The 115,343-nt window shown below is 32.7% G+C and carries 107 protein-coding genes, 1 tRNA gene and 2 pseudogenes (2 of these 110 cut by a window edge); 49 read left to right on the forward strand and 61 right to left on the reverse strand.

Annotated elements, in window-relative coordinates; all coding sequences use genetic code 11:
- From Q0856_RS00260 to Q0856_RS00295, 8 genes are all read right to left on the reverse strand, one after another.
- On the reverse strand, positions 1 to 255 hold the 5' portion of the coding sequence (locus Q0856_RS00260; RefSeq protein ID WP_298501538.1) for a mechanosensitive ion channel domain-containing protein. Its footprint begins 594 nt before the window's first position; the window shows 255 of its 849 coding nt (coding positions 1–255); the start codon lies at positions 253 to 255; its stop codon lies beyond the left edge, outside the window.
- A 1-nt stretch (position 256) separates the two neighbouring features.
- Positions 257 to 1,585 carry an ABC transporter permease gene (locus Q0856_RS00265; protein WP_298501540.1) on the reverse strand — a complete coding sequence of 443 codons (1,329 nt, stop codon included), beginning with the start codon at positions 1,583 to 1,585 and terminating at the stop codon, positions 257 to 259.
- On the reverse strand, positions 1,578 to 2,513 hold the full coding sequence (locus Q0856_RS00270) for an ATP-binding cassette domain-containing protein (protein ID WP_298501542.1): 936 nt from the start codon (positions 2,511 to 2,513) through the stop codon (positions 1,578 to 1,580). Before Q0856_RS00270 ends, Q0856_RS00265 begins: the two co-directional genes overlap by 8 nt.
- Positions 2,514 to 2,742: 229 nt before the next feature.
- A complete protein-coding gene (dnaJ, locus tag Q0856_RS00275) occupies positions 2,743 to 3,855 on the reverse strand; it encodes a molecular chaperone DnaJ (RefSeq protein ID WP_298472781.1) in 1,113 nt (370 codons plus the stop codon).
- A 9-nt stretch (positions 3,856 to 3,864) separates the two neighbouring features.
- Positions 3,865 to 4,416 (reverse strand): nucleotide exchange factor GrpE, encoded by a 552-nt coding sequence (locus Q0856_RS00280; RefSeq protein WP_298501544.1) that lies wholly within the window; start codon positions 4,414 to 4,416, stop codon positions 3,865 to 3,867.
- A gap of 161 nt (positions 4,417 to 4,577) precedes the next feature.
- Complete coding sequence (locus Q0856_RS00285; RefSeq protein ID WP_298501545.1) at positions 4,578 to 5,519, reverse strand: TIGR01777 family oxidoreductase; 942 nt, start codon at positions 5,517 to 5,519, stop codon at positions 4,578 to 4,580.
- 118 nt (positions 5,520 to 5,637) lie between these two features.
- Complete coding sequence (mnmD, locus tag Q0856_RS00290; protein ID WP_298501547.1) at positions 5,638 to 6,306, reverse strand: tRNA (5-methylaminomethyl-2-thiouridine)(34)-methyltransferase MnmD; 669 nt, start codon at positions 6,304 to 6,306, stop codon at positions 5,638 to 5,640.
- A gap of 1 nt (position 6,307) precedes the next feature.
- Positions 6,308 to 6,799: a DUF4920 domain-containing protein gene (locus tag Q0856_RS00295; protein ID WP_298501549.1), complete on the reverse strand. Its 492-nt coding sequence runs from the start codon at positions 6,797 to 6,799 to the stop codon at positions 6,308 to 6,310.
- A 106-nt stretch (positions 6,800 to 6,905) separates the two neighbouring features.
- On the opposite strand from Q0856_RS00295, the gene Q0856_RS00300 reads away from it, so the two are divergent.
- Complete coding sequence (locus Q0856_RS00300) at positions 6,906 to 7,970, forward strand: branched-chain amino acid aminotransferase (RefSeq protein ID WP_298472790.1); 1,065 nt, start codon at positions 6,906 to 6,908, stop codon at positions 7,968 to 7,970.
- A 68-nt stretch (positions 7,971 to 8,038) separates the two neighbouring features.
- On the opposite strand, the gene Q0856_RS00305 is transcribed toward Q0856_RS00300, so the two are convergent.
- Complete coding sequence (locus Q0856_RS00305) at positions 8,039 to 8,425, reverse strand: nucleoside triphosphate pyrophosphohydrolase family protein (protein WP_298472792.1); 387 nt, start codon at positions 8,423 to 8,425, stop codon at positions 8,039 to 8,041.
- Between the two features lie 356 nt (positions 8,426 to 8,781).
- Here Q0856_RS00305 and Q0856_RS00315 point away from each other — a divergent pair, with 356 nt between their 5' ends.
- The 5 genes from Q0856_RS00315 to Q0856_RS00335 all read left to right on the forward strand — a co-directional run bounded on the left by Q0856_RS00315 (position 8,782) and on the right by Q0856_RS00335 (position 12,402).
- A complete protein-coding gene (locus tag Q0856_RS00315) occupies positions 8,782 to 8,961 on the forward strand; it encodes a hypothetical protein (RefSeq protein WP_298472795.1) in 180 nt (59 codons plus the stop codon).
- A 16-nt stretch (positions 8,962 to 8,977) separates the two neighbouring features.
- Positions 8,978 to 9,346: a fluoride efflux transporter CrcB gene (gene crcB, locus Q0856_RS00320; protein WP_298472796.1), complete on the forward strand. Its 369-nt coding sequence runs from the start codon at positions 8,978 to 8,980 to the stop codon at positions 9,344 to 9,346.
- Positions 9,347 to 9,636: 290 nt separating this feature from the next.
- Positions 9,637 to 9,975: a P-II family nitrogen regulator gene (locus tag Q0856_RS00325; protein WP_298472798.1), complete on the forward strand. Its 339-nt coding sequence runs from the start codon at positions 9,637 to 9,639 to the stop codon at positions 9,973 to 9,975.
- A 32-nt stretch (positions 9,976 to 10,007) separates the two neighbouring features.
- The gene (amt, locus tag Q0856_RS00330) at positions 10,008 to 11,252 is read left to right on the forward strand and encodes an ammonium transporter (RefSeq protein WP_298472800.1); all 1,245 of its coding nucleotides are present in this window, start codon (positions 10,008 to 10,010) and stop codon (positions 11,250 to 11,252) included.
- 103 nt (positions 11,253 to 11,355) lie between these two features.
- A complete protein-coding gene (locus Q0856_RS00335) occupies positions 11,356 to 12,402 on the forward strand; it encodes an outer membrane beta-barrel protein (RefSeq protein WP_298501551.1) in 1,047 nt (348 codons plus the stop codon).
- A gap of 52 nt (positions 12,403 to 12,454) precedes the next feature.
- Here the strand turns inward: Q0856_RS00335 and Q0856_RS00340 are convergent, their stop codons facing one another.
- Positions 12,455 to 13,105: a DUF1684 domain-containing protein gene (locus Q0856_RS00340; protein WP_298501553.1), complete on the reverse strand. Its 651-nt coding sequence runs from the start codon at positions 13,103 to 13,105 to the stop codon at positions 12,455 to 12,457.
- A 199-nt stretch (positions 13,106 to 13,304) separates the two neighbouring features.
- Here Q0856_RS00340 and Q0856_RS00345 point away from each other — a divergent pair, with 199 nt between their 5' ends.
- Positions 13,305 to 13,958, forward strand: a complete 654-nt coding sequence (locus Q0856_RS00345) for a DJ-1/PfpI family protein (protein WP_298503017.1) — start codon at positions 13,305 to 13,307, stop codon at positions 13,956 to 13,958.
- On the opposite strand, the gene Q0856_RS00350 is transcribed toward Q0856_RS00345, so the two are convergent.
- The 3 genes from Q0856_RS00350 to Q0856_RS00360 all read right to left on the reverse strand — a co-directional run bounded on the left by Q0856_RS00350 (position 13,945) and on the right by Q0856_RS00360 (position 16,755).
- Entirely contained in the window at positions 13,945 to 15,357 is a 1,413-nt protein-coding gene (locus Q0856_RS00350) for an alpha/beta hydrolase (protein WP_298501555.1), read from the reverse strand. The two genes, Q0856_RS00345 and Q0856_RS00350, sit on opposite strands and share 14 nt — an antisense overlap.
- Positions 15,358 to 15,416: 59 nt before the next feature.
- A complete protein-coding gene (locus tag Q0856_RS00355; RefSeq protein ID WP_298472809.1) occupies positions 15,417 to 16,241 on the reverse strand; it encodes a mechanosensitive ion channel family protein in 825 nt (274 codons plus the stop codon).
- 61 nt (positions 16,242 to 16,302) lie between these two features.
- Positions 16,303 to 16,755 (reverse strand): Lrp/AsnC family transcriptional regulator, encoded by a 453-nt coding sequence (locus Q0856_RS00360; RefSeq protein ID WP_298472812.1) that lies wholly within the window; start codon positions 16,753 to 16,755, stop codon positions 16,303 to 16,305.
- A gap of 177 nt (positions 16,756 to 16,932) precedes the next feature.
- Here Q0856_RS00360 and Q0856_RS00365 point away from each other — a divergent pair, with 177 nt between their 5' ends.
- The 4 genes from Q0856_RS00365 to Q0856_RS00380 all read left to right on the forward strand — a co-directional run bounded on the left by Q0856_RS00365 (position 16,933) and on the right by Q0856_RS00380 (position 20,702).
- Positions 16,933 to 17,262, forward strand: coding sequence for a hypothetical protein (locus Q0856_RS00365; RefSeq protein ID WP_298472816.1), 330 nt, complete (start codon positions 16,933 to 16,935; stop codon positions 17,260 to 17,262).
- A gap of 81 nt (positions 17,263 to 17,343) precedes the next feature.
- A complete protein-coding gene (purU, locus tag Q0856_RS00370) occupies positions 17,344 to 18,195 on the forward strand; it encodes a formyltetrahydrofolate deformylase (RefSeq protein ID WP_298472818.1) in 852 nt (283 codons plus the stop codon).
- A 32-nt stretch (positions 18,196 to 18,227) separates the two neighbouring features.
- Positions 18,228 to 18,935 (forward strand): DUF4197 domain-containing protein, encoded by a 708-nt coding sequence (locus Q0856_RS00375; RefSeq protein WP_298501557.1) that lies wholly within the window; start codon positions 18,228 to 18,230, stop codon positions 18,933 to 18,935.
- Positions 18,936 to 19,241: 306 nt separating this feature from the next.
- Positions 19,242 to 20,702: a helix-turn-helix domain-containing protein gene (locus Q0856_RS00380; protein ID WP_298501559.1), complete on the forward strand. Its 1,461-nt coding sequence runs from the start codon at positions 19,242 to 19,244 to the stop codon at positions 20,700 to 20,702.
- A 229-nt stretch (positions 20,703 to 20,931) separates the two neighbouring features.
- Here the strand turns inward: Q0856_RS00380 and Q0856_RS00385 are convergent, their stop codons facing one another.
- On the reverse strand, positions 20,932 to 21,714 hold the full coding sequence (locus Q0856_RS00385; protein WP_298472826.1) for an alpha/beta hydrolase: 783 nt from the start codon (positions 21,712 to 21,714) through the stop codon (positions 20,932 to 20,934).
- Between the two features lie 145 nt (positions 21,715 to 21,859).
- Here Q0856_RS00385 and Q0856_RS00390 point away from each other — a divergent pair, with 145 nt between their 5' ends.
- Complete coding sequence (locus Q0856_RS00390) at positions 21,860 to 22,129, forward strand: hypothetical protein (RefSeq protein ID WP_366139579.1); 270 nt, start codon at positions 21,860 to 21,862, stop codon at positions 22,127 to 22,129.
- Here Q0856_RS00390 and pyrF read toward each other — a convergent pair whose 3' ends face one another.
- From pyrF to Q0856_RS00420, 6 genes are all read right to left on the reverse strand, one after another.
- Entirely contained in the window at positions 22,130 to 22,951 is an 822-nt protein-coding gene (gene pyrF / locus Q0856_RS00395) for an orotidine-5'-phosphate decarboxylase (protein ID WP_298501561.1), read from the reverse strand. It abuts the gene before it with no gap.
- Positions 22,952 to 22,957: 6 nt separating this feature from the next.
- On the reverse strand, positions 22,958 to 24,034 hold the full coding sequence (gene prfA, locus Q0856_RS00400; RefSeq protein WP_298472832.1) for a peptide chain release factor 1: 1,077 nt from the start codon (positions 24,032 to 24,034) through the stop codon (positions 22,958 to 22,960).
- A 98-nt stretch (positions 24,035 to 24,132) separates the two neighbouring features.
- Positions 24,133 to 25,134 carry an FAD:protein FMN transferase gene (locus Q0856_RS00405; protein ID WP_298501563.1) on the reverse strand — a complete coding sequence of 334 codons (1,002 nt, stop codon included), beginning with the start codon at positions 25,132 to 25,134 and terminating at the stop codon, positions 24,133 to 24,135.
- 45 nt (positions 25,135 to 25,179) lie between these two features.
- Entirely contained in the window at positions 25,180 to 25,617 is a 438-nt protein-coding gene (locus Q0856_RS00410; protein ID WP_298472837.1) for a Rieske 2Fe-2S domain-containing protein, read from the reverse strand.
- 141 nt (positions 25,618 to 25,758) lie between these two features.
- Positions 25,759 to 26,937, reverse strand: coding sequence for an AIR synthase related protein (locus tag Q0856_RS00415; RefSeq protein ID WP_298501565.1), 1,179 nt, complete (start codon positions 26,935 to 26,937; stop codon positions 25,759 to 25,761).
- A gap of 70 nt (positions 26,938 to 27,007) precedes the next feature.
- A complete protein-coding gene (locus tag Q0856_RS00420) occupies positions 27,008 to 29,194 on the reverse strand; it encodes a glutamine synthetase III (protein ID WP_298501567.1) in 2,187 nt (728 codons plus the stop codon).
- Positions 29,195 to 29,398: 204 nt separating this feature from the next.
- Here Q0856_RS00420 and Q0856_RS00425 point away from each other — a divergent pair, with 204 nt between their 5' ends.
- Entirely contained in the window at positions 29,399 to 30,412 is a 1,014-nt protein-coding gene (locus tag Q0856_RS00425) for a glutamine synthetase beta-grasp domain-containing protein (RefSeq protein WP_298472845.1), read from the forward strand.
- 77 nt (positions 30,413 to 30,489) lie between these two features.
- Here the strand turns inward: Q0856_RS00425 and Q0856_RS00430 are convergent, their stop codons facing one another.
- Both Q0856_RS00430 and Q0856_RS00435 read right to left on the reverse strand, forming a co-directional pair.
- Complete coding sequence (locus Q0856_RS00430) at positions 30,490 to 31,629, reverse strand: glycerophosphodiester phosphodiesterase (protein ID WP_298501569.1); 1,140 nt, start codon at positions 31,627 to 31,629, stop codon at positions 30,490 to 30,492.
- A gap of 163 nt (positions 31,630 to 31,792) precedes the next feature.
- Positions 31,793 to 32,734 (reverse strand): calcium/sodium antiporter, encoded by a 942-nt coding sequence (locus Q0856_RS00435; protein ID WP_298472849.1) that lies wholly within the window; start codon positions 32,732 to 32,734, stop codon positions 31,793 to 31,795.
- A 565-nt stretch (positions 32,735 to 33,299) separates the two neighbouring features.
- On the opposite strand from Q0856_RS00435, the gene Q0856_RS00440 reads away from it, so the two are divergent.
- Both Q0856_RS00440 and Q0856_RS00445 read left to right on the forward strand, forming a co-directional pair.
- Positions 33,300 to 35,072, forward strand: coding sequence for a DUF885 domain-containing protein (locus Q0856_RS00440; RefSeq protein WP_298501571.1), 1,773 nt, complete (start codon positions 33,300 to 33,302; stop codon positions 35,070 to 35,072).
- 81 nt (positions 35,073 to 35,153) lie between these two features.
- Positions 35,154 to 35,306: an SsrA-binding protein gene (locus tag Q0856_RS00445; protein WP_298501573.1), complete on the forward strand. Its 153-nt coding sequence runs from the start codon at positions 35,154 to 35,156 to the stop codon at positions 35,304 to 35,306.
- On the opposite strand, the gene Q0856_RS00450 is transcribed toward Q0856_RS00445, so the two are convergent.
- Positions 35,303 to 35,815 carry an adenine phosphoribosyltransferase gene (locus Q0856_RS00450; protein WP_298472856.1) on the reverse strand — a complete coding sequence of 171 codons (513 nt, stop codon included), beginning with the start codon at positions 35,813 to 35,815 and terminating at the stop codon, positions 35,303 to 35,305. The two genes, Q0856_RS00445 and Q0856_RS00450, sit on opposite strands and share 4 nt — an antisense overlap.
- 3 nt (positions 35,816 to 35,818) lie before the next feature.
- Complete coding sequence (locus Q0856_RS00455) at positions 35,819 to 36,817, reverse strand: LacI family DNA-binding transcriptional regulator (protein ID WP_298472859.1); 999 nt, start codon at positions 36,815 to 36,817, stop codon at positions 35,819 to 35,821.
- Positions 36,818 to 37,050: 233 nt separating this feature from the next.
- Here Q0856_RS00455 and Q0856_RS00460 point away from each other — a divergent pair.
- Both Q0856_RS00460 and Q0856_RS00465 read left to right on the forward strand, forming a co-directional pair.
- Positions 37,051 to 37,124 (forward strand) — tRNA-Arg (locus tag Q0856_RS00460).
- 234 nt (positions 37,125 to 37,358) lie between these two features.
- The gene (locus tag Q0856_RS00465; RefSeq protein ID WP_298501575.1) at positions 37,359 to 38,609 is read left to right on the forward strand and encodes a site-specific integrase; all 1,251 of its coding nucleotides are present in this window, start codon (positions 37,359 to 37,361) and stop codon (positions 38,607 to 38,609) included.
- A 65-nt stretch (positions 38,610 to 38,674) separates the two neighbouring features.
- Here Q0856_RS00465 and mobB read toward each other — a convergent pair.
- From mobB to ssb, 5 genes and pseudogenes are all read right to left on the reverse strand, one after another.
- Positions 38,675 to 39,313: pseudogene (mobB, locus tag Q0856_RS00470) on the reverse strand (MobB family relaxase); the annotation flags it as partial.
- Between the two features lies 1 nt (position 39,314).
- Positions 39,315 to 39,842: a BfmA/BtgA family mobilization protein gene (locus tag Q0856_RS00475; RefSeq protein WP_298501577.1), complete on the reverse strand. Its 528-nt coding sequence runs from the start codon at positions 39,840 to 39,842 to the stop codon at positions 39,315 to 39,317.
- 456 nt (positions 39,843 to 40,298) lie between these two features.
- On the reverse strand, positions 40,299 to 40,496 hold the full coding sequence (locus Q0856_RS00480) for a hypothetical protein (RefSeq protein WP_298501579.1): 198 nt from the start codon (positions 40,494 to 40,496) through the stop codon (positions 40,299 to 40,301).
- An 11-nt stretch (positions 40,497 to 40,507) separates the two neighbouring features.
- Positions 40,508 to 40,957 carry a JAB domain-containing protein gene (locus Q0856_RS00485; protein ID WP_298501582.1) on the reverse strand — a complete coding sequence of 150 codons (450 nt, stop codon included), beginning with the start codon at positions 40,955 to 40,957 and terminating at the stop codon, positions 40,508 to 40,510.
- A 75-nt stretch (positions 40,958 to 41,032) separates the two neighbouring features.
- Positions 41,033 to 41,368, reverse strand: a complete 336-nt coding sequence (gene ssb / locus Q0856_RS00490; protein ID WP_298501584.1) for a single-stranded DNA-binding protein — start codon at positions 41,366 to 41,368, stop codon at positions 41,033 to 41,035.
- Positions 41,369 to 41,960: 592 nt separating this feature from the next.
- Here ssb and Q0856_RS00495 point away from each other — a divergent pair.
- The 5 genes from Q0856_RS00495 (at position 41,961) to Q0856_RS00515 (ending at position 46,306) form a co-directional block, all read left to right on the forward strand.
- Entirely contained in the window at positions 41,961 to 42,608 is a 648-nt protein-coding gene (locus Q0856_RS00495; protein ID WP_298501586.1) for a hypothetical protein, read from the forward strand.
- A gap of 11 nt (positions 42,609 to 42,619) precedes the next feature.
- Complete coding sequence (locus Q0856_RS00500; RefSeq protein WP_298501588.1) at positions 42,620 to 43,855, forward strand: DUF2235 domain-containing protein; 1,236 nt, start codon at positions 42,620 to 42,622, stop codon at positions 43,853 to 43,855.
- Between the two features lie 61 nt (positions 43,856 to 43,916).
- Positions 43,917 to 44,576, forward strand: coding sequence for a hypothetical protein (locus Q0856_RS00505; RefSeq protein WP_298501590.1), 660 nt, complete (start codon positions 43,917 to 43,919; stop codon positions 44,574 to 44,576).
- A gap of 6 nt (positions 44,577 to 44,582) precedes the next feature.
- Complete coding sequence (locus tag Q0856_RS00510; protein WP_298501592.1) at positions 44,583 to 45,593, forward strand: trypsin-like peptidase domain-containing protein; 1,011 nt, start codon at positions 44,583 to 44,585, stop codon at positions 45,591 to 45,593.
- A gap of 296 nt (positions 45,594 to 45,889) precedes the next feature.
- Positions 45,890 to 46,306, forward strand: a complete 417-nt coding sequence (locus Q0856_RS00515; protein ID WP_298501593.1) for a hypothetical protein — start codon at positions 45,890 to 45,892, stop codon at positions 46,304 to 46,306.
- A gap of 477 nt (positions 46,307 to 46,783) precedes the next feature.
- Here Q0856_RS00515 and Q0856_RS00520 read toward each other — a convergent pair whose 3' ends face one another.
- The 9 genes from Q0856_RS00520 to Q0856_RS00560 all read right to left on the reverse strand — a co-directional run bounded on the left by Q0856_RS00520 (position 46,784) and on the right by Q0856_RS00560 (position 52,484).
- Complete coding sequence (locus tag Q0856_RS00520) at positions 46,784 to 47,473, reverse strand: lipid A-modifier LpxR family protein (RefSeq protein WP_298503020.1); 690 nt, start codon at positions 47,471 to 47,473, stop codon at positions 46,784 to 46,786.
- A 21-nt stretch (positions 47,474 to 47,494) separates the two neighbouring features.
- Positions 47,495 to 47,863 carry a hypothetical protein gene (locus Q0856_RS00525; protein WP_298501595.1) on the reverse strand — a complete coding sequence of 123 codons (369 nt, stop codon included), beginning with the start codon at positions 47,861 to 47,863 and terminating at the stop codon, positions 47,495 to 47,497.
- Positions 47,864 to 47,941: 78 nt separating this feature from the next.
- Complete coding sequence (locus tag Q0856_RS00530; RefSeq protein ID WP_298501597.1) at positions 47,942 to 48,160, reverse strand: hypothetical protein; 219 nt, start codon at positions 48,158 to 48,160, stop codon at positions 47,942 to 47,944.
- Positions 48,154 to 49,233: an acyloxyacyl hydrolase gene (locus Q0856_RS00535; protein WP_298501599.1), complete on the reverse strand. Its 1,080-nt coding sequence runs from the start codon at positions 49,231 to 49,233 to the stop codon at positions 48,154 to 48,156. The genes Q0856_RS00530 and Q0856_RS00535 overlap by 7 nt, the downstream gene beginning before the upstream one ends.
- Positions 49,234 to 49,422: 189 nt before the next feature.
- On the reverse strand, positions 49,423 to 49,869 hold the full coding sequence (locus Q0856_RS00540; protein WP_298501601.1) for an META domain-containing protein: 447 nt from the start codon (positions 49,867 to 49,869) through the stop codon (positions 49,423 to 49,425).
- A gap of 34 nt (positions 49,870 to 49,903) precedes the next feature.
- The gene (locus Q0856_RS00545; RefSeq protein WP_298501603.1) at positions 49,904 to 50,953 is read right to left on the reverse strand and encodes a hypothetical protein; all 1,050 of its coding nucleotides are present in this window, start codon (positions 50,951 to 50,953) and stop codon (positions 49,904 to 49,906) included.
- A 282-nt stretch (positions 50,954 to 51,235) separates the two neighbouring features.
- Positions 51,236 to 51,778: a DUF4251 domain-containing protein gene (locus tag Q0856_RS00550; RefSeq protein WP_298501605.1), complete on the reverse strand. Its 543-nt coding sequence runs from the start codon at positions 51,776 to 51,778 to the stop codon at positions 51,236 to 51,238.
- Positions 51,779 to 51,837: 59 nt separating this feature from the next.
- Positions 51,838 to 52,347, reverse strand: a complete 510-nt coding sequence (locus Q0856_RS00555; protein ID WP_298501609.1) for a DUF4251 domain-containing protein — start codon at positions 52,345 to 52,347, stop codon at positions 51,838 to 51,840.
- Positions 52,344 to 52,484: a hypothetical protein gene (locus Q0856_RS00560; protein ID WP_298501612.1), complete on the reverse strand. Its 141-nt coding sequence runs from the start codon at positions 52,482 to 52,484 to the stop codon at positions 52,344 to 52,346. The genes Q0856_RS00555 and Q0856_RS00560 overlap by 4 nt, the downstream gene beginning before the upstream one ends.
- A gap of 516 nt (positions 52,485 to 53,000) precedes the next feature.
- Here Q0856_RS00560 and Q0856_RS00565 point away from each other — a divergent pair.
- The 3 genes from Q0856_RS00565 (at position 53,001) to Q0856_RS00575 (ending at position 55,629) form a co-directional block, all read left to right on the forward strand.
- A complete protein-coding gene (locus tag Q0856_RS00565) occupies positions 53,001 to 53,627 on the forward strand; it encodes a hypothetical protein (RefSeq protein WP_298501615.1) in 627 nt (208 codons plus the stop codon).
- Positions 53,628 to 53,836: 209 nt separating this feature from the next.
- On the forward strand, positions 53,837 to 54,862 hold the full coding sequence (locus Q0856_RS00570; RefSeq protein ID WP_298501618.1) for a histidine kinase: 1,026 nt from the start codon (positions 53,837 to 53,839) through the stop codon (positions 54,860 to 54,862).
- 5 nt (positions 54,863 to 54,867) lie between these two features.
- The gene (locus tag Q0856_RS00575) at positions 54,868 to 55,629 is read left to right on the forward strand and encodes a LytTR family DNA-binding domain-containing protein (RefSeq protein ID WP_298501620.1); all 762 of its coding nucleotides are present in this window, start codon (positions 54,868 to 54,870) and stop codon (positions 55,627 to 55,629) included.
- A 4-nt stretch (positions 55,630 to 55,633) separates the two neighbouring features.
- Here the strand turns inward: Q0856_RS00575 and Q0856_RS00580 are convergent, their stop codons facing one another.
- Both Q0856_RS00580 and Q0856_RS00585 read right to left on the reverse strand, forming a co-directional pair.
- A complete protein-coding gene (locus tag Q0856_RS00580; RefSeq protein WP_298501623.1) occupies positions 55,634 to 56,287 on the reverse strand; it encodes a hypothetical protein in 654 nt (217 codons plus the stop codon).
- A gap of 39 nt (positions 56,288 to 56,326) precedes the next feature.
- Positions 56,327 to 57,163: an MBL fold metallo-hydrolase gene (locus Q0856_RS00585; RefSeq protein ID WP_298501625.1), complete on the reverse strand. Its 837-nt coding sequence runs from the start codon at positions 57,161 to 57,163 to the stop codon at positions 56,327 to 56,329.
- Positions 57,164 to 57,281: 118 nt separating this feature from the next.
- Here Q0856_RS00585 and Q0856_RS00590 point away from each other — a divergent pair, with 118 nt between their 5' ends.
- The 5 genes from Q0856_RS00590 to ccsA all read left to right on the forward strand — a co-directional run bounded on the left by Q0856_RS00590 (position 57,282) and on the right by ccsA (position 64,434).
- On the forward strand, positions 57,282 to 57,947 hold the full coding sequence (locus Q0856_RS00590) for an outer membrane beta-barrel protein (RefSeq protein ID WP_298501628.1): 666 nt from the start codon (positions 57,282 to 57,284) through the stop codon (positions 57,945 to 57,947).
- Positions 57,947 to 59,062, forward strand: a complete 1,116-nt coding sequence (locus tag Q0856_RS00595; RefSeq protein ID WP_298501630.1) for a BamA/TamA family outer membrane protein — start codon at positions 57,947 to 57,949, stop codon at positions 59,060 to 59,062. Before Q0856_RS00590 ends, Q0856_RS00595 begins: the two co-directional genes overlap by 1 nt.
- Before the next feature lie 76 nt (positions 59,063 to 59,138).
- Entirely contained in the window at positions 59,139 to 59,732 is a 594-nt protein-coding gene (gene nrfH, locus Q0856_RS00600; protein ID WP_298501632.1) for a cytochrome c nitrite reductase small subunit, read from the forward strand.
- 7 nt (positions 59,733 to 59,739) lie between these two features.
- The gene (gene nrfA / locus Q0856_RS00605; protein ID WP_298501635.1) at positions 59,740 to 61,239 is read left to right on the forward strand and encodes an ammonia-forming cytochrome c nitrite reductase; all 1,500 of its coding nucleotides are present in this window, start codon (positions 59,740 to 59,742) and stop codon (positions 61,237 to 61,239) included.
- Between the two features lie 207 nt (positions 61,240 to 61,446).
- Positions 61,447 to 64,434, forward strand: a complete 2,988-nt coding sequence (ccsA, locus tag Q0856_RS00610; RefSeq protein WP_298501638.1) for a cytochrome c biogenesis protein CcsA — start codon at positions 61,447 to 61,449, stop codon at positions 64,432 to 64,434.
- A 29-nt stretch (positions 64,435 to 64,463) separates the two neighbouring features.
- Here ccsA and Q0856_RS00615 read toward each other — a convergent pair whose 3' ends face one another.
- From Q0856_RS00615 to Q0856_RS00645, 7 genes are all read right to left on the reverse strand, one after another.
- Entirely contained in the window at positions 64,464 to 64,679 is a 216-nt protein-coding gene (locus Q0856_RS00615; protein WP_298501641.1) for a hypothetical protein, read from the reverse strand.
- 147 nt (positions 64,680 to 64,826) lie between these two features.
- Complete coding sequence (locus Q0856_RS00620) at positions 64,827 to 65,510, reverse strand: ion channel (RefSeq protein WP_298501644.1); 684 nt, start codon at positions 65,508 to 65,510, stop codon at positions 64,827 to 64,829.
- A 3-nt stretch (positions 65,511 to 65,513) separates the two neighbouring features.
- A complete protein-coding gene (locus Q0856_RS00625; RefSeq protein WP_298501647.1) occupies positions 65,514 to 68,624 on the reverse strand; it encodes an efflux RND transporter permease subunit in 3,111 nt (1,036 codons plus the stop codon).
- A gap of 20 nt (positions 68,625 to 68,644) precedes the next feature.
- Positions 68,645 to 69,730: an efflux RND transporter periplasmic adaptor subunit gene (locus Q0856_RS00630; RefSeq protein ID WP_298501650.1), complete on the reverse strand. Its 1,086-nt coding sequence runs from the start codon at positions 69,728 to 69,730 to the stop codon at positions 68,645 to 68,647.
- A gap of 16 nt (positions 69,731 to 69,746) precedes the next feature.
- The gene (locus Q0856_RS00635; protein ID WP_298501652.1) at positions 69,747 to 72,089 is read right to left on the reverse strand and encodes a TolC family protein; all 2,343 of its coding nucleotides are present in this window, start codon (positions 72,087 to 72,089) and stop codon (positions 69,747 to 69,749) included.
- 9 nt (positions 72,090 to 72,098) lie between these two features.
- Positions 72,099 to 72,521, reverse strand: coding sequence for a hypothetical protein (locus Q0856_RS00640; RefSeq protein ID WP_298501655.1), 423 nt, complete (start codon positions 72,519 to 72,521; stop codon positions 72,099 to 72,101).
- A gap of 893 nt (positions 72,522 to 73,414) precedes the next feature.
- On the reverse strand, positions 73,415 to 74,677 hold the full coding sequence (locus Q0856_RS00645) for a glycoside hydrolase (protein WP_298501658.1): 1,263 nt from the start codon (positions 74,675 to 74,677) through the stop codon (positions 73,415 to 73,417).
- A 673-nt stretch (positions 74,678 to 75,350) separates the two neighbouring features.
- Here Q0856_RS00645 and Q0856_RS00650 point away from each other — a divergent pair.
- From Q0856_RS00650 to nadB, 5 genes are all read left to right on the forward strand, one after another.
- Entirely contained in the window at positions 75,351 to 75,572 is a 222-nt protein-coding gene (locus Q0856_RS00650) for a hypothetical protein (RefSeq protein WP_121068391.1), read from the forward strand.
- Between the two features lie 120 nt (positions 75,573 to 75,692).
- On the forward strand, positions 75,693 to 76,250 hold the full coding sequence (locus Q0856_RS00655) for a YeeE/YedE thiosulfate transporter family protein (RefSeq protein ID WP_298472868.1): 558 nt from the start codon (positions 75,693 to 75,695) through the stop codon (positions 76,248 to 76,250).
- A gap of 2 nt (positions 76,251 to 76,252) precedes the next feature.
- Positions 76,253 to 76,666, forward strand: coding sequence for a DUF6691 family protein (locus Q0856_RS00660; RefSeq protein WP_298501661.1), 414 nt, complete (start codon positions 76,253 to 76,255; stop codon positions 76,664 to 76,666).
- A gap of 119 nt (positions 76,667 to 76,785) precedes the next feature.
- A complete protein-coding gene (gene nadA / locus Q0856_RS00665; RefSeq protein WP_298501663.1) occupies positions 76,786 to 77,712 on the forward strand; it encodes a quinolinate synthase NadA in 927 nt (308 codons plus the stop codon).
- 1 nt (position 77,713) lies between these two features.
- Positions 77,714 to 79,282, forward strand: coding sequence for an L-aspartate oxidase (gene nadB / locus Q0856_RS00670; RefSeq protein ID WP_298501665.1), 1,569 nt, complete (start codon positions 77,714 to 77,716; stop codon positions 79,280 to 79,282).
- Between the two features lie 36 nt (positions 79,283 to 79,318).
- Here nadB and bglX read toward each other — a convergent pair whose 3' ends face one another.
- The 7 genes from bglX to Q0856_RS00705 all read right to left on the reverse strand — a co-directional run bounded on the left by bglX (position 79,319) and on the right by Q0856_RS00705 (position 86,185).
- Complete coding sequence (gene bglX, locus Q0856_RS00675) at positions 79,319 to 81,601, reverse strand: beta-glucosidase BglX (RefSeq protein WP_298501668.1); 2,283 nt, start codon at positions 81,599 to 81,601, stop codon at positions 79,319 to 79,321.
- A gap of 443 nt (positions 81,602 to 82,044) precedes the next feature.
- Positions 82,045 to 82,320: an ATP-dependent Clp protease adaptor ClpS gene (locus Q0856_RS00680; RefSeq protein WP_298472879.1), complete on the reverse strand. Its 276-nt coding sequence runs from the start codon at positions 82,318 to 82,320 to the stop codon at positions 82,045 to 82,047.
- Positions 82,321 to 82,341: 21 nt separating this feature from the next.
- Positions 82,342 to 83,178 (reverse strand): 50S ribosomal protein L11 methyltransferase, encoded by an 837-nt coding sequence (gene prmA / locus Q0856_RS00685; protein ID WP_298501671.1) that lies wholly within the window; start codon positions 83,176 to 83,178, stop codon positions 82,342 to 82,344.
- A gap of 100 nt (positions 83,179 to 83,278) precedes the next feature.
- Positions 83,279 to 84,028 carry a triose-phosphate isomerase gene (gene tpiA / locus Q0856_RS00690; RefSeq protein ID WP_298501673.1) on the reverse strand — a complete coding sequence of 250 codons (750 nt, stop codon included), beginning with the start codon at positions 84,026 to 84,028 and terminating at the stop codon, positions 83,279 to 83,281.
- Between the two features lie 5 nt (positions 84,029 to 84,033).
- Positions 84,034 to 84,528 (reverse strand): TlpA disulfide reductase family protein, encoded by a 495-nt coding sequence (locus tag Q0856_RS00695; RefSeq protein ID WP_298501676.1) that lies wholly within the window; start codon positions 84,526 to 84,528, stop codon positions 84,034 to 84,036.
- A gap of 9 nt (positions 84,529 to 84,537) precedes the next feature.
- Entirely contained in the window at positions 84,538 to 85,635 is a 1,098-nt protein-coding gene (locus tag Q0856_RS00700) for a BT_3928 family protein (protein WP_298501679.1), read from the reverse strand.
- Between the two features lies 1 nt (position 85,636).
- Complete coding sequence (locus Q0856_RS00705; protein WP_298472891.1) at positions 85,637 to 86,185, reverse strand: DUF1599 domain-containing protein; 549 nt, start codon at positions 86,183 to 86,185, stop codon at positions 85,637 to 85,639.
- A 102-nt stretch (positions 86,186 to 86,287) separates the two neighbouring features.
- On the opposite strand from Q0856_RS00705, the gene folP reads away from it, so the two are divergent.
- Complete coding sequence (gene folP, locus Q0856_RS00710; RefSeq protein WP_298501681.1) at positions 86,288 to 87,115, forward strand: dihydropteroate synthase; 828 nt, start codon at positions 86,288 to 86,290, stop codon at positions 87,113 to 87,115.
- Between the two features lie 132 nt (positions 87,116 to 87,247).
- The gene (locus tag Q0856_RS00715; protein WP_298501683.1) at positions 87,248 to 88,033 is read left to right on the forward strand and encodes a diadenylate cyclase; all 786 of its coding nucleotides are present in this window, start codon (positions 87,248 to 87,250) and stop codon (positions 88,031 to 88,033) included.
- Here Q0856_RS00715 and Q0856_RS00720 read toward each other — a convergent pair whose 3' ends face one another.
- Together Q0856_RS00720 and truA are read right to left on the reverse strand one after the other, a co-directional pair.
- Positions 88,034 to 89,800 (reverse strand): ABC transporter ATP-binding protein, encoded by a 1,767-nt coding sequence (locus tag Q0856_RS00720; protein ID WP_298501686.1) that lies wholly within the window; start codon positions 89,798 to 89,800, stop codon positions 88,034 to 88,036.
- The gene (gene truA, locus Q0856_RS00725) at positions 89,793 to 90,545 is read right to left on the reverse strand and encodes a tRNA pseudouridine(38-40) synthase TruA (protein WP_298472904.1); all 753 of its coding nucleotides are present in this window, start codon (positions 90,543 to 90,545) and stop codon (positions 89,793 to 89,795) included. The genes Q0856_RS00720 and truA overlap by 8 nt, the downstream gene beginning before the upstream one ends.
- 88 nt (positions 90,546 to 90,633) lie before the next feature.
- On the opposite strand from truA, the gene Q0856_RS00730 reads away from it, so the two are divergent.
- From Q0856_RS00730 to Q0856_RS00750, 5 genes are all read left to right on the forward strand, one after another.
- Positions 90,634 to 91,128: a metallophosphoesterase family protein gene (locus Q0856_RS00730; RefSeq protein ID WP_298501688.1), complete on the forward strand. Its 495-nt coding sequence runs from the start codon at positions 90,634 to 90,636 to the stop codon at positions 91,126 to 91,128.
- A 570-nt stretch (positions 91,129 to 91,698) separates the two neighbouring features.
- On the forward strand, positions 91,699 to 92,202 hold the full coding sequence (locus tag Q0856_RS00735; protein ID WP_298501690.1) for a sigma-70 family RNA polymerase sigma factor: 504 nt from the start codon (positions 91,699 to 91,701) through the stop codon (positions 92,200 to 92,202).
- Positions 92,199 to 92,795, forward strand: a complete 597-nt coding sequence (locus tag Q0856_RS00740; RefSeq protein ID WP_298472912.1) for a hypothetical protein — start codon at positions 92,199 to 92,201, stop codon at positions 92,793 to 92,795. The genes Q0856_RS00735 and Q0856_RS00740 overlap by 4 nt, the downstream gene beginning before the upstream one ends.
- 295 nt (positions 92,796 to 93,090) lie before the next feature.
- Positions 93,091 to 93,993: a class A beta-lactamase, subclass A2 gene (bla, locus tag Q0856_RS00745; protein ID WP_298501692.1), complete on the forward strand. Its 903-nt coding sequence runs from the start codon at positions 93,091 to 93,093 to the stop codon at positions 93,991 to 93,993.
- 75 nt (positions 93,994 to 94,068) lie between these two features.
- Positions 94,069 to 95,286, forward strand: a complete 1,218-nt coding sequence (locus Q0856_RS00750) for an SMI1/KNR4 family protein (protein WP_298501695.1) — start codon at positions 94,069 to 94,071, stop codon at positions 95,284 to 95,286.
- A 70-nt stretch (positions 95,287 to 95,356) separates the two neighbouring features.
- On the opposite strand, the pseudogene Q0856_RS00755 reads toward Q0856_RS00750, so the two are convergent.
- A pseudogene (locus Q0856_RS00755) lies at positions 95,357 to 95,518 on the reverse strand (IS110 family transposase); the annotation flags it as partial.
- 261 nt (positions 95,519 to 95,779) lie between these two features.
- On the opposite strand from Q0856_RS00755, the gene Q0856_RS00760 reads away from it, so the two are divergent.
- The 7 genes from Q0856_RS00760 (at position 95,780) to Q0856_RS00790 (ending at position 105,134) form a co-directional block, all read left to right on the forward strand.
- Entirely contained in the window at positions 95,780 to 97,711 is a 1,932-nt protein-coding gene (locus Q0856_RS00760) for an FAD-dependent oxidoreductase (protein ID WP_298501697.1), read from the forward strand.
- A 151-nt stretch (positions 97,712 to 97,862) separates the two neighbouring features.
- Entirely contained in the window at positions 97,863 to 98,477 is a 615-nt protein-coding gene (locus Q0856_RS00765; RefSeq protein ID WP_298501699.1) for a hypothetical protein, read from the forward strand.
- 235 nt (positions 98,478 to 98,712) lie between these two features.
- Positions 98,713 to 99,138, forward strand: coding sequence for a DUF2262 domain-containing protein (locus tag Q0856_RS00770; RefSeq protein ID WP_298472927.1), 426 nt, complete (start codon positions 98,713 to 98,715; stop codon positions 99,136 to 99,138).
- A 103-nt stretch (positions 99,139 to 99,241) separates the two neighbouring features.
- Positions 99,242 to 100,114 (forward strand): SDR family oxidoreductase, encoded by an 873-nt coding sequence (locus Q0856_RS00775; protein ID WP_298501702.1) that lies wholly within the window; start codon positions 99,242 to 99,244, stop codon positions 100,112 to 100,114.
- Positions 100,115 to 100,166: 52 nt separating this feature from the next.
- A complete protein-coding gene (locus Q0856_RS00780) occupies positions 100,167 to 101,147 on the forward strand; it encodes a D-cysteine desulfhydrase family protein (RefSeq protein ID WP_298472932.1) in 981 nt (326 codons plus the stop codon).
- 257 nt (positions 101,148 to 101,404) lie between these two features.
- A complete protein-coding gene (locus Q0856_RS00785; protein WP_298501705.1) occupies positions 101,405 to 101,815 on the forward strand; it encodes a hypothetical protein in 411 nt (136 codons plus the stop codon).
- Entirely contained in the window at positions 101,805 to 105,134 is a 3,330-nt protein-coding gene (locus tag Q0856_RS00790) for a VCBS repeat-containing protein (RefSeq protein WP_298501708.1), read from the forward strand. Before Q0856_RS00785 ends, Q0856_RS00790 begins: the two co-directional genes overlap by 11 nt.
- 110 nt (positions 105,135 to 105,244) lie before the next feature.
- Here the strand turns inward: Q0856_RS00790 and Q0856_RS00795 are convergent, their stop codons facing one another.
- From Q0856_RS00795 to Q0856_RS00810, 4 genes are all read right to left on the reverse strand, one after another.
- Positions 105,245 to 106,975 carry a DUF5597 domain-containing protein gene (locus tag Q0856_RS00795; protein ID WP_298501711.1) on the reverse strand — a complete coding sequence of 577 codons (1,731 nt, stop codon included), beginning with the start codon at positions 106,973 to 106,975 and terminating at the stop codon, positions 105,245 to 105,247.
- A 16-nt stretch (positions 106,976 to 106,991) separates the two neighbouring features.
- On the reverse strand, positions 106,992 to 110,366 hold the full coding sequence (locus tag Q0856_RS00800; protein ID WP_298501714.1) for a VCBS repeat-containing protein: 3,375 nt from the start codon (positions 110,364 to 110,366) through the stop codon (positions 106,992 to 106,994).
- A gap of 142 nt (positions 110,367 to 110,508) precedes the next feature.
- Positions 110,509 to 112,344 carry a RagB/SusD family nutrient uptake outer membrane protein gene (locus Q0856_RS00805; RefSeq protein WP_298501717.1) on the reverse strand — a complete coding sequence of 612 codons (1,836 nt, stop codon included), beginning with the start codon at positions 112,342 to 112,344 and terminating at the stop codon, positions 110,509 to 110,511.
- A gap of 24 nt (positions 112,345 to 112,368) precedes the next feature.
- Positions 112,369 to 115,343, reverse strand: partial view of a TonB-dependent receptor gene (locus Q0856_RS00810; RefSeq protein ID WP_298501720.1) — the 3' portion only. 508 nt of this gene lie beyond the right edge of the window; the window shows 2,975 of its 3,483 coding nt (coding positions 509–3,483); its start codon lies off the right edge, out of view — the gene reads right to left on this strand; its stop codon occupies positions 112,369 to 112,371.

Below are 115,343 nucleotides of genomic sequence, written 5' to 3' on the forward strand. Positions count from 1 at the left end.
CAAAATGGATAATACTACTAGTATGTAGCACAAGTATTTTAAGAAACCGAAAATACTTGTGAATTTATTTTTATCTTCTTCTGGTAACTTTACTACTAGTATTTTGTTAATTATTTTAAGTAAATAAGTAACTATAATTATTGCTATAATTATTACTAGAAATGTGCTTAAAGTTACATGACCACTATCGCTAGAATAAATTTCTATAGACAATATATCTTTTATAGAACCAAAAAAACCTTGCAGTTTATCCATACTAATATTTTAGCCATTTATACAATTCCTTATATGTTGGTTTTTTTCCGTACATTAAAATACCTACTCGATATATTTTTGCTGCGACCCATACAATTCCTATAAAAGTTAACATCAATAAAAAAATAGAAGTCATTAATTGCCACCAAGGAACACCTCCGTCACCAACACCCCCGGGCAGCCTCATTAGCATAACTATTGGTGATGTTAATGGAAATAAAGAAAAGCCGACTGCAATTGGCCCATGGGGATTGCTAAATACAGAAAAGAATCCCACATAAATTGCCAACATAAGTGGCATTATTATAGGAAAAATAAATTGCTGCGTATCTGTTTCATTATCAACAGCTGCGCCAATAGCTGCATAAATGGAGCTATAAATTAAATATCCTAGTACAAAATAAACCAGAAAAAAACCAATTAACAACAACCACGGAATATCTAATATTTCTTGTGCATATAACTGTAAACTCTGATCCGGAGTAACTACATCTGGATGTATACTAGATACCAATTCTGCGCCATTACTCAAAGCAGACAGCTCTATATTTAACACCGAAAAAGCGACAAGCATTAATATTCCGCCTGAAATTACCCAGATAACAAACTGCGTTATGCCTGCCAAAGAAGTTCCTATTATTTTGCCTAACATTAGCTGAAAAGGTTTTACAGACGAAATAATTACCTCTATAATTCTACTAGTCTTTTCTTCAATAACGCTACGCATTACAAATCCGCCATAAATGATAATAAACATCATTATTAAATAACCAAAAGCACCGCCAATGAAAGCTTTAATTTCATTTACACCTTTTACATTTTCTTTACCATTAAAGGATGCAATATTCATCTCAAAAGCAGCTTCCATATTTGCATATTGCTTCGCTGATACGCCAAGATCTTGCAATCTACGCTGCCTTAATCTTTCTTGAAAAACCAATTCTAAACGATCCACTAAATTGGTGCTGGGAGAATCTTTACTATAAAAAAAAGAACGCGCAGTAACTTTTTCTAAATCAACTTCGTTGGGAATATAGAGCAGTCCAGAATAGCCCATATGCATGGTAGAATCTTTAGCTTCTTCTAGTGTAATATTATGGTAATGAATAAAAGAAGTCCCCTCTGTAGTTAAAAACTCGTTAGAAAAATAGTCGCTTTCATTTAAAAGGGCAATTATTTGTTTTTCGTTATCATTTACCTTTGCTAAATAGGTAATCAAAACCACCATGCCCACCATAAGTATAGGGCTCAAAAATGTCATCACAACAAATGATTTATTGCGGACTTTTGCTAAATATTCCCTTTTTATTATCAGCGAAAGTTTATTCATTTATACTTTTACTTTGTACCGTTCTTATAAAAATTTCGTTAGCTGAAGGAATAGTTTCCACAAAATTATTTAGGTTTCCTTTGGTAGCTAAATAGGCCAGTATTTCCCCCGAATCTGTTTCGGGTAATTGAATCTCAAATTTTAACTGTTGCTCGCTCTGATTATTTTCTGAAGATATAATATGAAACTTCTGCGATAACTCTTCTAATAATGCTTCCCCTTTTTCCGTATGCATACCAACATTATATATATTGTTTTTATACTCTTTTTTTATATCAGATAGTCTTCCATCTAATATTTTTTCTGATTGATGTATTAATGCTATATGCTCACACAACTCTTCAACGGATTCCATTCTATGAGTAGAAAAAATTATAGAAGTACCTTTTTCTTTAAGGTTTATTATTTCTTCTTTAATAATATTCGCATTTATTGGGTCGAAACCACTAAATGGTTCATCGAAAATTAACAACTTTGGCTTATGCAAAATAGTAACTATAAATTGTATTTTTTGAGCCATTCCTTTGGATAACTCTTGAATTTTTTTATTCCACCATTCTCCTATTTCAAAACGATCAAACCAATATTTTAATCGTTTTTTAGCTTCTGTTTTGCTTAATCCCTTTAACTGCGCTAAATACAAAGCCTGCTCGCCAACCTTCATACTTTTATATAACCCTCTTTCTTCTGGCAAGTAGCCAATTTGCGCTATATGCTCTGGCATTAATTCTTTCCCATCAAAATACACTTTTCCAGAATCTGGATATGTAATTTGATTAATTATACGTATCAATGTTGTTTTTCCCGCTCCATTAGGACCAAGTAATCCATAAATACTATTTCTAGGGATTTCTAAGGAAACATTATTTAGAGCAATATGTTTTCCAAAATGTTTGGTAACCTCTTTAGTAACCAAAATATTATTCATGTAAGCCTTTTTACCAAAGATATAGAAATGCTTTAAAAGCATTTCTTTTTTATGAAACTTTAAGACCATATTTTGAATATTTCCTCCTTTTAGGAATCTAAAAAAAAGAAACCCACCCTTAAAACAAATCAAGGATGGGAAAAAATTGCTATGAAAAAGAAAATTAATATTGATAAAATCAATATTATCTCAAATATACGTTTTTTATTTAATACCTAATAAAACGCAGTTATGAGAACATATCCTTCACTTTTTCGAAGAAAGATTTATCAGATTTTTCGGGCTTAGGCTCAAAATTATCATTGTCCCTCATACGCTCAAAAAACTCTCTTTGCTCTTTATTTAATTCTTTGGGAGTCCAAACATTTACATGTACTAATAAGTCTCCGCTTCCATATCCATTAATACTAGATATACCTTTACCTCGCAAACGTAATATCTTTCCAGATTGAATGCCAGATTCTAATTTTATACGTACCTGCCCTCCTACGGCATCAATCTCTTTTGATGTTCCTAAAACAGCCTCCGATATACTTATATACAAATCGTAATGTAAATTATCTCCTTCTCTTTTTAGAGTAGCATGATCTTCTGTTTCTATAGCCACTAATAAATCCCCAGAGACACCATTACCTGGAGCTTCGTTACCCTTACCAGGAACTTTTAGTTGCATTCCTTCTTCTACACCTGCAGGAATATTTATAGATACCGTTTCTTCTTCTACTTTTAATCCTTGCGCATCAGCATCACTAGGTCTTTTATCAATAATCTGCCCGCTCCCTCCACAACTACTACACGCTGCTGAAGTTTGCATTCTACCTAAGATTGTATTTTGTATTTTAGTTACTTGTCCTCGACCGCCACAAGTACCACATGTTTTATAGGTAACTCCTGATGCTTGTTTTTTTCTACGAACCTTTACTTTTTTCTCTACTCCATTGGCTATTTCTTCCAAAGTTAGTTTTACGCGAATTCTTAAGTTACTTCCTTTAACTCTACGCTGACCTCCGCCACCTCCGAAGCCTCCGAAACCACCTCCGCCAAATATGTCTCCAAACTGACTAAAGATATCATCCATATTCATACCTCCGCCGAAGCCTCCGCCTCCGCCAGCTCCGCCTTCAAAAGCAGCATGCCCGAACTGGTCATATCTTGCTTTTTTATCCGCATTACTTAAAACCTCATATGCTTCAGCAGATTTTTTGAATAACTCTTCCGCTTTTGCGTCTCCAGGATTTTTATCTGGGTGATGTTGAACCGCTTTTTTTCGATATGCTTTTTTTATCTCTGCAGCTGTGGCATTCTTGCTAATACCTAATATGTCATAATAATCTTCTTTCATACCTAGTTTTTAGTTACCCACAACCACTTTCGGATGGCGTATTATTTTTTCTCCAAGGATAAACCCTTTCTCTATTACATCAATAATTTTGCCTTTTAATTTTTTATTAGGAGCAGGAATCTGTGTGATAGCTTCATGCATTTCAGCATCAAAAGCATCTCCTTGCTTTACTTCCATAACGTTTAACCCTTTAGATTTAAGCGTTTCTTTTAATTTACCATTAATAAGCTCTACCCCTTTAAAAGACTCTTTATCTTCTGATTTAGACAATTCGTTTAATGCCCTATCAAAATCATCTAAAACCGGCAATAAAGAAACTAAAACTTCTTGACCTGCTGTTTTAAACAAATCCATTCTCTCCTTTGAAGTTCTTTTTTTATAATTCTCAAATTCAGCAAAAAGACGTAAAAATTTATCTTTTTCTTTTGCTAAATCCTCTTTTAATTGCTCCTCGACAGACACCTCTTCTTGCTCTACAGAAACCTCTTCTGTCTCCACTGTATTTTCTTGTGCTTCAGAAACAGAGTTTTCTAACTCTTCTTCTTTATTTTTATCACTCATTTTTTAAGTCACTTTTTATTTACCAAATTTGAAATGGCAAAAGTACTGCCAATTCTTTAAAAATGTCAAAATGTCACGCAACTTTATAAAACATAAAATTAAATAAAGATTTTACATCGGAGAAATTTGCTCAAAAACCCTCACACAAGGAGTTTTTAATTCTATTTTTTATTATGTGTAGATACAATAGAAACTCTATCGCACAAGTCTTTAAGAGCTAAACGTATATTCGGAAACAGAAACACAAAACCTTCTTCTTCTATTTTTTTACTACTAACCCTCTGACTTGCAAATAAGAGATAAGACATTTTACCTAAAATTAAACGCATAATAATTACTGGTATATTTGGTAAAAATAAAGGGCGATCTACTGCTTTTGCTATTTCTCTTACCATTTTTGTATTAGTTACTGGATTAGGTCCTACACCATTAAAAATACCTTCTAAATTGTTTTCCATTACAAACAAAAACATTCTTGCTACATCTTTAACATGAATCCAAGATTGCCATTGCGCTCCATTACCAAAGGCTGCCCCAAGATAATGCTGTATTGGTTTTAGTAATTTTGGTAATGCACCTTTTTTTTCGGACAAAACTAATCCTATTCTTATTTTAGATAATGCAAAATTAAACGTTTTAAAAGCATCTATTTCTTGTTCCCAGGCACGTACAACATCTCCCAAAAAACTGGAATCAACTTCCTTTTCATCTTCCGTATAGTAATTTGATAAAGAATTAGGGTAAATACCTATTGCAGATGCAGAAATGAAAGAAGAAATTTCTCCTCCACCAAATTGTTGCAGTCCATTACGCAGCGTTTTTAAGGAATTAATTCTACTGTCTAGAATTTGTCTTTTATTTTCAGGTGTCCACCTGGTAGCTATAGAACTTCCCGCTAAGTTTATAATAGATGTTACTCCTAGAAAACATTTTACATCTATTTCCCCTTTGGAGGGGTTCCAATAAAAACCTCGACATTCTTTTGTACTTTCAATTTTATCTCTAGAAGTAGTTAAATAATGTACCAAAAAGTTCTTAGAAAGACAGCATTCTACAATCTCTCTACCAACCAAACCCGTAGCTCCTGTTATTAGGACTTTCATTCCTCAAAGATATAGGTTTTAATCCCTAATGAATATAGTTTTACAACCCTTTTAACAATAGATGTTAACTCATTGTTAGAAAACAAATAACTTCCTTCGCTTTTTAACTTTTTAGAGCTTAAATTCGGCTTTTATAACCTCTCAACATTTCTCTTTTCCCGGGAGGGCCAGGCAATCTTTCAACAATAAAACCAACAGCTTGCATTGCTCTACGCACACTTCCTTTTGCAGAATAAGTAACTAAGTATGCCTCTTCTTTTAATGCCAAGAACATAATTTTAAAAATTTCCTCCGTCCACAATTCTGGTTGTACACGAGCTCCAAAAGCATCAAAATAAATTAAATCAAAAGCATTATTATCTTCTATTTCTCTAAAATCTTTTTGTTCTTTTTTTAGCCTAAATTTTTCTGTAATCTTATTTTCATTCTCCCAAGTAACTGCATGCATTTTATGAAAAATATTTGAAAAGGCTTCCGCTTTTAACTCAGTTAAATAATTTAAAGAGCTTAATTCTTCCGAAGATACAGGATAAGCTTCTATTCCTTTATAATCAATAGTTAAATTTTGTTTTTCAGCCTCCATACAGGTAATTAAAGCATTTAACCCCGTACCAAAACCAATCTCTAAAATAGATAGATGCGTATTAGAAAATAGAGACAGCCCATGTTTTATAAAAACGTGATACGCCTCCTGTATTGCTCCGTGTTTGGAATGATATTGTTCATTCCATTCTGGTATATGAATGGTTTTAGAACCATCCGCTGTAGTAATTATTTCTCTCTTCACATTATTTTTTTAATAATACTCCTTCTGCCATAAAACCGTATGTCTTTTTTGTTTTTGTAATTTTAGCAATTTCTTCTTCTGACTTTCCAGAATCTTTTGCATAATGTTGTTGATCTTGTACACTCATCTCTTCTACAAAAGCATAGCCACTTACTACTACTTCTTTTCCTTCAATATCTTTAGGCATAAAAAAGCCATAATCTTTAAAACGAACCATAACTTCCTGCTTACCTTCTACATCTAATTTCATCCAACAACCTTTAGCCTTACAAACATCTGAGACTGTTGCCGAAAATTTCACCTTTATAGTATCTGACACCTTTAATTTTTGATATTTTTCCAACGCCATATCAAAAGAAATCATTTTTTTAGTATTTATATTTTCCCCGAAGGAAGAATATTCTAAAGTATTATTTTCATCCGATACAACTTCTTGTGAGTATACATTAACACACGTTACGAATAACACAATCAATATGTTAATTCTTTTCATTTTTATTAAAATTTAATTTTCACTTTACAAAACTGATTAATTTTAAATAAAAAAGGAAGTGTAACTCGTAAATTTTTCTATTTTTATTCTTTAAACCATTTTTCTAATGAACATTACAGAACAAAACATTACGATTGAGAAAGTAAAACAATCCAAAATTAATCAGGTAGATTTTGATAATTTATCCTTTGGGAGTGTATTCACTGATCATATGCTGGTCTGTGATTATAAGGATGGAGCTTGGGAGGCACCAAAAGTTGTACCCTACCAACCTATTACATTAGACCCTTCTTCTAAGATTTTCCACTACGGCCAATCTATTTTTGAAGGAATGAAGGCTTACAAAGACAAAGAAGATACTATCTGGTTATTCAGACCTTTAGAAAATCAAAAGCGACTTAATATTTCTGCTAAGCGTATGGCTATTCCTGAAATTCCTGAAGAATATTTTATGGAAGGACTTAAAACTTTACTAAAAGTTGATAAAGAATGGATTCCACAAAATGAAGGTAGCTCTCTGTATATTAGACCCTTTATTTTTGCCTCTGGAGAAGGCTTCCATGCCTCCCCGGCGAATGAATACAAGTTTATTATTGCTTGTGCTCCTTCTGGGGCTTATTTTTCTGGAAAAGTAAAAGTACTTATCGAAGAAAAATACTCTAGATCTGCAAATGGTGGTGTTGGTTATGCGAAAGCTGGAGGTAATTATGCTGGCCAATTTTACCCAACGCAATTGGCTGTTGACAGAGGCTATAATCAGGTAATCTGGACGGACGATAATACGCACGAATATATCGAAGAAGCTGGAGCAATGAATATTTTTGTTCGTATAAACGATACCTTAATTACGGGCCCAACAAGCGATAGAATTTTAGATGGAATAACTAGAAAAAGCATTTTAGAAATTGCCAAAGATGAAGGTATTAAAGCTGAAGTAAGAAAAATAACTGTTTCGGAAGTAGTTGCTGCAGCTAAAGATGGCTCTCTTAAAGAAATGTTTGGTGCAGGTACTGCCGCCGTTATTTCTCCTATTGCCGGATTCGGTTTTAGAAATACCGATTACGATTTACCAGAAATAGAAGACAGTATTGCTGAAAGATTAAAAAAGAGAATCACAGATATTCAATACAATAGAGCTGAGGATACATTTGGCTGGCGCTACAAAGTTTAATATTTCTATTTATTCAGTATAAAAAAAAGGGGGCGAATTGCCCCTTTTTTTTATACTAAATAACAAGATTACTTATCCAAAATCTCCTGAATATTTGGCTTAAAATAATTAGGCCCTTTTAACACCTTACCATCCTCCCTATATATAGGTTTGCCATCTGCTCCCAACTTACTCATATTACTTCGTTGAATTTCTTCAAAAACCTCTTCTATCTTATATTGCATACCATGTTCTAAGATAGTTCCACATAATATGTACAACATATCTCCCAAGGCATCTGCCACTTCAACCATATCATTATTAGTTGCAGCTTCTAAATACTCTTTATTTTCTTCATCCATTAGGTTAAAACGTAACTTATTTTTCGCCTCTCCTAAATCCGCCTTTTTGTCTTGACGTACTCCAAGCCCAAATGACTTATGAAATAACTCTACTGCTGCTATTTTATCTTTCATATTATTTTTTTATTGTTTTCCCTTAGATTTGCGTAAAAATATAAAAATATGTTCAGTACAGGGCAAATGATTTTTGCAGGACTTTTCGCAATCTCTTTTATCGCTATAATTGCGTTTTCTTACTTAAAAGACAAAAAAATGCATGCCAAAAACTATAAAGGAGTAAAATGGGTAGCTATTACCTTTATCATATTCTTAATATTCCTTTTCTGTATTAAGTTTATGTTCAAATATTAACTTTTAAATTACCTACACCACAAAAATGTAAGATTTGACAACATTATTTCAAAATACTGCGTATAATATAACAAACGTAGTAATTTTGCGTTATTCATTTAAAGGGGCAAAATAAACTAATGATGACATTCTTTACCATACTTTTTGTATTAATAGCGCTAAACGCGATAATGATGTTGTTTAGTCTTAAGAATATAAACCAAAAATCTAAATCTGGACAAGGCGAACTTTCTAATAACACAGACGCCAAAATATATCCAATAGATTTAGCTAATCCAAAGTACAAGAAAGCAGTATAGTTTATATCTTTAAGGTATGAAACAATTGTTGCTTGTATTTTTAGGTGGGGGCCTAGGTAGCGTTCTTAGGTATTATATATCCAAAACTTTCAACTCGTTTTTTCATAATATTTTTTTAGGCACATTTATAGTTAATATAATAGGATGCTTAGTCATTGGATTTGTATTAGGCCTGTCTTTTAAAAACAACCTCCTAACTCAAAATCAAACCCTATTATTAACCACTGGTTTTTGTGGAGGCTTCACTACTTTCTCGACTTTTGCTTTTGAAGGCCATTCTGTTCTAAAAACAGGAGATTTTTTATATTTTACAATCTACACCATATTAAGTATAATAATAGGTATCGCCTCTATTGCATTAGGGTTATGGTTATCAAAACTATAATCTAATTCCCTTTCTGCCCCTTCTACATATTATTTACTCTTTTTTGTCCAAAGAATACATCTAACAAAAGAAGATTTAGATGCGTACACCCTTCCATAATTTATCTATACCATCACAAAATTGAGGAATTTCTCAAAACAAATTCACACATTTTAAACTTATAAATTATAAAACCCATAATTTAACAGGGTATATTTATTAAAATAATAAAAATATACAACATACCCCCTATTTTTTTAGGGGGTATGTTGTTTTAACATATATTTGACCCCATAAACAACAAATTAGTCATGAAAAAAATCGAAGCAATTATCAGAAAATCAAAGTTTGATGATGTCAAAGAGGCACTACATCAAATAGAGGTTAACTTTTTTAGTTACTGGGATGTAACAGGAGTTGGCAACGAGAAACAAGGACATGTATACAGAGGTATCGCTTACAGTACAGCAGATATACAAAGAAGATACCTATCCATAGTTGTATCCGACGATTTCTTACAAAAAACAGTGGATGCACTTTTAGAAGCTGCCTACACAGGTAATGTTGGTGATGGAAAAATATTTGTTTCTGACATCCAAGAAGGATACAGAATTAGAACCAAAGAAAGCGGTCACGCAGGAATCAACTAAAAAAACTAACCAACAACTAAAATTATTACAATATGGACGCAGGATTATTTACAGCCAATAATGTATGGATGATGCTAGCAACAGCTCTAGTATTCTTTATGCATACCGGTTTCGCCTTTTTAGAAATAGGCTTAACAAGACAAAAAAACACAATTAACATTTTATTTAAAAATATATTTATTATTACAGGAGGCCTTCTTCTTTATTACGCTTGGGGTTTTAACTTAATGTACCCAGGTTTTGAGGACGGAGACATGGGAATTCTTAAATTCTCTATGGACAGCTTTGGAATATCTGCTCCTGAAAATGGAATGACAGCTGATTACGCAGATGGTGGATACACATGGTGGACAGATTTCTTATTCCAAGGAATGTTTGCAGCTACAGCGGCTACTATTGTATCTGGAGCTGTTGCGGAAAGAATGAAAATTGGTTCTTTCATGATTTTCACAGTTATCTATGTAGGTCTTGTATACCCTATAGTAGGAGCATGGAAATGGGGTGGTGGATTCTTAGACAACTGGGGATTCTATGACTTCGCAGGTTCTACATTAGTACACTCTGTTGGAGGATGGGCTGCATTAGTTGCTGTTGCATTATTAGGTTCTAGAATTGGAAAATTCGGAACCGATGGCAAACCAAAAGCAATACCAGGACACAACATACCTTTAGCAACTGCAGGAGTTCTTATTCTTTGGTTAGGATGGTTTGGATTCAACGGTGGATCTGTTCTTTCTGCCGACCCAGAATTAACTTCTTTAGTACTAGTTACAACTAGTTTAGCTGCTGCTGCTGGTGGATTTGGGGCTTTTATCACCTCAACAATACTATACAAAAACTTAGATTTAACAATGTTCTTGAATGGTATTCTTGGAGGTTTAGTAGGTATTACTGCTGGTGCAGATTTAATGTCTCCTAACGAAGCTGTTGTTATAGGCTTTATAGCTGGTATCATTATAGTATTTGGTGTTTCTTTAATAGACAAATTAAAATTTGATGATCCAGTAGGTGCTATTGCAGTACACTTAATATGTGGAACATGGGGAACATTAGCCGTAGGTCTTTTCGGTAGCATGGCTGGCTTTGACCAATTCCTAACGCAACTATACGGAGTATTAATAGTAGGTGCATTTTGCTTAATAACCTCAGGTATTATTCTAGGCGTACTTAAAGCTACTTTAGGATTAAGAGTTTCTAAAGAAGAAGAATTGGAAGGATTAGATATTCATGAACACGGAATGGATGCTTATTCTGACTTTAGAATGAACCAACACTAAAAAAACAATACGGAGTGTTGTTCTAACACTCCGTTATTTACACTTTTTTCACACAAACTAAAATAGTCCTCTTAAATAGAATGGACAAGAAAATTATTGAATTATGAAAACGATTATGAGTACAAAATCTTTAAAAAACATCTTCGCATCTGCTTTAATGCTAGCTGCAACAGCTACTACTTTCGCTCAGGAAGAAGAAGCTGCAGAAAAGCCAAAGTTAGAAATTAGCGGTAGTGTTGATGCTTACTATAGAACAACATTTAATGATGCAGGTGCTGCTACAACTGCTACCTCTACGTCATTTGCAAACCAAACAGGATTTGCTTTAGGTATGGCAAACTTAGTTGGATCATACGAAACGGGTTCTACAGGTGTAGTTGTAGATTTAGTTTTTGGACCAAGAGGTACTGAAGCTACTTTTAACAATGATGTCTTAAATGGCATTATTAATCAGGCTTACGTGTACTGGAATGTTTCAGAGAAAACTACTTTAACAATTGGACGTTTTAATACTTTCTTAGGATATGAAGTTATAGCTCCACAAGGAAATTTCAATTATAGTGTTTCTCATTTATTTTCCAACGGGCCTTTCTCTCATATGGGGCTGAAAGCTGACTTTGCTTTATCTGATGATGTAAGTTTAATGGTTGGTGTAATGAACCCATGGGATACTAATGACATTTCAGGAACTGGAGAGTATTCTTTTGGAACTCAATTAGGAGTTCATGGACAATACTTAAACCTGTACTATGACAGTGGCAAAAATGATGGCCTTGGTTTTGAAATAGATTATACTGGTGGATTCGATATTACTGACAGCTTTTTCTTTGGAATTAATGCTGCTTATAATAACAATAGCGAAACAGACACTGGATTCTACGGAGCTGCAATATACCCTCAAATTGCTACTTCAGATGCTTTCTCCTTAGGCTTAAGAGGTGAATATTTCGTTAAAACTGCTGATGGTTTTGAAGACGCCCCTGTAACTGCTTTAACATTAACAGGAAGCTTTACTAAAGATAATTTAATTATTAAGCCTGAAATTCGTTTAGATACTTTTGGAAATGATAATGAACCATATTTAGATAGCGATGGAAACGCAACAAATAATCTTTCTTCTTTTGCTTTAGCAGCAATCTACTCTTTCTAAGAAAGAAAACAAGTTCATAATGTTAAAGGCTCAGCAGCAATGCTGGGCTTTTTTATTTGTTATCGCTCTGAAAAGATTTAACACCTGCTAAAACTTTAACATTTAAATTATTAACACTAGGAACTATAGGGCAAGAGTATTTTTTATTGTAAACACAATAAGGATTGTATGCCTTATTAAAATCAATCTGCATTTTATTTCCTTCGGGTATTCTTAAATCTATATATCGTCCACCCGCATAGGTTTCCTCTCCATTAGACTCATCGGTAAACGGTAAAAACAAATAGTCTCTATACCCTTCTTCTAACATTAATTTCCTGTTCTGATACACCTCTAATTGGTGTTTTTCACCCTGTAAAACAAAGGTTAAGATACCATACACCACCTCTTTTGATTTTCTACCAGTTGTTGTCGGCATCATAAAAGGGATTGCTTCGGGAGTTCTTTCTAAATCAGCAATAACGATATAATTTACATCTGGTTTAAAGAAATCCAAACTTTCAAAATCTTTTCTATATCTATCTGGTAATGGAGAAGTTTCTGGATTAGCGTACTCTTTATTAAGTTTTCCTTGCCAATGCAAAACACTATTTACCAGAGTATCTTGTTGAACTATCTCGTTCTGCTTTTCTACATCATGATATTTTTTTTTCTGTTTACAAGACAATCCCAACACAGCAATAAACAGTAATAAATGTTTCATCCTAATATATTTTAATTAGACAGCGTAAAAATACAACATATACCTATTTTATTTTTAAGTGCAAAGTGCCGTTAAAGTAATTTACTACTTTTACACTTAAAGAAAACCGATGAAAATAACCCTATATAGTATTCTTGTAATTTTAACTTTAATTGGTTGCAATTTAAAAACCGAACCGGAACATTCTAATAAAAAAGATATGACGGATAGAGCTCTTCCCAAACTATCTCCAAATCGCTACAATGTTGCATTTCTTATCATGGACGGCACCTTCAATACAGAATTTACCGCCCCTTATGATATTTTTCAGCATACCAAATTCCGAAAAAACATAAAAGCAATGAATACGTTTACTATTGCAAATACCCTGAACCCAATTACAACCTTTGAAGGCGTTCGCATACTACCCGATTTTGATTACACGCAGGATTCTATACCTAAAATAGACATCCTAGTGGTACCAAGTGCTGAACATCATTTGGACTCCGATTTAAAAGACACTACTATGCTGAACTTTGTTAAAAAAGTAGACCAACAAGCTCTTTATATTACAAGTCATTGTGATGGGGCATTTGTTCTCGCCAAAGCTGGATTATTAAACAACGTTACCTCTACTACATTTCCCGGAGATATTAAGAAGTATAAAGAAACCTTCCCCCATTTAAAAGTAAAAGACAGTGTATTTTTTGTACATCAAAATAAATACATAACTTCTGCTGGTGGAGCAAAAAGTTTTGAAGCCGCCTTATATTTATGCGAGGTTTTATACGGAAAAGAAATTACCCAATCTCTTGCTGGAGGACTTGTTATTGATTGGAATTTAGATAAAGTACCACATCTTATTCTTCCGTAATTTCATAACGAGCCTCTTTTAAATATTTAGCAACAGTCTCATTAAATTCTGGGGTAATACGCAGCAAAGCAGTATGCTCTAGTTTATACAATTCTTCCTTATTTCTATACCCATTCATAAGAAGTTCTTCTAAATAGAACAAAGCGGTACCGTAATCTTCATTCTTAGCACTGATAGAAATTATATTTAAATAATTCTTATATTCTTTAGGAGATACAACTGTTTTAATCATATACACTAAATTCAAAGCTTCTTCATCCACCAAATCCGCTCCTTTAATTAAATCAATATAATCTTCCAATAATGCGTTTAAATAACCATCCAAACGTTTACCCAATTGCTTTTCTCCTAATTTGGAGCTATTTCCTAATTTCGTTATTTGCTCCATTTGATATTTCCACCAGCCCAAGTTATTATAATTATAGCTAGCAATATCTTCCTCTAAAAAGTAATTATAATCATCAATAGCAAAGGACTCCTTTAAAAGAATACCATTTTCCTCATTCTTTCTTGATCGGTATAATTTGCTTCTTTTTACATATTTTCGTTTTTCTTTTACAGAATCAATGTTCATTAAAGGACGGTACACATCTAACATTTGACTTAATATATTTTCAGCCAACAATGGTTTATTTTCCTTTAATAAGGTATTTATTCTCATTAAATTCTTCTGATAGGTTTCTCTAACAAAAAATGTATCTAACTCTTCTTTGTTTTTTGCCATTGCAGACAATTTAAAATACTCCAATGCAGAATTAAAATAAGTGCTTAGAGGCCATTCTTCTCCTCTACCATGAAATAACAATTGATTAGGGTATTTTAATTTATTTAAAAATTTTCTATTGTTTATCATATCAGAATATGAATAATCTTCCTTACCAACAATACCAATAAAATAATAAGGTTTTTTAACATCTAATACCTCTCTATTAGCCACAGAAGCACTTAAGGACAAAACTCCCGAAACACCTTTAATAAAAGCAGGAATAAGACTAGCAAACTTACCTCCTTCTTTATACCCTGCTGTATAAACTCTTTCTTTCTTAATTGGTAAAATAGAATACACTCTGTTAAACATTCTACTACTAATCAAAAGGTTTTTGGTAAGCGACAAAGAATCGTTAACATTATTTGAAGCTGCCAAAATATATTCTTGCTCTTCGGCCGCAGAAACAAACATACTTAAGGCTTGCTTTCCTTTATTTTTCATATTAAAAACAAATAATACTGGCCAAGCCTTATTTGTATTAAAAGAAGATGGTAAATAGAGAGAAAAGCTTTCCGCAAGAGTATCATGAACTTTTAAATTTGTCATAATAACCCCTTTTTTTAATCTTATTTCCTGAGCACCAACATTCCATGTTAACACAAATAATAGTAAAACACGTATAATTTTCATAGTACAATAGTTATCAAAAATCTAGCCAAAAAAAACAGATACTTAGAAAGATTAAAAAATTATTCCCCAATAGCTCCTATTTCTATTCCTTCAGAGTAAGCTACAGTAACTCCATGCATACTAAATGCCTTTTTAATAGCTTTATTCGTCTCAAAAGTAACTTCCCAATAATCATCTGGCGAAACATAAGGTCTAACAAGTAATTCTATATTGTGAGAATCGAAAGTACTAATACCTATTTCGGGCTTAGGATCTTTCATAATTTTAGGAATAGTAATCAACGCACCTTCTATAATTTCTTGAACTTTAGGAAAACTCTCTGCATAAGGCATTGTTACATTAATCTCTAAACGAATCATTCCTTTTTCAGAATAGTTAGTAACTATGGTATCTGTAATTTTAGAATTTGGAATTATTAAAATCTTATTCCCTGGGGTTAGCACATCGGTACTGAATATGCCTATTTCTTCTACTTTACCAAACTTATCCTCTAATTGAATCCAGTCGCCAACTTTATAAGGCTTAAGAGTTAGTATTAATATCCCAGAGGCAAAATTACCCAAACTCCCCTGAAGAGCCATTCCTATTGCAAAACCAGCAGCAGCTAAAATAGCCACTAAACCAGTTAAATCTGCGCCTATTATCGTTGCTATAATAAATAAAACAGCGCCTTTAAGAACCACCCCAACAATAGAGGTTAAAAATGGCCTTAAAGTTGACGAAAAACCTGTTTTTTCAAGAGCCGTATTTGTCCATTCTACGAGCTTTTTTACAATCTTAAAACCTATCCAAAAAATAAGCCCTGCCATTATTATTTTAGGCAGAAAAAAAACTATTTTCTCCTGAGCAATTTCTAAATATTCGTAAATTTTTTCCGTATCCATGTTTCTAAAATAAAAGTAAAAATAAGCAACAACAAATTTTACTAATACTATTTAATAAAACTTACAATTTTGTTTTCCCAACAGGTGCATTTGTTACCACATTCGAAAGTATAATATGTGTTCTTGTTTCTCCATACTGTATCAATCTATCAATAAACTGCTCCAGATGAAATTGATCTTTCAAAACTACTTCCATAACAATATTCTCGTTTCCAGTAATCCTATAACAATTGACTACTTCTTCGAACTTAGGAATCACCGCTAAAAATGGTTTTAATTTCCCCATAAAAGCTTTTAAAGTAATTATTGCTTTTAATTGATGCCCCGTTAAGGCATGAGAAACTTTAGCATTATACCCCTCAATAATTCCTATATCCTCCATCTTCTTAACACGCTCCGCAACTGCCGGAGCTGTAAGTCCTATTTTACGTCCAATGGTAGCATATGATTCTCTAGCATTTTCTTGTAAAAAATGAAGTATTTTCCAGTTAAGTTCGTCTATTTTTGTTTTCAAAATTATTTTACGTTTATTTTTTGCTTTGCAAAGTATAATAACAAAAATACTAATTATTACAAATTAAATATTAAAAATAGCAACGTAACTTTATATTATAATAATTTTGCTAAAACTGTGTCTCACAAAAGTTTAAGAAAAACACCCGTCTACAGAAAAGCTCTTGAGCTTTGTATAATGAGCAGGGAGATTGCAAGCTATGTTTCCTTAAATAAGGATTTACTAAAGCTTTACAAATCTACTAGCTTAAGAGACTCTATTGCCAATTCTCTTTTAACAGATGCCATTCTTATTCCTCAAAAAATTGCACAGGCTGAATACACAGAATGTAGAACAGAACGATTAAAAAATGCGCTACACATAAATATTATGCTCCGTAATATTAGCTCCTATTGCACTGGCTTGGAAAAAGACGGTGTAAAAGAAAAAGAGTATATTCATTTATTAAGGACGGAGATTAACTTATTCCGAGTATCTTTTAAAAATTGGAGAAAATCTTTAGCTTAAACATTTTTTTTCTTAATTCTACATATTTTATTTAGTTTGATATAGATAATGTGCTAATTTTGAAAGCTAAAATAGCACATCTTGAAAACTTCCATTTTAATTCATTGCCCAGATAAAGCCGGAATAATAAGTACAGTAACAGCATTTATACATTCGAATGGCGGCAACATTATTTATTTGGACCAACATGTAGACAAAGAAGCTAATGTGTTTTTTATGAGACTCGAAAGCGATTTTGAACAATCTACATTTAACCTGACAAACTTTAAATCTGAATTCGAAAATACTTTAGCTAAGCCATATCAAATGGAATGGAGTATTAACACCGATGAAGAAAAAAGTAAAATGGCTCTTTTTGTATCGAAATACAATCACTGTCTTTATGATTTATTAAGCCGTTTTAAATCTGGTGAATTAAATGTAGAAATTCCATTTATATTAAGCAATCATAATGATTTAAGGCATATTGCAGAACAATTCAATATACCCTTTTACCATATACCAATATCTAAAAGCACGCGGGAAGAAGCCGAAAAAAAACAACTACAACTATTACAAGATAACAATATAGATTTTATTGTTCTTGCAAGATATATGCAAATTGTAAGCAGTACTGTTATAGAAAAATTCCCCAATACTATTATAAATATTCATCATTCCTTTTTACCTGCATTTGCTGGAGCAAAACCTTACCATGCCGCATTTAAAAGAGGAGTGAAAATTATTGGAGCAACTAGCCATTATGTAACCGAAGAATTAGATGCTGGACCAATTATTGAACAGGATGTAACTACTGTTTCCCATTCCCACTCTATTAGCGATTTTATTGCAAAAGGAAGAGATCTGGAGAAAATTGTATTATCACGTGCCGTTAAGCTTCACCTTCAAAGAAAAACTATGGTATACAATAACAAAACAGTAATCTTCTCATAAAAAATCAATTAAATAATTAAAACTACGTATTAATGACCAAAAGAATTCTTCCTTTATTTTTTATACTCTTTACATTCTCTTGTGGAGAACTACAACAAATTGTAAATCAATTACCCCAAGAAACAAATGGTATCGGAAATATAGAAATAGCCAGTGGTCTACAAGAGGCGCTGCAATTTGGTATTGATAAACAAGTGACCAAACTTACCCAAAAAGATGGTTTCTTTAAAAACGAATTAGTAAAAATAGTTTTACCAGAAGAATTGCAAAAAGTAGACAAAACCCTACGGAATATAGGATTAGGGCAATTAGCGGATGAAGGCCTTAAAGTTCTTAACCGGGCCGCCGAAGACGCAGTAAGTGAGGCCACTCCTATTTTTGTAGATGCTGTAAAGAATATTTCATTTTCAGATGCCAAAAGTATTTTATTAGGTTCTGATAATGCCGCTACGCAATATCTTACCAAAGCCACAAAAAGTAATTTATATAATAAATTTCAACCTGTAATCTCCAATTCTTTTAAAAAGGTTGGTGCAGAAAGAATTTGGAAAAATTTAATTACAAAATACAACAACATACCATTAACAAACGATGTTAACCCTGACATTACTGAATATGTAACACAAGAGGCTCTCTCTGGTGTATATACTATGATTGCTGTAGAGGAAAAGGAAATAAGAACAAAAGTATCATCCAGAACCACTGATTTGCTTAAAAAAGTGTTTATTCTTCAAGATTAAGAAGAAAAGATTACACTATAAACAATAAATTTAACATTTCTACGTTAAAAATTGTAAGAGAACCTGAAAATACAATCTTTTGATAATTTAATAAAGATGTTGTCTAAGGATTTATATACAAAACTATTTGAGTTAGTAATTTTTGAGTTAGTTAGTTAAAACCGGTGGGAGCACCGGTTTTTTTTTTAATCTATTAATTTCACAAAAAAAACAAAATTTTACCAATAATAATCTTTCTAGTGTTTAAAACCTCTTGTTTACTTACTTTTACCATTCGCTTTTCTAATTAAAGTAATATAACCACTCATGAGAAAACTAAGAATCTTAATCACATTCTTATTATTATCAATCAATTTATATCCTTCTCTATTAAAAATAGAAATAAAGAAAGATGTACATAAACGAGTATTCGTTCATAGCTTTCATAAAAAAACTAGCAATACATTTAACGAGAAAAAGGATTTCGAAACTTTAGAAAGTAATACCTCAGCTTTAAAAAAAAGTAACAAAATAGCTCTTAGAAAAGAATTAGTTCCAAAATACAAAGAACAGCCCTTTACAGATAAAAACAAATCATCTAATTTATCGGATAGCACGCCAAAAACAATTAATAAAAATAGCGTTTCTGAAAAATATACTCCAGGCGTTAATATTTGGTCTTTTATATATCTTTATGTATCCTTAATAGGCTTTTATATTACTATTGTTATACACTTTAACAAACAAATTGATTCGATAGCTAAAAAGCTAATTAGTGCTTTTCTATTCACACATTCTATTTTTATCATTCATATATTCTTATTCCTAAGTAACTACCAGTTCAATCTCCCACATTCCTACTTAATATCTACGGGATTTTCATTTCTATACGGCCCATTACTTTACTTTTATTTTAAACGAATAACAGAAAAGTATGTTTTTAAACCAAAAGACCTTATTCATCTTCTACCGACTTTGTTAATGTTTATTTATTTAATACCAAAATATTTACTACCAGCAAGCGTAAAGTTAAAAATACTTATAAGTGAGGCAAGTGGCTATACTTCAGAAAATTCTTCTGAATTTATTACTATAATGACACTTAAGATAATATCCTTATTCCTATATGGAATCTTCATTAGAAAAATATTCTTAAAAAGCCAAGAGAACACTAATCTCTCCAACCAAAATAAACAATGGAAAAAGAACATTTACAGAATACATTTTCTATATCTAATTTGCTATTTTTTCTATGGCTTTCTTTCTTTATACAACATTAACTCTGGGCTCTTTTTTAATATGCAAATATTTGCAATGGCAATTATGATATTATACATAGGATACTCAGCGAATGCGCAACCCGCTGCTTTTAGTGGTAGCATTAACACAAATAGCAATCAACAATTGAAATACCAAAAATCCGGATTAACAGATAACTTCTCTAATGAACTTAAAGATAGTCTTATCCGTCTCTTTGATATAGATAAAATTTACAGAGAAAATCAGATTAATTTAGAATTATTAGCAAAAAAATTAGATACTACCAAGCACAATACATCGCAAGTAATAAATGAACATTTTAAAATGAATTTTCATGAGCTCGTAAATTGGTATCGCATAAAGGAAGCTAAGGACATTTTAGATAAGGATGTAGCCAAGAATTTAAATATTATTGATATTGCATATGAGGTTGGATACAATAACAAAGTAACATTCAACAAAGCATTCAAAAAAGAAACATCACAAACTCCTAAGCAATATCAAAAACAAATAAGAAGCAAAAATTGAGTTATTTTGTTTTTATATTAAACCGTAACTATCATTAAAAGGTAAAAAAAAGGTAACAATACGTCGGCATTGGTAATAAATTATAAGGATTGCCTATTTATTTTTCAGCAAAGTCTTTCTTTGGATTTTTAAATAACAGCCTTGACTACCAACTAGCTTCTAAGTATAAAATTAGTCGTTTTTAAATTTGAATTAGCCATCAAACGTCAAGGCTTTATTTATATTCATCCTAAAACCCGGAAAGGTACCCTATAACCATATTATTATACAATTGTGGTTGCTCCACGTTAACAACATGACCACAATCCTGCACCACAAATAAATTAGAACTACTATGTTTATCTGCAATTTTACGAATTGCTGGAAGGAAAAGGTAATCTTCTTCTCCCATTATATAAAGTGTCGGGATTTTTATTTCTACCGATCTAAAGAAATGAAGTATTGGTTTTAAATTCACCGCCAGTCTAAACCATTTAAGAAACTCTTCTTTATATATTTTTTTTGATTCTTTAATAAACAAATTCCTAGATTCCTTATGGTTCCTATAAGGCATTATTAAAAAAATAAAGACATTATATAGTTTATGGTATGGCACTATTTTTTTTAATAACATACCAGTTCGCAAAATTAATCTAGATTTAAAACCCAATTTCATAATTGCCCCACCCATAATCATGCTTTGCACTCTTTCTGGGTGTTTTTCTGCTATTGTACGTATTATAATTGTACCAAGAGAAATACCTATAAAATGAGAGGTATTAATTCCTTCAAAATCTATAACTTCTATTATATCCTCGGCAAGAGTATCAAAAGTATATAATTCTTGTAATTCCTCTACAAAATCAGAAGAAACAGAAGCTCCATGTCCTTTTAAATCTAAGAGAAGAACATTAAAATGTTTTCTAAATTCTCGGACTTGCTTATGCCATATAATGGAACTCCCTCCTGCTCCGTGCACAAAAGTGACCCAAGTATTAGAATTCTCGTGTATATATTTAGTATAATTAAGCAATGTATTCTGTTTGCCACCCTTTTTTTGAGCAGAACACAATGTATTAAAACTTTTTCAACTTTCGATGAAATACACTTTTTTTTAACATTCTTAATTTTTTTTAATAGTAACAAATCGCAAAAAAGATAAATGGCAAAAATATTAGTTGTACGTCATAGCAAGGGCTAGTCCGGATCCAGATTCTGATCGTATATTTGCATACACATTAACTACAACTATGGAAAAGCAATATTGTAAAGTTGGGTCTACCACCCCTTTAGGCAACGGAAATCAATCTATTTCTTTATTAGAGTATCAATATCAAAACTTTATGGAGAAAGCCAGTAACATAAAATATTCCGATTCGAAACTTGGAGAATTTTTTGAGTTAAAAGCTAAAAAAATAAAAAAAGACTTAGAGAATTTAATGCATTAATTATTTTAATTTTTGCAATTCTACCTCCATTTGTATCTGCAATACCGAGGCACTTTTTGCAGCTTTTTCCGCAAAATCAATTCCTTGGGAAGCGTATATTATCCCCCTAGAAGAATTTACAAGCAAACCTACTAGACTATTCATGCCGTATTTACAAACCTCTTCTAAACTACCTCCTTGCGCTCCTACTCCTGGAACTAATAAAAAGCTTTTAGGTACAATTTTTCTTATATCTGTTAAAAAAGTAGCTTTGGTTGCGCCTACTACATACATTAAATTTTCGGAATTGTCGTAGGTAACAGAAGTTTCTAAAACTTCTTTATACAACTCTTTTCCATCTATTAGTTTTGTTTGAAAATCAAAAGCCCCCTTATTAGATGTTAACGCAAGTAATATTGTATGCTTATTCTTAAACGCTAAGAACGGCTCCACAGAATCCTTTCCCATATAGGGTGCTATGGTAACGGAATCGAAATTCATATCCTCAAAAAAAGCTTTTGCATACCTGGTAGAAGTATTCCCTATGTCTCCTCTTTTTGCATCTGCAATAGTAAAAATTTCAGGATGTTTTTCATTTAGATACTTTATAGTTTTATCTAAAGCAACCCAACCTCTTATACCATACGCTTCATAAAACGCAATATTAGGTTTATAAGCTACACATAAATGATGCGTAGCATCTATAATTGCCTTGTTAAATGCAAATAAAGGATCTTCTTCTTTTAATAAATGAGAAGGAATTTTCTCTAAATCGGTATCTAATCCAATACATAGAAAGGATTTTTTTTTATGTATTTGCTCTACTAATTCTGTTGTAGTCATTTTGTTTTAAAAAATTCCGGAAGCTTCTTTTAATTTTTCTGTATTCTCTACTAAACTAAGCTCATCTATTATTTTTTGAATATCGCCATTAATAATATTCTGCAAATCGTACAATGTTAACCCTATTCTATGATCTGTAACCCTTCCTTGCGAATAATTGTAAGTTCTAATCTTGGCTGAACGATCACCACTACTAACTTGCGAATTTCTTTTAGCCGCATCCTCCTCTTGTTTCTTTGCTAACTCTAAATCATACAAACGAGAACGTAACACTCTAAAAGCTTTTTCTTTATTTTTATGCTGAGATTTTTGATCTTGGCATTGCGCCACCAAACCTGAAGGAACGTGCGTTAAACGAACTGCTGAATATGTCGTATTTACCGATTGCCCACCTGGACCGGAAGAACAGAAAAAATCTATACGCACATCTTTTGGATCTATTTGAACATCAAAATCTTCGGCTTCTGGCAGAACCATTACAGTAGCAGCACTTGTATGTACCCTACCTTGGGTTTCCGTTTGTGGCACTCTTTGCACACGATGCACTCCCGCTTCAAACTTTAGTGTACCGTACACATCTGCTCCACTAACTTCAAATTGAATTTCTTTATATCCACCATTAGTACCTTCACTTAAATCTATAACGTTAGTTTTCCAACCTTTAGATTCGCAATATTTAGTATACATTCTAAACAAATCTCCAGCAAAAATACTTGCTTCATCTCCACCTGTTCCAGCTCTTATCTCTACCACAACATCTTTAGCATCCTCTGGATCTTTTGGAATCAGCATTAATTTAATATCGTCTTCTAATTGCGGCAAGGATTCTTTAGCTTCTTCTAACTGCATTTTGGCCATTTCTACCATTTCAGCATCGCTCCCATCCGCAAGTATTTCTTCAGCCTCTTGAATATTATTAGTAAACGCAAGGTATTCTTCACGCTTATCCATCAAATCTTTAAGATCTTTATATTCTTTGGTTAATTGAACGTAACGCTTTTGATCCGAAATAACATCTGGTTGAATTATTAAATCCGATATCTCATCAAAACGCTGCTTAACAATATTTAATTTATCTATCATAATCTTACATCACTTGGATTGCGAATTTACAATAAATTTGCACATTTTATACCATTAAAGAATCAAGTTAAAACAAGGAACAGGTATTAAAAAGGCAACTACTTTAGAATGGCATTATCTAAAATTAAACCATTTGTTTTATGAATTCTATTGTTATCATCTACAAAAATAGCCTCTGTTCCGCCTAGTTGATTAATTAAAGATACCCCTTTATCTAGACCCAAAACGAGAACAGCGGTGACTAAAGCATCACATAATTCTGCACTTTTAGCAAATACGGTTGCTTTTTTTAATCCTCTTACGGGGCTACCTGTCCTTGGATCAAGGATATGCCCGTATTTTTCCCCTTTAAAGCTTACGTATTTTTCATATACATCTGTAGTGGAAACAGATGATTCTAAAATGGGTAACCAAGTAAGTATTTTATAATTACTAACTGGGTCCGCCACTCCCAACAACCATTTTTCACCACTTACTTTTGTACCCCAAGTAGTTATATCTCCAGAAGCATTAATAACACCTGAAATTACTTGATTAGACATTAAAAGTGCTTTAGCTTTATCTACAGCGTACCCTTTTCCTATGGCTCCAAAAGAAATACGCATTCCCTTCTTTTTTAAAAATACAGTTTGCTCTTCTTTATTTAGAATAATATTTCGATAACCAACACTACTAATTGAGGTGCTTATTTCTTCTTTAGTAGGTGGATATTTCATTTTACCATTAAACTGCCAAACATTTTTTTTTGAAGCAAACGTTATATCAAAAGCTCCATCCGTTATTTCAGAAATTTGTATTGCTCTTTCTATCAAAGCAAACAATTCCATTTTAACTTTTACAGGTTTAATACCTGCATTTTCATTTATTTTATGCGTTTCTGAATTAGAATCCCAAGAAGAAATTAGTTTATTTATTCGGTTGATTTCTGCCGCAGCTTCTTCAATATTAATATAACCAAGCTCTTCGTTAACCGCCACTACGGTAATACCAAAAGATTCTCCCATGAGAGGAACACTTTTCTTTACGGTTACATATTTTTTCTCTTGACTGTACCCAACAACAACCAGAAAACCAAAAAACAACGTAATAAAGGTTTTCACTAGGTATTTTTTTTGTAGAATTAGATTTGGTTTTATTAAGTATTCTTATTCAAATACACGTAAGGTAGTACCTGTAAGCTCTGTATTGTAGATTTTTAACGCTTTAGCAGGATTACTGTCTACCTGATTTAATGGCGTACCATCTTGAGAAAATTTAGAACCATGAACATCGCAATAAAAAAGATCTTGATTTGCCTGAAAACGTACTTGATCATACCCTTGATGACTACAAATTTGACTTGCGGCCACAAAATCTCCGTTTGCATTCTTTGCCACAACCACTAAATCCTTTAAAATAAAGTCTCCAGAGTTGGCTAGTTTACTCCCTTCTGATGAAGACAAATCTATTGTAAAATCAATTCCAGTAGGTAGTGGCAATATTTCTCCATTTTCTTCATCTTTGGAGCATCCACCCAAACAAGGGAATAGTACCGCAAAAGCAGCTCCTGCTCCTATACTCTTTAAAAACTCTTTACGCTCCATAACAAACCTATTTACTCGATAGTCGATATTAAAATACTCCGAGATACTCCTCGAAATAAGATCAGGGTTTAACTAATACTACATGGACTTCCCCAAGGTAGTTCATTAAGTAAAACGGAAGAATAATAGTATTCGTATGCCTTAATAAACAAAGGTTCCAAACTCACTTTGAATGGTCAGTTTTTTGGAAGAAAATTCTTCCACCTTACCTATTATCTGAGCATCTACATTAAACTCTTGAGCTATTTTAATTAGATCCTCTGCAACATCCGAATTAACATATGCTTCTAATCTATGACCACAATTAAAAACTTGATACATTTCTTTCCAATCTGTATTAGATTGTTCTTGTATTAGTTTAAACAATGGAGGAACAGCCATCATGTTATTTTTTACAATATGTAAATTATCTACAAAATGCAAAATCTTGGTCTGCGCTCCTCCACTACAATGGATCATTCCATGAATATCATCCGAAGAATATTTCTCCAAAATTCTTTTTACAATTGGCGCATATGTTCTTGTCGGAGATAACACCAATTTACCTGCATCAATAGGAGAATCCTTAACACCATCTGTTAATTTTACATTACCAGAATACACCAAATCTTCTGGAACGGAAGCATCAAAACTTTCTGGGTACTTAGCTGCTAAATATTTAGAAAAAACATCATGCCTTGCCGAAGTAAGGCCATTACTTCCCATTCCTCCATTATATTCCGACTCATAAGTTGCCTGACCGTAGGAAGCAAAACCTACAATAACATCGCCAGCCTTAATATTTGCATTATCTATTACATTACTTCTTTTTACTCTAGCAGTAACCGTTGAATCTACAATAATGGTACGAACCAAATCTCCTACATCCGCAGTTTCTCCGCCAGTAGAATGTATTGTAATTCCGTGCTCCCTTAAATCCGAAATTATTTCTTCTGTACCGTTGATGATTGCGGAAAGAACCTCTCCTGGTATTAAATTTTTATTTCTTCCAATAGTAGAAGACAGCATTATATTATCTGTAGCTCCAACACAAATAAGGTCATCAATATTCATTATTAGTGCATCTTGCGCTATGCCTTTCCATATAGAAACATCTCCTGTTTCTTTCCAGTACATATAGGCTAACGAAGATTTTGTTCCAGCTCCATCCGCATGCATTACCAAACAATAATCAGAATCATTAGTTAAATAATCTGGCACTATTTTACAAAACGCTTTAGGAAACAATCCTTTATCAATGTTCTTTATTGCATTATGCACATCTTCTTTAGATGCAGAAACCCCTCTTTGATTATACCTTTCACTATTAGATGAACTCATTACTTAAATATTTGTGGCAAAAATAACAGAAACCTTAAAGATGTAAACTATAATTAATACTTTATCTACATTATTTAATGAACAACAACTCTCTATACTTAGTTAATGGCCATAATTGATTGTCTATTAATTGCTCTAACTTATCGCAATGGTATCTAATTTCATCAAAATAAGGCTTCACATTTTCACAATAAGCATTTGCTTTTTTAGCACTTTCCTTTAGCTTATTTGCTTTTTTCCGTGCATCGGTCATATTATCTGTCAACTTTTTAAGAGAAACCATATGTTCGGCAATTTCTTCTAAAATAGTAAGTTGTCCATCTGCTAATTTCTTATGTGCTGCTCCATAAATATCTTTTAAACCTATAACATTTTGCATTAGTTTATTTTGATATTCTATCGCAGCGGGTATTATATGATTATACACCAGCTCATTTAAAACTCTACCCTCAATTTGTAAGTGTAAAATATAAGTATCTAGCTCTACCTCTTGTCTTGCCTTTACCTCTACCTCACTCATTACTTTAGTAACTTTAAAAAGCTCTAAAGTTTCTTTTTTAGTAAGTACTTTTAATGCCTCAGGAGTAGTTTTGTTATTGCTTAATTTTCTTCTTTTCGCCTCCTTTTCCCAATCTTCACTGTACCCGTCTCCATCAAAACGAATTCGTTTTGATGTCTTTATATACTCTCTTAAAACGTTAAAAATTGCTTCATCCTTCTTAAGACTCTTTTTATCAACAAGAGCATCTACCTCTTTTTTAAAGTCTCTCAATTGTTTTGCTACAATAGTATTTATTATAGTCATTGGTTTCGCACAATTGGTTTTAGAACCAACCCCACGCATTTCGAATTTATTCCCTGTAAAAGCAAAAGGAGAAGTTCTATTACGGTCGGTGTTATCTAGTAAAATTTCTGGTATTTTACCAACAACATTAAGCTTTAATTCCGTTTTTTCTTCTGGAGAAAGTTTTCCTTGCGAAACCCCCTCTAGCTCATCTAAAACCCTACTTAGCTGAGACCCTACGAATATCGAAAATATTGCTGGCGGAGCTTCGTTTGCTCCTAATCTATGATCATTACTTGCCGATGCAATAGAAGATCGTAACAATTCCTCATACGTATCTACCGCTTTAATGGTATTTACAAAAAAGGTTAAAAATTGTAGGTTTTTCATTGGGGTACTACCTGGACTAAGAAGATTAACGCCAGTATCTGTAGCTAAAGACCAATTATTATGCTTGCCCGAACCATTTATATCTGCAAAAGGTTTCTCATGAAAAAGTACTTTAAACCCATGTTTATCGGCTACTTTCTCCATTACATCCATCAGTAAAAGATTGTGATCTATCGCTAAATTTGCCTCTTCAAAAACCGGAGCCAATTCAAACTGATTTGGTGCAACCTCATTATGTCTGGTTTTTACAGGTATGCCTAATTTAGTACACTCCTGTTCCAATTCGCTCATAAAACCTAAAACTCTATTAGGAATTACACCAAAATAATGGTCATCTAACTGTTGGCCTTTTGCAGCAGTATGGCCTATTAATGTTCTTCCTGTTAAAACAATATCTAATCTAGAATGCGCTAGAGCTTTATCTATTAAAAAGTACTCTTGTTCCCAGCCTAATGTAGCATTAACCTTAGCCACAGTTTTATCAAAATATTTAGCCACAGCAGTAGCTGCCTCGTCTACGGCATGTAGTGCTCTTAATAAAGGAGCTTTATTATCTAAAGCCTCTCCTGTGTAAGACACAAAAACGGTTGGAATACATAGTGTAGTACCATATATAAATGCTGGAGATGTGGGATCCCATGCAGTGTAACCACGAGCTTCAAAAGTATTTCTTATTCCTCCACTAGGAAAACTAGAAGCATCTGGTTCTTGCTGTACCAATTGTCCTCCTCCAAATTTTTCCAAAGCAGTTCCATCTGGCAATAAATCAAAAAAAGCATCATGTTTTTCTGCCGTACTACCTGTTAAAGGCTGAAACCAATGCGTATAATGTGTTGCCCCCATAGATATTGCCCAAGCTTTCATGGCTTCTGCAACTTGGTCTGCAATCTTCCTATCTATTTTTGTTCCAGAAAAAATAGCTCCTTGCACACTTTCTAAAGCATCCTTGGTAAGATATTGCAACATTTTATGTTCATTAAAAACATTTGCACAAAATAACTCAGACCTTCTTCCACTCTCTTCTATCGTTTTACTCTCTCTTTTTGCACTTTCTGAAATTGCTTCAAATCGAATTTTAGACATAATTTCTTGTTCTAAATAAATAATTGATTTTAAAAATATATCAAAATTACTATCAAAAATTAGATATTTAACAATTTCCCCTGTAAAAATTAGGGCAAAAAGAAAAAATACATACTTTCAACAGATTTACCCCCCTGAAATTTAGAAGATAAGGACAAAAAACATATTTTTGTTCGAATCTAAAAGAATTACAATAATAATATTATGGCAAAAATTAAATTAGAATACCTTTGGTTAGATGGTTATAAGCCAACTCAAAATTTGAGAAGTAAAACTAAGGTAGAAGAGCATGAAAACTTCCAAGGTACAATAGAAGAATTAGGAAACTGGTCTTTCGATGGTTCATCAACAAAACAAGCTTCTGGAGGAGCCTCTGATTGTATTTTAAAGCCTGTTGCTATCTACCCAGATCCAGCTCGTATCAATGGATATTTAGTAATGACTGAAGTATTGAGTGCCGATGGAACTCCACATGAGTCTAATGGTCGTGCTACTATTGAAGATGATGATAACGATTTCTGGTTCGGTTTTGAGCAAGAATACTTTATCATGGATAGAAAAACTCAATTACCTTTAGGATTCCCTATCGGTGGTTACCCAGGACCTCAAGGTATGTACTACTGTTCTGTTGGTGGAAAAAACACTTACGGAAGAGACTTCGTAGAAGAGCATGCTAACTTATGTATTGATGCTGGATTAAACTTTGAAGGAATTAACCAAGAAGTTGCATCTGGACAATGGGAATTCCAATTGTTTGCTAAAGGAGCTAAGAAAGCTGGCGATGAAATTTGGATTGCTAGATATTTATTAGACCGTTTAACAGAAAAGTACGGATGGTACATTGAATACCACCCAAAACCAATCAAAGGAGACTGGAATGGTTCTGGAATGCACGCTAACTTCTCAAATTCAATCTTGAGAGAATGTGGTTCTAAAGAAAAGTACGCTGAAATCTGTGAAGCTTTCCGTCCTGTAACTAAAGAACACATTGAAGTTTATGGAGAGTATAACGAGCAACGTTTAACTGGTGATCACGAAACTGCTTCTATTAAAGATTTCTCTTGGGGTGTTTCTGATAGAGGAGCTTCTATTCGTATTCCAATTATCGCTGTAGAAAAAGGATATAAAGGATGGTTAGAAGATCGTCGTCCAGCTTCAAACGGAGACCCATACAAAATTGCTGCAAGAATTATCAAAACTGTTAAACCAGTTAAATAATCTTAACAATTTTATACTATAAAAAATCTCCTTTGCAATATGCAAAGGAGATTTTTTAGTTATTAAATGTTAACACTTTATTTCCAAGTGGACAAAGCTCTTACAGCCTCATCTGTATAATCTGTAAAAACACCATCTACTCCTGCGTTAAAAAATAAATGATACTCACTTTCATGATTACCATTACTCCACTTTACATCTTCATTTCTAAAAGTATAAGGGTGCACTTTTAAATCATATTTATGTGCTAAACTTATAAAGTTCGTTTTTGGTAAAATAGTAATATCACCTGCTTCATCTTTTGCAAAAGATATAATAAATGGTTTCCATGGACCTATGCCATCTGCATAATTAGCAGTATAACGCATTCCTTCTTCTGTTGTAAAAAATTCATACGTTCTAGTATCTCCATTAGCATAAAAGTCGTATGGCGCTGCATAAGAAATAAAATCTCCTGCTGGAACATTAAAATCTAATGAGCCATCTGCATTCACATTATACGTAGATATTAGTTGTACTAATTTTACAGTAGATTTTGTATTTATGTACTGTAAAGGAGCTACTTCAAAACACTGAACAAAAACTGGTGCTTCATAAGAATTCCACCCTGCTTTTTCTAACACTTCTAATAATGCATCTTCAAAATTATAACCTAATTGGCTATGAAAATAAGGATGTTTCATTTCTGGATAAATACCTACAGTTTTCCCAGATGTGGTTTTCCTAGATTTAGCCAAAGCTATTATCTCTTGGATGGTTGGTATAGAATACAAATTATCAAACTGATTAGACCTGTCCGATCTAGCCTGTTTAGCTTTTAAGGTTTTTATTTCTTCCAAAGTAAAGTCAGAAACAAACCAATCAGTTATTTCTTTACCATCTAATTTCTTAGTAGATTTTAAATGTGCATATTCCGGCATATCGGCAACATTTGTAGTTCCGGAAATAAAAGGTTCATGACGAGCTACCAAGGCCCCATCTTTTGTCATTACTAAATCTGGCTCAATAAAATCTGCCCCCAACTCAATGGCTTTAGCATAAGCTTCTAAAGTGTGCTCTGGGTAGATAGATTGTGCTCCCCTGTGCGCAATTACTAGAGGTTTATCTTGTTTTCCTCCAGAAGGTCCTCCCCCAACAAAATCGTCCACTTTGTGACAAGAATTTAAACCCAACATAAGGGTTACAATTGATACGGATACTAATTTTAGGTTTTTCATAATAATCATAGTTTTAGATTACCATAAAAAAACAAAACCCATATTAACGAATTTATAATCTAATATTACGCAATTAACACTATTAGGTTTCCTTAATAAATTTTAGAAACCATAAGTTAACTTTACTCGAGAATAAAAGTTTAAATACTCTGAAGTTATTTATTTAAGAGACTGTTAAATAAACAAAGGTTATATATATTCCTAAAAGTAATATCCCATCTCTCCAACCTAATCGCAAGCCTTTTGGAACAAAAACTAAAGGGAGGATAAGAAAAGAAATACCCAACATCCAAAAGATATCAAAATCTAACAACCCTTGATCAACAACGGTAATTGGTGTTATAATAGAGGTTATACCCAATACTGCCAATAAATTAAAAATATTAGACCCTATTAAGTTCCCTACGGAAATTGCTTTTTCCTTTTTTAATATTGCAATAATAGAAGCTGCTAACTCCGGAATACTTGTTCCTACAGAAACAACTGTTACACCTATTACACGTTCACTAACCCCATATAATGTTGCTAAACCAACCGCACCATTTATTAATAATTCTGAGCCCCCCCATAATGCTACACCGCCAATACCCAGAAACAAAACTACTTTGTATAACTCTAAAGGAGTTTCATCCTCCTCATCCATATCTTCTTCAACAGCTTTCTTTTGAAAACGTAACAAATAAACTAAAAAGGCAAAAAGAAATACTACCATAATAATACCCTCATACTGCTCTATAACTCCATCTGTGTATATAAAACCAAAAAACAATAAGGATGCTAACATCATTACTGGCCAATCTGTAGTATAAAAGGTCTTTTTAACATCTATTGCACCCAATACTATTGTAACTCCTAAAACTAAACCTAGATTAGCAATATTAGAACCTACAACATTTCCTAAAGCTAAATCTGGAGAACCATTTAAAGCAGCTTTAATACTAACGATTAACTCTGGCGCAGAGGTAGCAAAAGACACGACAGTCATCCCCACTACAATTTTAGGAATATTTAATCTATAAGAAATTGCAACTGCCGATTTAAGTAACCAATCTCCTCCAGCAATTAATAAAGTTAATCCTAAAATTATATATAAAATATTCTGCATCTTTAAATTTTGTGCAAATATAAGTGAAGATTTTGGCTTTAAACCATCTCTTTTTAATCCTTTTATTTTTATAAAAACACCACTAATTTATATGCCACTATTAATGAAAATGAAAAAAAATGGTCAAAAATTAACAAAAAAGCCCTTGCAATAAACAATTACATCAAAATATGCTCTACATTTATTACAGAATATAACTATAATTTAATAATAAAATTACATTTAAAAACATAAATGAAGAGAATGTATAAAATATTGATATCATAATCATCATATTAGTTACATATATGCATTTAATTATATCGATTTAACTAAAATTCCTTGTAAGTGAATATTTAATTTATATATATTGATTGAATAATCGATTATTACTTCCTTTTTTATTAACCTTTTAAAATCAAAAAAAATATGATCACGCTCGCAAAATTTTTATTATTAATTATTCTATCAGTAATTATCCTTATTGCTCAAGTAGTATCATATAGGCCTATATAAAAACAGACTGTCATTGGGCAGTCTTTTCTTTTTAATTATCTTTCAGCGACTAATTAAAAGACATATTAAAATGAACAACAAATTGAAATTACTCGTAATTTTTCTTGCAACTATCTATTCCTGTACAGAAGAACCTAAAAAAGCTGAAATAAACATATCAGACGATTTTGCTACGTTACTCAACAACTATTATGAAGAAAGTCTTAAACTAAATCCTATTAATGCTACTACGGCAGGTGATTATAGGTATAATGATATTTTTATTGATAATCTTTCTGAAGCAAACATTACCAAATCAAAAGCTCATTTTGAATACTTTAAAAAACAATTAGATTCTTTTCCAAATGAAAGCCTAACACAAAGCGAACAATTAAGTAAATCTATTTTAGCCTGGGAGTGCACTATTAATCTAGATGAATTTAACTTTAATGCGAATCTTACCCCTATTGACCAAATGTGGTCTCCTAACCTCTTTATGGGACAACTGGCAAGTGGAAGTAGCGCCCAACCCTTTAACACCACAGAAGATTATAAAAAATGGCTCCTAAGAGTTGAAGGATATCTAGATTGGATGTCTAGTGCTGAGCAAAGAATGAAAGAGGGAATAAAAAGTGGTCATGTTTTACCTAAATCCTTAATAGCAAAGGTTATACCGCAACTAAATTCGCTCACCAACTCCAATATAGAAAAACACTTATTCTATCAGCCTATAAACAAGCTACCAGATAATTTTACCGATACTCAAAAATCTGAATTAACAGATGCCTACAAAGACATGGTGACTAATAAAGTTATTCCTGCTTATGAAAAACTACACAAATTCATGAGTACTGAATATTTAAATGCTGGCCGAGAAACAAGTGGTATTCAAGGAGAACCAAATGGCGACGCATATTACGCGCATCAAATTAAAAAGTACACAACAACAAACATGACAGCTTCCGAAATTCATGAATTAGGTTTAACAGAAGTAGCCAGAATACGTGCTGAAATGGAAAAAATTAAAGCGCAAGTAGGTTTTAAAGGAGACTTAAAAGCTTTTTTCGATTTTGTAAGAAGTAGTAAAGAACTAATGCCCTTTAATGACCCTAATGAAGTTATTGCTAATTTTAATGCTATTCATGAAAGAATGAAACCGCAGATAGAAATACTCTTTGATGTAAAACCCAAAACTCCTTTTGAGGTTAGACGCACAGAATCTTTTCGTGAAAATTCTGCAAGCGCCGAATATAACCCAGGGTCTTTAGACGGTACTAGGCCAGGTATTTTCTACACGCCAATTCCTGAAGTAGAAAAATACAATACCTATTCGGATGAATCTTTATTTTTACATGAGGCTATCCCTGGGCACCACTATCAAATTTCACTTACACAAGAAAGCAATATATTACCAAAGTTCAGAAAAACACTATGGTACAGCGGCTATGGCGAAGGATGGGCTCTTTACTGTGAGTCTTTAGGGTCAGAATTAGGATTATACACCGACCCTTATCAACTTTTTGGAATGTTAGGAGCAGAAATGCATAGAGCAGTTCGCTTAGTTGTAGATACAGGATTACATTCTAAAGGCTGGACCAGAGAACAAGCTATACAATATTCTTTGGACAATGAAGCGGAATCCGAAGCAGGTATCACCTCTGAAATTGAACGTTACATGGCAAATCCAGGACAAGCATTATCCTATAAAATAGGACAATTAAAAATCCAAGAACTTAGAAAAAAAGCCCAAGAAGCTATGGGAGATAAATTTGACATTAGAGAATTTCACAATCAAATTTTAGAAACCGGCTGTGTTCCATTAGCATTACTAGAAGAAAAAATTAATAAATGGATTAATGAATAAATATTAATTTCACCAAAAATAAAACCTCGGCGATTGCCGAGGTTTATTGTTTTACCTTATTTTTAAGAAAAAGTATTTCTTATGAAACTTGTATTTTTTAAATTTTTGGCTAAAATGAATAGAATAATACTCCCGTCCTATTCCAAAAAACAACTAGACCTTTCAAAAGCATCTAGGCTACAGTTAGCTATTATAGGTTGGCGCTATTGGATTACTACCAGAGCTCTAGATTAATAATGCAGTAAAGAAGATATTTCATATCCCTTTAATTTTTTGTTTCCTTTCAAAAAATCTAACTCTAGCAGAAAATTACATTGTACAATTTCCCCTCCTAACCTTTCTACCAACTTACAAACAGCTTCTGCAGTACCTCCTGTTGCCAAGACGTCATCATGAATAAGTACTTTTTCTCCTTTAGAAATACCATCAGCGTGTATTTCTAAAGTATCTGTACCATATTCTAACTCATAAGTTTCCTTAATTATTCTAGATGGTAATTTCCCAGGTTTTCTTACAGGAACAAAACCAGCGTTTAATTCTCTTGCTAAAATAGGCGCAAAAAAGAAACCTCTGCTTTCCATACCTACCACCTTATCTACTTTTACATCTTTCACCAATTCTTTCAAGGCACTTGCTGCATAGTGTAACGCCTTCGCATCTTTAAGAAGTGGCGTTATATCCTTAAAAACAATACCCTCTTTAGGATAATCTTTAATATCTCTTATGTAGGTGTTTAAATCCAAAAGTTATTCATATATTTTTTTACCAATACTATCTAAAGAAATAGTATGCACTCCTTCTTTATAGTTTTCTAATTGCTCTATTAAAAGTTCTGCCGATTTTTCTCCTAAGAATTTTCCCCTTTGCGAAATTGGCTTCACTCCTTTCATAGCTTCAAAAGTAGATTTCCTATTAGAAAAACCATAAATAAATAATGCTTCTTTATCTAACAGTTTTCTAGTATCCTTATAAACTAATATAGTTTCTAGAAGATACTGATTCATAACAATTAATGTTGTGTTCAATGCTTTTTTAGCTTCTGCAACCACTTCACTAGCAAAGGATTCTTCGCCATTAGATTTCATTATTTTAAAATCCGTAATTCCATGATGTGTTTCTAATGCATCTACAATGCCTTTTTTACGTTTATCTAAATACATTTCATTAGAAAAAGAATCTACTACTATTACAGAATTTTTATGTCTTATTTCTAAATTTTTAACTGCGTTACAAGCCTCTTTGTAAAAATCTATACTAACTTTATTAATCCCTAAATCCTCTGGTACTTTATTAGCTAACACCACAGAAATACCTCTATTCCTAGCTCTCTCTATATGACTATAATCCCCTAAAGTTAATGTGTCATCCGTTAAAGAAACGATAACTCCGTCTACTCCCTTCTCTATAAGAATATCAATATTATGAGCTTCTCTTTCTTTGTTATAGTTAGATGTGGAGAGAATGGCATTATATCCTTTAGAATAAGCCACCTTTTCTATACCGATAAATAATTTCGCAGAAAACCGATCTAATACACTTGGTATAACCACACCAATAGTTCTGCTTTTTCCTTTTTTAAGACTTAAAGCCAAAGGATTGGGCCTATAATTTGTTTTTCTAGCAGCTTCTTTTACTCTATTCTTAGTGATGTCACTTATCTCTAAGCTATCATTTAAAGCTTTGGAAATTGTTGAAACTGATAGATTTAACAATTTAGAAAGATCCTTTAAGGTAGTGTTCTTCATAAAGTACAGATATGATGTAACGTTTACTTATTCTAATTAAACCACACTAATTTAGTCATAGTTTAACAATGATTCCCAAAAATACAACAGAAATAAGGGTTAATCTCTAGTATTAAGGACGAAATTTACATTTATTAGTTTAATGTAGCAATTTTTAAAATATTTTACCCAATCTTCTTTTGTCATAATTATAAAAAGAAATATATTTGCAGCCCGTTAAAGGGAACTATAATGGCCTCGTGGCGCAACTGAATAGCGCACTTGATTACGGCTCAAGAGGTTACAGGTTTGAATCCTGTCGAGGTCACAACGAAAACTTACAAAAAGTTTCAAAACCGTGCAAATCCTATGATTTGCGCGGTTTCTTAGTTTTTGGGCCATCATTTAAATTGATTTGATTTGATGTAAAAAGGTCACAGACCGTCAACAAAAATTTAGACCGTCAACATTGTTGACGATTTGATTTGTGAACACACAAGCTACTCAGTATAGTTGATTTGACTTTCGTCTTACTAAATGTTTAATTTAAAAGACAACAACTATGAGAACATCAAACACATTTGCAATCCTTTTTTGGGCATACTCTACTCGTGCCAAAAATAACCTAACCGGTATGTACGCCAGAATTACAGTAAATGGAAAAAAAGTCAACATTAGCTTAAAACAGCAAGTTGATGTTAGAGTATGGGATTCAAAAAGACAGCGAGCAAAAGGGAACAGTGAAACGACAAGGGCTTTAAATTCTTATTTAGACCAAGTTCATGCACAGCTCGTGCAACTTTATCAAGATTTAAAATTTAAAGGGCAATTAATTACCGCTGAGTTAATCAAGGCTGAATATTTAGGTGAAAGTGATAATTCTAAAACTCTTCAAAACCTTCTTGAATATCACAACAAAAAAACTGAAAAAACATTAGCCGTCGGAACCTTGAGGAATTTTGGAGTAACTGAAGGATACCTTAACAAGTATTTAAACAATGTATTAAATACTTCAGATATTTTTTTGAAAGAACTCAACTACAAATTTATTTGCGATTTTGCTAATTTTCTAATTTGCTTTTGGCCTAAGGGACACCCCAAAGCAATGAGCAATAATACGGTTATGAAACATATTCAAAGGTTTCGAAAAATCATAACTCTTGGTTATCACATAGAATGGATAGACAAAGATCCCTTTGTTAGGTGGAAACCTACTTATGAAAAAAGAGAACGCCCGTTTTTAACTGAAAACGAATTATCCAATATCGAAACCTATAATTTCTTAATTGCAAGACTTGAAAGAGTACGGGACTTATTTGTTTTTAGCTGCTATACAGGTATTGCCTATGTTGACTTAATGAGCTTATCTAATGATAATATTATCAAAGGTATTGATGGCAATGATTGGATATTTACAAATCGTCAAAAAACCAAGTCTCCTGTAAAAATACCCTTGCTCGCTAAAGCTCGAATACTAATAGATAAGTATCACAACCATCCAATGACACAAATTACAGAAACATTGTTTCCAGTAATTACGAATGAAAAAGTAAATTTTTATCTCAAAGAGATTGCAAAAGCAGTTGGCCTAAAAAAAAATCTTACTTTCCATATGGCTAGACATACGTTTGCCACAACTGTAACCTTAAGTAATGGTGTTCCCATAGAGACCGTCTCTAAATTGTTAGGGCATTCAAAAATTGCATCTACACAAATATATGCAAGAGTAGTGGAGAGAAAAGTAAGTGAGGACATGCAGACACTAATGAATAAGATAAATATCCCCAACTTTCTTAAAGAAAAACAGAATTAGATATTTTGAAATGCTTCTGAGAGAATCAGAAGCATTTTTTTTCAAAGCTTAGAATTCAAAACCACCTTTCTACTCACAATAATATGGATGTGACTTTGGTTGCCATCCTTTTGCATGCCTTGAACAATCCGCTTTCCGTTTTGTTGGTGTGGTGCTTCCTTTTCCAATCTGGCGATTTTGCTTTCTATTTTTTTGATATCCCCAATAGAAACGCCTTGTCTTATCTCTCTTAGTGCGTTTTTAAGCTGCAATATTTTTGTAGCATACGGTTGGTTTTCTTGTATTTGCTTATCCGTTCCTTTATAAGTGCGCACTTGTTCTATTTTACCATAGTATTTAATATCCTCTACCATTACAGCTCGTCCTTCTATCTAGCGGTTAAAAGCTTTAGCGTAATCTTTCATCAATTCTCGTGTATACGCTTTTAATTCCGTTTTAGAATCTTGTAAATGTTGGAGTTCCCTTTGGCTTGGATTAATCGTAATGGAATAAAACTTAGGTTCCGTTTTCTTTAGTTTTGCCGTGTTACCATCTATTTCTTTTATGACTTCTGCAGCTGTAATTTCTTCTCCATATTGATTAAAAAAATGTTCGTAATCCCCTATCGCCTTTTCTTCGTTTTCTTTTTCTAGATAGGCAACAAAATCTCCTGCACTCTGTGCATAGTTTCCGCCTGTTTTATGTGGTGATATAGTAATATACATGCTATATTTTTTTCTTTAATGCCTCCAATGTTGTCCTGTCCATTTCCACTTTAAAGTATCCACTTCCAAAGTTGCTCTTTACATACTGTATTTTATTTAGGATATGCTGCATATCCTGTTGTAGTGCAGTGTAGTTTTCTTTTACTTTAAAATATTCCTTCCGGTAATAATCGAGTTCTTCATTTTCTGTAATTACGTTTGGAGTTTCAAAATCAAAACTCTCTTCTTCCTTTTCAAGATTGGTGGTTTCTTCAAATAAAGTTTGCAGCATGGCAGTGGTAGGTTTGGTCTGGTGTTTTTCAATATTTTTTACGATAGCTATAAGTGCATTGATTCGCTTTTTTGTACCGTCATTCTTTACCCCCAAATCGTCATTGGGATGCAGGCTATTCCAATGAAAAAAGTTAAGCATGGCTTCCAAAGCTTCCGTATTAGATTTGGATATCTCTTTCGAAAACTTCCTAAATCTAAGCGCTACTTTTTTCTTGACATTAATAGCCGAAAAATGATATTTTGAAAATTCTCCCATTCTTTTTGCTGTAAAAAATCACCTGTTTATAGAGGCTTTGCAGCTGTTTGCTGCAAACTCTAAAATCTTGATATTTACTAAATATTGTATTTATTTGATTATCAATACCTTAAAAATAAAATATAAACATAACATCGCTCTGCGTGTTACCCTCTTGCTTCTCCTTTTCGTTCGCCCAAAGCGAACAAAAGCTCCGAACAATCGGACTAAAAAAGCCTGTTTTAAGCTTGTCAAAAGATTCGTTGCTTTTTCTTATTAATCTTGTTGTATAAATGTATCCAATTGCAATGCAAAATGGAAACGTGCATTAGTCTCTAATACGCTGTTTTTAAACCATTGTATATGATTTTAAAGTTTGACTTAAAATAGAACGTCAGGTTAGGAAATATCCGCCTACATTTTTCAATAAAAAAAGACCTTTGAAAATCAAAGGTCTTAACACTTACTTGTACTGGTTCAAATGTTGAAAACATAGGTATATGCATATAAATTTTTGACGGCTTCCTCATATAAAATAGTTTCATATTCCAAATGGTTTTCTTTAGCATATATTTTAAAATCCGTACCAAATTTATTTTCAATTTCTTCTTTAGAAACGGATAGCAAATGTTGTTGGGTTTCTTCATCGAGATTGTTATAATTTAAGTATATCATAATCTAAAAAATTATAATAGGCAATTATCTGCAAAACTGTAGTATTCCTCATTTGGGGTAATAATCAAATGGTCTAAAACTTTAATATCAAAAAGAGTTGCTGCCTTTTTTATTTTCTCCGTAATTCTTTTATCCGCTTCACTAGGAAGTAACTTTCCTGACGGATGGTTATGTGCTAAAATAATTGCAACGGATAGTGTTTTTAATACCACGGCAAATAATATGCGTAGGTCTACCATAGTTCCCGTTATTCCACCCTGAGAGACTTGAAAAACCCCTTTTACCTTATTACTATTATTTAGTAGCATAACTTTAAAAGTTTCATGCAGTTCAATGGTGTTTTTATTCCAATGTTCAAATAATAGTGCATTAGCATCCTGCGATGAATTTATCTTTTTCCAAAATGGTGATTTTACACGCTCTTTGTAACTAATCTGGATTTCGTTAACTTTATCTTTCATTGTTCTTTTCTTTAGAGATTAATAATGAAAAAGAGGGCTGAACTTTTGTGGGTGATGCCCTCTTTCTTTTTTGGTTTACTTACTACCTAAAAGCAATATTTCGTTGGCTTCCACTTCGGTAACATAGCGTTGATTGCCTTCTTCGGTTTCATAGGTTCTAGTTCTTAGTTTTCCAACAATTCCGATCTCCTTACCCTTGTTTACATACTTTTCGATAATTTCAGCAACCTTTCCCCAAGCTACAACAGTATGCCAATTGGTGTCGGTCTGTTTTTCCCCTTTGTTATCTTTGTAATTCTCATTGGTAGCTAATGAAAAACGAGCTACTTTTTTTCCGTTTTCTAAATTTGTAACCGTGGGTTCTTGTCCAACGTTTCCGATTAACTGTACATGATTTTTAATAGTACTCATAATTATTGATTTAAAGATTAATATTCCTTTGTTTTAAAAATGATTTACTTAGTATATCCAGAGTGTTTTCCTTTTTCCAGCAGTGCTGGTTTTGTTAGTTTTAGTTCCACTTCCTTTTTGGATATTTTGAGATGATTTCATAGTTCGATATTTTGATTTACTTTCCATAGAGCCTTCGTTGTTACCTTTTTTTGATGCCCTGTGTAATTCAATATTCAGATTTGATAAGACGTATAAAAAAGAGACCCGCTTAATAGCGGGCCTGATTTATGCCGTTGTTCAAAACGGAATGTTGTTGTTTTGCGGTCAAAAAAAAGTGATAATGGAGGTTCAGTAAGTGAATTAAAAGACTAGGTGAAGTTTAAAATGGAAGGGAGTGGGGCTGTATATAAAAAAGCCAACTTGAATATATACAAAAAACGAAAAAGTATTATTCCTTCTACATAATACAACAGAATACTTCAATAAAGAATTTAAATTAAGAAACAATAAATTTCACATCTCGCATAATTATTTTATTTATTTTTATCAAAAACTAATGGTCGCTATTTCTATGTATAAATATGAAACATTTGACAAAGTAACATAGCCCATGAATTTACAGATTATATATAACCCACAATATTTTATGAAAGTTACAAGTAGTATCCTTTTAGGTTTTTTATTGTTTTTATTTTTAGGTTGCTCTTCTTCCACCAAATTAATGGACTCATGGAAATCTAGCAATTTCAATAGCCTATCAAATGCCAAAATTCTAGTAATTAGTGAACACTCTGAAATGTCCGTAAGAGAATTATATGAATCCTCTATTGCAAACAAACTCCGTTCACAAAATATTAATGCTATTGAAGCTCACTTGCAATTTCCTACTTTGAAAAAAGCTGAAACACCAGAAGCTATAGATAAAATATTGAACCAATTTAAAGAAGCTAAAATATCTGCCATTATTTTAACCTCTTTAAAACAAACCATTGAAACTTCAAATATGTCATTATCTTCCAAAAAAGAAGTTCCAGAGACTTATTCAGAAAAAGCAAGTTTTTCATCAGTCAGCCATCAAAAAAATAATCAAGCGATTGCCAACTCTAAAACATATGTACTTGAAGCCATTACCTATAATCTTGCCTTAGAAAAAGACAAACAATTAGTTAACGTATGTCTTGTAGATGTTACTGACCCCAGTTCTGGAGACAAAATATTGAAAAGTTTCACTAAAATTATTGGAGCACAATTTCAATAAAACAATTGTACATGGAATTATTGAATTCAAGACTATCTTACAAAATTATCAGAGGTATAACATTTTACTCAACGCTACTTTTTTTTATTAGTTGTGGCAGTAAAAAAGCAATTGTTCATCAACCAGTTTCGTTAGAAATTGCTCCAAAAAAACTGGCTCTTTTTATGGATGGCACCACCAATAATGAACGCAACCATACAAACGTTTCTAAACTTTACAATTTAGTTTCTTTACAAAACAACCCAAATATTGGCGCAGCTTATTTAAGAGGTGTTGGTAATGGAGCAGATTTTATTGGAATTATTACTGGCTCTGGCATTAAAGGAGAAGTTTGTAATGCGTATTTATATCTAACTGAACACTATAATCACGAACGTCAAGACGAGATTTATTTGTTTGGATTTAGCCGTGGAGCTTATGCTGCCCGAATTTTAGCAGGAATGATACATTCGGCTGGTATTGTTGATGTAAGTAATATTCCCGAGGATAAAAGATTAAAATTTATTAAAAAAATATATAACGCGCACAAGGGAGACAAAACACTACAAGAAAGAAGGAATGATGTTTATAAAGTAACCAAACAGCAACTAGACCATGACTCTTACGAAATTGAATTCATGGGGCTTTGGGATACTGTAGCATCATTAGGAATACCAGATTATAAAGACGATTATTATGTAGAAAAAACTAAATATAATGACCAACTATGTAACGTAAAAAAAGCGGTACAGGCATTATCATTAAATGACAACAGAGGTTCTGTATTTACACCTTCCCTATTAACTCACGAATATTTAGTTCGCGACTGCAACAGTATTAATCCAAAAAATATCGCTGATGAAGTTTGGTTCTTCGGTGCTCACTCTGATGTTGGTGGAGGAGCTTTTAATACCAATATAAGTGGTGTTTCTCTAAATTGGATGATTGCACAACTACAAAAATATAAAATACTGCCAGATGGTGTTAAAGTTTATGAAAATCGTTTTGATATTACCAACAACCCAAGGAAAGGCTTTTTAAAACTCTTTTACCCTAAAAAAGGTCGTAAACTTGTTTTTTTTAGCTCTAAAAATGGTTATAAGAAAGAAAAACTAAAAATACATCGTTCTGTATTAGATAGAATGGAGAGCTCACTACAAACTTATGAGATTAATCTTATTAAGTTATTTGGAGAGTGTTTTAGAAAAAACGAAAAAGGTGGCTATACTTATTCAGAGAATTCAGAGTGTTTTCAAGTTGTAAATTAGTATTTACAATTACTTAAATTAAAAAGATTAATCTTAATTTCGTATTTTAAAATAAAGAAAAATGACGATTAAATACCCTTTTGCAATACTTCTATTAAGCATTCTACTTTTTTCCGGATGCTCTGGGATGAAATTATCCAACTCCTATAAATCAGATAGTTTTGAAAACTTAAACAAAAAGAAAGTTTTAGTGATTTCTAGAACACCCTTGGAAGACATTAGACAAGAATATGAATTAGAAATAGTTGCTAAATTAAAGAGCAAGGGAATTAATGCCGTTGCTAGCCATATAGCTTTTCCTAATTTAAAACGAATTGACAATAACACTTCAGAGAGAATTTCTGAAGTTATTAGTCAATTTAGAAAAGAAGGATTCGACCATTTACTATTAACCTCACTTAAAGATGTTCAAGAGCAAGAAGTATTACAAAAACAAGGAGGTTATAGTTCCCTAAATGAGTATTACGGCAATAAATATATCACTTTAAAAGGTTATTATGATGATTTAAATGCTGCACCAAGGCTACCCACCAGAGAAATAGAAGAAACAACCAACATCATTCTTCTTACTACCTATATTTTGGAAGCCGTAACCTATAATTTATCTCTAGAAGAAGAAAAGAGATTGTTATCTGTAACTACAGCAGAAGTTACCAATCCAGATTCCGGCAAAGAGGTTAGAAGAGCTTTCGCTACAATTCTGGCTAGTGAATTAAAATAAAAAACTATGCGCCATTTTGTTTTTACGTTAATTTTACTGGCTTCTATAGCAGTAAAGTCTCAAGATTTATCTTCACTTTATGACAAAGTAAACCCGTCCGTTGTTGTCATTTTTACAGAAGAAAAAGCAATCAAACAGGTTGGCAATTATAGTAAAATGGTAAAATCAGAAGGGATAGGTTCTGGTTTTTTAATTTCTAACAACCAAATTTTAACAGCAGCTCATGTAGTTGATGTTGCCGAAAGTGTTTTGGTTAGGTTTACAGATGGCGAAACCATTAAAGCAACAGTAACTTCTAGTTTTAAAGACCCTGACATAGCCCTAATTACGTTAGCCCTTCCTAAAAAAAATGCAAAACCTGTTGTATTAGGAGATTCTGACATGGCTAAAGTTGGAGAAAGAATTTTTGTAGTTGGAGCACCCTTTGGATTAGCACATTCCCTTTCTTCAGGTTATATAAGTGGTAGAATAAAAAATGATGGAGCGCTAAATCCTTTTACAAATAGTGAGTATTTACAAACGGATGCCGCCATTAACACTGGTAATTCCGGTGGGCCAATGTTTAATTTAAAAGGCGAAGTTATTGGAATTGTAAGTCATATCAAATCAATTACAGGAGGATTTCAAGGCATTGGCTTTGCTGCTAGCTCCAATATTGCAAAAGAACTCCTTTTAGACAAAAATATTCCATGGTCTGGCGCAGAAGTTTTACCTCTTTCTGAAAGTGCCTCTAAAGTACTTAATGTCCCGCAAAAGAATGGATTGTTGGTACAGCGAGTTGTTAATTCTTCTCCATATGGAAAATTAGGTTTAAAAGGTGGCACAGTAAAAGCTACCATAGATAAAAATGATATTTTATTAGGAGGCGACATCATTTTAGCCATCAATGGCATTCGTTTTGAAATGACAGATGAAACTTTAAAAAAATTAGGTGATTATGCTGCTTCAGTTAAACCTGAAGACCCTATTGTTCTGGAAGTACTTAGAGAAGGTAAAATAATATCATTGAGAAATTAATAACGTCTAGCTCATTAATCTTCGTAACTATACAATTTACTGTCCCTAAACTAAATAAATACTTCTACTTATTATACTCCTCCCAGTTTTCTTGTCTTTTTTTAGACGAGTTATCACCTATTGATTTACATGTTTTTCTAGCATAATTGTATAAAGCAAACCGGTATCTATATCAAAAAACACTTTAAATATATTTAAAGTTATTTCAAGTTACAATTTAGGCGATTCACTTAAAATGGCACAACTTAAAATGCAAAATGCCAATATATTTGATTAGAAATTAAAAATAAAATAAGATGAAAAATTTTAAGTATTTACTAATTATGATTATTGTCTTTACCATATCATCATGTAGTAAGGATACCTACAACGACCACGACTACCATTTAGAACGTATAAATGTAATAAGTGCGGAACTCCCCGATGAACTTATTTATGGAAGAACATATGAAATTAAGGTTAATATAGAATTACCAAATAGTTGCTATTTCTATTATAATCAATATGACTACATCTATGACGAAAACACAAGACTCATTTACCCTATAGTACATGTTGATGATGACATTTCTTGTAATCAAAAAATTACAGAAACTACATTTTCTATACCATTACAAGTGTTACAGAAAGAATCTTATATTTTCAAATTTTATCAAGGTAAAGATTCTGATGGAAAAGATACCTTCTTAACTTTTGAAGTACCTGTTATTTAAAACCCTCAACAGAAGTAAAAAATAAATTACAAAGTTTAATACATTTTAAAAAGACTCTTAACTCAATAAATAAGAATATAGTTAGTTTTTCACATGGTTGGTTAGTTTAAACCGCTCTACCTTTAAAAGGACTGAGCGGTTTTTTTTGTTTTTGTAATGATACTGTGAAAAATTAAAGATTAGTTCAATTATGAACTTCCAAGCAAATAAGTATAACCACTTTCCTTCTCATACAAATTCCTGCCATATCATTTATCATATTATAACTGAAACTAACAGAAAGCTCTTCTTTGTTGGAGTTTTAATCACTTCTATGTTTACATGGTGTAGTTAATCTCCATTTTTAAGTTCAACTGTCAAATGAAAACCATCTAAATTCATTTTTTAAACCCCATCTCTCTATTAAGAGCAAGTTTTTAAGTAAAATAATTTATCATTATAAAATACTACTATCTACAATGGACTTCTTTTATATTTTCATAATTTATATTTAAAGATTACTCTGGCATATACATGTCTTTCATTAGACAAAACTTGTCCGAAAGTAAAATAATGCTCTATACCAAAAGAAAATCTATTAGCAGAAAAATATGTATTTAGGGTTATTATGGTATGTAACATATTTAAACTATCCACAGCATACTCAAAATTTCTTTGAAATAAACTTCCTTGAGCTGTACCATTGAAAAAACTTACGGAACTACTTATGGTAGATTGAAAAAACAATTCAATAATCGAAGAATTTGATAAGAGACTAGTGTCCGTTCCTACAGATTGTGATAATTTATTAAATTTCCCAAATCTAAGCCCTAAAGTAGGTGTAGCATCTATATATAAGTTCCCTAATCTGGCATCTAAAACCCCATAAATATCTATCCATTTTTGATCTGGAATAAAATCATAGGCATAGGTAAAATTTAGGTTTACTACTGGCTGATTCGGCACCTGATATTTCCATTCTTCAAAAACAGGATCATCTGTTACTTTATCATGAAACCACCCCTGAAAATCTCCAGCTAAAGATGAAGGCCCCATTATTCCAAGTATTGTTCCTCCTTTAAAAAATGAACGATTAAATGCATACGTTACATTAAATGTAGTGAATAACAATCCAGCGTAGGGTCTGTCGAAAGATATATTATCTGATAGAATCTCTATTGGCGTTATTACCTTATTAGTAGGAGTATATCATTCTATACGGAGTCCTATATCAAAAAAGTAATCCTCTTTTTTTGAAAAATATTTTTGAAGTCCAAACAGTTTTTCTTTTTTAACCTTTAAGTTTAATCCAACACCGTAGCTATAAAATCGGTCGGAGTTTTGCCAAATTACATAGGCATCATTTGCCGAGGAAAATGAAATTTCACTTTTAAAAGTGTTAGTCCTTTGTGCATTAGACCGAATGATAAGAAAAAGTAGAAAGCATAAAGGATAGCTTCGAAATTTGACTAAACTCATATAATCTTTTTCATTGGAAAAGTCGTAATTTTGATATAAACAAACGCCATTTGAAATGGGATTTTTAGAACGAATATCTAGAGCTTTAATTTGTTTCATTTGTCCAATTCTACTATTCTTTATAGTTCCTAGAATAATGTTTTTCGCTGAACAAATTTTGAAAAATTTAGGACAATTTCAAGTAACTCCATCATCCAAGTATTTATTAGGATGGCTACTATTATTATATTTTGCAAAAGTGTCCCACAAACTTACTAAACTAGATGCACTAGAATTTAAGACGGAAATTCGAATAATCGGCATTTTCACTACGCTCATTTTGGCAACATGTATCATGGGGCTAATCGTAATGACATTACTATTTATAAACGCTATGGTATAGTTCTTATTTACCATTTAAAAGGCTTAAACCCAAATCCAAATTCCAGATAATCTGCAGCACCTCCATCAAGGGTTTTTAGACCAAACTGCGCAAAGAGTGTTTTATTAATGTTATAACGGATGGCAGGTCTCATAAAATAAGAGCCTTTTCCTAAATCGTCGGTAACATAGGTGCCAATCTGAGCTTTTATGACCATTTTCCAAAAATTGAAATCATAACCAGCATGTATTCCAATTGCCGTACGGTCTCCTGCTTTTTTAAATTCTTGAAGCGTATTATCATAAAAAAAATCTAAACCAGCACTAATACCATGTATTTCATTAAATCTATGCTCATAATCTAAAACTCCTGTAAAAACTCCAAACTGTCTATCCGTTCCTCCATCTTCCGAAGTTTGTTTTCCTCCTCCTGCAAAATACAGTGCAATAGAATCATCATTGATTTTAGTCATTTCTCTTTTCTCGGGGGACTTAAATCTTGCTTGCAATAGGTTACTAGAATAAGGGTCATTGTCAACAATACGTTGAACTGCATTATAATTATATTTTATCCCAAGATTAATACCAAATAAATTTAATCCTAAATTGGGTTGATAACTACTACCATTACTAAAATGTGTAAAATCAAACCCATAAGTCAAATCTAATTCTCTTGTAAAACGGTATTCAAAGCCAAAATCTAAACCAAAATAAACAGCTGCTCTGGCACCAAATGCATCGTTTACTGGGTTTTCTTCCGCATTATATTCTTGTAAATTATATGTTATTCCTAAGGAAGGTTCTATACTAAATGTATTTCGTCTATTTGGATTACCTATTGGAAAATCTACAAATCCATATATAGCACTTGGGTTACCAAACACTTGGGCATTACCCAAAAATCCGGAATATAAACCAATACCATACGTTGGATATTTATAATAACTCGCCCAACTTTCTGAATCACTAGATTGCCATCCAATTTTTACATTAATAGCTCCATAACCCGCATCTAAAAAACCCGCTTCACTTAAAGCCGTTCCTGTATACAGATAACTACCATAATTAGATTTTACTTCAATCGTCCTAAATTTATTAGAATACGTCAAATTAGTCTCCTCTTGAGCTTTTAGAACAGTAAAAAAACAAAACAGACATAGAGTTATATATTTAGTCCTCATTTTAATTATTAAAAAATTTACGCCGTTTTTTTATTTCTCTATTACAGCTCAAAAAATACTATTCTTTTAGCCTAAAAACAAGATAATGTCTATTAAAATAGATTCACTTACACCTCTTTAATTTTTTTGGACATTTTTAAAGCGCATCATTACTATACCATCCATCATTAAGTTTAACCGTCCTAAATGATCTATTGTATAGGCATTGATTTTTTTTATTGAATTTAAAAATACTTTTTCACCGTTTCCACAGAACATCATGGTTGTTGGTCCTGGCATACCAAATGTAATTTCCTTACCAGATAAAGTGTAATCTGCGGAATAGCCATTACAACTATTGCTACCTTCCACTTTACTCGTAGTTTCATTAAAGGTTATCATTGGTTTTTTATTTGGATACATACCCGAAAAAGCTATTCTTGGTCCAGAAATAAACTCCAATTCCCAAGTAGCATTAAAAAGGTTGTCATTTATTTTTCCATTTAATGATGAGCAAGCACTAGCAATTACACACAATACAAGTAAGGAAAAAAATATTATTGTTTTTAAAACTTTAGATTTCATAACACCTGTTTTTTCATAGTTTATTTAATCATTTTTATGCATTTTTCTTAAACTTTGCTTTCGCCAAGTAATATCCAGCAAGGAATGGAATTCCAAAAAATAAAGCTATAAGAATAATAGAACAGAGAACTATAATCCAACTAACTTCCTTAATTATGTTACTCACACCTCTAGCGCCCTCATTAATCATTTGTTTTCCCGAAGCATTTATATCTTTAATTAGCAACTCTCTTTGTTCATCTATATAGATTTGCATACGAATTCGTTCTTCACTTAATTGACCAATAGAAGAATCTAACCCATTATTAAGATTATAAATAAGTGGCATCAATTCATTTCTTAGATTAGCACTTACTTCACCAGCAAGTTCTGGTGATTTTTCTGCTACAAGAGCAAGTTTATCTAATAGTAAACTTAGGGAGTCTACTCTAGATAAAAATTCTTCCGACGGGTTTGCATCTCTCCATTCTAACGCTAGACGTTGTTTTTCCCACTCTAATTGCTGCCCAATCTGTTCTTTTGCAATCCCAATTCGATCCCCTATATCACTCAGAGCTTCTGCTCCAGAACCCAAAGTTTTTACATATGAAGTATCTGCCACACCTAGATGCTGAAACAATGGCGATAAAATATTAGATCTTGGAAAATTAAATGAAGTAACTGGATTCTCTTTGGTAAACTTTGTAACAAAAGCATCTAATACCATAAAACGTTCTTGATTAAGTAATGATTTTGCTATACCTGAAATTTGCTTTTCCAGAGCTAAACTCTCAACTTCTAACAAATGATATTCATTACCTAAGTATTCTTTTCCAAAATCAGACTTTATAACATCCACTAATTGCTTACATAAAACCCAAGTATCAACTAAAGATAATTCTGGCACCGATTGGAATGCTGTTTTTCCGGATGCAGCAACCAAGCCCATTTTAAAATCTATAATATTTAATTTGGTTTGAACATCAACAGTAGAACTAATCAGACTATCTGAAACTTTTATTATTCTAGTAGCAAATTCGTTTTGAAAAGCTCTAACTGCAATTCTTGTATTTAATTCACTCTTTCTTAGGTAAAGGAATGTCATTCGACTCAACCGAAAGCTTCATTAAAGAACAACTGGATACAAGAATCAAAGCCAGAGTTGCATAAAAACTCTTTAAAATGTTTTTTTTAAGTATACACATAAAATATTTTTAAAAAAAATTGTAATCCTTCATCAGTAAAAGAAAACAACCGATTAATTAAAATACCCCTTAACTACCCTACTATTTTGTTGGCAGTAGTAATAAATATATTTATAAGCCTAAACTTAAATTTAAGTAGGGCGGACTGTTCCTAATTTGAGAAAAAACGTATTACTGAATTGTTATTCCGGAACACTAAAATCATTTATTTCCTCATTAATTCTATATAATTTACCTGAGTAATATATAGCTGTTCTATATATAGACCCTACCATAATATTTGCTTCTCCATTTTTAAAAACTAGAACTTCAAACTCTAATCTTTCACCTAAATTAACACTAGAAAATTTTAGTCTTATTCTTTTCTTTATATCATCATATTCAATTTTTAAAGTTTCTGCTAGGCTTTTAAATTTAATTCCACCCCCATCTCTATAGCCATTAGATGAGTATAATACTCCAAAATATGGAAGTATTGTATTTACACTATCCTTTTTCAAATTTAAATAGTAACCTTCCCCAACAATACTTATAGAAGACCCTGTATTAATAGTAACACGATTTACAAAAAAAAGAAAAGACTTAGATTCTATAATTTGTTTTACTTTCAAGTATTCTCTTTTTGCTTTTTCCTCCCTAATGATTTTTTTTTCAACTCTTGTTTGTCCCCAAACACCACTGAAAGTGAGTATTAATATCAAAGTAAATATAAGTGCTTTTTTCATTATGAAAATTTATAGCAGGTTAAGTTTATTTTACTCTTTATTTATATTTATAGATAGTATTAACTTATAGAACTAATTTTGCCCGAATAACTAATTGTATTTCTATTAATACTCTGAACCGAAAATGATGAATTACCATTTTTAAATACCGTTAGAATTATATCATAGTTTTCAAGTTCATTATTTGCTTTAAACTTTATAACAATTTTTTGTTTTTTATCCTTGCAGTTTACTTCGTAATTTTCATAAGTAGCATCCAAAACAATACTTCTACCATTCCCATAACCAGATGTATGTACCACTCCAAAGTAGGGAAGATTACATTCAACTGTTTTACTAGATATTTTTAGATAATACCCGTCTCCGTACCTATTAATTGAAGAGCCTCCCATGGGATGTACAAATTTCACATCTACTCTATAAGCGCCTGAGTTTACCATTTCTTTTATTTTTAAATATTGTTTTTCAGAACTTTGTTCTTTTATTATTCTTTCTTCTGCCTTTGTTTGTCCACATAAAATGCTTGTTATTAGTAAACAAAGCATAGTTGTAATTAATTTTGTTTTCATTGTTGTATTCTTTTATTTGTTAATTCGTCTTTATTATTAATTTCTGAACCAAAAAGCCCATAAACTCCTAATGTTAATAAAAGAACAAAAGGAATAACTATAACTAACAATTTCACTGAATATATAAGTATGTTCATAATCTAAAAGTTTACTATTTAATAACACAACAAAGATCTAGAATGCTTCATTTAGTTTTTGATTTAAAACATTAGAACGACCAAAATGATAAGTGAAATGACTTATTAGGCTCTTGAATTAAAATGGTTTCTGGCAAAAAGAAAAACAAGTATTAATTAAAATATTTGGAAAACCACTTCACTATTTATTTAAGACGTTTCACTTATGGTTTTAGCTGTTACACCCACAATCTCATTAAACCGCTCGGCATATAAGATTACTTTTGAAGTGTATTAAAACAAAATATATGAAAACAACAAGTATAAGTATTAGCACTCAAAGTGTATCAGGATTTGGTGTAGGGCCAATATCTAATGAGAATACACTAATTATGTATGTAATTAAAATATAAAAAAAAACCAAATTAAGTTTGCAGAAATTACTTATAGAAACAAAAAAGAAAAAAATTAATTTTCAGATATTTCCTCCAAAAATATAAACCCTATGCTTATGTAATTATATAAAACTTAGAAATCATGAAAAAACTAAAATCAATTACAAGCGTACTTATTCTTATAACATTACTTATAGGATGTTCTTCTGTAAGAATAACAGATTCTTGTAGAGTTAGCAAAACTTTAAATATTAAGAAAAAAAATATTTTAGTTGTTAGCAAAACAGAAGACAGAGCTACACAAATACGGTTTGAAAAAGATATGGTATTGAATCTTAACAAAAACGGACTTACTTCCATAGAAAGCCATATTAAGTTTCCGAACAGTGACCCAACTGAAAAAGTTGAAAAAAATAAAGAAAAAGAGATCATTAAAAATCTTCGAAATAATAATATTGATATAATTATAATATCGCATTTGGTGGATTCCAGAAAGTATAAAAATACCATAACTACAAATGAAAACATATATCCTTTTCCTTATAGATATAGAAGTTTTTATGATTACGCTAATCAATTTCATCAAGAGCAGAGTACTATAGAAATGGAAGGTACTACTTATATACTAGAGACCCTAGTTTATGATATAACCCAACAAACTCAGGACCAATTAATTTCAATTATTACTTCTGAGGTAGATAACCCAAACAATCTGAGCACCACATCTAATGAATTCTCCAAAAGCATTATAAAAGATTTAATGAAATAAGTTTTGTTTAGTTTTTTTGATTGTTAATATAATGAAGAGAGATGATGCTGTAAATAACTGTCGAAGAATCCCCCCGAGCTTCGGCAGTTATCTTTTTTTTTTTAATAAAACCTAACTAAGTTTTAAACGCCATCAACTTTTTAATAAAACAAAATTCTTTACATTCGTATGTAGCACTTAAAAAAGTGTTCATTAAAATTTGTGAAATTTTGAGGTTTAAAAAAGTAAAAAAATCCGTTATTCTTTTCATAGCTCTTTTAGTGGCTTTATTAATTACCTTGCCTAGAATATTATCTCTTTACAATATAACTGAAGAACTTACTGACTCCTTTACAGCCGCTAGTATAAATGACATTATTTTTAGGTTTATTTTTGCTCTAGTTCTTTTCTGGATAATTCTACAGTTTAACACCAATTGGAAATATATTTACCAAACAAGCTCCAAGTTAATTAGAATTACTGCTACCATAGCTTTAAATGCCATAATATTTGGTTTTTCAATTGTAATATTTAACTACTGCTATGCCCTTCTAGTAAATCAAGAAATTTCTAAAAATGAACTTGGGCTTATTCATTTTGTCTATTTAATTATAATATTGGTACTCATATTTGTTTCTGGTGTTTTACGATATCAGTTAATACACAAAGAAGATATCATTGAAAAAGAACAACTTAAACAAGAAATACTACAAAATGAGCTGACTGCTCTTAAAAACCAAATAAACCCACATTTTCTATTTAACTCCTTAAATTCATTAACCTCATTGGTCAGAGATAATAAAGAAGCTACTATCTTTATAGACAAACTATCTTATTTATATAGATATATTTTACAAAGTAGCAATCAGGACTTAATTACAATTAAAGAGGAGCTTACCTTTTTAGAAAGTTATGTGTATCTAATAAAAATGAGATATCGTAATCGTTTTTCTATCACTATTAAAATAGATGAAAAATTATTGCTTACCAAAATTCCTATACTTGCTTTACAATTATTAGTAGAAAATTGTGTAAAACATAATGAAATATCTGAAGAATTACCATTACTAGTAAAAATCGTAGCAACAAAATATTATTTAATAGTAGAAAATAGAATTCAACCGAAACGCGCCCCTGTAGATAGTACTGGTAATGGTTTAAATAATTTAAACAAGCGTAATCTAATGCTTAAAGGAAAACGTATTGTAATTACAAATACAAATAATACCTTTACTGTAAAGCTTCCATTAAAATAATGTCCATGAAAGTTGTAATTGTAGAAGATGAAATAACAGCTAGTGATAATCTAAAACATTTATTGAACACTATAAATGTTGATATTGAGGTTCTTCAAATACTAGATACTGTAAAATCTTGTATAGCATATTTCTCTAAACCAATAGACGCCTCTTTGGTTTTTATGGATATTCATTTAGCAGATGGGCTAAGTTTTGAAATTTTTGATCATGTAGAAATAAATATTCCTATAATATTTACAACAGCATATGACGAATACGCTTTAAAAGCTTTTACTGTAAATAGTATTGATTATATTTTAAAGCCTATACAACAAAAAGAACTCTCTAAAGCTATTATTAAATTCGAGAACCTTACTAATATCGAACGCACTACTAAGCCAGATATTACTGCTTTGTTACATCTATTGCAAGAACAAAAGAAGACTTACAAATCTAATTACTTAATTTCACATCGCGATGAATTAATCCCTATAAAAACGAGTGATATTGCTTATTTTTATATTGATACGGGAATTATTAAGTTAGTAACTTTTGCTCATAAAGTTTATAACATAGATAAAAAATTAGAAACCTTAGAAAAAGAGTTGAATCCTGAGATGTTTGATCGAGCCAATAGACAATACATTATAAACAGAAATGCTATAACCAAAATAGCGCATTATTTTGGTGGTAAACTTATTGTTAATTTAAACCCCAAGACCACTGAACGAATTATTATTAGCAAAGGCAAAGCAAGAGAATTTAAAGACTGGATGAACTCTTAAAAATTTATTCTGAAACTATAATTTCATCCTTTATTAATTGATCCACCATTATTTTTGTAAAACTCTCAGATGCATTCTTTAATGAATATGGTTCTAAAAGTGTAGATTGTCCTGTCCATACCATAGTCTCTTTTCCTTTATACAAATCTCCTTTTACATCATATAAAATTGCCTCGATAAGAAAAGATTTTGACGTTGTATAATAACCTGGAGTATCTATTGTTTGATAACTCCGTACAATATACTTCCCTACTCGGTAATAAGTCGGAATATGTAAAGCTTCTCCAGGCACATAACGATCTTTTTCTTTAGAATCTATCAAAGCCATTGTTATCACTCCATCTAAGTTATTTTCTTTAATAATTTTTATATAATCCTCAGCTGTTTTATTTTTATCTGCTCCTAGAGGAAACATTTTTATCCCCTCTACAGCATTTATCCCTTGTTTTTTTAAAAGCTTAACCGCATCTTGCTCAAAGGTATTTTTTGCCAAAAGATCATTACTAATACCAATTATTGCAATTTTAGAATATTTTTTTTCTTTATACGTATCCTTAGTCCATGTAGAGCTCATTTTGGCAGGTCCGCATCCGAGTAAAAAACTAACAACTAAGCAGATACTCAAGCTCATCATTGTTTTAAAAAATTGCTTTTTCATAGTACTCTCCTTTTAAAAAAATAAAGATAATATTTTTAATTAAATTTTAATTTCTTCCCCTTCTCTTGCGAAATAACATTTTTTGAAAATGGCCTGACATTTTTTTTCTTCTTCTAGAATAAAAGCATCATTATGCTCTGGATCATGGTGCGTCATATATAACTTTTTCACACCAGCCAATTTGGCTACTTCTATCGCTTGCCCCCAACTACTATGCCCCCATCCTCTATACATAGGGAGTTCCTCCGGTGTATATTGTGCTTCATGGATTAAAACATCCGCCCCTTTAGCAAAATCAATCACTTTTTGATCTAGAGTATCGCCATGTTCTATATCTGTACAATAAACTAAAACTTTTCCATTTACTTCCAAACGATAACCATGAGCTCCACCAGGATGAGAATGTGCATTTGACAGTAATTTCCCCGTACTTCCAGTTCGGAACATTTCTTCATTACTTTTTTTTAAATGGAATATAAACTCAGCCCCCATATTTTCTAAACTAACAGGAAAATACGTACTCTTCATTTGATTAGTGAATATGGATTTAAGATCTGTAATTTTTAATTCATCACCTAAAGCAATAATATCAATTTTCTTAGAAGAATCATACGCGGGAGCAAAAAAAGGAAATCCTTGAACATGATCCCAATGAAAATGAGAAAATGCAATTACTATCTTACTTTCTTCTTTAAAAGACCTCTTCATCAATTCTTTTCCTAAATTCCGAATTCCAGTACCAGCATCGAAGATTAAAACATCTCCAATTTTACTATCATCCATAACTGCAACACAAGTGGTATTACCTCCAAATTCTTGAAAACCTTTTTCACACACAGGTATTGAACCTCTAGTACCGTAAAATTTTATAATCATGAATTCATTTTTAGAATCGGATTTTAGCCTAATATAAAGATTTATTCCTTATTGCTATTATGTCATTTTTACGAGTCTAGATATTTGTCTATTTTTATCAAAATATCAAATAAACTACATGAGAATTTTATATTTGTTTTTTGTATTATTTTCATTTGGAATTCTTTTTCTCAGAGCTCAAAGTAATTCTATTCCCTCCGACTCTATTGCAACTCCATTTCGTGAAGGGAGATGGTTAACAGGATTAGCAGGAACTATTAGCTCAAACACTAACAAAACAAAATCTTCTGATAAAAAGACCATTACCAATGAATTCGGATTAAATTTTTCCACAGGAAAATTTATAAAAGAAAGATGGCTTCTTGGTGGTAGATTAAATCTCAATAGAGCAAGTTCTTCTAATAATGTTGATCGAACTACAGAATCATTATATGTAGGACCATTTTCTTCTTATTATTTAAGTAAAAACAACAGAGGGTCTCTATTTACTACTTTATCTATGGGTTATGTTCGTTATAGAGAAGAAACGAGTTTTAATGATTTAGCAAGCCCTATCACCGAAATTGCTGAAGGTGGTGGGTTTGGAACTTTATTTGGACTTGGATATTCTTATGTAATTAATGATCAAATTGCTTTTGATATTGGTTTTGATTTAAATATTTTTTTGGTAGATATTAGTCAAGAACAACGACCATCAGGAACAACTGCTTCCGAAAACTTAACGGTTAGTAATACCGCTTTTACTTTTGGATTTAATGTTATTTTAGACGATTTCTTTTTTTAATGAGAAAACTACAACTATTTATATTTCTTTTAACAATTCTACCAATAGCTTTATCTGGGCAAGGAAGAGAAGAAGGTTTTGTACGTACGGACACACTAGGAAAAACAAAAAAAATAAAAATCATTGGTTTACCTATAGCATTTTATACCCCAGAGACAGAATTTGGTATTGGCGGTGGTGGCCAAATTTTTCTATTAAACAAAACAAATCAATATAATCAGCGTCTTTCTAATATTTTATTTAGTGGTATTTATACTACTGCTGGTCAAATCATGTTTAACGCTACACCCCAAATCTATTTAGGGAAAGGAGATTATTTTATTGATGCAGATTACTTATTTGAAATATACCCAAATTCTTTTTGGGGTATTGGACCAAAAACTCCAGAAAATAATTTAGAGAACTATAATCAAACAACTCATAAATTTAAATTAAGTTTTTTAAAAAGACTCCCCCCAGATCTAAATTTTGGTTTTACTTATAACTTTGCTAATCACCAAGTAACCGAAGTAGAAGAAGATGGGATACTAGATTCTGGAACTATTTTGGGTTCAAGTCGTACCGTTATTAGTGGATTAGGAGCCGAATTCAATTTAGACACTCGAAATAACACCTCTTCACCAACAAATGGGCAGTTATTTGAAATAGGTGCACATTTCTCAAGTCAAATTCTAGGTGCAACTCATAGCTTCAATAAATTCACATTAGATTTACGAAACTATGAACCTTTAAATAAACGCAGCACTCTAGCAACTCAAGTCTACATCGAAAATAATTATGGGAACGTTCCTTTTCAGGGAATGGCATTTTTTGGCGGAAGTAATAGTGCGAGAGGATACTTCTATGGTCGTTTTTTAGATAAAAACATGTTTGTTATACAAGCCGAATATCGTTATAGATTAAAACCTAGATGGAAATTAGCTGTATTTGGCCTCGTAGGGAGCGTTGCCGGAGATGCATCTGATCTTTTAAAATTTAACTCTGTAAAACCAGGTTACGGAGCAGGAGTACGATTTAAGGTAATAAAAGACCAAAACACTTGGCTTAGACTTGACATAGGTAATGGTAAAGATGGTCAAAACGGAATCTATTTTGGGGTTAATGAAGCTTTTTAAAAACTAAAAGAAAATATAATGAGATATATTTTCTTTTTCCTTCAGAAAAGAATATTTTTAAGTAAATAATTTAAATGTGAAATTCAACTTCCTACCAAAAAAAGGCACTCCTCTGCGTTCTTTTGCTATTTTTGCGATAGCGGCTGTTCTTGGCATTGGCTTTTTTTTGATGAAAGAAGGTGAAGTGGTTTCCTATTTGTCAGATGACCCGCAGGCTTGTGTAAATTGTCATGTAATGACGCCAGTTTATAATAGTTGGATGCACAGTTCGCATCGTGAATGGGCTTCTTGTAATGGATGTCATGTGCCTCAAGATAATGTTGTAAATGCTTATTATTTTAAGGCTATGGATGGTCTATACCATGCTTCGATTTTTACGGCAAGAGCAGAACCTGAAGTTATTTTCATGCGCGAAGGTTCTCAGGAAGTAGTACAAAACAATTGTATTCGCTGCCATGTCCAACAAGTCACTCAAACGAAATACGATGGTTTTATAGATAACCATGCGAAAAACAGAACCGACCGACAGTGTTGGAGCTGTCATAAAGAAATTCCCCATGGTAGAATCCATGGTATGTCAACCATAAAATATAATATTGCCCCTTTACCAACCGACCAAGAAGAAATGGTTATTCCCACTTGGTTAGAAAAAGAAATGGCATCTAAATAACATTCCTATGAAAAACAAAATTCTGTTTGTCGTAACCTTAGTAGTAGTATTTTTATTAGGTTTGCTTGCCTCAAGTATCATCAATAGAAAGAGCGAGGCAAAATACCAATATGTACCGCAGGTAGATATTAGTGAAAACGAACCTCGAAATGAAGAATGGGGAAAAAACTACCCTCGGGAGTATCAGTCGTTTTTACAGACTTCCGAAACTTCTTTTGCCTCTTATCAAGGCGGGTCTGCAATGCGTGATGTGCTTGAGGAAGACCCTAGATTGGTCTTATTGTTTGCTGGCTATGGTTTTTCCAAAGATTACAACCAAGGTCGTGGTCATTTTTATGCCATAGAAGATATTCAAAATACGTTGCGAACGGGTGGTCCTAAAGGCCCAGGCGATGGACCGATGCCTGCCACTTGTTGGACTTGTAAAAGTCCTGATGTTCCTCGTTTAATGAATGAAATAGGAATTTCGGAATTCTACGATGGAAAATGGGCGGATAAAGGTGCTGAAGTTGTAAACCCCATCGGCTGTGCTGATTGCCATGACCCTAACAATATGAAATTACGCATTACACGCCCAGCACTTGTGGAGGCGTTTGATGCTATGGGTAAGGATATTAACAAAGCAACCCATCAAGAAATGCGTTCTTTAGTTTGTGCCCAATGCCACGTTGAATATTATTTCGACAAGAAAAAACCCGGAGCTGAAGGCACGCCATATCTTACGTTCCCATGGAAGAATGGAATGACTGTGGAAGCCATGGAAGAATATTACGATGAAATGGAATTTTCAGATTGGACGCACAAAATTAGTAAGGCACCCATGTTAAAAGCACAACACCCGGGCTACGAAACCTATTTGACAGGTGTTCATGCCGACCGTGGTGTTTCTTGTGCAGATTGCCATATGCCTTATAAAAGTGAAGGTGGTCAGAAATTTACCGACCACCATTTGCAATCACCTTTAAATAATGTTGCGAATTCTTGTCAAGTCTGTCACAGACAGGAAGCCGATAAATTGCGTGCCAATGTATATGAACGTCAGCAAAAGGCAACCGAAAACAGACTGAAATTAGAAGACTTATTAGTTAAGTCTCATATTGAAGCAGGAAAAGCATGGGAGTTAGGCGCCACCGAAGAACAAATGAAACTAATACTAACTGATATTCGTCATGCGCAATGGCGTTGGGATTATGCTGCTGCTTCTCATGGAGCATCATTCCACTCTCCTGTGGAAACAGCACGAGTATTGGGTGGCGGACTTAATATAGCACAAGAAGCTAGAGTAAAATTAGCTCGTTTGTTGGCTACCCTAGGTTTTAATCAAGAAGTGCCAATGCCAGATATTGCTTCCAAAGAAAAGGCACAGGCTTTTATAGGTTTAGATATGGAAAAACTCATTAAAGAAAAAGAGGAGTTTAAAACCAATTTATTACCCAAATGGCTAGAGGAAGCCAAAGCCCGTGAGGATAAAATGGATTCCAAAGAAGTAAGCATGACCAATAAGTAGTCGATTTTAAACCTTATTCTTTAAAGGCTTTTAAGCCGAACATTTTTCATGAAAATATTCTATCGCATTTTTTCCTCACCAGTATTGGCACTTGTTTTATTGTTGGTTTTTGCCATAGCCATGGGTACCGCAACTTTTATAGAAAATGACTTTGGCACAGCCACAGCTTGGATAAAAGTCTACGACTCCAGTTGGTTTGAGTTGGTAATGTTCGGGCTCGGGCTTTGCTTTGTGGCCAATATTTATAAATACAAACTTTGGCGCAAGGAAAAATGGGCCATACTCCTTTTTCATATTGCTTTTATCGTAATTCTTATTGGTGCAGGTATTACAAGGTATGATTCCTATGGAGGTATCATGCGCATTAGAGAAGGGGCATCTTCAAGTACAATCATTTCCGATAAGAATTATTTGCAAGTCCACCTATCCAATGGAAAGCAAACAAAACATTTGGAAAGAGAACTTTACTTTTCTCCTTTGAATGATAATGATTTTTCTATTCAAACGGATTTGGATGCCACTCCAATTACCATTTCGCATAAGCAATTTGTAGCAGATGCTATTCCCGAAATTGTTGATGACCCTGAAAAAGGAGCTCCATTACTGCAATTAGTAGTTACCTCAGGAAATGGTAGAGAAACATTGTTCCTAAAAAAAGGAGAGATTGAAGAAATAGGAAACCATAAACATAAAATAGGCTTTGAGGCGGCAGGAGAAGATGTTATCAATCTTATAGAAAAAGAAAGTGAATTTCAGCTATTGGCGCCACATCAGCTAGATTTTTTTATAATGGCCGACCAAACGGCGGGTATTATTAAAGGGGACACCTTACAGCCCATGACTTTGCGAACCTTATACCGCTCAGGTGATTTGTCTTTTGTGCCTCTATCTTTTCACGAATCAGGCAGAATCGACATTATAAGCTCGGCGGAAAAACCAAAAGATAATGATAAGGTAAAGGATGATGCTCTGATATTGAACGTACAGGTAAAAGATAAAACCGAAGAAGTGACTTTACTCTATCGTGACGGCTTTTTACCTACTACCCATGAAGTTGACGTGAATGGTATGAACGTAAGTTTATCGTATGGAGCTAAGCCTATTGAGACCCCATTTTCAGTACAGTTGAATGATTTTCAATTGGAACGCTATCCAGGTTCTGAGAGTCCGTCTGCATATGCGAGTGAGGTTACTGTGTTAGATGCAGATACAAAAATGCCTTTCCGAATTTTCATGAATAATGTTTTGGATTATGGCGGATTTCGATTTTACCAAGCCAGTTACGATACCGATGAAAAAGGAACTGTTTTATCTGTCAACCATGATGTTTTAGGTACCAATGTAACCTATGCTGGTTATTTTCTAATGATGATTGGAATGTTCTTTACGCTTTTTGGAAAGAGTTCTCATTTTATGGCCATCAACAAGAAGCTGAAAAAATTAAAAACAAAAAAGGTAATCACAGCCTTATTCCTGATTGGGGTAATGAACATAAGTCTTAAGGCACAAGAAACAAATGATACCATTTCAATTTCTGAATTGGTTGCCGAACAAGCCATTGATAAACAGCATGCGACACTCTTTGGTCGTTTGATGGTTCAAGATTTAGATGGAAGAATAAAACCAATCAATACTTTAGCTTCTGAGTTTTTGCGAAAAGTTTCGCGTAAACCCTATTTCAAATACAAAGGAGCAAATGAAGAAATTCGGTTGGATGCTAATCAGGTATTTCTAGCAATGCATGTTTCTCCAGGAGCTTGGCAACAGATTCCCATCATAAAAATTGATACGGAAAAAGGCGGAAGTTTTTTCGAAGTCCTAAAGATTACCGATGAAGGTTTGATTTCCTTTGACGATTTAATAAATCCCACTGGTGATTATGTACTGACAAAAGTAGCGGAGAAAGCAAATGCCAAAAAGCCAGCGGAGCATAATGAATTTGATAAAGAAGTACTCAAGGTAGACGAGCGCTTTAATATTTTGTTCAATATTTTTTCGGGCAACTATTTAAAGATTTATCCCAACAGTCTTGATGAGAAGGATACATGGTATAGCTATACCCATCATTTTAAAGATTTCCCTAAGGAGGACGCTCGTTTTGTTCAAACCATAACTCCTTCGTATTTTAATGATGTAGCGTCCAAAAAATGGGCAGCCGCTACTGAAAAATTATCGTATATAAACACCTACCAAAGTACCTTGGGAAAGGCTATTATTCCCAACAGTCAGCGAGTAGAAGCTGAGTTGTGGTATAATGAAATAAATCTTAATTTTTGGTTGTTCCAAGTATTTTTCACTTTTGGTTTTATACTGCTCGTATTGGCCTTGACTAAAATATTTGTACAAAAACGTTTTATAGATGCATTATGGAATGCTCTTGTTATCTTTTCCCTAATCAGCTTTCTAGTATTTACTGGGAATATTTTACTTCGTTGGTATGTAGCCCAACATGCGCCTTGGAGCAACGGTTATGAAATGCTGGTTTTTGTAGCCTGGGTTTTAATGCTATGCGGATTAATGACCTTCCGAAAATCAGATTTCTCATTGCCTTTAGCTACACTTTTTACAGGTTCTTTGCTCTTTGTTAGTTACTTGGACTGGTTAAGTCCAGAGATTACAAACTTAATGCCTGTATTAAAATCCTTCTGGCTAAAAGTACATGTAGCGACCATTGTTAGTAGTTATGCTCCTTTGGCTTTATCTGCAATCTTAGGTTTTATGGTCTTGATTCTGATGATTATTGAAACCAAAAAATCCAAGGAAGCAATAACAATTCGTATAAAAGAACTCACTTATATTAACGAAATATCAATGACCATTGGTTTGTTCGTGTTGGCTATCGGAACCTTTCTAGGTGGTATTTGGGCCAACGAATCATGGGGCCGTTATTGGGCTTGGGATCCTAAAGAAACATGGGCTCTAATTTCCATAATTGTTTATGCGGTGGTATTGCACCTTCGTTTTGTTCCCGCCTTAAAAAGTAGATATATATTAAACGTTGCGAGCGTATTTGCTTTCGGTTCTATTATTATGACCTCCTTCGGCGTGAACTATTATTTATCCGGATTACATAGTTACGCAGCAGGAGACCCTGTACCAGTACCTAAGTTTATTTATGTTTTGATTGCTGTTGTAGTGCTTGTATCAATAGCTGCCTTTTTTAGGTTTCGGCTAAGAAATAAACTTATTGATTAATATTCATAAATATCAAGATTAGCACCTTCTTATATCATTTTAATAGACTTATCGGCAATATAAGAAACGTTTTGGTGTGCAAAACCCATCCCTTTTCCCATTCGATCTAACCAAGATTTTTGCTCATCACCTGTTATGGAATCATCTTTACATACCAATTGTGTCAAAGTATATAAATTCTGTAATTTCATTTTATTCGTTGGTATTGTCACCAATGGATAGGTAATTTTCCATAATACTTTCATATTTAGAAGATAACATCCCTAATTTTATAACAAGATGACTTAAAAATTCATATCAGATTTAGTATCGTTACAATCAGTTATAGTTATTTTTACAAATGCAACGAATTCAATGCGATATTGATTCTGTTCTTTCTATACTAATTGACTTTAAGACTCGCTTTTAACGCCTTTTTGATTAATAAATTTTCCAACCACGACCGCAGTAATAACCACAAGATAAAATTGTCCTATTAAACCTATTAAAATTGCTGCCTTCTGCGCTAAAGGTGTTATTGGTAATATATCCCCATAACCTATAGACATCATCGTAATAAAGCTAAAATACATAAGTTGTTCTGTAAGGGCATTTGGCTGAACTCCTTGCATAGCCAATAGCCCCCCCTCAAAAGAATTTGGGTTGGTTAATTCTATACTCATACAAATAAAGAAACCTATAAGTCCAAGTGATATAAAACCGCTTATCAACCCATATATTATTGTTTTATTCACTTCTGGTGTTTGCCATACTTGCTTTATTATTTCGTAAGTAACAAATAAGTAAAAAGAAAAATAAATAGCAAATTGTATATAACTTACTAGAAGTGGCTTTTCATCATGTGTCTCTGCAAAACCAAATAAAAAACTACTTGCTATTAATAAAATTAAAAAAAACCAAAAAAGCTCTTTCCTTTTAGATATAAAAATGACGCCGGCTATAAGATTTAATAAAAAGGAAATTGGAGCAATTGTATCTTCAAATACATGGCCAGGAATTAACAATGAGCCAAATAAAATAACTAGTTGGGTTACAAAGAAGAACTCAAAACGATATGAATATATTCTTTTGAACATTATTTAATCTAATAATTCATTATTAAATATATACCCTTTATAATCAACCTTATATAAAACGCTATAAAAAGCAGGAATAAATAATAAAGTTATTACAGTTCCAAACAATAGGCCTACCATGATAGTAACAGCCATGGGCTCCCACATTTCTCCTCCACCCAAATAAAGTGGTATTAAACCGAGTACTGTAGTAAAAGTAGCAAGTAATATTGGTCTAAAGCGTTGTAAACAAGCTGCAATAATAGCATCTTGTGGGTTTCGTTTAACTATGTCTTCTTCCATTTCTATCCGATCCACCAGAACTATAGCATTATTTATGACTATACCTGCTAAGGAAATTACCCCCAAAAAGGCCATGAATCCAAAAGGAACATTAAAAATAAGCAAGCCTAATACCATACCAATAACTCCTAAAGGTATGGTACAGACAATCATAACCGTTTTTCGGAAAGAATTAAATTGTATTATTAATAGCATTATAATGATAAAAGCGGATAATGGTAAATAACTCGCAACCGCACCCATATTCTCTGCAGTACTTTCTGCATCACCCCCAAGATTATAACTATAATCTGGTCCCCATGTAGCAGCTTGCTCCTCTAGCCAAGGTATAATTTCAGCAGTAATAGCGGACGCATTACCGCCTTCAGTCAGCTCACTAGAAACATTAATTGTTCTTGTAAGGTTCAATCTTTTAATTCTTGTATACTGCCATTTCGGAATTATAGAAGCCACCTGCAATAACGGTACACTTTTTCCAGAACTTTGTGCATAAATATTTAATGTCTCTAAAGATGCTAACGTTTGCTGTTTATCTTGATTACTTAACATTACTATAGGGATAGTTTTATCATTCTCCCGATATTCCCCGGTACTAAATCCATCTAGTACCGTCTGTAAAGATGTTGCTATATCCTGATTCGAAACTCCTGCTAATTGCGCTTTATTCTGATCAATATCAATTATAAACTTTTTACCTTTTGGCCCCCAATCATCCTTAATGTTTTTTGTACCAGAAATACCAAATAACTTAGTTTTAATGCTTTCTGATATTTCTGCTAATTTATTAGGGTCATCTCCAGAAACTTTAATTTCTATAGGAGTACCTCCACCTCCTGAACCTAAAAGACCAACTTTTATATCTGCATTTGGAAATGATGCGAAGCTAAAAGAGTCTAATTTTCTAACCATTTCATTATTTATCAAAAAATTAGAGGTGTTAATTAAGATGTGTGCATAATTGGAATTTGCTTCATCTGGGTTATAGCCTAAATCATAAGCAGATGGACCTTCTCCTATATATGCAGACCAATCTACAATTCCCTCTGAAGAATTTTCAGAAACCTGAAGTTCTCTTTTCATAAAAGCTTCAATAGCAGAGACCATTTCCTCGGTACGTTCTATTTTAGTTCCTTCAGGAAGGTTAATATCTGCAGTAATCATATTACGATCACTATCTGGAAAAAACACAAATGCCAATAAGCCAAAACCTAAAATTGATAAAACAAACATTCCGACAATAGCAACAAGTACAGATCGTTTCCAGGATAAGGCTATTAATATTAAATCTTTGTATTTAGATTTTAAACCATTAATCAAGCGATCTAAAAAACCAACTTTTCCTTCCTCTTGTTTTTTTACTTTTAGAAAGAATACACAAAACAATGTAATAATGCTTAGAGAAATAATCCATGAAGACAAAAGTGCTATTGTTATTACCACAAAAATTGGCCCCATGATATCCCCCATGACGGATTCTGCCATATAAAAAGATAAGAACGCAGCAGAAGTTGTTAAAGTAGAAATTAAAAGAGGCGTAAACAACTCTGAACAAGAATCTATAGCTGCCTTTTTAACATCGGCACCATTTTCCATTTTTACCATGACTGATTCTGCTACCACAATACCATTATCCACCATCATTCCTAAGGCCATAATTAAAGCTGCAAGAGTTATCTGATTTAAACCCACATCAATTAAACCCATTATGAACAAAGTGGTAATAGTTACAATTGGAATTAAACTCGCAATAACCAAACCAGTTCTGAAGCCAAGGAATATAAGCATAACAGCTAAAACAATTCCTATGGATTGTAAAAGGTTACCAATAAAATCACTAATCTTTAAATCAATATAGGTGTCAATGGAGGCCAATCGTGATACTTCTAAACCGACAGGTAATTTCTCTTTCCATGTACTAAGTACAACATCTAATTCTTCTCCTAATTTTATAATATTTGCTCCATCTTTAAGAGATACATGCAAAGACAAAGCGTCTTTACCATTAATACTTACAATTTGAGTTGGAGGATTAATATAGCCTTTTCTAACATTTGTAATATCTTTTAAAGGAAGTACCCGTCCTCCTTCTCCAAGCGGAATCAACATCTCTTCGATATCGGAAATGTCGTTAAAATTTCCGGTTGGCTCTAATATAATTCGCTCATCATCTACATTTATTTGTCCTCCAGAACTTAAAATATTAGTATTACTAATTAAACTTTGCAACCCATTGGCTGTTAAGCCATAACTTTTTAATTTAGTATTATCAAACTCTACAAATACACGTTCGGATTGATCGCCATTAATCTCCACTTTTGCAGCATCTGAAAGTTTAATTAAATCGTCTCTCATATCATCTGCATAGTCTTTCATATCAGAAAATGAAAAACCATCACTTGTAAGGCCTACTGCTATACCAAAAACCTCTCCAATTCCATCATCTTTTAATTGTGGTTGTACTCCACTGGGTAATCCTTGTATATCATTAAGTTTTCTTCGTAATCTATCCCAAACCGCTTGTAAATCCTGAGGCTCTACTTGCATTACCAACTCTACCTGAACAACAGACAACCCTGTTCTTGATGTACTTGTTACTTTTTTTAATTCTGGTAATTCCTGAGCTACCTTTTCTATTCGGTCCGTAACTAACTCCTCTACACGTTGCGGACTTGCACCTGGAAACGAAGAAACAATAGAAGCAACCCGAATAGTATATGGCGGCATACTATCTCTTGACAAGGTCTCATAACCAATCAACCCCATGAGCATTACAACTGCAAGCACGCTTAAAACAACACGGTTGTTAGTAATTGAAAATTGAGTAAGATTCATAATTATTTTCGTTTAAATGGTTATTGTAATCTTACTTTTTGTCCATCAAGAAGTGTTTGTAGGCCAGCTGTTGCAATTTTATCTCCATTTTTTACGCCACTTTTTATTTTAAAACCATCAGAAGTTAGTTCTCCTACTTCAATAGTTTGTTTTCTAACAGTTCCTGTTTTATCGTCTTTTGTTTCTATTACAAAAACAAAATTACCATCACCATCCTCTCCAACAGCTTTAACAGGAATAATTAAGGTATTGTCATTTAATTCTTCTCCTGTAGTAAAGTTAAAAATCACGTTTGCCGCCATACCTGGCTTTATATCTTTATTTGAAAGAACATCAATTTTCACAGGATATGTTGCCGAATTAGCATCCACTATTGGAGAAACTTCAAAAACATTACCTATTAATACTTCTCCTAAAGAAGAAATATTAACTTCAACTTCCATTCCTTGTTTAACCTTATTAATTACACTTTCTGGTAAACCTACCTCAATATTAATATCAGTGCCAGCATTTAAAACTGCTATTACTGAGCCAGAAGCAACATTTTCATTTACACTCCCGTTCGTGGAAGCAATAGTTCCATCTTTTGGAGCATAAATGTACCCATAACTAATTTGTGATTGCTGAATACTCTTATTACGCTTAGCAGACTCGTATTGATCTAAAGCACTCTCATAATTATTTTTAGCTGTTTCATAATCACTTAATGATTGACTACCTTTTTCATACAAATTTTTTATCCTGGTTAGAGCTGATTTTGAAGTTTTCATTGCAGAGTTTGCACTATTAAGAGCAGACACTGATTGTTCATAGGCAAGATTAGCTTGTACATTATCTAATTTTGCAATTAAATCACCTTTTTTTACCTGCTGTCCAACCTTTGCGTTAAAAGTGGTCATAATTCCATTACTTCTAAAACTCAATTCAATCTCATCCCCTGCTTTTGCGACTCCACTAAAAGACCTAATTTTTTGAGCATCGGAAGTACCTACTACCCGATAATTTACAGGTCTTAACACCTCTTCTTTCTTTTCTACTTGCTCCTTACAAGAGTCAAAAAATAAAGTTAGCAAGAGAGTTAAAATAATGTGACTAAAATATTTCATAATTAAAGTTGGTTTTTTAATTTTTATTCAAAATAAATTCATTTGCCCTTTGCATAAATGCCTGATTGCTATCTTCTGTATTCATCAAAAAGAAATAACCAATAGCACGTTCCAACTGCATTGAAGCTAGTAAATAATTATAATTGGCTGTAGCACTAGCCAACTGTGATTGCAGATAATTTGTTTGCGCATCAATTAATTGAATTAATGGAATAGCCCCTTCTGCATAAGAACTTTGAGTAAGCCCTAGGCTTTCTTTTGCAGTAACTTCTGCGACTTTTGATATCTCAATATTAGCTATTTCATTAGTTAAGTCTAGCACCAATACATTAATATTATTTTCAATATTTAAATCTGAATTAGCTTTTTGAATATTTAGTTGATCCTCCTGAATCTTCGCAGTTTGTTTATTAATATTCCTCTGATTTTGCTGAAATATTGGTAAAGAAACATTAAGGCCTAAATTATATACTCCGTCTGGCGCAACAGGAGATCCTAAAACAGGTACTGAACCTTTTCCTGATTGCGAAATAGCTAAATTATAATTACCCTGTAGTGCCACAGTAGGAACAAATCTACCAGAAGAATTAAGACGATAGTTCCTTTTTATTGCTCTTAAATTATAATCAATATTCTTAAGTTCAGGAGCATTTAACTTTGCTTCTTTTATTAAAAATTCGATTAAAAAAGGTCTAAGTTTTGGGTTATCTAAAATATCTTTAAAATCATCATATTTATAATTAATAAATAATCCTTCAGAAATAGAAGCTTCTTCTACGTCTATTTCTAAATTAATCGGATTATTCATTAATTGATTTATAGAGTAATAGGACTCACTCAATTGATTTCCTGCTTCAATTAAGGTCTGCATATTTTGGGCAAGTTCACTTCTAAAACGAAGCACGTCTGACTTACTCGATGCACCTGCCTGAAAATTTTGTTCCGATATTTCAAGATTCTTTTTAGTTACCTCTAAGTTTTGTCCCTGAATTTCTACATTAGTCTTTAGTATTAATGTATTAAAATAGGCGACTGATGCATTTAATAAAGCATCTAATTCTGCAGCATTAAAGGTTTCTTGTTGTGCCTTTTGGATATTATCTTGAATAGTAATTCCTGCACCCGCACTTTCCGAATATAAGACCTGTTGTAGACCAACGGTTCCAGAGGTTGAAAACTCTGGATTAGTTCCTCCTGAAATTTCTGCTACTCTTGGATCTAAATATGCCGCAGTTGCACTTGCTGAAACATCTGGAAGAAAATTACTTTTAGCAGTTTTAAGGTCTTGAGTGCTTAGGTCAACGTTCTTGCGTTCTACTTCAAGTCCTAAGTTTTTATTTACAACACCATTCATAATATCTACTATGGAATATGTGTTATCTGCAGAATACGAGCTATTTCCTCCCACAATATCAACAGTACCCAACATACTATAACGCAAAGGAAAATTAATCTGTTTTGCTGTGTTAAAATTTAAAGAAAGTCTATTATTATAATCCAATTTTAAGGGCAATTCTGAAGGATTTGTACCATTCACAACTGCCTCTACATTTAATGCTAATCGTCTAAAAAACTGGTCTAAGTTGGTAGCTGGCTGATTCGTTGCTAAAATTCCTTTTTCCACATCTAATTTACGGTTTGCAGAAAAAGAAGGTAATTCTTTATCGTTAATTATATTAACCATTTTTTTAAATGCATCATCGGTCAAAGCAAAACCACCAGCAAGATATACAGCATCTATACCCTCTAAAGAATTAGCTATATTGCCATCTTCAGGTATATTAATTAAAGAATAACTTGTTTTTTTATCTGCGAAATAATCATCAAAAAGTGCTCTAACTGGAAGTGCTTCAGGAAGATATTCATCTACTAAAATTCCTACCTTTTTAAACTCATAAATAGAATTAAAAGCTTCTAAATCTTTCTTATAAGATAAAGGAGCTATGATATAAGCTAAATTATTTATCCCAGTAGTATTCTGCTGCGCTGGTAAATCAATAAAATCACTATTAACAGATCCGAAAACAATTACTGGTTTGCCATAAGACTTTTGCTGGTATAAAGCTATATTATTAATTACACCAAAAGCCAAAATGATATTTACTTCGCTTTTTTCTAGAGCTATAAAATTTGTTTTGGCCAATTCTAAATCATAATTATTCTCTAAAGGACTTTTAAAAATCATATTAGTATCTTGTCCCATTACAGAACGAATTTCATTTTTAAGCTTTTCGAATAAAGCCAAATTTTCCTTCGAATCCTTATCGACAAGTACTCCAATATTAATAGTCTTTGAACTTTGAGCAAATGAAAAAAACGATGCTAAAAGAAAGACAACTACAACTAATTGTTTTTTCATAATTTTAATTTATTTCCAACCTTTTCTTTCATAGACACCTTTTAAAAGTTTTTTATAGGTATCTAAGTAATAACCATATTGCTTATCATCTAAAATTGGCTTAACTTCTGAATGTTGTTTTTGTAAAAGCTCTTCGAATTTAGAGCGTATTTCTTTGGGAGTGTATCCTTTTTCTTTTTTTTCTAGAGCCGTCATCTTATAAGTATGATATAAGATTATATTATAAAATTCCTTTCTTTTCTCTCCAGTAACACCCATTATGGTAGCCCTATCATAAAACCATAATTGCAAGCTATCTCTTTCTGTACTTTTAAATATATCTACTCGCTTAGATTTTTCTTGACCATTATCCTCCTGAGAATAAATTGGGCTAGATAATATTACTAAAAAAATTATAAAAGCAACTATTTTTAGAAAGGATTTAATCATCATGTTTTCCATTGTTTGTTTTAAATATAAATAACTTAGCGCAAATATCTAAATAAAATAACTTAGTGCAAATATCTCAATAGAATAACTTTTAATGATAAAAAACATATTAGTAAATTACTTTTTCATTATTAGTAATCACATTAAAAAATTGAATATTGGCTTTAACCTCTAAACCAAAAAAGTTTAGTTTTAATACTTATTGATAATTAATAAACGCCAAACACTCATAAATCTAGTCAAATTCTTTAAAACCTTAAAGCTTTATTAAAAAACGAGCTGATTCGGGGTCACTAGTTTTTTGAACCTCTCAAAACGCTTTTAAAACCTGACAAAATAAGATTTTTGGATAGATCTTCTTTGTCTCAAGCTTAATAAAGAAAATAAATTTTTAAAAGATTATTTTTCAAAAATATATACATTTGTGTTAGACGAAATACCAAATAGTAATATTGAGTATTAGATTGAGTTCACAATCCGTCAACATAAAACATGGAATTTAGCATAGAGCCTAGAAACATTGGAATAAAGCCATAAGGTTTGAATCCTGTCGAGGTCACAACAAAAACGTCTAAACACCTATGTTTAGGCGTTTTTTTATTCCAACACCTCTGTATTAACCCAACATTTTTCCGAAATTCTATAATACACTTACTAACAGATATTTATATTAAATGTAAATTTGTAATTACTTTTGCCTTCATAAAATAAGAAAAAAATATTAAGACTTTTACTAAACGTATTGTAAGTACTTTACAACCTTTGAGATAAGAGCGATAGCATTTTAAAGAAAATAGTGTATGAGCAATACATTTAAATATTTTGCATTATACTTATGCACCAAAAAAAACTTCCCTTATCTACGTTTTTATAAAACAACTTTTTATATACAAGAACTATTTATTGCCGTTATTTATTCTTTTTACTTGTTTATTACTCAACCCCTGTCTAAAATAAACATCAGGATCATGGTTTACTCGGTGTTGTTTCATTTCTGGATCATGAACATCCAAGCTTAAATCACAATCAAAACGCACTAACTTTGAGTGGAGTTTATCTCTCCCTCCCAAGTTTATAAAATGTGCTAATCCCCATGTAATACCACGACCATCTTTTGTGTCTGTAAAAGCGTCTGCGACATATGGTGCGGCAGCATACGGCATTAACTCTGTTATAGAAGCAATTTCAAAATTAACCCAGTCTTTTGCATATTGTATGGTATTATGTTCAGGACCATCTTTATATACCAAAGCTGCAACCCCTTCTTTAAAGGGAAACAAAGAAGTTTCATGACCAGATGTAATTACCGGATTTAATGGGTGTTTTACAAAAGGACCTAAAGGGCTGTCCGCAATAGCTAACCCTTGCATGCGAACTAAGTCTGGTTTCTCTCCAAAGTCAGATTTATAATAGATATATATTTTTCCATCATGTACTAAAGGATAAGGATCATGAATAGAATATTGGTCCCATTCCCCTTCTTTACCATTGGGTATCACTATTTTATTATAGGGAATCCAAGGGCCATCTGGAGAGTCTGCATAAGAAACTGCTACAGGGCAATCGTCTCCTCGTTTTCCACTAGCTTCCATAAATCCTTGGTAGTATAAATAAAATTTACCTTCCCATTCTAAAATATCTGTTGTCGTTACAGCTCTCCATCCTACAATTGGTTTTTCTGGTCGTTTAATTGCTACTCCTTGTTCTTTCCAATTAAAACCATCCGTGGAGGTAGCATACCATATTTCTGCTAAATCCCAATCAGCAGAAGGTATTTCGTCTGTAGATTTAGCTGCTCCTTGTGGAGGCGCTGGGGTATTTCTATAGGTATACCAGACATAGTATTTTCCGTTATATAGCAAAGTTTTAGAAGGGTCCCGACGAGAGATAGTACCATCTTCACTATTATAATCAAATCCTTTTAACTCCGTATACTTAAATTGACTAAACAATTCGTTATACTGTGGTTCTGGCGATGCATAGTCTGTATAAATACGTTCCATTGCAGCACTCATTTTACGTTGAGGTTTTTCTTTTGGCAATACAAACGGAAATCCTCCCTGATTTTCCACTACCTCTTCTTTTCTATTTTTTTTATTCTCCTGATTACAAGACCATAATGCACAAATAGCAAGCAATACCCAACCTATTTTTTTCATTTTTATATTCTTATCGTTCTCCTAAATATTCTATGTATGTATAGTATACTCCAAAAACTTTATTGTCTTCTATAAAAATCAATTACCAAAAAAAGTTTTCCCTTTTTCTAAATTTACATTAAAAGCTATTTCTACATCTAATTTTGTGATTTCCGCTTCAAAAATTTTATTTGCAATTTTTACTCTTACTATCTCTGGAGAAATAGTTTTGTAAATAAATCAATTTTTTGGATTTTTTTCTGAGACTCCCAAAATAGTACCATAAAACCAATGTAGTCCTAAAAGCAGCTTAGTGTTTCTATACGCTTTTAATAAAATAGATAAAACAGTATTAAATAAAGTGAAATACCCCTTAGCAAACTTAGAAAACTAACTGGTTATAACAAAAATTACAATTTACCGCTATTAACTTGGTATACTTTTCTGATAATGAGAATTAAACTAATCTTTTATCAACAATCCATGTTTACAAAAAAAATAACAAAACATTAAGATAAAAACTCATAATAAACTCATTTACAGTAAATTAAATTCACGTTTAATTAAATTAACATCTCTCATTTAGGCTAAAAGGTGAGTAAATCAATAAACCAAATAGCTATATAAACACTAACAATTATAATGATATTTGGAATTGTTCTATATTATATTAACTTTAGCAAAAATTTAATTTATGGATTTAACGGAAAGAGCTCTCGAGTTTGAAACTAGAAAAATGAGCAACATGTCTACTAGTGACCGTGTTGAAGCCTCTAGAGAAGCAAAAGCATTGATATTAGAAATTAACGAAATTTATAAGGAAACTAAGGATTCTGACTTAATGGATATGATGAAGCGTTTAACAGAGAAAAAGAAAAAAATTGAAAAACGTCTTAAAGGTGCGCCTTTAGTATAAAACTTTTAAAAATTAATTTAAGATTCTTTTAGTCATTTTGGTTAATAGAATACTTAAAAACGAAAAGGTGCATAGTAAATAACTATGCACCTTTTTGTTTGTTTAATAATCGTAATAAAAATGGACTTTATACTAAACCCTTGGCCCTGGTATGTTTCTGGGCCTTTAATAACTTTAATAATGGTTCTTTTGATCCTTTTTGGAAAGAACTTTGGAATGTCGTCTAACCTTAAAACTCTTTGTACCATTGGTGGAGCAGCCAAATATTCCGACTTTTTTAAAATTGATTGGCGTTCTTTTAAATGGAACTTAGTAGTTGTTCTTGGAGCCATAATTGGTGGATTTATTGCTACTCAATTTTTATCTAATGGCACTCCCATAGATTTAAGCCCAGATACCATTGCTGATTTAAAAGCTCTAGGTTTTTCTAACCCTAGCACTAATTTACTGCCTCCAGAAATATATAGTTGGGATAGTGTTTTAAGCCTAAAAGGTATCTGTATTCTTTGTATCGCTGGCTTCTTAGTTGGTTTTGGGACCAGATATGCTGGTGGGTGCACTTCTGGTCATGCTATTAGCGGATTAAGTAATTTACAAATACCTTCTTTGATTGCTGTTATTGGCTTTTTTATTGGAGGACTACTAATGACACATTTTATTTTACCATTGATTTTTTAAATATGAAATTCATTAAATTTTTAATCGTCGGTATCCTTTTTGGAATTATTTTAGTAAAATCTGAAGCAGTTTCTTGGTATAGAATTTTTGAAATGTTTAAGTTTCAATCTTTCCATATGTATGGTATTATTGGTTTTGCAGTAGGTTTAGGAATAGTATCTATATATATCATTAAAAAAACCAAAATTAAAAGTATAACAGGTACTGAAATTAAAATACCAGCTAAGAACAAAGGTTTTGTAAATTATCTACTTGGTGGTTCAATCTTTGGCTTAGGATGGGCGTTAGGCGGTGCGTGCCCAGGCCCTATGTATATTCTTGTAGGTACAGGTGTTTTTAGTATGCTTATTGTTATTACAGCAGCAACTTTAGGAACCTTTGTCTATGGGCTATTAAAAAATAAGCTTCCTCACTAACTTCCCTCAAAACTACATATTCCTATCCTAAATTTTTCCTTTTAGATTGTATGACATAAGTCATATATTTTTTCTATAGATACCACTAAACTTGTGGTTCATGTCAAAAAAAAACAACAGTGACTCTAATAGAAAAAATTACAACTTTAAAAAAGGAAAAGAATGCGGTTATTCTCGCCCATTATTACCAGGACAAAGAAATTCAAGATATTGCCGATTTTGTTGGTGACAGTTTAGAATTATCTAAAAGAGCTGCTGAATCTACTGCAGATATTATCGTTTTTTCAGGAGTTCATTTTATGGCTGAAACTGCCAAATTATTAAACCCTAGTAAAACCGTTGTTTTACCAGATGTAAAAGCAGGCTGTTCTCTTGCGGATTCTTGTCCTCCAAAAAAATTTCAAGAATTTATAAATGCCAACCCGGATCATACAGTTATTACTTATATTAATTGTAGCGCTGAAATAAAGGCAATTTCCGATTTAGTTTGCACCTCTTCTAATGCCGTAAAAATTATTGAATCAGTACCTAAAGAAAAACCTATCATCTTTGCTCCTGATAAAAATTTAGGAAAATATCTTGCGCAAAAAACGGGTAGAGATTTACTTTTATGGGATGGCAGCTGTATTGTTCATGAAGCATTCAGTATAGAAAAATTGCTAGAACTACATAAAAAGCATCCTGATGCCGTAATTATTGCGCATCCAGAATCAGAAGCCCACATTTTAAAAACAGCTAGCTATATTGGATCTACTTCTGGCATGATAAGCTATGTAAAAGAACATCCCAAAAACAAATTCATTGTAGCTACTGAGGCCGGTATTCTTCATAAAATGCAACAAGAAGCTCCAAATACAATATTAATACCGGCACCCAGTAAAGTAGACAACACTTGTGCTTGTAGTGAATGTGCATATATGCGTATAAACACGCTCCAAAAACTTTATGATTGCCTAAAAAATGAATCTCCAAAAATAGAAATACCAAGTAACATACGAGAGAAAGCGGTTATTCCTATACAAAAAATGTTAACTCTATCCGCGTAAAATGATTTCTACAAACTATTTGGTAATTGGGTCTGGCGTTGCCGGCCTTACTTTTGCAGTTAAAATTGCTCAAAAATTTCCTAATAAAACTATTACCATTGTTACTAAAGGCGATGAAGAAGAATCGAATACAAAATATGCGCAAGGTGGTATAGCTGTTGTTTTAAATGAACAAAAAGATTCTTTTGCCAAACATATAGAAGACACTTTAATTGCTGGTGACGGGCTTTGCACCCCAGAAATAGTCGCTATGGTTGTAAAAGAAGGCCCAAAAAGACTACAGGAACTTGTGGCATGGGAAACCAATTTCGATTTAGATTCTAATGGTACTTTTGATTTAGGCAAAGAAGGGGGACATTCGGAATACAGAGTTGTGCATTACAAAGATATTACTGGCTTTGAACTAGAAAGAGCACTTTTGAAAAAAGTACACCAGCTACCTAATATTACAATTTTACCTCATCATTTTGCTATTGATTTAATTACAGAGCACCATATAGAAAATAAAGAAACAGATGCTGTTTCTTGTTATGGCGCTTATATTCTAAACCAATGTACAGACAAGATTCTAACTATAAAGGCACAACATACCTTACTAGCATCTGGTGGAATAGGCAGTGTTTATGGACACACGACCAACCCAATTATTGCAACAGGAGATGGGATAGCTATGGCTTACAGAGCTAAAGCGGTTATTAAAGACATGGAGTTCGTTCAATTTCACCCAACAACTATGTATACTCCAGAAGGTGGTTCTTCCTTTTTAATTTCTGAAGCTGTTCGTGGATTTGGCGCTTATTTACGGACTAAAGACGGACATCGTTTTATGTTAGATTATGATTCTAGAGCAGAATTAGCCTCGAGAGATATCGTTTCTCAGTGTATTGATTCTGAGTTAAAAAAAACAGGAGACCCTTTTGTTTATCTAGATTGTACCCACTTAGATATGGCTGCTTTTAAAAAGCATTTTCCTAATATTTACGAAAAATGTTCTGAAGAACATATTCAACTAGAAAAAGATTGGATTCCCGTAGTCCCTGCATCTCATTATTTATGCGGTGGAATAGACATTGATAAAAACGGAAAAACATCTGTAAACAATCTTTATGCGTGCGGAGAATGTAGTAGAACAGGGCTTCATGGCGCCAACCGTTTGGCCTCTAACTCCTTATTAGAAGCTCTTGTTTATTCCCATAATATATATTTAGATTTGTGTGAAGCTCCAAAAGTTAACATTCCAGAGAACATTCCACCTTGGAATGATGATGGAACCTCTATTCCTAAAGAGCATATTTTAATTCAACATAACCTAAAACAACTACAAGCTTTAATGCGAAATTATGTCGGGATTGTTCGCAATAATGACCGTCTTCATATGGCTATTAAGCATTTAAACTTACTCTATGAAGAAGTCGAAGAGTTGTATAGAAAATCTAAAATTACAACCGCCCTTTGTGAGCTTAGAAATATGATAAATGTGGCTCATTTAATTATTCAGCAATCTTTAAATAGAAAAGAAAACAAGGGAGGATATTATAATATAAGTAACATAAAAAAAGCATCTAAATAAAAATTTAGATGCCATTTATTAAAGTAGTTACTACAGTTAGTCTATTAATTTAAAGCCATTTTTTAAAATAGCATTAGAACTACCACCAATAAAAACATTAAAATCTCCTTCTTCTGCTTCCCAAATACCCTTTGCTGAATAAAACTGAAGCATTTCTTCATTTATTACAAAAGTTACTTCCTTAGATTCTCCTGGCTCTAAGGACACCATTTTAAATCCTTTTAACTCTTTTACTGGCCTAGTAATACTTGCAAATTTATCTTGAATATATAATTGCACTACTTCTTTTCCTGCGTACTCTCCAGTATTAGTTAAATTAAATGTAAGAGCTATTTCCGCTCCTCTTTTGAAGGATGTAGCATTCAATTTTAAATCACTGTATCTAAAATCAGTATAGCTTAAGCCATATCCAAATTCATAAAGAGGGGCATTGCTTTCATCTATATAATGCGACCAAAAAACCATATTAGGAGCCGGTATCTCTGGTCTTCCAGTATTCTTATGATTATAGTATATTGGAATTTGCCCAACACTTTTAGGAAAAGTCATTGGCAATTTACCGCTTGGATTATAATCACCATATAATACTGCCGCGATAGCGTTACCACTTTGTGTTCCTAAATGCCATGTTTCTAATATTGCCGGCACATTTTCGTCGGCCCAATTAATGGTTAAAGGTCTTCCATTCATTAAAACTAAAACTACCTTTTTATTTACCTTGTAAACGGCTTCCAACAACTCTTGCTGCAATCCAGGTAAATCTAAGGTAGTTCTACTTCTACCCTCTCCAGACTGAAAACCATTTTCACCTAAAACTAGAATTACAATATCGTTCTTTTTTGCAAGAGCCACAGCTTCTTCTATACCAGAAGCATCTTCTTCATTTATTTTAGTTTCTAATGTAAAATCCGTTTTTCCTTCTGTTAAGGTTACTCCTTTCGCGTAAGTAATTATATTTCCTTTATACGTATTTAATCCTTCTAAAACTGAAATTGCTGTATTATCATCAGCAGCAAGACGCCAACTACCTAGAGGGCTATTCTTATCCTCCGCTAAAGAACCTATTACGGCTATTTTTTGCCCCTTTTTCTTTAAAGGCAAAAGGGCCTTTTCATTCTTAAGTAGTACTATCGATTTTTTGGCCATATCTAAAACCGCAGCTTGGTTTTCGGGGCTTCCTACAACGGATTTTTCTAATTTTTCATCACAATACAAATATGGGTCTTCAAAAAGTCCCAATTCATATTTTACAGTAAGTATTCTTTTTACAGCATCGTCAATTAATGCTATATCTACCCTTCCTTTATTTATTAAGGCTTCTATATGATTAACATAACCATAAGATTCCATATCCATATCCGAACCAGCGTTAGCTGCTAGTGAGCTTGCGTGCTCATTATCCTTAGCATAACCATGCGCAACCATTTCATTGATTGAACCCCAATCGGATACTACAAACCCATTAAAACCCCATTCTTTTTTCAATATTTTTCTTTGCAAAAAAGCATTACCTGTTGCCGGAATACCGTTGAGCTCGTTGAAAGAATTCATAAACGTTTTTACTCCAGCATCTACTGTTGCCTTAAAAGGAGGGAATATGATATTTTGTAAGGTTGACTCTCCTACATCTACTGTATTATAATCTCTTCCAGATTCTGCAAATCCATAGCCTGCAAAATGTTTAGCGCAAGCGGCTATAGTATTCTTCTTAGATAAATCGTCGCCTTGAAAGCCTTTTACTCTAGCGTATCCTATTTTACTTCCTAAATAAGGGTCTTCCCCTGCTCCTTCCATTACACGCCCCCAACGCGCATCTCTAGAAATATCTACCATTGGAGCAAATGTCCAATTTATTCCACTTGCCGCAGCTTCACTAGCGGCCACTTCTGCTGAATTTTTAATAGCTTCTAAATCCCAACTAGCAGCTTCCGCTAAAGGAATTGGGCTAACTGTTTTATACCCATGAATAACATCAAAGCCTATTATTAATGGAATTCCTAATCTGGTTTCTTCTACAGCTATTTTTTGTACTTTTCTAACTTCTTTTACACCACGAACATTAAGCATAGAGCCTACTTGTCCTGATTTTAAATGTTCGTATTTTAATACTGCACTTCCGTCAGTAGGTGCCGGACCAGTAACATTCCAGAACCCATTGTACTGGTTCATTTGCCCAATCTTTTCCTTAAAAGTCATCTTAGCTAATAACTGCTCTACTTTTTTTCTTATCTCCTCTTGTTTTACCTGTACTATTGTTTCTTGAGCATGTAACTTACCCCAAAAACATATAAAGTATGTAAAAATTAACACCTTTTTCATTGGTTCTTTTTTGTATTAAATCTTTATTATCTAATTCCCTAAAATTACCATAGAACAGCAAGGTATTATAAGACAATATTTTCCGATTTTATTCAATTATTGGAGCTATATATTCTTAATCTACAATATCAACAATTATTGATAATATCTTACATAATCTATTTCCATAGAAGGTTAGCCAACTAAGCTGTGAAGAGAGAAACGAGTTTGTGTTGGAAATTACTTTTTTTGTTTCACTAGTTACTCCATAAGTAGAGCAATTTTAACAATACGTAATTCTTAGGGTAAATTAAAAAACTAGAAACTGAAATAGCCTAAGGGAAGTACTTGAGATATTAATTGAAAACCAATTCTTATTGCAAGGTAAGCCTCCGTGAGTTTTAAGTCTAAAATATTAGACCAACTAATAAAGAAATTTTAGGATACTATTGGAAGAAAAAACACTAAACAATTTCTGCATTTAAACCTGCCTGCAAAAGACGAGTACAACGGGGTTTTAAATCTTTAAATTCTCCAGTTTTAACCGTACATTTTCCATTATAATGCACTATTAATGAACATTGCTCCGCTTGTTCCGAAGTATGATCACAAACAGAAACTAATGTATCTATAACATGCTCAAAAGTATTAACATCATCGTTAAAGAGTACAATTTCATTTTGGTTTACTGCCTCTTCTTCTACTAATAACTCCTCTGATATTTCTTCCCTGGTACTCATATTATAAGGGTTTTATAAAAACTAAAATACATATTTTGCAGCAACCCAATTATTTTTTTCAAGTTTTTTTTCAAATTTTAACGAATGCTCTTGGCATTTATCGCTAATCATTTTTAGGTCTTCTTGGTAGAAACCACTTAGAAAAAGAGATCCTCCAGAGTTTAAACATGCTGCATAGATAGGAATGTCTGCTAACAATATATTCCTGTTTATATTTGCTATAATTACATCAAACTTTTTGTTCTTTAGAAGACTAGCATCCCCTTCTAAAACTTGAATATTAGGAAAACCATTTCTTTCTACATTTTCTTTAGCATTTAAATAACACCAATTATCTATATCTATAGCTTCAACTGGCACAGCACCTTTCATAGCAGCTAATATTGCCAAAACTCCAGTACCGCTCCCCATATCTAAAACAGATTTTTTTGTAAAATCATTTTCTAAAATATGTTTTAACATCATAAAGGTTGTTTCATGATGTCCGGTACCAAAACTCATTTTGGGTTCAATAACAATATCATATTCTACAACAGGAGCATCATGAAAAGGAGCTCTAACTACACAGGCATCATCTACTTGTATGAGTTTAAAATTTTCCTCCCAAGTAGCATTCCAATTCTCTTGTTCAATTTCTTTAACCGTATATTCAATCTTAAAATTGTCATTTTTTAATATATCTATGGCATCTATCATAGACTCTTCCCAATCTGTTTTTTGAATATACGCCAAAACTCCATTTTCATTTTCTACGAAACTCTCGAAGCCTATTTCCCCTAATTCTGCAATTAAAATATCGGAAGTAGGTTGTACTGGAGTAACAGTAAAGGCGTATTCTATATAAATAATGTTTGCCATGTCTTTTTTTAATATAAAAGGAATAGATAGTTTATTAAAAATAGAAGCTGTTTAGAGAAATGTTTCTAAACAGCTTTCTTAAACAATTTTTTAAGCGAAATTAAATAGCTTTTATAATGGCAGCAAAATCATCTGCTACTAAAGCAGCTCCACCAATTAAACCACCATCTACATCTGGTTTAGAGAATATCTCTGCCGCATTTGCAGGTTTTACACTTCCACCATATAATATAGAAACATTATTAGCTACGGCAGCATCATATCCGTCTGTTATTGTTTTACGAATAAAAGCATGCATTTCTTGCGCTTGCTCCGCTGAAGCTGTTTCTCCCGTTCCAATAGCCCATACAGGCTCATAAGCCAATACAATTTTACTCCATGCACTAGCATCTAAAGAAAAAAGTGCATTTTTAATTTGACCACCAACTACATTAAAATGGTTATCAGATTTTCTATCTGTCAATTCTTCACCAAAACAGAACATTACTCTCATGTTTTTTGCTAAAGCTGCTTTTACTTTCTTCTCCAAAATCTCATCTGTTTCACCAAAATAAGCACGTCTTTCGGAATGTCCAATAATTACGGTATCAATACCAATATCTAACAGCATATCTCCAGAAGTTTCTCCTGTATAAGCACCACTTTCTGCAAAGTGCATGTTTTGGGCTATCACTTCTATAGTAGAAGACTCTAAACTTTGTTTAGCAGTAACCAAATTCACAAAATTAGGTGCTACCATTACTTCTGCTGTTGTATCTGGTAATTTAGCTGAAAGCTCTGTTAAAAGCGCTTCTGTTTCTGCTAAATTTTTATTCATTTTCCAATTTCCCGCTACTATTTTACTTCTCATTTCTATTATTTTGTAAGTTGTTTTATAATCTCTTTGTCTTCTACATTTATTGCTTTATACAAGGTAATATAACCTTCCTTGTTTATTACCATATATCTTGGAATCCAGTCTAAATCTATAGCTGTAAACAAATCGGACTTCCACCCATTAGGAGCCCAATAGTGTGACCCGTTGTTTATCTTAAAACTTTGTATGCCCTTCTCCCAACTATCTTTAGTTTTATCCAAAGAAACATAAACATAAGCCACTTCTGGATAGTCCTTTTTTATAGCATTCAAAGTGGGCATACCAACTATACAATCTTTACACCAAGATGCCCAAATATCTAATAAGATTACTTGGCCTTTATGAGTCTCTAAAACCTTCCCGAAGGTTATAGGCTTCCCTTCTAAATCCATTAAATGGTCTGCCTTTGCTTCCACTGCGAAAGTTTTATCTTGCGCAATCATACAAAACATAGAAACCATAAAAAAAATGACCGTAACTATTCCTTTTTTCATTTAAAGTATTTAATAGAACAAAAGGTTATCCATATCATTATAATGCACTTTTTGCTTTATAGTTCCTTTTTCTAAAACTAATACTCCTGGATTAGACCGGACAATAGTTTTTAGCGCTATTTCATCCGTATAATAAAACTCTAAATTTAAATTATACTTTTCTATAATTTCTTTTGCCTGTTCTGCACTAGAGGCCGACATACCAATAACTTTATACCCTTTCTTAACTGCAGCATCGGCTATTTCCTTAACTTCTCCGTAGAAATTAGTATTGGTTTTTCTTAAATCGTACGCCACAATCATAACTAACTTAGGTTCTTGCAATAAATCAGACGCAAAATCTTCTCCATTCTGTTCTACAGTAAAATCGTGAATGGGGGGCTCGTAACCTGCTTGTAACTCCGTCGTTTCTACCCCAATAAATTCGCCATCCACTGTTGGGTAATCTCCAGTCGTATGTACAATTTGTTCTTCTCCGTTTGCCTTAAATTTCCAAGCATAGTCGAACACAGCTTCTGGGGCTCCAACTGGAACTGTAATTCCTTTTTGGATATTGGCACCAATTTTATATGGTCTAAAATCTATAACTGGCAAATGATTTAACACATAATACCCATAACCTACGCATAATACAAGTGCTACCGCAGTAATTATTCTATTTGGGTAAGACCTAAATAAGGGCTGAATATATTTTTGTCCAAAAAACAAAATAAGAATAAGAACAAACAAAATAACATCCTTGGTAAAGGATTCCCAAGGCGTTAATTTAACAGCATCACCAAAACAGCCGCAGTCTGTAACTTTATTAAAATAGGCCGAGTAAAAGGTTAAAAATGTAAAAAATACAATCATTAATAGAAGGTTCCATACTGTAAATTTAACGCGGTAACCTACTAATAACATAACCCCTAAGAGCACTTCAAAAATAACTACTCCTAAAGAAACCCATAATGCCAGTGGTACTAGAAAAGGAAGGTTCAAAACTGCTTCACTAAAATATTCTTCTAATTTAAAAGAAAATCCGACGGGGTCATTTAGCTTAATAAAACCACTAATAATAAAAAGTATCCCAACAAAAATTCTACTAAACCCTACTAAATATCTCATACTATTTATTGTCGTTTTCTTGAAGATGGATCATTGCAAATACAGCATAATTTATCATATCTTGATAGTTAGCGTCTATACCTTCACTAACCAAAGTTTTCCCTTGGTTATCTTCTATCTGCTTTACCCTTAATAATTTTTGTAAAATTAAATCGGTTAATGAGCTTACACGCATATCTCTCCAAGCTTCTCCATAATCATGATTTTTATTCTCCATCAATGATTTTGTTTCCGTTATATGTTTCTCATAAAGGCTTACTGCTTTTTCTGTTTGTAAATCTGGCTGATCCACTACACCTAGTTCTAGCTGAATTAAGGCCATAATAGAATAGTTTATAATACCAATAAATTCAGAACGCTCCCCTTCATCTACCTTACGCACTTCATTTTGTTGTAGGCTCCGTATTCTTTGTGCTTTAATAAAGATTTGATCCGTTAAAGAAGGTAACCTTAGAATACGCCATGCACTGCCGTAATCTGTCATCTTTTTTTGAAATAACTCTTTGCAAATTTTTATAACCTCATTATATTGTTCGGAAGTATGCTGCATGTATATCTAATTTGCGTAAATTTCGCTTAAAATATTGTAAACGTCAAAGTTCTCGATTTAATCTTTCTTTGTCAAGTATTTACACACCAATTATTTACAAAAATGACCATTAATTGTAACGAAAACCTTATAGATTTAAATACACCCAAAGTAATGGGTATACTAAACGTTACTCCTGATTCTTTTTTCGATGGTGGTGCTTATAACGGAATTAAAAATAGCATTTCTCAAGTAAAAAAAATGCTTGATGAAGGTGCTACCTTTATTGATGTTGGTGCGTATAGTTCCAGACCTGGTGCCAAAGAAGTTACTCAAGAAGAAGAATTACAACGTATTTTACCCGTTATAAAAGCTATTACCAAAGAGTTTCCAGATTGCATAATTTCTATAGATACCTTTAGGAGTAGTATTGCTAAGGCATGTGTTCAAGAAGGAGCAGCTATGGTAAATGATATTTCTGGAGGACAATTAGATACTAATATGTTTGCTACAGTTGCTCAATTAAAAGTGCCTTATATTTTAATGCATATGCGAGGTACTCCGCAAAATATGCAACAAAACACAGTATATGACGATGTAACTTTAGACATTATCTATTACTTTTCTGAACAGATATATAATGCCCGTTTAGCCGGCATTAATGATATTATAATAGATCCCGGATTTGGATTTTCTAAAACAGTAGCCCAAAATTTTGAGCTCTTAAACCAATTAGAGCTCCTACAAAACATAGAAGTTCCTATACTCACTGGTTTAAGTAGAAAATCTATGATTTACAAAACTTTAGAAACCGATGCTAAAAAAGCTCTAAATGGCACCACTGCCCTAAATATGGTATGTTTAGAAAAAGGAGCCAATATTTTAAGGGTCCACGACGTTAAAGAAGCTATGGAGTGTGTACAGTTATATAATGCCTTAAAAAGTAGTTAGCCTATTTTTATTGAGTATTTAATATGGAGTAAAAAATAAAAACGTAATACCTATAGCATTACACATGACATACTAAATTTTGGACTTTCAACATTAGACTTATTTTTCCTAATTTTACAAAAACTGCGGCGATTGGATTTTTTAAACTTTATAGATTTACGAATTACTGATATTATAGATATCATTCTAGTAGCCGTTCTACTTTATTACATCTACAAATTAATTCGTGGCTCTGTTGCTATCAATATTTTTATTGGCATCGTAATTGTCTGGGGCTTTTGGAAACTTACCGAGTTATTAGGCATGGAAATGATAAGCAGTATGGTAGGTGCTTTTATGCAAGTTGGTTTAATTGCACTTATTATAGTTTTTCAACAGGAGATTAGAAAATTTCTTTTAATGATTGGTTCTACCAATTTTTCTAATAAACGAAATTTTATAAAGCATTTTAAATTTTTAAAACAAGAAGGACTTTCTAGTAGCATTAATATTGATGCTTTAGTTGCTGCTTGTGAGAAAATGGCGAGTACCAAAACCGGTGCCTTAATCGTTTTGGAGCGTAATAATTCTTTAGATTTTATAAAATCCTCTGGAGACAAAATGCATATTGAAATTACACAGCCTATTATAGAAAGTATTTTTTATAAAAACAGTCCTTTGCATGATGGTGCTGCTGTAATTTCTGGAAACTATATTGTAGCAACCAGAGTTACCCTACCTGTATCTAACGAACGTACTATTCCCTTGCGCTTTGGCCTTAGACATAGAGCCGCAATTGGCATTACCGAAAAAACAGATTCTTTAGCTCTTGTTGTTAGTGAAGAGACAGGATTAATATCGTATATTAAAAACGGAGAATTTGTTTTGTATAAAGGGTTACCAAAACTTATAACAATGATTAAAGAGGACTTAATTTAATTAGGCTACTTCTTCTGACAAAAATTGTGCTTCGTATAAATTACTGTAATACCCGTTAGCATTAAGTAACTCTTTATGCGTTCCTATTTCTACAATTTTACCAGCATCCATTACGATAATTTTATCTGCCTTTTTTATGGTTGCTAAACGGTGAGCAATAATAATAGACGTACGCCCTTCGGTAATTTTCTCGGTAGCACTTTGTATTAATTGCTCTGAATAAGTATCCACAGAAGAGGTTGCCTCATCCAAAATTAAAATACTAGGATTACTAACATATGCTCTTAAGAATGCAATTAATTGTCGCTGTCCGCTAGACAACATTGCGCCTCTTTCTTTTACATCATAGGCATACCCTCCGGGTAAACTACTAATAAACTCATGCACTCCAATTTCTTCGGCTGCCTTCTGTATAGATTCTTTGGTTATGCTCTTTTCTTTTAAAGATATATTATTAGCTATAGTGTCTGCAAATAAGAAAACATCTTGTAAAACCACCGCTATTTTATCTCTTAAAGAAGATAATTGAAAATCTTTAATATCTATATTATCCACCGAAATTACTCCAGAGTTAATCTCATAAAAACGATTCAATAAATTAATAATCGTAGATTTTCCTGCTCCTGTAGCACCAACAATAGCGACGGTTTCTCCTGCTTTTACATCAAAAGAAATTCCGTGTAATACTTCTTCTCCTTCTACGTAACCAAAGCGCACATCTTTAAAAGTAATATCTCCCTTTACATCCGTTTTTATTTCCGTACCATTGTCAGGAATAGCACTATCGGTATCTAAAATATCAAAAACTCTATTGGCGGCTACCATTCCCATTTGCAGTGTATTGAACTTATCTGCTATTTGGCGAAGTGGTCTAAACAATAAATCTATCAAGAAAAAGAAAGAAAAAACAGCTCCAATTTCGCCCAATTCCGTGGATACAATATTTTGTCGTATTCCAAACCAAACAACCAAACCAATAGCTATAGAAGATACAATTTCTGCTATAGGAAAGAAGATAGAATTGTACCATACCGTCTTTATCCAAGCTAATTTATGCTTCTCATTTATTTCTCTAAATTTTTTACTTTCAATCTCTTCTCTAGTAAAAAGCTGCACTATTTTCATTCCTGTAATACGTTCTTGTACAAAGGAGTTTAAATTAGATACTTGCGCTCTTACTTCAGTAAAAGCCACTTTCATTGCCTTTTGAAAAACACGGGTTGCATATAAAATTACAGGCATCAGCCCAAAAACTATAAGTGCCAATTTCCAATCTAAATATAGCATTACTAAAGCAGCTGCAAGCATTTTTAGTAAATCTGCTACTATAACAAAAAAACCTTGACTAAAAATCTCTCCAATACGCTGCATATCTGCCACAGCTCTAGTTACTAAAACACCAAGTGAAGAAGTATCAAAATACTTCATTTTAAAACCAAGCATTTTTTTGAACAAGTTTATTCTAATATCTTTTATTACCGATTCTCCCAACCAATTGGCATAGTAATTAAATAATAACTGACTAGTTACTTGCGCCACCAAAACCCCTAACAAAGCCATGGTAAAAACAAATAGCATATTGGCGTCTTTTGCCTTTATACCATCATCGATAATACGCCCTACTAAAATAGGTGTTAAGACTGCAAAAACTGAAGCCAAAATAGCGGCTAACGCAACCCCGTAAAAAGTAACTCTATACGGCTTGGTATGCCCCATAAGTCTCTTAAAAAGGCTCTTATCAAAAGTTTTTCCGGAATTTTCACTCATAGAAATCTATCGTTGTTTTTGGATACAAAACTTGAGTCAAATATAAACCTTTTGCTGGTACAGAAACACCAGCTTGCGCCCTATCCTTACTTTTTATGATGGTATTAACATCTTCTACTTTTATTTTCCCCATCCCAACTTCTAAAAGTGTTCCTACAATGGCCCTAACCATATTTCTTAAAAAACGATTCGCCGTTATAGTAAATACTAATAGATTACCTTTTTGCTCCCATTTCGCTTGAGTAATATTGCATAAATAAGTATACACATCTGTATTAGATTTAGAAAAACATTCAAAATCTTTTTCTTTGAGTAAAATTTTAGCGGCTTGGTTCATGGCCCCAATATTAATAGACTGTTTTATATAATGGGAAGTATCAATACAAAAAGGATCTTTTTTCTTGGTTATCCAATACTCATAAGTACGCGCCGTGGCATCAAAACGGGCATGGGCATCTTCCTTTGTTTCTACAATGCGTTGTACCGCAATATCCTCTGGTAAAAGTGAATTTACCCGATATACCAACTCCTCTACCTCTAATATTTTATCTAAATTAAAATGCGCATACATTTGTTTGGCATGCACACCGGCATCTGTTCTACCTGCTCCTGTTAAAACAACTTTAGTACTCAGAATAGTAGATAAACTCCCTTCTAAAACCTCTTGCACAGTAATAGCATTGGGTTGTCGTTGCCATCCGTGGTAATCCTTACCGAAATATGAAAATTGAATAAAAAACCTCAATGGAATATGCTAATTTTGTGAAGTTACAAAGATACTTTTTTCCACCTATTTTTGGAACATTAAAAAACAGCATTCGCAATTTCTATAAATGACACAGATTCTTCTTTTATCGGACACCCATTCTCATATAGACGACACCATTTTAAAATACGCCAAACAAGCAGATGAAATATGGCATGCTGGCGATATTGGCTCCTTAAAAGTTACCGATGCTTTACAAAAAATAAAACCTCTTCGTGGCGTTTATGGTAATATAGATAACCATATAATTCAGAAAGAATTCCCAGAGAACAATCGTTTTATGTGTGAAGGTGTGGATGTGCTTATGACGCATATAGGCGGGTATCCTCCAAAATACAATATTAGAACTAGAGATGAAATAAGAAACAATCCTCCCAAACTTTTTATTTGCGGCCACTCTCATATTCTAAAGGTTATGATGGACAAAAAACTTGGCGTTCTACACATGAACCCAGGCGCCTGCGGGAAACATGGTTTTCACCAAATGAGGACCATGTTACGTTTTGTTATTGATGGACCAGATATTAAAAATTTAGAAGTAATTGAAATTGGGAAGCGTTAATGTAACTTTTGGTTAAGAAGTTGAAAAAAGAAAAAACTCCTTTATCTTATAATACTAAGTTAACACTAACACCGCTACTAGCAGTAAATAAATAGTACTCAATACTATTGCTTTTATTTTTAGTTGTTTCATAATTCCATACTGTTTAAGTCTTAAAAAAAATAATCACTATGCACAAAGACTTTGAACAAACTCTTTTTTTTAACACCCTATAAATGTAATAGTTACAACCAAAAAAACTACTATATATTTCCTAAAAAAAACTGAACAAATGCTTAACATCTAAATTTTAATATCATAAATTAAAAGGTCATAAGAAATCTCAAATCTTCCTTAAAAACACCATTTCAAAAAATTGTTTCAACTAATTTTGAAGGAATTCTCCTCTATTAAATAAAGATTAATTAGATTAGGGATCTAAAAGATATATAGATCACTGGTGATTTATTTTTAATAGTTACCATTAATACTAACCCGTCCTTAAAATTCCATTTTTTTTAATAAAATGTCCTCTAAATTGTCATATTTCTCAAACTATGGTAACTAAAGTAATAAAGGGAAGTATTAAAAATGGAAAAACAAAAAAGCCTATTTCTATCCAAACTTGAGGAAAACCAAGATAAATTATATAGGCTTTGTTCTATATATTCTGATAATGATGAAGACTCAAAAGACCTATTTCAAGAGGTTTTAGTTCAAATCTGGAAGTCGATGAGTTCATTTAAAGGTAATTCATCTATTGGTACTTGGATGTTTAGGATAGCATTAAATGTTTGCCTTCGTTTCAAATCAAAATACACGAAAAACCAAAACCGATTTATACGATTAGATAGTATGACTATTTTTAATATCGGTTCTAAAATAGTAAATGAAAGCAATGATGAAAAACTAATAGCTTTAAGAAAGTGTTTTAAAAAATTGAATGATGGAGACAAGACTATAGTTGCTTTGTACTTGGAGGAATTAACATATCGAGAAATTTCAGACATACTTGGGTTATCTGAAAATCACATAGCCGTAAAAATCAAACGGATAAAATCAAAATTGTTTAACTGTATAAATGAAATATTATGATTGAAGATGAATTAATTAAAATCTGGCAATCGTCCAGCAATCAAGAGCGTGTAAAATTTGAGAAATCAAAATTAATGATAGAATTGCAATCAAGTTTAAAGCGTTTAGACAAATGGTGGAATTATATTGAACTTTCAGAAACGATTTTAGCTGTATTTGGAATTTTAGTATGCCTTCTTTTATTATTCAAGATTCCTTTCGCTCTGACTAAAACAGCGATAGGATTAATAATGATTTGTGCAATTTATTTAATAATCAAATATCGAAGCATTAAGAAATTTAAGCCAAGTGATTTAGAAGAAAATTATCTAAATTATCTCAAAAAAAACAGGAAATATCTTCAAGCCCAAAAGAAATTCCTTAAGACATACTACTATTGGGGAATATTGCCAGTTTACCCGATAATGTTATTATTTAATATCAGTATTTGGGAAAAGATTCCAAAAAACTTTATAGTGATATTAATTCTAATAAATATAGCCACAATCGGAATAGGGGTTTATGGATACTTCTTAAATAAAAAAAGAGTGAAAAAAGAAATCAACCCAAGAATATCTGGAATTAATGAATTAATAAATCAATTGGAACAATAACATATGAAATCTAAATATAGCCCCTCGAAAGTTTCAACAAGCTTTTTAGAACAATTATCAAAAATTTTGCGGTTTTCAACTTCAAAAACAAGAAGAGAAATAATCAAACAAAAGAGAAATCAAGTTAGGAATAAAAAGTACTAATGGCAACAATGTGTCTTATAATTCATTGCTAGTTAGAGCTCCCTTACGAAAGTCCTCGCGGACTTTCTATCTGTGATTTATTTGCTAACTTTAGTGCTTAAACACGCAACGAAATCATACACAAGTCCTTTACCTACAAACAAAAAAGAATATGCAAAAAAAGACACTTATTATTTTCTTTCTCCTCTTCATAGTTTTTATAAATGGTTATTCTCAAGAAATAGAAACTTTAAGACAGAAGATCGATAGTATTATAAATACAAAAAAAGCAATCGTTGGAGTTGCAATTAATGGGATAAAAGCTAATGACACACTAAGTATTAATAATGAAAGACACTATCCAATGCAGAGTGTTTTAAAATTTCCAATTGCATTGACAATTTTATCTGAAATTGATAAGGGCAATTTTTCACTTGACCAAAAAATTGAGATTAAGAAAAATGAACTACTACCGGGACTATGGAGTCCAATAAGAAAAAAATATCCCGAAGGAGCTACACTTACTATTGCAGGAATCATTGAGTACACAGTCGCTATGAGCGACAATGTTGGCTGTGATGTTTTACTAAAATTGCTCGGAAAACCACAAGTGGTTGAGAATTATTTTTCAAGTCTCGGTTTTAAAGATTTTGCTGTAAAAATAAATGAGGAAACAATGCAAAATAATTGGGATTTGCAATTTTTAAATTGGACAACACCTAAAGAAGCTAATAGAATTTTGGCAACATTTTATGAAAACAAAAATGGTTTACTTTCCAAAGAGAGCTATGATTTTATTTGGAACATAATGAAAGGAACCAAAACTGGTAAAAACAGATTAAGAGGGCAATTACCAGAAGAAACAATTGTAGCACATAAAACAGGTTGGTCAGGAAAACACAAAGAAACAGGCATAACTGCAGCAGTAAACAATATTGGAATTGTGTATTTGCCAAATGGAGAACACTTCACAATAAGTGTTTTTGTGACTGAATCTAAAGAAGATATCAAAACCAACGAAAAAATTATATCCGACATCTCTAAAGTGGCATGGGATTATTTTATAAAAGAGTAACAGATAGTCCAAATATCGAAAAGTTAGTGTCTTTTTGCACGCTACGTTTCATACATAAGACCGTTGGCAAAAATTATGACCCGTCCTGAAATGAAATATTTATTATTCATATTTTTATTATTATCAACTAATTGCTCACGTAAAATGAATATCCAATCTATACCTTACAATAATCAACTGAAGAAAGTAGCACTTTTGGACATTATATTTAGTACTATTTCACTAGAAGAGATTCCAGAACCATACTTTAAAGATTACTCTCATCATAAAAGTGCAACGGTAAGAAACTATAAATCTTACGACACAATGGGATTTAAAGATATTTTATTAAAGCATTTATCAAAAAACTTTGAGTGCACAGTTCTTAAACTAATTATCATTACACCAAAAGGCGAGAAGCTACATTATGACGCTTTCGCTTATTTATCTGACAAAAGAATAATTGGGATGCATTTAGAGGATAAAAAAAGCTTCAAGTTATGGATGGATATAATCCTTAAAGACCAATATCAAAAACTTGAAGAATATAAAAACAACGGTCAATTTGAAAGACAACCGGATCTTAACCCTAACCCACAATTTATGCTTACTTTAGGAAAAGGACAGTTTTCACGGAAATGGGTAAACTCTGGAATGTTAGTAGATGAAAAACCTTATGAAAATGTTGGAGCATATCTATATAAAAATGCACCTAAACAATACAATGAAGCCAAAATTGCCAAAGAAAAGCAAAACTATATAAAAAAATATATTGATACTACGTATCGCTCAAATGTAGACAAAGTTCTTTTGAAAAAGTTATTTGACGAATTCATTAGAGTCAAAAAAATCAAACCAGAACTGTCAAAGAATAATGAACAGGTATATAAAGAGTTTGAAACCTCAGCAGGCTATGCATTCCCTGAAGAATTAAAACTATTACTCAGTTTACATAATGGAATTGAAAACACAGGGTTTTTGACAGCTGAACAAATACTTGACGAATGGAACAACTGGAAAGAAATTTATGATAGTGTTGATTGGATGTTAATTGATTTAACAGGAAATAGTCACCCGGACGGAAGAAAAACAATAGGAATTTACACCAATCCATATTGGATTCCTTTTCTAAGTACCGGTAGTGGGAACTTTATTGCTATAGATTATGCACCTGGAAATAAAGGAACATCAGGACAAATAATTGCCTTTGGAGCAGATGAAACGAAAATTCGTTTTATAGCTAATAATCTAGAAGGTTTTTTCCGAAAATTGATAGATGGAAAAGATGTTTTGAATAATGGATTCTTAGAGTAACTATGTCCCCAACTCGGGGTATAAGTAATAGCTGTTTAAGTGATAAAACGAAAGTATAAACATAAAAATTTATTTTTGCGAATCTCATTTGAATAAATCGCTTTATTGACAAAGGATTTACAACGGATACCAGTACTTGGTTTTTGTACTGATGATGACCTACTATACTACCGTATACATCAAAGACATCCTTACTGATGTCAACTCCAAAAGTTTCTTTATATTTATACATAACAAATAAAAGAGCGGGGGTTATCAATGTTGTGGAAGTCCAAAGCTTCAACGTGTATAGTTACCTTAATTCTCTATTTTGCTCTTTCTAGTTTATACTATCAATTTAATGAAAATCAAACTTAAGAGGTATTAAACTAATTGCTTATTTTAGGCTTAAACAAAGGTAGTTGCGCTTTTGTTACGTCTGATATTCCTGCGGAAACCCCTCATATGCAAAACCGTTGTACCGTATAAGAAGTAACGAAAAAACAATGTAAGTATGAAAAGAAGACAATTCATTGGATTAATAGGAAACTCTAGTTTATTCCTCTTAGCGGGAGGATTATCTTCATGCGTCTATGACAAAAAAAATAAATTCTCAGAAGAATTTGTTTTTTTAGAAGCCGAACAATTTAAAGACCTCGGCGGATGGGATTTAGATCAACAATCAATGGATCAAATGGGCTCTCCTTATTTGCTTGCACATGGATTAGGTATCCCTGTTGAAGATGCTAAAACAAACATTAAGTTTCCGTCTTCTGGAAACTATCGCGTATGGGTACGTACTCGTGATTGGGTAGCTCCATGGAAGGCTCCGGGCGCCCCTGGTAAATTTCAGTTACTTATTAATGATGAACCACTTAAAGAGACCTTTGGTACTAAAGGAGCAGAATGGAACTGGCATGATGGAGGTGTGGTGAAAGTGGAGAAAGAAGCTTCCATTACATTGCATGACCTGACAGGTTTTGAAGGTAGATGTGAAGCAATACTATTTTGCAAAGATTTAGAATTTGAGCCCGTAAATGACATTGAAGCACTTACCAAGTTTCGTCGGAATTTGCTGGAGCTTCCTGATAAACCAGATGATGGAGGTGAGTATGATATTGTGGTAACAGGTGGCGGATTAGCAGGTACATGCACAGCAATATCGGCCGCTCGAAACGGATTAAAAGTAGCTCTGGTTCAAGATAGACCTGTACTTGGCGGGAATGCTAGCTCTGAAGTACGTGTATGGCCAGAAGGTCATACGAATAAAAGCCCTTATACTCATATTGGAGATATCGTAAACGAAATTCTTCCTCCAATAAAGAAAGAAAAAGGTCAAGTACTTAATGGTGTTGATTCCAGTTATTATGACGATGCGCTAAAATTGAAGGTTGTAAAAGCAGAACCGAACATAAGTCTGTTTATCAACCATAGGGCTATAAAAGTAGAAACTACGGATAATGTTATTAATGCTATCATTGTTCAAAGTACAATATCTGCGCGACAAACAAAGTTAAGTGGTAAGCTTTTTTCAGATTGTACGGGTGATGCTACCATCGGGTATAAAGCTGGTGCAGATTATGAATACGAAATAAAAGATCTTATGGGAAGTAGCAATCTTTTTAGCGTGTTAGATGCATCCAATCCAGAAGAAGTATTGGCTTGCGAATGCAAAGATAAAAGCGCTTTGGCGATGAAGTGTGAAATCGGAGAAATAGCACAACCATTTCCTCGGTGTCCATGGGCTTTAGATTTATCAGACAAACCCTTTCCTGGAAGAAAAGGAGTAAAAACTTTTAATCGCCAAGGGTTGGAAGCATTTGCCAATATGTGGTACTGGGAGAGCGGATTTAATAAAAATCAAGTAACAGAGATAGAACTCATTCGAGATCACAATTTTAGAGCAATGTATGGAGCCTGGGATACCCTCAAAAATGTAGATAAAATGTATCCTAACCATAGATTAGGATGGTCTGCATTTATTGCAGGCAAACGCGAATCTCGTCGTTTAATGGGGGATGTGATATTGGATGCCGAAGATTTCAAAAAACAAAAAATATTTGACGACCAAGCTTTCCCATGTTCCTGGCATGTTGACATTCACACTCCTAAAAAAGAATATCAAACAGGGTTTAAAGGAAACGAGTTTGTTTCCGACTACACACGAGGTAAGAAATACAACTATGGTGGACTGTACTGGGCTCCTTATCGTACCCTGTATAGCAGGAATATTAAAAATCTTTTTATGGCAGGACGAGATATTAGTGTAACGAAAACTGGACTGGGCCCTGTACGGGTAATGAGAACCACTGGGATGATGGGAGAAATCGTTGGTAAAGCCGCTGCCATTTGCATTAAACAAAACGTTTCTCCTCGTGGAGTTTATGAAAAACACCTTGATAAACTAAAAATATTGATGTCTAAACCTGGTAGTGAACGAACATAGAATTTGAATATAAAATTTTGTATAAGTAATGGCACGCATTGTGATGAATTTTAAGGCTTGTAGCCGGTTCAGTCTACGTAGCGGTAGGGCAGAAAATTATCCCAAAATCTGGCACTACTCATACAAATTACCATTTAGTAGAATATAAAAAATGAAACATTATTTAAAACCTTTTTTTATAACAATTATATTGCTTGTTTCTGGTGTAGTCTTTAGTCAAACTAAACCAGCTAAATTGATACTTCTAGATAATTCCGAATTTGAAGGATATGGAGAAATCAAAATAAACATATTAACTAAAAGCGAAAAAATTGTTTTTAGAATGGATTTAGAAGACAAACCAGATATTTGGAAAAGCGATCAAGTTAAAAGAATAGAATTTGACAATGGAATACAAATAGTGGCTTATGAATATGTAAAGGTTAATAAAAATATTTCCAAATTGTATCGGGTAATAGAATCAGGTTTCATGACTTTGTACGCTTATGACGATATAGAGTGGACAAATAATGGCAATACAGGAAACGAACTAAATCAAAGAAGTCAAGCATTTGCAACTAAAAAAACAAGCTACTATATAAAACGAAAAGATAGAGATTATTTATATCATGTAACTAGAAATAAAAATGCTTGGAAAAGGCAGTTGGCTGAATGTTTTAACGACTGTGAAAATGTTATAGATATTGTTTCTAATAAAAATATAAAGGACTATGAAATAGATGACTTAGTTTGGGAGTTTAATGAATACTGCGGAAAAACTAACTAAAAAAAGTCAACAGCTAGCAAAACCTAAACGTGATGCAGACTTGTAACTTATTTAATAGGTCCACGTATCTTTATAAAGTCCGTACATCTTATGCCCCAGCGCCTAGAGGTAGCTTTAGACAATAAAAAACAAAACAAAACCTAAGATTTGGTTTCTAGCGTAGACGAAAGCGAAAAGTTTCCTTACTATCGCACTAAACTTAGCCCAACCTTTAGCTGTTATAAAAAAAACTCAAATGAAAATAACAAAAGAAAAACTAGAGATAGATTCTGATATTGAAGGTTCATATAAAATAACGGTTCAATATAACACCAAAAATATTGATTTAAGATTAGACCCTGATGATGTAACTATTGAAGAAACATTGACATTGGCAAACAAAATAATGGTGAACTTTGAAATCTATGAAAAAAAGGCAATGAATGTTATTGTTAGAGATTTTTTAGATAACTATAATGAAAATTGGGCTGATGAAGAAAATGGATTTCCTAAACTGGATGAACCAGCATTTAGAAATAATATAGAATTGAAAGCCATTAATTTTTTATCTAAAGATTCTATTAATATATTCTACAAAGAAAATGGAATGTTTGGAAATCACTCCTTGATTGCTCAATCATTTGACGGAGAAAATTTTGATAACACAACAATGTTCGGATAAAAATAATTCAGCTAACAAAGAAAAAACCCGGGTATTTAAGAAAAACCGTTCTTGACGATAGTCAATTTAACTTATCTACGTTAATTCTAACTTTGTAAAAAAAATGAATATAAAGAAAGTTTTAGTCGCAGGAGCAACAGGGTATTTAGGGCAATATGTAGTTAAGGAACTAAAGAAAAGAGGTTTTTGGGTAAGAGTACTTATTCGCAATAAAGCACAAAAAGACAAGTTTAAAGCTGTTGACGATTTTTATCTCGGTCAGTTAACATCTCCTAATTCCATAAAAGGAATAACAAAAGATATTGATTGGGTTTTTTCCTCTGTTGGTATTACCAGACAAAAGGATGGAATGACGTATATGGATGTTGACTATCAAGCTAATTCAAACTTACTGAAAGAGGCATTAAAAGATAAAGTTGAAGCATTCCAATATATTTCAGCTATTAATGGAGATAAACTAAAACATCTAAAAATATTTGAAGCCAAAGAAAAATTTGTAGAAGAGCTACAGGATTCAGAAATCAATTATTGTGTTTTGCGTCCGAATGGTTTTTTCTCGGACATGAAAGATTTTCTAAATATGGCAAAAAGTGGAAGAGTATATTTATTTGGAGATGGTAATTTTAAATTAAATCCAATACACGGAGAAGACTTAGCTAAAATTTGTGTAGATAAAATGGAGGAAGGAATAAAAGAAGAAACCATAGGTGGTATTGATATTTTTACTCAGAATGAATTGGCAAAAATTGCATTAAAAGCTTGGAAAAAACCCATTAAAATTAGTCATTTACCTGATTGGACTAGGAGATTTACCATTTGGTTATTACGTACTTTTACGTCTTCAAAAACGTACGGCCCAATTGAATTTTTCCTAACAGCAATGGCAGATGATAATATTGCAAACCAATATGGGACAATACGACTGGAAGATTTTTTTAAATTAGAAGTAAATAAGCTAAAAAATAAAAAGTACTAGCTACAAGAATGTATAAAAACAGTATACGTTTTCGCTTAACTAAAACAGACAAATGAATAACAAAGTAAAATTACTAAATCGAGAATCTTCTTTAGAGTTCTTACCAAATTTATCTAATACATTAGGTCCAAAAATTTACATAAAAAGAGATGATGAAGGCGGACGTGGAGGTGGCGGAAATAAACTACGAAAATACGAGCGTATTATAGCAGATGCTATACATAAAAAAGCAGACACATTAATAATTGCAGGGCATCATCAATCTAATGCTGCTCGTGAACTTGTTGGTGCAGCTTGTCAGCTAGGTTTAAAATCAATTGTTGTTTGCAAAACAATGATTCCAGAGCAAAATCCTACTTTTAATAAAAATGGAAATGCTCTTTTAATGCAATTAATGAACGCAAATATAATTACTATTAATGCAGAAGATGACTTTGATATTGAAATGAATAAAATTGCTGCTAGTGTAAACAAAAAAGGAAATAAAGCCTATCTAATTCCTTTTGGTGGCTCTAATTTATTAGGTTCTTTAGGGTATTATGATTGTGCTAATGAGATTATTGAACAATTTAAAAATGCAGAAGGAACAACACCGAATTATGTGGTTACGCCAACTGGCAGTGGCGGAACCATGGCTGGTCTTATTGCAGGGTTTTCCATTGCTAAAACACCTACTAAAGTTATTGGCTTTAGTGTATTATATAAAGACAAAATAATAGAAAACATTGTTACCAAACTAGCAAACGAAATAATAGAAAACATAAAACCAAATGTAGATATAGCTACAAACTTTGAGCTAAACACAAAATTTGTTGGGGAAGGCTATGGGATACCAACAGAAAATGGAACAAAAGCAGTTACTATGCTTGCAGAATTAGAAGGTCTTTTTCTTTGCCCTGTATATACTAGCAAAGCAATGGCAGGCCTAGTTGAATATATTAAAACAAATAAGATAAAAAAAGACGAAACAATAGTTTTTATCCATACAGGTGGTATGCCTTTAGTTCATGCATATTATAACCAATATATGTAAAAACTATACTTTACAAAAGCTACATCAATATAGGTTTTAGTGCTTACCTAAAAATTAGATTATAGCGCTTCTGTAAAGACCACTAAATTAATGAATAAACTAGGCAGCAATTTAAAATTGCTGCCTTTTTTTTTAATGCATTCAACAAAACTAATTTACCAATTATCTATACCCATAAATCATTACAAATACCTTTTATATATTGTGCTTTATTTGTACTTTAGAAAACCTCTTATAACTGCAATTATAAAATACAAATGATAAAAATAATATCCCTAGGAATTGGCATTTTTGTTGCAATTTTGTCCTTCGCAAATCTCTTTTTTATACAACCAAGATCTGTAGAAAAACAAATGGCGTCTGTGGCTCAAAGTATAAATAAAAAATGCCCCATTTATTTAAAAAAAAGTTCTAGGCTAGATAGTGTTAGTACAATCTCCAATACAAATTTTATCTACTATAAAACGCTTTACGGAATGGATAAAAAATATATGAAGATAGATTCTTCTACCGCAATAATACGCCCTTATTTATTAGAAGAAATTAAAGAGAATCCAAATTACGAGGCTTTTAAAAAACACGACATTATTTTAGACTATGTTTTTTATGATAAATATGGATCGTATGTTACCAAAATCTCTTTTACTCCAGAACTATATGCACACTAATAAATTTTATCTCCATAGCCTTTTCTTATGGGTTGTTTTATGCTTTTTATCTTGTGAAGAGAGAGAAGACAACATACCACCTACAAGCCTTTTTACTAGTATGCCAGTAGATGTTACTGGGGTTACATTTGAAAATAAGGTTTTAGAATCCGAAGAGCTATACTATTATAAATACTTGTATATGTACATTGGTAGTGGTGTTGCAACGGCAGATTTTAATAATGATGGGTTAGAGGACCTTTTTTTTGTGTCTAACTTATATCAAAACAAAATTTTCTTAAATAAAGGAAATTTAAAATTTGAAGATGTTACCTCTACATCTGGCATAAAAAAAACGGACGGATTTAACACAGGAATTTCTATTGTAGATATTAATAATGATGGTTTTTTAGATGTATATATTAATAGGGCTGGGTGGTATGAAGATGAAAAAAAACTGGCCAACCTACTTTATATTAATAATGGCGATGTAACTTTTACAGAGCAAGCAAAGTCTTATGGCATAGCAGATACTAATAGATCTATAACTTCTACCTTTTTTGATTATGATAAAGATGGCGATTTAGATTTATTTATTGCCAATGCCCCTTCTAGGTTTGATGTTTCTGGTGTGGTTTTAGATAAAAAAAGTATTCAAAATCATCCATTAACAAAAACCTTTAAAGGGAGTGATAAACTGTATAATAATGACGGAAATGGTCATTTTAACGATGTATCTATTACTGCAGGAATATTACCAGATTTAGGATTTGGACTAAATGCCCAAATAGGAGACTTTAATAATGATAGTTGGCCAGATATTTATGTTTCTAATGATTTTGTTGGCTCAGACTTTGTATTTATTAATAACCAAGATGGCACCTTTAAAGATGGTAGAGATGAGACATTTAAACACATATCTTACTTTAGTATGGGTAGCGATATTGCAGATATAAATAATGACGGATTACAAGATGTAATGGTTTTAGATATGGCACCCGAAGATTATATTAGATCTAAAACAACAATGGCAATGACCTCTATTGCTAAGTTTAAAAAAATGATAGACAAAGGCTACTATTACCAATACATGCACAATACCCTGCAATTAAATAATGGTAATGGCACCTATAGTGATATTGGTCATATGAGCGGAATTGCCAAAACAGATTGGAGTTGGTCAACCCTCTTTGCAGATTTTGATTTAGATGGCTTTAATGATATTTATGTTACAAATGGAATTTACCGAGATGTTGTAAATAAAGATGTTATTAGGTCTCTAGATGCATATGCTTCTAAAAACAAAGATAATTTAGATGCTAAAAAGATTTTAGAACTAACCCAAAAATTACCGCAACAAAAATTAACCAATTATATTTTTAGAAATAAGGGAGATTTAACGTTTGAAAATAAAACTGCAGATTGGACAAACGAGAAAGAAAGTTTTTCTAACGGCGCTATTTATAGCGATTTAGATAATGATGGAGATTTAGATATTGTTGTAAATAATATTGATGATAATGCTACCATTTTAAGAAACAATTCTAGAAGTGTTTCTCCAAATAAGTATGTTCAATTTAATATAAATGGCCCTAAAAAAAATAAGCAAGGCGTTGGTACTATTATAAAATTGCATCAGGGGAATGGAGAGACACAAACAAGACAAGTCATAGGTTCCAGAGGTTTTTTATCTTCAGTATCTAACAAATTACATTTTGGATTAAAGGAAAACAAAACAATTCCTATGGTTGAGGTGCTATGGCCCAATGGAAAAACGCAAGTTCTAAAAGATGTTGCAGCAAACCAAACCGTAACTATTACTTACAATCCACAAAAAAATATAGCACCAGAAAAAACACCTAAAGCCGTACTTTTTAAAGAACAACGAATAGACTATTCTCATAAGGAGCCAGTTTTTGATGATTATAAAAAACAATTACTACTACCACACAAACTATCGCAAACTGGGCCTGCTATTGTAAAAGTAGATATTAACAACGATTCTTTAGATGATATTTATATTGGTGGGGCGCATAATTCTCCAGGGAAATTAGTACTTGCACAACCAAACAATACTTTTAAAGAAGTTACCATACCTGATTTTATAAAAGATAAAAAATTTGAAGATGTTAGTGCCACTTTTTTTGATGCTGATAATGACAATGATTTAGACTTGTATGTGGTTAGTGGCAGTTATGAGTTTAATGAAAACTCAGAAATGCTAGAAGATAGATTGTATATTAACAATGGAAACGGAATTTTTAAACGTTCTAGGAATAGTATCCCATCTATAAAATCGGCGGGATCTATAGTTACTGCTGCGGACTATGATAATGATGGGGACCAAGATTTGTTTGTTGGCGGTAGAGTAATTCCTGGTAAATACCCGTATACGCCTAATAGTTATTTGCTAATAAATGAAAAAGGTAAATTTAAGATACAAACCAAAGAACTTGCTCCGTCATTAGAGAAAGTTGGTATGGTAACCGATGCCATTTGGAACGATATAGATAACGATAAAGATTTAGATTTAATAGTTACTGGGGAATGGATGGGTCTTGAAGTATTCACTAATAACAATGGAAAATTAACTAAAAACAATTCCTATTCGGATCTTTCTTCTACCGTTGGTTGGTGGAATAAATTAATGATTGTAGATATAGATGAAGACGGAGATAAAGATATTATCGCAGGAAATTTAGGTCTTAATTACAATTTTCATGCATCTAAAAAAGAGCCTTTTCATGTTTACACCAACGATTATGATAACAATGGTATTGAAGATATTATTTTAGCTAAATATTACAAAGACAATCAGGTTCCAATACGTGGTAAGTCTTGTACCGCAGAGCAAATACCATCTCTCAAAGAAAAATTTACCTCCTATGATGCTTTTGCCAATGCGGATCTTAAAGATATATTTGGAGAGGGTTTAAATACCTCTTTACATTTTAAAGCTACAGAATTTAGATCCGGTATTTTTATAAATCAAGGGAACAACAACTATTCGTTTCAACCTTTTTCCCATGAGGCGCAAATTGCTCCTATAAATTCTATTCTATTCGAAGATTTTGATGGAGACCAGAAAAAAGACTTGCTTATGGCTGGTAACAATTATATGCCTGAAGTAGAAACTACTAGAGCAGATGCGGGAAAAGGAATATTTTATAAGGGAGATGCTACTGGAATTTTTAATTATATAGAGAATACTACTACTGGTTTTTTTACAGATAACGATGTTCGAAAAATGTTGCTCTTAAACTCTAAAGAAGGAAAGAATATTTTTATAGGAAACAATAACAAAAAGCATCAATTATTTAGGGTAAAAAACTTCAAGTAGAGGAGTATTTAAAACCAATAAAACCATAATACATCAGGAATAAAAAAAGAGATAAGCATTACTACGAAAGCTTATCTCTTTTTTATTTGGTGTAACTCAAAAATAACCTATTATTTATACGTGTAAATTTCCGCTTTCTGGATTCCTATACCCTCCACTGGAAGAAATACGCCCTTTCCTCTATTAGTTTCATCGCCTCCAAGTCTTCGGCCTTTAATCCATTTGTTATTAACCTCTATGTATTCATCTACGGTGCCAATACCAGCTTTTACAGTCTTATCTTTTGGTATAAAGGTAATAACAGCTTTGCTTCCCGTTATGGTAAAATGGTTGTCTCCTGTTTTAAGTATTACGCCATAAGCATCTTCTACTCTGTAACTACCTTTTCTTTTATACAGTTCTGCTCTAACTATATAATCTCCCATGCTAACTTCTATAAATGGTTTGTCTTTACTTAATAAGAAAGCGCTTATTTTATTTTTATTTCCTTGACTTTCTAAAATAGATGGGGATAAATAGTTAACAGCACTATACATTTCTCTAAGTAATGGTTCGTCTTTAGGGTTTACCCTGTCTATACCAAAGGGTGCAACACCCAAAGTATTATAATTTCCAATAGCATATAACATATAGCCTACATATTCTGGTTTTGTCCACCAGGTTTCTGGAATAAAAAGAGGGTCTCCTTGCGTGGTATATTGGTTACACCATTCTACAAAGTCTCCGCCATATATATCCGGACTCATAAAATCTATATCTGGTGCACCAGCTTTCCAAATATCTTTTACTCTTGGTAATGGTCCGCCAGTTGGGAAACCTCCAGGAAGTGGACTGCCTTCATATTCTAACCAAGCATTAACAAACATTGGTAAATTGTATTCCTCTTTGCCTAATTTTGTAACATAGTTCATGTAAGTAGCATATTGCCATGACATAAAAGCCAAGTCTGTCCAAACACTAGAACCAAAAACTTCTTCCCAACTGCCTGATTTTTTATAACTACTAGAGGCCCATAACTCTTTTAATTGCGGCATTAGTGTTTTTTTATTTTTAATTAAATATTCTATTAATGCTTTAGGAACATCCTTTTTAAATTCTTTCTCGGCAATTGCAGAACGGTCTCTAGAATCCTCCATAAGACCAACCTCATTTTCTACTTGTACCATAATAACAGTTCTATGCTCGCTATCCACTTTTTTAATATGCTTCATTAGTTCTGAAAAAGCTTTGGCATCTGCATTACGAGCTTCTAAGCTTAAGGTAGAAACAACCTCTACACTGCCCGAATTTTTTGTTTTTGATCTAGGGAATCTTTTATAGTCTTTTTTTACCCAAAGTGGCGCATAACTAGACATTCCGTTTTTCCATGTGCCAAACCATAGCGGTATTACTTTTAAGTTTTTTTCGCGGGCTCCTTTAAGTATAGCATCTACCACGGTAAAATCAAACTTACCTTCTTCTGGTTCAATCATTTCCCAGCTTATAGCAACTAATACGGTATTTACATTTAGATCTACCATTTGATCCCAAACGGAACCATCATAATCCAAATTTTTACTGGTGTCATTTCCTAAAGTACCACCCACCATGGAATATTCTTTTCTTGGTAATGGTTTTCCGCTAGGAAGCATATGTTCTATACTACCACTAATAGAATTGGATAGTTCCCCAGCAAGCATAAGAAATGGCTTGTTATCTACTATAAGTTGCGTTTTATTTTTTTCTTTTTTGAGGTACGGAATATCTTGGGCTGTAGTACTTGTACAAAAAGAAACTACAACAATAGTAACTATTGTTTTGAGTAAAGAGAATTTTATAGTGTTGTTAGAATTAGAGAGCATAATTTTTTAAATTTTATTAATGTGGGTTGATAGCTATTATTTCTAGAGCCCCACTATTTTTTACTGCAATAATGTTTTTACGTTTATTAATGGTAATAGTTTTAATGTGTTTTACTTCCCCTTGGAGCATTAATCCGCTTTTGTTGGTTTTTATAAGGTCAAAATCACCTTTGGATTTACCCTTTAAAAACAGGCCGTGCGAAGCATCATTTCTTGGTGTTTCTACTTCGGAACCATAGAGGTTTCCTGCCATTAGAATATCAACATTTCTATCTGCATCTAAATCCTCTATTAAAATAGTATTTACCGAAGAAAACTGAATTTCGGTTTGCATGGGTTGTGCTATAAAATGACCACTCTTATTTTCAAAAAATGTGGTAGCAAACGTATTTGCTTTTAAATGGGTAGATTTTTTTAGTTGGTCCTCATTAAAAATATCATTTACCGATGCTTTTCCAAAGGCATCATAGGTAGGAAATTTTTCCTTTAAAAATGGCATTTGTCTAGAAGAACATTCGCGCCCACGAACTGGTACCAACTTTTCATTATCGTAATAACTTAATACAATATCATTACTACCAGAGGCATCAAAATCGCTAGCATAAACTTCAAATGGAGCGTCTTTACTAGCTCTATATTTATAGTTAAGGCCTAAATTCCCTGCGATAATATCTTTGTCTCCGTCATTGTCTATGTCATGTATAGCAAGGCTATACCACCATCCGTTTGTGTTTTTAAAGCCGTAGTCATTTGTCTTTTCTATAAAATCTTTTCCTTTATTATTTTCAAATACTCGTATTGGCATCCATTCTCCTGTAACTACTAAATCTAAATAATAATCGTTATTAAGATCCACCCAAACGGCATCGGTAACCATTCCTAGTTTTTCCCATGTAGCATTACCTTCTATTTCTTTAAATGCTATTTTTCCATTAGCACTATTGTTTTGGAGTATATAGCTTTTTGCAGGTGTGGGGTATTTTCCTGGTATTTGCCGACCACCTATAAATAAATCTGTATCACCATCTTTGTCATAATCTACAGCTTTTATGCAGGAACCGCTTATTGCAATTTTTGGTAGTGCATTAGCTGTTTTTATAAAGTTGCCCTTACCATCATTTACGTACAATCTATCTTCTAAAAAAGAGGATCCTTTTGCATATTCATTACCACCACTTACTACATACAAATCTAAATCACCGTCGTTATCAACATCGATAAATTCTGATGCAACATCTTCATAAGCAGCTTCACTATTCATGAGTGGTATATTTGTTTCTAAAAAAGTACCGTCTTTATTTTGAATATATACAACTCCTTTCATTGATAAGGCCCCTCCAACATGAACATCGTCTAAACCATCTCCGTTTATATCGTCAACAGCTAATGATGGGCCTTCGGTAGACATTTTATGGGGTAGGAGGCTTTCTCTAGAAAAATCATCAAAATTATTTTCTATATGCTTGTAGTCTAATCCTTGAATATTACTTTTTGAAAAGAGATGCTTAGCAGTCTCCTTATTTTCATTTTTAGATACCGCTATTGCATCAGCATAATCTATAGTAATTAATTGATTGGCATCTACATTTTTTATAAGTTGCTGTTTATTGTCTGGCCATATAACTTCTACAGTTGCTTTTGATGAGGTGCCAAGTCCAAAATGTAGTTCTCTAGACATGGCAGACATAAAACCTCTTGAAAAATATAATTCTTGTGTTTGCTTGTTTTCTTCTGTGGTAACCATAACACGAGTACCTATACCATCTATATTTTTTTGTGGTCCTTTTAGTGTAATAGTTACGCTATGGCCTAAGCCTAATTCTTTTGAATTGTTTTTTAAAATAAATGCAGGGTCATCTGTATTATTAACAATAATATCTAAATCGCCATCATTATCCATATCTGCATAAACAGCACCGTTAGAACTTGTTAATGTTTGGTCTCCCCAAACCTTATTCATTTTTGAAAAATTAAGTCCGTCGTTATTTTTAAAGAAAAAGTTCTCTTTTTTTCTTGTTGGCATCTTATCTAAGAGATCAGAAATATAATCTTTAGGTATAAATTTTTTACTTGCAAGAATAGTGTCTTGCTTTTTATTCATGTAATTTACAAAGTCATTATTCCTAAAATCTCTCTTAATTCCGTTAGAAACAAAAAGGTCTTTAAAGCCATCATTATCCATATCAAAAAATAATGGTGCCCAACTCCAATCGGTTCTTGATACTCCTGCTAACTGTGCAAGATTAGAGAATATTGGTACACTATTCTCATTTAAGAAGCCAGAATTTATTTGTAATGCATTATACATGTATTGATGGTGTAATCCTATATCCACTGTATTCTGGAATTTTTTAGGATTCATTCCACTCATACTTGTTTTAATATCGTAATTACTTTCTCCCATCATGTCTACCGTCATAATATCTAACCAACCATCGTTATTTATATCAGACATGTCATTTCCCATTGCAAAAAAAGAAATGTTATTTGTAGCTTCTAAAATTCTATCTGTAAAAGTGCCATCTGCATTATTCATATATAGATGGTCTTTCCCGGAGTAATCATTAGACACATAAATATCTGGCCAAGAATCGTTATTTACGTCTCCTATTGCCACACCCAATCCGTACTCTAAACGATTATGTATGATGCCTGCTTCCTTACTTATATCTGTAAAATAATTAGTATCATTTCGTAATAACCTGTCGTTAGAAACACCACCGTCTACATTTAATAATTCTTCAATAGTAGTATTATCCGGGTATGTTGATGGAAAATGATTTAATAAATACATATCTAAATCGCCATCTTTATCATAGTCAAAAAAAGTTGCTTGCGTGGAACAATCTGCTATATCTAAACCGTATTTTTTTCCTTGTTCTGAAAAAGTGGGAATTTTATGTTCTCCCTTGGTGCCCATATTAATATAAAGCTTATTTCTTCTTTTTTCTTTATCCTTAAATTTTCCAGAGTTAGAAATATAAACATCCATCCATCCATCATTATTTATATCTACAATGGTAACTCCTCCAGAAAATTTTTGCTGATATACTATACCTGTAAATCGTGTTACATCTTTGAATTTTAAACCCCCTTGGTTTAAGAAAATTTGATGCTTTTTTAAAGTTGATACAAAAAACACATCTTTTAACCCATCGTTATTAAAATCGGCAACTGCCAAGCCACTACCATTATAATAGTACTCGTATTGTACACCATTAAATTTCATATTCTCATAAAGCTCATTAGAAAAGTTTATTCCAGTTTCTTCTTTAGAGAGTTTTGTAAATATGGCTTCATTAACCGAATTTAACCCAGATAGTTTAATTTCCTTTTTACAACTACAAAGAATTAGTAATAGAAGTACATAAATCCAATTGATTTTTTTCATCCTAAATTCATTTTCAAATTTTTCGTATTTCTAATATAAAATGTATTTGCTACATTACGGATTTAAAAATAGTATAATCAAAAACGACCCAACGTCATTGTATAATGATATTGAGCCGTTCTTTAAAAAACTAACTCTCAAATTACTCGTAACCAGGATTCTGAACCAAACTTGGGTCAGCTTGTATTTGGGAAATATGTATTGGCAAATAATACATTTTATCTAGCCATACTCTATTTTCGAAACCTGGGTCTATATCTTGTACTGTGTACGTATAATCATAATTATCCTTATCATACGCGTATGTATCTACACTTGCTCCAGATTTTAAAGCTCCAGAAACATTAATTATTTTTACAGGTGCTCCGTGTGTTTCAGCAGGAATCATCCATCTTCTAATATCAAAATATCTAGATTCTTCGTATGCCAATTCTACTCTACGTTCTTTTCTATAAGCTGTAACTAAATCGGCACCACCAGTTGCTGTAATAGCAGGTAAGCCTGCTCTATAACGAACTCTGTTTAACCATGCAATTGCATTGGCATCATCCCCCGTCTCTATACACGTTTCTACAAAATTAAGCATAGCCTCAGTATATCTAAAAAATGGCCAAGGTATGGTTTGAAACTGTTGAAAATCTACTATACTAGGGTCATTATTTATAAACTTTCTTACGTAATATCCTGTTCTTGTTCCGTTCCAATCTTCTACAGGACCTTCTCTTGTATCTAACCCTGGCCATGTTCCACTATTAATTTCATACGATCCCGTTTGTATTTGGTTAGCAGGGTCCCTAGATGCCACATCATCTGTTCTAGGTTTCCAATCTGCACCATCATACAGTATACTTGCATAAAATCTAGGTTCTCTATTGTCGTATGGCGCAGCAGCATGAGCTGGGTTATCCCAATCAAAATCTGAACCATCCTCCATAGCATAAGCGTCTATAAGATTCTGAATAGGCACATTACCTGCCCAGTTATGGTATCCATTGGGGCCATTGAAAAGGCCTATTCGTTTACCTCCCCATTCATCACCCTCTGTATTAAATTGTCTTTCCCATAATATATCTGCTTCTCCTCCATTTTGAGCAAGGGAAACACTTATATAATTCTCCTTTGCATCTTCCAAAGATTCAGGAGCAGACAAACCTGTTTTATAACCACTTGCGTAATCTAAAACAACTTGTGCTGCATTTTTTGCTCTTACCCAACGAGCTTGTTGGTCACCAGAAGTGTACCCAAAAAGTTCAAAATTAGCTCCTCCAAGTAAAGAAGAGTTCGCGGCCGCTTTAGAAGCATCGTGCAAATCGCTTGCAGCATCTAATAACATTCTTGCTTTTAGAGCTAAAGCGGCATCTGCAGTTGCTCTACCTCCATCCATACTTTCTCCGTCTAATAAACCAAATGCAGTGTCACAATCGTTTACAATGAACTCTATACATTCTTCGTACGTATTTCTTGGATTATTAAAATCAGAATCTAAGTCAAAAGGAGCATCTATTAGCGGCACTCCTCCATAAAACCGTACTAATTTATGGTAATAAAAAGCTCTTAAAAACGTAGCTTCTCCCAACAACCTATCTCTTAGAGCATCATCGCCTATATCTCCTTCATTTAATCCTTTAATTGCCAAGTTAGCATTCCTTACGCCAACATAAATATAATCCCATTGATTTTCTTGAGCTATAAATCCAGTATCACTAGAATTAGCTCTCCCTTCTGTGGTAGTGTTAACTTTAGCTCCTGTATGTATAAACACAGATTCATCTGTTAAAGAAGATAACATTTCTGCTCCGAATCCTCCAGTTGACAAATTTTCGTATACATTGGTAACTGCTGCTGCTGCTAAACCAGCGTCATTCCATATAGCAGACTCTGGAGCACCATCTGTAGGTGTTACATTCGTAAAATCATCGTTGCAACTGACTGTTAAAATTAATAAAGTCAGTATGCATATAAAATTATTATTTTTCATACGTATATTTTTTTAGTAATAAATTTAAAATGAGACTTTAAATCCAGTGTTAATTATTTTTTGGTTAGGATAATCTCTACCAGCTGCCTGAAGTCCTTCAGGATCAAATGTAGTATCTGATATCGTAAACAAATTAGATGCACTTACGTAAAACCTAATTTTACTAAGCCCAACTTTACCAACAATTTCTTCTGGGAACGTATAGCCTAGTTCTAAAGTTTTAAGCCTTAAATAATCTGTGTCTTCTAACCAATATGTATTACCACTACTATAGTATTGATCAGCTCTATTGGTTATTCTTGGGTGTACTGAACTTGGGTTATTTACAGACCATCTATTTCTGTAAGTATCTGCTGTATAATTTCCAATTTCACCTGCTTCATTAAAGAATAATTGTACACTTGATCCTGCAGCTCCTTGCATAAAGATAGTAGCATCAAAATTCTTATACCCTAATTTAATGTTTACACCCCCCATAAAAGTTGGGATATTAAATGCGCTTTTATTTGTTCTAAATTGATCATCTGGAGTTATTGCCCCATCGCCAGAGATATCTTTAAATTTCATATCTCCTGGTCTTAAATTATTTGAAATTGCAGAATAATCTAATGTTTCTGCATCAATATCTGCCTGCGAAGCGAAAACACCATCATAAGCATAAACCAAAGGAGCCCCTATAGCGCGTCCTGTTACTTTTTGACGATCAAGTACACCATCTGGCTCATCTATATTAATTATTTTATTCTTGGCCAAACCTCCATTAACTGCTATATTATAGGTGAAATCTCCACTACTATTAAAATAAGCTGCAGTAAAATCAAACCCTTTGTTCTCTACTTCTCCAATATTTTGTCTTGGAGGAGTTATTCCTGTATACGAAGGCAACGAAGCGTTTGGTTGTGTTAATATATTAGTTCGTACATTTTTAAACACATCAAACTCTAAAGACAATTTTCTTTCTAAAAATTTAGCCTCTAAACCAATATTAACGTTGTTAGCTTTTTCCCAAGTTATTCCCGGGTTTGGAACTACTGCCTCTGCTAAAGTGGTTACTTGACCTCCGTTAATAGTATATGTTCCGAAACCATAGGTAGGCAAAAACTGATTTGTCGGAAAATCTTCTTCACTATATCTATCATTTCCTAATTGCCCCCATGATCCTTTTAATTTTAAGAAATTTACAAAAGAACTACCCTTTAAGAAATTCTCTTCCGATAGTACCCAACCAGCTGAAACACCAGGAAAAAACCCGTATCTACTACTTTCCGGAAAGGCATAAGAACCATCATATCTCCAAAGAAATTCTAATAAATACTTCTCTTTAAAATCATAATTAACACGTCCATAATAATTTAATCTTGCCGCATTATTTGAAAGACCACCATTATTTTGCTCAAGAGCCCCTCCTTGATCTAAATTATCAAGTGCAGACGATATAAAAAATCTTCTAAATGCAAACATATTTTCGTCTTGAATGGTTTCTTTATTCAATCCAGCAAGAAAGGAAACACTATGATCCCCTATACTTTTTGCATATTTTAAATTTGCACCAAGAAAAATGTTTAATCTATTGGAGGAAACTTGCGTTAAGTTTGGTTCTGGCGGTCCTTTTTGACCAGCCTCGAGTTCTGGTAAACCATCTGCTCCTAAAGTTGTTCCATCCCAGCTATATAAAGTCCATGGCGTAACCCATGTTTTTTGGTTGTGAAAACTTTTATCAATTGCGGCGGTACCCTGTAAAGACAAACCTTCTACCCACGGAATATCTATATCTAAAACTCCATTAGTCTGTAAAAAATCACTTTTCCCTCTATCATAACCAGTTGCATTAGTTGTTATTACAACAGGTTGTTGACCGTTTTCAATATCTGGACCAGGAAGCCCATTAGGATAGGTTGCAATTTCTGTTGGCCTACCTCTTGTTAACATTCTAAAAATAGCATCAACACTTTCTGTTGGTGCTTTACGTATTTCCTCTCGTAACATAATTCCCATGTTAAATGTAACATGCTCATTTATGTTCATATTCACATTCAATCTAGCATCATATTGCTCATATCCTGTTGCCGAATTTTTATATATTGCGTCTTGACTTAAATAGCCTAAAGAGCTCATATACTGCACTTTTTCCCCTCCACCAGAAACTTGAAAATTATGCTTTTGCTGAGGCGCTGACGTTTTAAATGTTTCGTCGAACCAATTTGTATTTGGATGCCCCCAAGGGTCTTGACCATTTCTAAATAATTCTATATCCTGTGGTGACCATGGAGCATTTACTACAGTACCATCTGGTTGTGTAAAAGTACCTGAAGATGCAAACCCATCCGTAGCACCTTGCCATTGACTTGTTGGTAATTGATAAACTCTTAATTCATTAAGTAATTCGGCATATTGAGGAGCATCAGCCATATCTGGAAGCACTGTTGGTTTTGACCAACCTTGATTAAAAGAATAACTAATTTCTGTTTTACCTTGTCTACCTCTTTTTGTAGTAACTAAAATTACTCCGTTTGCAGCTCTTGCACCATATATAGCAGCAGAAGCATCTTTTAGAACAGAAATATTATCAATATCGGCTGGGTTTATACGAGCCAAACCTCCTGCTCTATCTGGAATTCCATCAATAACAACTAATGCATTGGAATTATTATATGTATTTACACCTCTAATTCTAATGTCTGCATCATCCTGTCCCGGCTCTGCACTTGTTTGCGTTATAAACAAACCAGGAACCCTACCAGCAAGGCTATTCGTAAGGTTTACTGCAGGTGACTTAGTAAGCTCTACCCCTTTTACGGAAGCAACAGAACCAGTAACTGTAGCCCTTTTCTGCGTTCCGTAACCAACCACAACAACTTCTTCTAAAGCGGCAGAATCCGGTTTCATTTGAATATTTAATTGTGTTTTACCTGCAACTATGATTTCTTGATTGGAATATCCTATATAAGAAATCACCAAAACAGGATTTTCACCTTTTAAGGCTAAAGAGAATTTTCCAT

Source organism: uncultured Maribacter sp., from assembly GCF_947496775.1.
Classification (GTDB): domain Bacteria; phylum Bacteroidota; class Bacteroidia; order Flavobacteriales; family Flavobacteriaceae; genus Maribacter_B.

Bases quoted from the DNA above. Each gene is read 5' to 3' on its own strand.
- Q0856_RS00280 (WP_298501544.1), bottom strand. From the start codon at position 4,416: ATGAGTGATAAAAATAAAGAAGAAGAGTTAGAAAACTCTGTTTCTGAA.
- Q0856_RS00545 (WP_298501603.1), bottom strand. From the start codon at position 50,953: ATGACATTCCTTTACCTAAGAAAGAGTGAATTAAATACAAGAATTGCA.
- Q0856_RS00325 (WP_298472798.1), top strand. From the start codon at position 9,637: ATGAAAAAAATCGAAGCAATTATCAGAAAATCAAAGTTTGATGATGTC.
- Q0856_RS00615 (WP_298501641.1), bottom strand. From the start codon at position 64,679: ATGAAAGTATTATGGAAAATTACCTATCCATTGGTGACAATACCAACG.
- Q0856_RS00700 (WP_298501679.1), bottom strand. From the start codon at position 85,635: ATGAGATATTTAGTAGGGTTTAGTAGAATTTTTGTTGGGATACTTTTT.
- folP (WP_298501681.1), top strand. From the start codon at position 86,288: ATGACCATTAATTGTAACGAAAACCTTATAGATTTAAATACACCCAAA.
- Q0856_RS00620 (WP_298501644.1), bottom strand. From the start codon at position 65,510: ATGTTCAAAAGAATATATTCATATCGTTTTGAGTTCTTCTTTGTAACC.
- Q0856_RS00695 (WP_298501676.1), bottom strand. From the start codon at position 84,528: ATGAAAAAAGGAATAGTTACGGTCATTTTTTTTATGGTTTCTATGTTT.
- Q0856_RS00650 (WP_121068391.1), top strand. From the start codon at position 75,351: ATGGATTTAACGGAAAGAGCTCTCGAGTTTGAAACTAGAAAAATGAGC.
- crcB (WP_298472796.1), top strand. From the start codon at position 8,978: ATGAAACAATTGTTGCTTGTATTTTTAGGTGGGGGCCTAGGTAGCGTT.
- Q0856_RS00530 (WP_298501597.1), bottom strand. From the start codon at position 48,160: ATGGTAAATAAGAACTATACCATAGCGTTTATAAATAGTAATGTCATT.
- Q0856_RS00760 (WP_298501697.1), top strand. From the start codon at position 95,780: ATGAAAAGAAGACAATTCATTGGATTAATAGGAAACTCTAGTTTATTC.
- Q0856_RS00630 (WP_298501650.1), bottom strand. From the start codon at position 69,730: ATGAAATATTTTAGTCACATTATTTTAACTCTCTTGCTAACTTTATTT.
- prmA (WP_298501671.1), bottom strand. From the start codon at position 83,178: ATGGCAAACATTATTTATATAGAATACGCCTTTACTGTTACTCCAGTA.
- ccsA (WP_298501638.1), top strand. From the start codon at position 61,447: ATGTTCGGGCTCGGGCTTTGCTTTGTGGCCAATATTTATAAATACAAA.
- Q0856_RS00475 (WP_298501577.1), bottom strand. From the start codon at position 39,842: ATGGGAGAATTTTCAAAATATCATTTTTCGGCTATTAATGTCAAGAAA.
- Q0856_RS00505 (WP_298501590.1), top strand. From the start codon at position 43,917: ATGACGATTAAATACCCTTTTGCAATACTTCTATTAAGCATTCTACTT.
- Q0856_RS00355 (WP_298472809.1), bottom strand. From the start codon at position 16,241: ATGGATACGGAAAAAATTTACGAATATTTAGAAATTGCTCAGGAGAAA.
- Q0856_RS00795 (WP_298501711.1), bottom strand. From the start codon at position 106,975: ATGCTCTCTAATTCTAACAACACTATAAAATTCTCTTTACTCAAAACA.
- prfA (WP_298472832.1), bottom strand. From the start codon at position 24,034: ATGATAGATAAATTAAATATTGTTAAGCAGCGTTTTGATGAGATATCG.
- Q0856_RS00265 (WP_298501540.1), bottom strand. From the start codon at position 1,585: ATGAATAAACTTTCGCTGATAATAAAAAGGGAATATTTAGCAAAAGTC.
- Q0856_RS00410 (WP_298472837.1), bottom strand. From the start codon at position 25,617: ATGGAGCGTAAAGAGTTTTTAAAGAGTATAGGAGCAGGAGCTGCTTTT.
- Q0856_RS00580 (WP_298501623.1), bottom strand. From the start codon at position 56,287: ATGAAAAAGCAATTTTTTAAAACAATGATGAGCTTGAGTATCTGCTTA.
- Q0856_RS00435 (WP_298472849.1), bottom strand. From the start codon at position 32,734: ATGCAGAATATTTTATATATAATTTTAGGATTAACTTTATTAATTGCT.
- Q0856_RS00285 (WP_298501545.1), bottom strand. From the start codon at position 5,519: ATGAAAGTCCTAATAACAGGAGCTACGGGTTTGGTTGGTAGAGAGATT.
- Q0856_RS00480 (WP_298501579.1), bottom strand. From the start codon at position 40,496: ATGATATACTTAAATTATAACAATCTCGATGAAGAAACCCAACAACAT.
- Q0856_RS00575 (WP_298501620.1), top strand. From the start codon at position 54,868: ATGAAAGTTGTAATTGTAGAAGATGAAATAACAGCTAGTGATAATCTA.
- Q0856_RS00430 (WP_298501569.1), bottom strand. From the start codon at position 31,629: ATGAAAAACCTAAAATTAGTATCCGTATCAATTGTAACCCTTATGTTG.
- Q0856_RS00765 (WP_298501699.1), top strand. From the start codon at position 97,863: ATGAAACATTATTTAAAACCTTTTTTTATAACAATTATATTGCTTGTT.
- Q0856_RS00625 (WP_298501647.1), bottom strand. From the start codon at position 68,624: ATGAATCTTACTCAATTTTCAATTACTAACAACCGTGTTGTTTTAAGC.
- Q0856_RS00565 (WP_298501615.1), top strand. From the start codon at position 53,001: ATGAAAAAACTAAAATCAATTACAAGCGTACTTATTCTTATAACATTA.
- Q0856_RS00805 (WP_298501717.1), bottom strand. From the start codon at position 112,344: ATGAAAAATAATAATTTTATATGCATACTGACTTTATTAATTTTAACA.
- Q0856_RS00540 (WP_298501601.1), bottom strand. From the start codon at position 49,869: ATGAAATCTAAAGTTTTAAAAACAATAATATTTTTTTCCTTACTTGTA.
- Q0856_RS00300 (WP_298472790.1), top strand. From the start codon at position 6,906: ATGAACATTACAGAACAAAACATTACGATTGAGAAAGTAAAACAATCC.
- bla (WP_298501692.1), top strand. From the start codon at position 93,091: ATGCAAAAAAAGACACTTATTATTTTCTTTCTCCTCTTCATAGTTTTT.
- amt (WP_298472800.1), top strand. From the start codon at position 10,008: ATGGACGCAGGATTATTTACAGCCAATAATGTATGGATGATGCTAGCA.
- Q0856_RS00485 (WP_298501582.1), bottom strand. From the start codon at position 40,957: ATGAAAGATAAAGTTAACGAAATCCAGATTAGTTACAAAGAGCGTGTA.
- Q0856_RS00780 (WP_298472932.1), top strand. From the start codon at position 100,167: ATGAATAACAAAGTAAAATTACTAAATCGAGAATCTTCTTTAGAGTTC.
- Q0856_RS00440 (WP_298501571.1), top strand. From the start codon at position 33,300: ATGAACAACAAATTGAAATTACTCGTAATTTTTCTTGCAACTATCTAT.
- nadB (WP_298501665.1), top strand. From the start codon at position 77,714: ATGATTTCTACAAACTATTTGGTAATTGGGTCTGGCGTTGCCGGCCTT.
- Q0856_RS00495 (WP_298501586.1), top strand. From the start codon at position 41,961: ATGAATTTACAGATTATATATAACCCACAATATTTTATGAAAGTTACA.
- Q0856_RS00645 (WP_298501658.1), bottom strand. From the start codon at position 74,677: ATGAAAAAAATAGGTTGGGTATTGCTTGCTATTTGTGCATTATGGTCT.
- Q0856_RS00420 (WP_298501567.1), bottom strand. From the start codon at position 29,194: ATGTCTAAAATTCGATTTGAAGCAATTTCAGAAAGTGCAAAAAGAGAG.
- Q0856_RS00525 (WP_298501595.1), bottom strand. From the start codon at position 47,863: ATGAAACAAATTAAAGCTCTAGATATTCGTTCTAAAAATCCCATTTCA.
- Q0856_RS00590 (WP_298501628.1), top strand. From the start codon at position 57,282: ATGAGAATTTTATATTTGTTTTTTGTATTATTTTCATTTGGAATTCTT.
- Q0856_RS00515 (WP_298501593.1), top strand. From the start codon at position 45,890: ATGAAAAATTTTAAGTATTTACTAATTATGATTATTGTCTTTACCATA.
- Q0856_RS00380 (WP_298501559.1), top strand. From the start codon at position 19,242: ATGAGAAAACTAAGAATCTTAATCACATTCTTATTATTATCAATCAAT.
- Q0856_RS00800 (WP_298501714.1), bottom strand. From the start codon at position 110,366: ATGAAAAAAATCAATTGGATTTATGTACTTCTATTACTAATTCTTTGT.
- Q0856_RS00635 (WP_298501652.1), bottom strand. From the start codon at position 72,089: ATGAAAAAACAATTAGTTGTAGTTGTCTTTCTTTTAGCATCGTTTTTT.
- Q0856_RS00585 (WP_298501625.1), bottom strand. From the start codon at position 57,163: ATGATTATAAAATTTTACGGTACTAGAGGTTCAATACCTGTGTGTGAA.
- Q0856_RS00735 (WP_298501690.1), top strand. From the start codon at position 91,699: ATGGAAAAACAAAAAAGCCTATTTCTATCCAAACTTGAGGAAAACCAA.
- ssb (WP_298501584.1), bottom strand. From the start codon at position 41,368: ATGAGTACTATTAAAAATCATGTACAGTTAATCGGAAACGTTGGACAA.
- Q0856_RS00270 (WP_298501542.1), bottom strand. From the start codon at position 2,513: ATGAATAATATTTTGGTTACTAAAGAGGTTACCAAACATTTTGGAAAA.
- Q0856_RS00560 (WP_298501612.1), bottom strand. From the start codon at position 52,484: ATGAACATACTTATATATTCAGTGAAATTGTTAGTTATAGTTATTCCT.
- Q0856_RS00365 (WP_298472816.1), top strand. From the start codon at position 16,933: ATGAGCAGGGAGATTGCAAGCTATGTTTCCTTAAATAAGGATTTACTA.
- Q0856_RS00305 (WP_298472792.1), bottom strand. From the start codon at position 8,425: ATGAAAGATAAAATAGCAGCAGTAGAGTTATTTCATAAGTCATTTGGG.
- Q0856_RS00340 (WP_298501553.1), bottom strand. From the start codon at position 13,105: ATGAAACATTTATTACTGTTTATTGCTGTGTTGGGATTGTCTTGTAAA.
- Q0856_RS00415 (WP_298501565.1), bottom strand. From the start codon at position 26,937: ATGAGTTCATCTAATAGTGAAAGGTATAATCAAAGAGGGGTTTCTGCA.
- Q0856_RS00750 (WP_298501695.1), top strand. From the start codon at position 94,069: ATGACCCGTCCTGAAATGAAATATTTATTATTCATATTTTTATTATTA.
- bglX (WP_298501668.1), bottom strand. From the start codon at position 81,601: ATGAAAAAGGTGTTAATTTTTACATACTTTATATGTTTTTGGGGTAAG.
- Q0856_RS00335 (WP_298501551.1), top strand. From the start codon at position 11,356: ATGAAAACGATTATGAGTACAAAATCTTTAAAAAACATCTTCGCATCT.
- Q0856_RS00660 (WP_298501661.1), top strand. From the start codon at position 76,253: ATGAAATTCATTAAATTTTTAATCGTCGGTATCCTTTTTGGAATTATT.
- Q0856_RS00315 (WP_298472795.1), top strand. From the start codon at position 8,782: ATGATGACATTCTTTACCATACTTTTTGTATTAATAGCGCTAAACGCG.
- Q0856_RS00655 (WP_298472868.1), top strand. From the start codon at position 75,693: ATGGACTTTATACTAAACCCTTGGCCCTGGTATGTTTCTGGGCCTTTA.
- Q0856_RS00465 (WP_298501575.1), top strand. From the start codon at position 37,359: ATGAGAACATCAAACACATTTGCAATCCTTTTTTGGGCATACTCTACT.
- Q0856_RS00775 (WP_298501702.1), top strand. From the start codon at position 99,242: ATGAATATAAAGAAAGTTTTAGTCGCAGGAGCAACAGGGTATTTAGGG.
- Q0856_RS00705 (WP_298472891.1), bottom strand. From the start codon at position 86,185: ATGCAGCATACTTCCGAACAATATAATGAGGTTATAAAAATTTGCAAA.
- dnaJ (WP_298472781.1), bottom strand. From the start codon at position 3,855: ATGAAAGAAGATTATTATGACATATTAGGTATTAGCAAGAATGCCACA.
- Q0856_RS00720 (WP_298501686.1), bottom strand. From the start codon at position 89,800: ATGAGTGAAAATTCCGGAAAAACTTTTGATAAGAGCCTTTTTAAGAGA.
- Q0856_RS00295 (WP_298501549.1), bottom strand. From the start codon at position 6,799: ATGAAAAGAATTAACATATTGATTGTGTTATTCGTAACGTGTGTTAAT.
- tpiA (WP_298501673.1), bottom strand. From the start codon at position 84,028: ATGAGAAGTAAAATAGTAGCGGGAAATTGGAAAATGAATAAAAATTTA.
- Q0856_RS00680 (WP_298472879.1), bottom strand. From the start codon at position 82,320: ATGAGTACCAGGGAAGAAATATCAGAGGAGTTATTAGTAGAAGAAGAG.
- Q0856_RS00790 (WP_298501708.1), top strand. From the start codon at position 101,805: ATGCACACTAATAAATTTTATCTCCATAGCCTTTTCTTATGGGTTGTT.
- Q0856_RS00595 (WP_298501630.1), top strand. From the start codon at position 57,947: ATGAGAAAACTACAACTATTTATATTTCTTTTAACAATTCTACCAATA.
- Q0856_RS00640 (WP_298501655.1), bottom strand. From the start codon at position 72,521: ATGATGATTAAATCCTTTCTAAAAATAGTTGCTTTTATAATTTTTTTA.
- pyrF (WP_298501561.1), bottom strand. From the start codon at position 22,951: ATGACTACAACAGAATTAGTAGAGCAAATACATAAAAAAAAATCCTTT.
- Q0856_RS00785 (WP_298501705.1), top strand. From the start codon at position 101,405: ATGATAAAAATAATATCCCTAGGAATTGGCATTTTTGTTGCAATTTTG.
- Q0856_RS00345 (WP_298503017.1), top strand. From the start codon at position 13,305: ATGACGGATAGAGCTCTTCCCAAACTATCTCCAAATCGCTACAATGTT.
- Q0856_RS00730 (WP_298501688.1), top strand. From the start codon at position 90,634: ATGACACAGATTCTTCTTTTATCGGACACCCATTCTCATATAGACGAC.
- Q0856_RS00375 (WP_298501557.1), top strand. From the start codon at position 18,228: ATGACCAAAAGAATTCTTCCTTTATTTTTTATACTCTTTACATTCTCT.
- nrfA (WP_298501635.1), top strand. From the start codon at position 59,740: ATGAAAAACAAAATTCTGTTTGTCGTAACCTTAGTAGTAGTATTTTTA.
- Q0856_RS00740 (WP_298472912.1), top strand. From the start codon at position 92,199: ATGATTGAAGATGAATTAATTAAAATCTGGCAATCGTCCAGCAATCAA.
- Q0856_RS00510 (WP_298501592.1), top strand. From the start codon at position 44,583: ATGCGCCATTTTGTTTTTACGTTAATTTTACTGGCTTCTATAGCAGTA.
- Q0856_RS00770 (WP_298472927.1), top strand. From the start codon at position 98,713: ATGAAAATAACAAAAGAAAAACTAGAGATAGATTCTGATATTGAAGGT.
- Q0856_RS00555 (WP_298501609.1), bottom strand. From the start codon at position 52,347: ATGAAAACAAAATTAATTACAACTATGCTTTGTTTACTAATAACAAGC.
- Q0856_RS00350 (WP_298501555.1), bottom strand. From the start codon at position 15,357: ATGAAAATTATACGTGTTTTACTATTATTTGTGTTAACATGGAATGTT.
- Q0856_RS00445 (WP_298501573.1), top strand. From the start codon at position 35,154: ATGAAACTTGTATTTTTTAAATTTTTGGCTAAAATGAATAGAATAATA.
- Q0856_RS00500 (WP_298501588.1), top strand. From the start codon at position 42,620: ATGGAATTATTGAATTCAAGACTATCTTACAAAATTATCAGAGGTATA.
- Q0856_RS00425 (WP_298472845.1), top strand. From the start codon at position 29,399: ATGGCAAAAATTAAATTAGAATACCTTTGGTTAGATGGTTATAAGCCA.
- Q0856_RS00455 (WP_298472859.1), bottom strand. From the start codon at position 36,817: ATGAAGAACACTACCTTAAAGGATCTTTCTAAATTGTTAAATCTATCA.
- Q0856_RS00550 (WP_298501605.1), bottom strand. From the start codon at position 51,778: ATGAAAAAAGCACTTATATTTACTTTGATATTAATACTCACTTTCAGT.